This window comes from Pseudomonas solani (assembly GCF_026072635.1).
Lineage (GTDB): Bacteria > Pseudomonadota > Gammaproteobacteria > Pseudomonadales > Pseudomonadaceae > Metapseudomonas > Metapseudomonas solani.
In genome coordinates this window covers 485446-597344 of record NZ_AP023081.1, presented here as the reverse complement: position 1 = coordinate 597344, position 111899 = coordinate 485446, and the positions used below count along the sequence as shown (strand labels likewise).

At 66.9% G+C, this 111899-nt stretch carries 105 protein-coding genes and 4 pseudogenes (2 of these 109 only partly in view); 67 read left to right on the top strand and 42 right to left on the bottom strand.

Annotated features, from left to right (window positions below; genetic code table 11):
- Positions 1 to 625, bottom strand: partial view of an MlaA family lipoprotein gene (locus tag PSm6_RS02745; RefSeq protein ID WP_021221283.1) — the 5' portion only. It extends 143 nt beyond the left edge of the window; 625 of the gene's 768 nt are visible here — the first part of the coding sequence; its start codon is at positions 623 to 625; the stop codon falls past the left edge of the window.
- Positions 618 to 1913 (bottom strand): lipid asymmetry maintenance lipase MlaY, encoded by a 1296-nt coding sequence (gene mlaY, locus PSm6_RS02740; RefSeq protein WP_021221282.1) that lies wholly within the window; start codon positions 1911 to 1913, stop codon positions 618 to 620. The genes PSm6_RS02745 and mlaY overlap by 8 nt, the downstream gene beginning before the upstream one ends.
- A 236-nt stretch (positions 1914 to 2149) precedes the next feature.
- Here mlaY and PSm6_RS02735 point away from each other — a divergent pair, with 236 nt between their 5' ends.
- Positions 2150 to 2530, top strand: a complete 381-nt coding sequence (locus tag PSm6_RS02735; RefSeq protein WP_265169477.1) for a hypothetical protein — start codon at positions 2150 to 2152, stop codon at positions 2528 to 2530.
- An 889-nt stretch (positions 2531 to 3419) separates the two neighbouring features.
- Here PSm6_RS02735 and PSm6_RS02730 read toward each other — a convergent pair.
- Complete coding sequence (locus PSm6_RS02730) at positions 3420 to 4970, bottom strand: glycoside hydrolase family 17 protein (protein WP_265169476.1); 1551 nt, start codon at positions 4968 to 4970, stop codon at positions 3420 to 3422.
- A gap of 121 nt (positions 4971 to 5091) precedes the next feature.
- A complete protein-coding gene (locus PSm6_RS02725) occupies positions 5092 to 5316 on the bottom strand; it encodes a DUF2061 domain-containing protein (RefSeq protein WP_021221279.1) in 225 nt (74 codons plus the stop codon).
- 227 nt (positions 5317 to 5543) lie between these two features.
- Between PSm6_RS02725 and PSm6_RS02720 the strand changes: the two genes are divergently transcribed.
- Together PSm6_RS02720 and PSm6_RS02715 are read left to right on the top strand one after the other, a co-directional pair.
- On the top strand, positions 5544 to 5855 hold the full coding sequence (locus tag PSm6_RS02720; RefSeq protein ID WP_021221278.1) for a DUF485 domain-containing protein: 312 nt from the start codon (positions 5544 to 5546) through the stop codon (positions 5853 to 5855).
- Complete coding sequence (locus PSm6_RS02715) at positions 5852 to 7519, top strand: cation acetate symporter (protein ID WP_021221277.1); 1668 nt, start codon at positions 5852 to 5854, stop codon at positions 7517 to 7519. The genes PSm6_RS02720 and PSm6_RS02715 overlap by 4 nt, the downstream gene beginning before the upstream one ends.
- A gap of 321 nt (positions 7520 to 7840) precedes the next feature.
- Here the strand turns inward: PSm6_RS02715 and PSm6_RS02710 are convergent, their stop codons facing one another.
- Entirely contained in the window at positions 7841 to 7999 is a 159-nt protein-coding gene (locus PSm6_RS02710) for a DUF3309 family protein (RefSeq protein ID WP_021221276.1), read from the bottom strand.
- Positions 8000 to 8224: 225 nt separating this feature from the next.
- On the opposite strand from PSm6_RS02710, the gene PSm6_RS02705 reads away from it, so the two are divergent.
- The 8 genes and pseudogenes from PSm6_RS02705 to PSm6_RS02670 all read left to right on the top strand — a co-directional run bounded on the left by PSm6_RS02705 (position 8225) and on the right by PSm6_RS02670 (position 14704).
- Positions 8225 to 8596: a DUF2784 domain-containing protein gene (locus PSm6_RS02705; protein ID WP_031288404.1), complete on the top strand. Its 372-nt coding sequence runs from the start codon at positions 8225 to 8227 to the stop codon at positions 8594 to 8596.
- A gap of 137 nt (positions 8597 to 8733) precedes the next feature.
- Entirely contained in the window at positions 8734 to 9546 is an 813-nt protein-coding gene (locus PSm6_RS02700; protein ID WP_021221274.1) for an SDR family oxidoreductase, read from the top strand.
- A gap of 198 nt (positions 9547 to 9744) precedes the next feature.
- Positions 9745 to 10874 (top strand): annotated as a pseudogene (locus PSm6_RS02695) (MFS transporter).
- A gap of 90 nt (positions 10875 to 10964) precedes the next feature.
- Positions 10965 to 11393 carry a hypothetical protein gene (locus PSm6_RS02690; RefSeq protein ID WP_021221272.1) on the top strand — a complete coding sequence of 143 codons (429 nt, stop codon included), beginning with the start codon at positions 10965 to 10967 and terminating at the stop codon, positions 11391 to 11393.
- Positions 11394 to 11482: 89 nt separating this feature from the next.
- Entirely contained in the window at positions 11483 to 11815 is a 333-nt protein-coding gene (locus tag PSm6_RS02685) for a YnfA family protein (protein WP_021221271.1), read from the top strand.
- A gap of 137 nt (positions 11816 to 11952) precedes the next feature.
- Positions 11953 to 12261 carry a hypothetical protein gene (locus PSm6_RS02680; RefSeq protein ID WP_021221270.1) on the top strand — a complete coding sequence of 103 codons (309 nt, stop codon included), beginning with the start codon at positions 11953 to 11955 and terminating at the stop codon, positions 12259 to 12261.
- A gap of 278 nt (positions 12262 to 12539) precedes the next feature.
- A complete protein-coding gene (locus PSm6_RS02675) occupies positions 12540 to 14054 on the top strand; it encodes a sensor domain-containing diguanylate cyclase (RefSeq protein WP_265169474.1) in 1515 nt (504 codons plus the stop codon).
- A 224-nt stretch (positions 14055 to 14278) separates the two neighbouring features.
- Entirely contained in the window at positions 14279 to 14704 is a 426-nt protein-coding gene (locus tag PSm6_RS02670; protein WP_021221268.1) for an organic hydroperoxide resistance protein, read from the top strand.
- A gap of 81 nt (positions 14705 to 14785) precedes the next feature.
- Here the strand turns inward: PSm6_RS02670 and mmsB are convergent, their stop codons facing one another.
- From mmsB to PSm6_RS02640, 6 genes are all read right to left on the bottom strand, one after another.
- Positions 14786 to 15679 carry a 3-hydroxyisobutyrate dehydrogenase gene (gene mmsB / locus PSm6_RS02665; protein ID WP_021221267.1) on the bottom strand — a complete coding sequence of 298 codons (894 nt, stop codon included), beginning with the start codon at positions 15677 to 15679 and terminating at the stop codon, positions 14786 to 14788.
- 29 nt (positions 15680 to 15708) lie between these two features.
- Positions 15709 to 16812, bottom strand: a complete 1104-nt coding sequence (dspII, locus tag PSm6_RS02660) for an enoyl-CoA hydratase/isomerase DspII (protein ID WP_021221266.1) — start codon at positions 16810 to 16812, stop codon at positions 15709 to 15711.
- Between the two features lie 34 nt (positions 16813 to 16846).
- Positions 16847 to 17665 (bottom strand): enoyl-CoA hydratase, encoded by an 819-nt coding sequence (locus PSm6_RS02655; RefSeq protein WP_184487789.1) that lies wholly within the window; start codon positions 17663 to 17665, stop codon positions 16847 to 16849.
- 10 nt (positions 17666 to 17675) lie between these two features.
- Positions 17676 to 18839, bottom strand: a complete 1164-nt coding sequence (locus PSm6_RS02650; RefSeq protein ID WP_043245214.1) for an isobutyryl-CoA dehydrogenase — start codon at positions 18837 to 18839, stop codon at positions 17676 to 17678.
- A gap of 6 nt (positions 18840 to 18845) precedes the next feature.
- The gene (locus PSm6_RS02645) at positions 18846 to 20093 is read right to left on the bottom strand and encodes an ABC transporter substrate-binding protein (RefSeq protein ID WP_265169472.1); all 1248 of its coding nucleotides are present in this window, start codon (positions 20091 to 20093) and stop codon (positions 18846 to 18848) included.
- 95 nt (positions 20094 to 20188) lie between these two features.
- The gene (locus PSm6_RS02640; protein WP_265169471.1) at positions 20189 to 21682 is read right to left on the bottom strand and encodes a CoA-acylating methylmalonate-semialdehyde dehydrogenase; all 1494 of its coding nucleotides are present in this window, start codon (positions 21680 to 21682) and stop codon (positions 20189 to 20191) included.
- A 131-nt stretch (positions 21683 to 21813) separates the two neighbouring features.
- On the opposite strand from PSm6_RS02640, the gene PSm6_RS02635 reads away from it, so the two are divergent.
- Positions 21814 to 22695 (top strand): AraC family transcriptional regulator, encoded by an 882-nt coding sequence (locus tag PSm6_RS02635; RefSeq protein WP_021221261.1) that lies wholly within the window; start codon positions 21814 to 21816, stop codon positions 22693 to 22695.
- Positions 22696 to 22701: 6 nt separating this feature from the next.
- Here the strand turns inward: PSm6_RS02635 and PSm6_RS02630 are convergent, their stop codons facing one another.
- Positions 22702 to 23553 carry an HDOD domain-containing protein gene (locus PSm6_RS02630; RefSeq protein WP_265169469.1) on the bottom strand — a complete coding sequence of 284 codons (852 nt, stop codon included), beginning with the start codon at positions 23551 to 23553 and terminating at the stop codon, positions 22702 to 22704.
- Between the two features lie 124 nt (positions 23554 to 23677).
- On the opposite strand from PSm6_RS02630, the gene ung reads away from it, so the two are divergent.
- Together ung and PSm6_RS02620 are read left to right on the top strand one after the other, a co-directional pair.
- Positions 23678 to 24373, top strand: a complete 696-nt coding sequence (gene ung / locus PSm6_RS02625) for a uracil-DNA glycosylase (protein ID WP_265169468.1) — start codon at positions 23678 to 23680, stop codon at positions 24371 to 24373.
- A 108-nt stretch (positions 24374 to 24481) separates the two neighbouring features.
- Positions 24482 to 25021, top strand: a complete 540-nt coding sequence (locus PSm6_RS02620) for a hypothetical protein (protein ID WP_265169467.1) — start codon at positions 24482 to 24484, stop codon at positions 25019 to 25021.
- A 7-nt stretch (positions 25022 to 25028) separates the two neighbouring features.
- Here the strand turns inward: PSm6_RS02620 and PSm6_RS02615 are convergent, their stop codons facing one another.
- From PSm6_RS02615 to PSm6_RS02590, 6 genes are all read right to left on the bottom strand, one after another.
- Complete coding sequence (locus PSm6_RS02615) at positions 25029 to 25895, bottom strand: DUF6279 family lipoprotein (protein ID WP_265169466.1); 867 nt, start codon at positions 25893 to 25895, stop codon at positions 25029 to 25031.
- Between the two features lie 148 nt (positions 25896 to 26043).
- Positions 26044 to 27075 (bottom strand): AbrB family transcriptional regulator, encoded by a 1032-nt coding sequence (locus PSm6_RS02610; RefSeq protein WP_031288396.1) that lies wholly within the window; start codon positions 27073 to 27075, stop codon positions 26044 to 26046.
- Complete coding sequence (locus PSm6_RS02605) at positions 27068 to 28582, bottom strand: tripartite tricarboxylate transporter permease (RefSeq protein WP_021221255.1); 1515 nt, start codon at positions 28580 to 28582, stop codon at positions 27068 to 27070. Before PSm6_RS02605 ends, PSm6_RS02610 begins: the two co-directional genes overlap by 8 nt.
- Before the next feature lie 4 nt (positions 28583 to 28586).
- Positions 28587 to 29042, bottom strand: a complete 456-nt coding sequence (locus tag PSm6_RS02600; RefSeq protein WP_021221254.1) for a tripartite tricarboxylate transporter TctB family protein — start codon at positions 29040 to 29042, stop codon at positions 28587 to 28589.
- Positions 29043 to 29114: 72 nt separating this feature from the next.
- Positions 29115 to 30092: a Bug family tripartite tricarboxylate transporter substrate binding protein gene (locus PSm6_RS02595; protein ID WP_184487796.1), complete on the bottom strand. Its 978-nt coding sequence runs from the start codon at positions 30090 to 30092 to the stop codon at positions 29115 to 29117.
- Between the two features lie 31 nt (positions 30093 to 30123).
- On the bottom strand, positions 30124 to 31389 hold the full coding sequence (locus PSm6_RS02590; RefSeq protein WP_043245203.1) for an OprD family porin: 1266 nt from the start codon (positions 31387 to 31389) through the stop codon (positions 30124 to 30126).
- Between the two features lie 202 nt (positions 31390 to 31591).
- On the opposite strand from PSm6_RS02590, the gene tctD reads away from it, so the two are divergent.
- Positions 31592 to 32263, top strand: coding sequence for a two-component system response regulator TctD (tctD, locus tag PSm6_RS02585; RefSeq protein WP_021221251.1), 672 nt, complete (start codon positions 31592 to 31594; stop codon positions 32261 to 32263).
- On the top strand, positions 32256 to 33641 hold the full coding sequence (gene tctE, locus PSm6_RS02580; protein WP_265169465.1) for a two-component system sensor histidine kinase TctE: 1386 nt from the start codon (positions 32256 to 32258) through the stop codon (positions 33639 to 33641). Before tctD ends, tctE begins: the two co-directional genes overlap by 8 nt.
- Here the strand turns inward: tctE and PSm6_RS02575 are convergent.
- From PSm6_RS02575 to ygfZ, 3 genes are all read right to left on the bottom strand, one after another.
- Positions 33638 to 34393: a substrate-binding periplasmic protein gene (locus PSm6_RS02575; protein WP_265169464.1), complete on the bottom strand. Its 756-nt coding sequence runs from the start codon at positions 34391 to 34393 to the stop codon at positions 33638 to 33640. The genes tctE and PSm6_RS02575 overlap by 4 nt on opposite strands.
- Positions 34394 to 34463: 70 nt before the next feature.
- Positions 34464 to 35300, bottom strand: coding sequence for an HDOD domain-containing protein (locus tag PSm6_RS02570; protein WP_021221248.1), 837 nt, complete (start codon positions 35298 to 35300; stop codon positions 34464 to 34466).
- Positions 35301 to 35338: 38 nt separating this feature from the next.
- Entirely contained in the window at positions 35339 to 36280 is a 942-nt protein-coding gene (gene ygfZ / locus PSm6_RS02565) for a CAF17-like 4Fe-4S cluster assembly/insertion protein YgfZ (protein ID WP_265169463.1), read from the bottom strand.
- Positions 36281 to 36400: 120 nt separating this feature from the next.
- Between ygfZ and PSm6_RS02560 the strand changes: the two genes are divergently transcribed.
- Positions 36401 to 36655, top strand: coding sequence for an FAD assembly factor SdhE (locus PSm6_RS02560; RefSeq protein ID WP_021221246.1), 255 nt, complete (start codon positions 36401 to 36403; stop codon positions 36653 to 36655).
- Positions 36639 to 37091 carry a protein YgfX gene (locus PSm6_RS02555; protein ID WP_043245196.1) on the top strand — a complete coding sequence of 151 codons (453 nt, stop codon included), beginning with the start codon at positions 36639 to 36641 and terminating at the stop codon, positions 37089 to 37091. Before PSm6_RS02560 ends, PSm6_RS02555 begins: the two co-directional genes overlap by 17 nt.
- On the opposite strand, the gene nadB is transcribed toward PSm6_RS02555, so the two are convergent.
- Entirely contained in the window at positions 37060 to 38676 is a 1617-nt protein-coding gene (gene nadB, locus PSm6_RS02550) for an L-aspartate oxidase (RefSeq protein WP_043245194.1), read from the bottom strand. The genes PSm6_RS02555 and nadB overlap by 32 nt on opposite strands.
- Before the next feature lie 372 nt (positions 38677 to 39048).
- Between nadB and rpoE the strand changes: the two genes are divergently transcribed.
- The 11 genes from rpoE (at position 39049) to pdxJ (ending at position 49188) form a co-directional block, all read left to right on the top strand.
- Positions 39049 to 39630 (top strand): RNA polymerase sigma factor RpoE/AlgU, encoded by a 582-nt coding sequence (gene rpoE / locus PSm6_RS02545; RefSeq protein WP_021221243.1) that lies wholly within the window; start codon positions 39049 to 39051, stop codon positions 39628 to 39630.
- A 31-nt stretch (positions 39631 to 39661) separates the two neighbouring features.
- Positions 39662 to 40252, top strand: a complete 591-nt coding sequence (locus PSm6_RS02540) for a sigma-E factor negative regulatory protein (protein WP_021221242.1) — start codon at positions 39662 to 39664, stop codon at positions 40250 to 40252.
- 8 nt (positions 40253 to 40260) lie between these two features.
- Positions 40261 to 41223 carry a MucB/RseB C-terminal domain-containing protein gene (locus PSm6_RS02535; RefSeq protein ID WP_265169462.1) on the top strand — a complete coding sequence of 321 codons (963 nt, stop codon included), beginning with the start codon at positions 40261 to 40263 and terminating at the stop codon, positions 41221 to 41223.
- Between the two features lie 213 nt (positions 41224 to 41436).
- Positions 41437 to 42864, top strand: a complete 1428-nt coding sequence (locus PSm6_RS02530; protein ID WP_037022080.1) for a DegQ family serine endoprotease — start codon at positions 41437 to 41439, stop codon at positions 42862 to 42864.
- A 151-nt stretch (positions 42865 to 43015) separates the two neighbouring features.
- Entirely contained in the window at positions 43016 to 44815 is a 1800-nt protein-coding gene (gene lepA / locus PSm6_RS02525) for a translation elongation factor 4 (protein WP_021221239.1), read from the top strand.
- 5 nt (positions 44816 to 44820) lie between these two features.
- Positions 44821 to 45675, top strand: a complete 855-nt coding sequence (gene lepB / locus PSm6_RS02520) for a signal peptidase I (protein WP_021221238.1) — start codon at positions 44821 to 44823, stop codon at positions 45673 to 45675.
- A 110-nt stretch (positions 45676 to 45785) separates the two neighbouring features.
- Positions 45786 to 46163, top strand: coding sequence for a DUF4845 domain-containing protein (locus PSm6_RS02515; RefSeq protein WP_031288392.1), 378 nt, complete (start codon positions 45786 to 45788; stop codon positions 46161 to 46163).
- Positions 46160 to 46849, top strand: a complete 690-nt coding sequence (rnc, locus tag PSm6_RS02510) for a ribonuclease III (protein WP_031288390.1) — start codon at positions 46160 to 46162, stop codon at positions 46847 to 46849. Before PSm6_RS02515 ends, rnc begins: the two co-directional genes overlap by 4 nt.
- On the top strand, positions 46842 to 47744 hold the full coding sequence (gene era, locus PSm6_RS02505) for a GTPase Era (protein ID WP_021221235.1): 903 nt from the start codon (positions 46842 to 46844) through the stop codon (positions 47742 to 47744). Before rnc ends, era begins: the two co-directional genes overlap by 8 nt.
- Positions 47745 to 47747: 3 nt before the next feature.
- Positions 47748 to 48446: a DNA repair protein RecO gene (gene recO / locus PSm6_RS02500; protein ID WP_021221234.1), complete on the top strand. Its 699-nt coding sequence runs from the start codon at positions 47748 to 47750 to the stop codon at positions 48444 to 48446.
- Entirely contained in the window at positions 48439 to 49188 is a 750-nt protein-coding gene (gene pdxJ, locus PSm6_RS02495; protein ID WP_265169461.1) for a pyridoxine 5'-phosphate synthase, read from the top strand. The genes recO and pdxJ overlap by 8 nt, the downstream gene beginning before the upstream one ends.
- A 320-nt stretch (positions 49189 to 49508) precedes the next feature.
- On the opposite strand, the gene cmoB is transcribed toward pdxJ, so the two are convergent.
- The 3 genes from cmoB to PSm6_RS02480 all read right to left on the bottom strand — a co-directional run bounded on the left by cmoB (position 49509) and on the right by PSm6_RS02480 (position 51943).
- A complete protein-coding gene (gene cmoB / locus PSm6_RS02490) occupies positions 49509 to 50477 on the bottom strand; it encodes a tRNA 5-methoxyuridine(34)/uridine 5-oxyacetic acid(34) synthase CmoB (RefSeq protein WP_021219590.1) in 969 nt (322 codons plus the stop codon).
- Positions 50474 to 51217 (bottom strand): carboxy-S-adenosyl-L-methionine synthase CmoA, encoded by a 744-nt coding sequence (gene cmoA, locus PSm6_RS02485; RefSeq protein ID WP_265169460.1) that lies wholly within the window; start codon positions 51215 to 51217, stop codon positions 50474 to 50476. Before cmoA ends, cmoB begins: the two co-directional genes overlap by 4 nt.
- Positions 51218 to 51301: 84 nt before the next feature.
- Positions 51302 to 51943: a lysoplasmalogenase gene (locus PSm6_RS02480; RefSeq protein WP_021217553.1), complete on the bottom strand. Its 642-nt coding sequence runs from the start codon at positions 51941 to 51943 to the stop codon at positions 51302 to 51304.
- Between the two features lie 174 nt (positions 51944 to 52117).
- On the opposite strand from PSm6_RS02480, the gene PSm6_RS02475 reads away from it, so the two are divergent.
- On the top strand, positions 52118 to 53824 hold the full coding sequence (locus tag PSm6_RS02475) for a diguanylate cyclase (protein WP_265169459.1): 1707 nt from the start codon (positions 52118 to 52120) through the stop codon (positions 53822 to 53824).
- Between the two features lie 92 nt (positions 53825 to 53916).
- Here the strand turns inward: PSm6_RS02475 and PSm6_RS02470 are convergent, their stop codons facing one another.
- Entirely contained in the window at positions 53917 to 54315 is a 399-nt protein-coding gene (locus PSm6_RS02470) for a protease inhibitor I42 family protein (RefSeq protein WP_021222108.1), read from the bottom strand.
- Between the two features lie 71 nt (positions 54316 to 54386).
- A complete protein-coding gene (lon, locus tag PSm6_RS02465) occupies positions 54387 to 56786 on the bottom strand; it encodes an endopeptidase La (RefSeq protein WP_265169458.1) in 2400 nt (799 codons plus the stop codon).
- Between the two features lie 167 nt (positions 56787 to 56953).
- Here lon and PSm6_RS02460 point away from each other — a divergent pair, with 167 nt between their 5' ends.
- The 6 genes from PSm6_RS02460 (at position 56954) to putP (ending at position 64038) form a co-directional block, all read left to right on the top strand.
- A complete protein-coding gene (locus PSm6_RS02460; protein ID WP_021222106.1) occupies positions 56954 to 57706 on the top strand; it encodes an AraC family transcriptional regulator in 753 nt (250 codons plus the stop codon).
- A 173-nt stretch (positions 57707 to 57879) separates the two neighbouring features.
- Entirely contained in the window at positions 57880 to 58536 is a 657-nt protein-coding gene (locus tag PSm6_RS02455) for a methylamine utilization protein (protein ID WP_265169457.1), read from the top strand.
- Positions 58523 to 60859: a putative bifunctional diguanylate cyclase/phosphodiesterase gene (locus PSm6_RS02450; protein ID WP_265169455.1), complete on the top strand. Its 2337-nt coding sequence runs from the start codon at positions 58523 to 58525 to the stop codon at positions 60857 to 60859. The genes PSm6_RS02455 and PSm6_RS02450 overlap by 14 nt, the downstream gene beginning before the upstream one ends.
- A 2-nt stretch (positions 60860 to 60861) precedes the next feature.
- The gene (locus PSm6_RS02445) at positions 60862 to 61716 is read left to right on the top strand and encodes a DUF3034 family protein (RefSeq protein WP_021222103.1); all 855 of its coding nucleotides are present in this window, start codon (positions 60862 to 60864) and stop codon (positions 61714 to 61716) included.
- A 1-nt stretch (position 61717) separates the two neighbouring features.
- Positions 61718 to 62137 carry a group I truncated hemoglobin gene (locus tag PSm6_RS02440; protein ID WP_021222102.1) on the top strand — a complete coding sequence of 140 codons (420 nt, stop codon included), beginning with the start codon at positions 61718 to 61720 and terminating at the stop codon, positions 62135 to 62137.
- A 407-nt stretch (positions 62138 to 62544) separates the two neighbouring features.
- Positions 62545 to 64038: a sodium/proline symporter PutP gene (putP, locus tag PSm6_RS02435; RefSeq protein WP_031288794.1), complete on the top strand. Its 1494-nt coding sequence runs from the start codon at positions 62545 to 62547 to the stop codon at positions 64036 to 64038.
- Between the two features lie 193 nt (positions 64039 to 64231).
- Here the strand turns inward: putP and PSm6_RS02430 are convergent, their stop codons facing one another.
- Positions 64232 to 65125 carry a LysR substrate-binding domain-containing protein gene (locus PSm6_RS02430; protein ID WP_265169452.1) on the bottom strand — a complete coding sequence of 298 codons (894 nt, stop codon included), beginning with the start codon at positions 65123 to 65125 and terminating at the stop codon, positions 64232 to 64234.
- Positions 65126 to 65263: 138 nt separating this feature from the next.
- Between PSm6_RS02430 and PSm6_RS02425 the strand changes: the two genes are divergently transcribed.
- The 3 genes from PSm6_RS02425 (at position 65264) to PSm6_RS02415 (ending at position 66778) form a co-directional block, all read left to right on the top strand.
- On the top strand, positions 65264 to 65902 hold the full coding sequence (locus PSm6_RS02425) for an FMN-dependent NADH-azoreductase (protein WP_265169450.1): 639 nt from the start codon (positions 65264 to 65266) through the stop codon (positions 65900 to 65902).
- A gap of 10 nt (positions 65903 to 65912) precedes the next feature.
- A complete protein-coding gene (locus PSm6_RS02420; protein ID WP_043246801.1) occupies positions 65913 to 66218 on the top strand; it encodes a DMT family transporter in 306 nt (101 codons plus the stop codon).
- Positions 66219 to 66559: 341 nt separating this feature from the next.
- Positions 66560 to 66778: a VF530 family protein gene (locus PSm6_RS02415; RefSeq protein WP_021222097.1), complete on the top strand. Its 219-nt coding sequence runs from the start codon at positions 66560 to 66562 to the stop codon at positions 66776 to 66778.
- A 4-nt stretch (positions 66779 to 66782) separates the two neighbouring features.
- Here PSm6_RS02415 and PSm6_RS02410 read toward each other — a convergent pair whose 3' ends face one another.
- On the bottom strand, positions 66783 to 69890 hold the full coding sequence (locus PSm6_RS02410) for a transglycosylase domain-containing protein (protein WP_371877013.1): 3108 nt from the start codon (positions 69888 to 69890) through the stop codon (positions 66783 to 66785).
- A gap of 98 nt (positions 69891 to 69988) precedes the next feature.
- Between PSm6_RS02410 and PSm6_RS02405 the strand changes: the two are divergent.
- Positions 69989 to 70662 (top strand): annotated as a pseudogene (locus PSm6_RS02405) (class I SAM-dependent methyltransferase).
- Between the two features lie 19 nt (positions 70663 to 70681).
- Here PSm6_RS02405 and PSm6_RS02400 read toward each other — a convergent pair.
- A complete protein-coding gene (locus tag PSm6_RS02400; RefSeq protein WP_265169448.1) occupies positions 70682 to 71836 on the bottom strand; it encodes an OpgC family protein in 1155 nt (384 codons plus the stop codon).
- A 189-nt stretch (positions 71837 to 72025) separates the two neighbouring features.
- Here PSm6_RS02400 and PSm6_RS02395 point away from each other — a divergent pair, with 189 nt between their 5' ends.
- The 16 genes and pseudogenes from PSm6_RS02395 (at position 72026) to PSm6_RS02330 (ending at position 91193) form a co-directional block, all read left to right on the top strand.
- A complete protein-coding gene (locus tag PSm6_RS02395) occupies positions 72026 to 72562 on the top strand; it encodes a cysteine hydrolase family protein (protein WP_021222093.1) in 537 nt (178 codons plus the stop codon).
- 11 nt (positions 72563 to 72573) lie between these two features.
- The gene (locus tag PSm6_RS02390) at positions 72574 to 73395 is read left to right on the top strand and encodes an aldo/keto reductase (protein WP_265169446.1); all 822 of its coding nucleotides are present in this window, start codon (positions 72574 to 72576) and stop codon (positions 73393 to 73395) included.
- A 291-nt stretch (positions 73396 to 73686) separates the two neighbouring features.
- On the top strand, positions 73687 to 74469 hold the full coding sequence (locus tag PSm6_RS02385) for an efflux RND transporter periplasmic adaptor subunit (protein ID WP_021222091.1): 783 nt from the start codon (positions 73687 to 73689) through the stop codon (positions 74467 to 74469).
- Positions 74466 to 75785 carry an efflux RND transporter periplasmic adaptor subunit gene (locus tag PSm6_RS02380; protein WP_265169444.1) on the top strand — a complete coding sequence of 440 codons (1320 nt, stop codon included), beginning with the start codon at positions 74466 to 74468 and terminating at the stop codon, positions 75783 to 75785. The genes PSm6_RS02385 and PSm6_RS02380 overlap by 4 nt, the downstream gene beginning before the upstream one ends.
- Positions 75782 to 77878, top strand: coding sequence for a site-2 protease family protein (locus tag PSm6_RS02375; protein ID WP_265170491.1), 2097 nt, complete (start codon positions 75782 to 75784; stop codon positions 77876 to 77878). Before PSm6_RS02380 ends, PSm6_RS02375 begins: the two co-directional genes overlap by 4 nt.
- A 22-nt stretch (positions 77879 to 77900) precedes the next feature.
- Positions 77901 to 78296, top strand: a pseudogene (locus PSm6_RS30325) (aspartyl/asparaginyl beta-hydroxylase domain-containing protein); the annotation flags it as partial.
- A gap of 41 nt (positions 78297 to 78337) precedes the next feature.
- Positions 78338 to 78700, top strand: coding sequence for a Nif11-like leader peptide family natural product precursor (locus PSm6_RS30320; RefSeq protein ID WP_307735149.1), 363 nt, complete (start codon positions 78338 to 78340; stop codon positions 78698 to 78700).
- Entirely contained in the window at positions 78697 to 79728 is a 1032-nt protein-coding gene (locus PSm6_RS02365; protein ID WP_265169442.1) for a sulfotransferase family protein, read from the top strand. The genes PSm6_RS30320 and PSm6_RS02365 overlap by 4 nt, the downstream gene beginning before the upstream one ends.
- 81 nt (positions 79729 to 79809) lie before the next feature.
- A complete protein-coding gene (locus PSm6_RS02360) occupies positions 79810 to 80334 on the top strand; it encodes a GNAT family N-acetyltransferase (protein WP_021222086.1) in 525 nt (174 codons plus the stop codon).
- A gap of 10 nt (positions 80335 to 80344) precedes the next feature.
- The gene (locus PSm6_RS02355; protein ID WP_052351442.1) at positions 80345 to 80653 is read left to right on the top strand and encodes a DUF6916 family protein; all 309 of its coding nucleotides are present in this window, start codon (positions 80345 to 80347) and stop codon (positions 80651 to 80653) included.
- A 100-nt stretch (positions 80654 to 80753) separates the two neighbouring features.
- Positions 80754 to 81302 (top strand): phage tail protein, encoded by a 549-nt coding sequence (locus PSm6_RS02350; protein ID WP_031288786.1) that lies wholly within the window; start codon positions 80754 to 80756, stop codon positions 81300 to 81302.
- An 85-nt stretch (positions 81303 to 81387) separates the two neighbouring features.
- The gene (locus PSm6_RS02345) at positions 81388 to 82251 is read left to right on the top strand and encodes a sulfotransferase (protein ID WP_021222083.1); all 864 of its coding nucleotides are present in this window, start codon (positions 81388 to 81390) and stop codon (positions 82249 to 82251) included.
- 41 nt (positions 82252 to 82292) lie between these two features.
- On the top strand, positions 82293 to 83879 hold the full coding sequence (locus PSm6_RS02340) for a DUF4347 domain-containing protein (protein ID WP_265169440.1): 1587 nt from the start codon (positions 82293 to 82295) through the stop codon (positions 83877 to 83879).
- Positions 83880 to 84957: 1078 nt separating this feature from the next.
- A pseudogene (locus PSm6_RS30315) lies at positions 84958 to 85038 on the top strand (hypothetical protein); the annotation flags it as partial.
- Between the two features lie 75 nt (positions 85039 to 85113).
- On the top strand, positions 85114 to 89646 hold the full coding sequence (locus tag PSm6_RS02335) for a beta strand repeat-containing protein (RefSeq protein ID WP_265169439.1): 4533 nt from the start codon (positions 85114 to 85116) through the stop codon (positions 89644 to 89646).
- A 50-nt stretch (positions 89647 to 89696) separates the two neighbouring features.
- A complete protein-coding gene (locus PSm6_RS02330) occupies positions 89697 to 91193 on the top strand; it encodes a TolC family protein (RefSeq protein WP_031288781.1) in 1497 nt (498 codons plus the stop codon).
- A 214-nt stretch (positions 91194 to 91407) separates the two neighbouring features.
- Here the strand turns inward: PSm6_RS02330 and PSm6_RS02325 are convergent, their stop codons facing one another.
- The 5 genes from PSm6_RS02325 to PSm6_RS02305 all read right to left on the bottom strand — a co-directional run bounded on the left by PSm6_RS02325 (position 91408) and on the right by PSm6_RS02305 (position 94452).
- The gene (locus tag PSm6_RS02325; protein WP_265169437.1) at positions 91408 to 91632 is read right to left on the bottom strand and encodes a hypothetical protein; all 225 of its coding nucleotides are present in this window, start codon (positions 91630 to 91632) and stop codon (positions 91408 to 91410) included.
- A 4-nt stretch (positions 91633 to 91636) separates the two neighbouring features.
- Entirely contained in the window at positions 91637 to 92338 is a 702-nt protein-coding gene (locus PSm6_RS02320) for a YebC/PmpR family DNA-binding transcriptional regulator (protein ID WP_021222080.1), read from the bottom strand.
- A 153-nt stretch (positions 92339 to 92491) separates the two neighbouring features.
- Entirely contained in the window at positions 92492 to 93280 is a 789-nt protein-coding gene (locus PSm6_RS02315) for an SDR family NAD(P)-dependent oxidoreductase (protein ID WP_265169436.1), read from the bottom strand.
- Between the two features lie 115 nt (positions 93281 to 93395).
- Positions 93396 to 93977: an NAD(P)H-dependent oxidoreductase gene (locus PSm6_RS02310; RefSeq protein WP_021222078.1), complete on the bottom strand. Its 582-nt coding sequence runs from the start codon at positions 93975 to 93977 to the stop codon at positions 93396 to 93398.
- Between the two features lie 58 nt (positions 93978 to 94035).
- Positions 94036 to 94452 (bottom strand): MerR family transcriptional regulator, encoded by a 417-nt coding sequence (locus tag PSm6_RS02305; RefSeq protein ID WP_021222077.1) that lies wholly within the window; start codon positions 94450 to 94452, stop codon positions 94036 to 94038.
- A 222-nt stretch (positions 94453 to 94674) separates the two neighbouring features.
- Here PSm6_RS02305 and PSm6_RS02300 point away from each other — a divergent pair, with 222 nt between their 5' ends.
- On the top strand, positions 94675 to 95091 hold the full coding sequence (locus PSm6_RS02300; RefSeq protein ID WP_021222076.1) for a group II truncated hemoglobin: 417 nt from the start codon (positions 94675 to 94677) through the stop codon (positions 95089 to 95091).
- 70 nt (positions 95092 to 95161) lie between these two features.
- Positions 95162 to 95506, top strand: a complete 345-nt coding sequence (locus PSm6_RS02295) for a hypothetical protein (RefSeq protein WP_021222075.1) — start codon at positions 95162 to 95164, stop codon at positions 95504 to 95506.
- 3 nt (positions 95507 to 95509) lie between these two features.
- Here the strand turns inward: PSm6_RS02295 and PSm6_RS02290 are convergent, their stop codons facing one another.
- On the bottom strand, positions 95510 to 95911 hold the full coding sequence (locus PSm6_RS02290; RefSeq protein WP_021222074.1) for a hypothetical protein: 402 nt from the start codon (positions 95909 to 95911) through the stop codon (positions 95510 to 95512).
- A 240-nt stretch (positions 95912 to 96151) separates the two neighbouring features.
- Here PSm6_RS02290 and PSm6_RS02285 point away from each other — a divergent pair, with 240 nt between their 5' ends.
- Both PSm6_RS02285 and PSm6_RS02280 read left to right on the top strand, forming a co-directional pair.
- Positions 96152 to 96994 (top strand): CAP domain-containing protein, encoded by an 843-nt coding sequence (locus tag PSm6_RS02285; protein ID WP_169708491.1) that lies wholly within the window; start codon positions 96152 to 96154, stop codon positions 96992 to 96994.
- Between the two features lie 333 nt (positions 96995 to 97327).
- Positions 97328 to 100213, top strand: a complete 2886-nt coding sequence (locus PSm6_RS02280) for an autotransporter outer membrane beta-barrel domain-containing protein (RefSeq protein ID WP_021222072.1) — start codon at positions 97328 to 97330, stop codon at positions 100211 to 100213.
- A 197-nt stretch (positions 100214 to 100410) separates the two neighbouring features.
- Here the strand turns inward: PSm6_RS02280 and PSm6_RS02275 are convergent, their stop codons facing one another.
- Both PSm6_RS02275 and PSm6_RS02270 read right to left on the bottom strand, forming a co-directional pair.
- Positions 100411 to 102333: an alkaline phosphatase D family protein gene (locus PSm6_RS02275; protein ID WP_265169432.1), complete on the bottom strand. Its 1923-nt coding sequence runs from the start codon at positions 102331 to 102333 to the stop codon at positions 100411 to 100413.
- 266 nt (positions 102334 to 102599) lie between these two features.
- Positions 102600 to 103493, bottom strand: a complete 894-nt coding sequence (locus PSm6_RS02270) for a LysR family transcriptional regulator (RefSeq protein ID WP_265169430.1) — start codon at positions 103491 to 103493, stop codon at positions 102600 to 102602.
- A gap of 84 nt (positions 103494 to 103577) precedes the next feature.
- Here PSm6_RS02270 and PSm6_RS02265 point away from each other — a divergent pair, with 84 nt between their 5' ends.
- Complete coding sequence (locus tag PSm6_RS02265; protein WP_265169428.1) at positions 103578 to 104357, top strand: NAD(P)H-dependent oxidoreductase; 780 nt, start codon at positions 103578 to 103580, stop codon at positions 104355 to 104357.
- A 157-nt stretch (positions 104358 to 104514) separates the two neighbouring features.
- On the opposite strand, the gene PSm6_RS02260 is transcribed toward PSm6_RS02265, so the two are convergent.
- Both PSm6_RS02260 and PSm6_RS02255 read right to left on the bottom strand, forming a co-directional pair.
- Positions 104515 to 105351 carry a bifunctional allantoicase/(S)-ureidoglycine aminohydrolase gene (locus tag PSm6_RS02260; protein WP_021222068.1) on the bottom strand — a complete coding sequence of 279 codons (837 nt, stop codon included), beginning with the start codon at positions 105349 to 105351 and terminating at the stop codon, positions 104515 to 104517.
- Positions 105352 to 105537: 186 nt separating this feature from the next.
- On the bottom strand, positions 105538 to 106422 hold the full coding sequence (locus tag PSm6_RS02255; RefSeq protein WP_043245140.1) for a LysR substrate-binding domain-containing protein: 885 nt from the start codon (positions 106420 to 106422) through the stop codon (positions 105538 to 105540).
- A gap of 134 nt (positions 106423 to 106556) precedes the next feature.
- Here PSm6_RS02255 and PSm6_RS02250 point away from each other — a divergent pair, with 134 nt between their 5' ends.
- Positions 106557 to 107300, top strand: coding sequence for a hypothetical protein (locus PSm6_RS02250; protein WP_265169426.1), 744 nt, complete (start codon positions 106557 to 106559; stop codon positions 107298 to 107300).
- Between the two features lie 54 nt (positions 107301 to 107354).
- Here the strand turns inward: PSm6_RS02250 and PSm6_RS02245 are convergent, their stop codons facing one another.
- Positions 107355 to 107795, bottom strand: coding sequence for a DUF2846 domain-containing protein (locus PSm6_RS02245; protein ID WP_043245145.1), 441 nt, complete (start codon positions 107793 to 107795; stop codon positions 107355 to 107357).
- A gap of 277 nt (positions 107796 to 108072) precedes the next feature.
- On the opposite strand from PSm6_RS02245, the gene PSm6_RS02240 reads away from it, so the two are divergent.
- The 3 genes from PSm6_RS02240 to PSm6_RS02230 are packed head-to-tail and all read left to right on the top strand — an operon-like array spanning position 108073 to position 109444.
- Entirely contained in the window at positions 108073 to 108426 is a 354-nt protein-coding gene (locus tag PSm6_RS02240; RefSeq protein ID WP_236207675.1) for a hypothetical protein, read from the top strand.
- 43 nt (positions 108427 to 108469) lie between these two features.
- Positions 108470 to 109063, top strand: coding sequence for an RDD family protein (locus PSm6_RS02235; protein WP_265169424.1), 594 nt, complete (start codon positions 108470 to 108472; stop codon positions 109061 to 109063).
- 3 nt (positions 109064 to 109066) lie between these two features.
- Positions 109067 to 109444: a VOC family protein gene (locus PSm6_RS02230; RefSeq protein ID WP_021222064.1), complete on the top strand. Its 378-nt coding sequence runs from the start codon at positions 109067 to 109069 to the stop codon at positions 109442 to 109444.
- A gap of 14 nt (positions 109445 to 109458) precedes the next feature.
- Here PSm6_RS02230 and PSm6_RS02225 read toward each other — a convergent pair whose 3' ends face one another.
- Entirely contained in the window at positions 109459 to 110091 is a 633-nt protein-coding gene (locus PSm6_RS02225) for a hypothetical protein (protein WP_021222063.1), read from the bottom strand.
- Between the two features lie 363 nt (positions 110092 to 110454).
- Here PSm6_RS02225 and PSm6_RS02220 point away from each other — a divergent pair, with 363 nt between their 5' ends.
- On the top strand, positions 110455 to 111513 hold the full coding sequence (locus PSm6_RS02220; RefSeq protein ID WP_169708489.1) for a radical SAM protein: 1059 nt from the start codon (positions 110455 to 110457) through the stop codon (positions 111511 to 111513).
- Positions 111503 to 111899, top strand: the 5' end (the start) of a protein-coding gene (locus PSm6_RS02215) for a hypothetical protein (RefSeq protein WP_169708488.1). 638 nt of this gene lie beyond the right edge of the window; only the first 397 of its 1035 coding nucleotides appear in the window; its start codon is at positions 111503 to 111505; its stop codon lies off the right edge, out of view. Before PSm6_RS02220 ends, PSm6_RS02215 begins: the two co-directional genes overlap by 11 nt.

The window sequence follows — 111899 nt, the reverse complement described above, 5'->3', positions numbered from 1 at the left end:
CGCGGCTGACCTCGGGCACGTTGAGGAAGTTGATCTGGTTGTCTGCCACGAAGTCCACCACCAGGCCGCCGGTGTCGCGCAGGTTGGAGGGGCCGAGGATCGGCAGCATCAGGTAGGGCCCGGCACCGAGGCCGTAGAAGCCCAGGGTCTGGCCGAAGTCCTCGCTCTGCTTGGGCAGGCCCATCATCGTGGCCGGGTCCCAGAGCCCGGCCACGCCTAGGGTGGTGTTGAGCAACAGGCGCCCGGTGACTTCCATCGAGCGCTGGCCCTTGAACTGCAGCAGGCTGTTGAGCAGGTTGGGCACATCACCCAGGTTGCTGAAGAAGTTGCTCACGCCACTGCGCACGAAGCGCGGGGTGACGTAGGTGTAGCCGCGCACCACGGGCAGGAACACCCATTGGTCGAAGCGGTAGTTGAAGTGGTACACGCGTCGGTTCCAGGACTCCAGCGGGTCGTAGACCTCCAGGGCGTCGAAGGTGGAGCGCTCGAATTCGCGCTGGTCGAGCCCGGGGTTGAACTGCAAGCGCTGGAGCGGCTCGGTGAAGCCATCCGGCTCCTGGCGCTCGTCGGCGAGAAGGGGGGCGCTGGCCAGCAGCAGGGCGAGGAGGAGAACGTGCTTAGCCACGGAAGAACTCCAGCATGGCGTCGCTGTTGACGCGGTAGTTGAGGTTGCCGCAGTGGCCGCCATGGGGGTAGACGGTCAGGCGGTCGCCGAAGGTGCGGCGCAGGAAGCCCAGGTCGCCCGGGCCGAGGATGACGTCGTCGGCATTGTGCATCACGGCGATCTTCCCGCTCTGTTTCAGGTAATCCTCCAGGCCGTAGAGGCTTACCTGGTTGATTAGCTGGGTGAGGCTGCCGCCGTCGAAGCGGGCGCGCCAGAAGGGAATCAGTTGCTCGGTGATGTAGCAGTCGAAGTCGCACTGCAGCGCGCGCTTGAAGAAGGGCGTGAGGCTGGTGCCCTCGGTGATCGGCAGCTTCACCGGGGTGATCAGGCCGCGGCGGTTGATCAGGTCCGAGGTGAAGGCGATGTCCGAGGAGGAGAAGCGGAAGGAGGTGCCGATGAGCATCGCCATCTGCTCGTCCGAGAGCTTCTGCTTGGATTGCTGGAAATCGTAGAGCAGGGCGTCGTTGAGGTCGACGTAGCCGCGCTGCTGGAAGTAGCGGGTCAGCTTGCCCAGCACCACCTGGTAGAAGGTGGTGTTGTTGTCGATGCCCTTGACCCGGGTCTGTACCAGGCGGTCGAGGTTGCTGATGGAGGTGTACAGGTTCACTGGCGGGTTGAGCAGCAGCACGCGCTTGAAGTTGAAGCTGCGGCGCGTCTCGTCGAGCTTGCTGACGAAGGCCGCCTCGAGGGCGCCGAGGCTGTAGCCGGTGAGGTGGTACTCGGTGACCGGCAGTTTCGGGTGCTGGGCTCGCACGGCCTGCATCACCCGGTAGAGGTCGTCGGCGTCTTCGTTGGAAAGCCCCGGCGTGGCGAAGCGCGAGGCGGCGGCCATGAAGTCGTAGCTGGTGGGCGAGGACAGCTGCACCACGTGGAAGCCGGCGCCGTAGAACAGCCGCTTCAGGTACTCGGCCTGGCTGCTGGAATAGTGGGCCCCGGTGCCGGCGATGATGAAGATCAGCGGCGCGGCGTGGTCCTGCTGGGCCAGGCGGTAACGCAGGGTCTTCACCGGCCAGAAGTTGTCCGGCAGCTTGAACTCGCGTTCGGGGCGCAGCTTGAGGTCGTAGTCGGCCTGGTCGATGTCCTCGTCCGCCGGCAGGTCGGGGCGCAGCTCCGGTGGCGTGGTGGCGATGGTCGCCTCGAACGGGTTGGTCAGCGGGAAGCCATAGCCGGCAGCATCTATATCGGCCGCCCACAGCGGGGCACTCAGAAGCAGGCTGCCGAGCAGGGCAGCGAGGCGGAGACGGAGCATGAGGTTCAAGTCCCTTTGCAGGAAGTCGGGCTGAGGGGATACCGATGCTATGACAAGTGCGGGCTCGCCAAAGTGCCGTGAGGGAAGGCGAAATGCCTTCACGGGGCGCCGGACAGCATGCACCCGGCGCAACGGCGGGTCCAGGCCTCCTTGTTAGCGCTGTTTACAGACTTTGTCTTGCATACGGCGAGCGTGCGTTTATCCTTGGCGCCGCTTTCAATTCTTCGGAGAGAACCATGTCACGCCGTCTGCCCCTGATCATCCTGCTGGTGGTCCTGTCGCTCTGGCTGGCGGCCAGCTATGGCCTGCGCTACGGCCTGATGGAGGACGGCCAGTGGGTCGGCCTGTGCGTCGATGATGCCCAGCGCTGGGAATGCCAGGTGCGCGCCAACCTCGGCCTGCTCATCCACTTCCGCGTCATCGCCTGGAGCGCCCTGGTGCTGTCCCTGGTCGCCTTCTTCGTACCCGGCCGCGCCGGCTGGGGCCTGGGCGTGGCGGCCATGCTCTTCGCCCTGCCGGCCCTGGTGCTCTACAGCGCCAGCCTCGGTGTGTTCGCCATCGTCATCGCCGCCCTGCGCCTGGTGCGCGCGCCCCGTGGCGGGCTGAGCATCGCCTGAAGACGCGGCGCGGAATGAAAAAGGACGCTTCGGCGTCCTTTTTTTCGCCTGCGGGTTGGGGCGGCATGGCCGGGTTCGGCTTCGTTGCGTCGGGCTGTGTAGGGTGGATGGCGCTCTTCTCATCCACCAGGCGGTGCTGCCGGGGAACACCCTGCAGTGGCAGCCCTGCGGCCTGCTTGGCGACTGAAGTCGCCCCTAGATGGCGTGGGTGAGCCTGTAGGTCGGGTGCAACCCGTTGTTTGTGTGCGGGATGCCCTGGGGCGTTGTCGTGGGCGAATTCATTGGCTCTGTCTGCGTTAGCTGTTGTGGTTTTAATGCAGGCGCTCAAGCACGACCATTTCCGGGCGTCCAAGAGTTCGTACCACCTCCACCGCATGGGTTTCGCTTCGCTCTACACCATCCTACGAAAGCCTGTGCGCACCTGTGGTGATGCGCTGGACGAAGAAAGTTGGAGCAGCCGCCAACGCCCCTCCAGGAGGCCGAACGCAGTCGTTGCGCCGGGGGACGAGCGGCATGGATGCCGCGAGAGGCCCGCCAGGCCATGGATGGCCCATCGCGCCGGCCCCCAGAGCAACGATGGAGTGAGGGAACCCCGGCGAAGCCGGGGCCGGATGATGGGGCAAGCCCTTTTGGTTTCTTTTGGGTGGTTCGGCACCCCGACGACTGCCAAAAGAGACTCGCCCGGGTGGGCGAAACCAAAAGCACCAGCAGAACTCGGCAATCAGCTGGGCTCAAATCCTCTAGCAACACTTAACGCCGACATAGCCAATTCATTCGCGAAAGGCCCTGCCCGCTGCATCGCGGTTGAAACCGTTCCCACGCCAGCAGGCCGGTTATCGCGGGCCATAAAAAAGGGATGCCGAGGCATCCCTTTTTCGTTGCATCTGGTTCAGCGGCCGAGGCGCAGGCTGCGTACCAGGGCGAGGGTCAGCAGCAGGGCGGTGGCGGCCCAGCCGATCGCCTGGATATTGCCCAGGGTCTCCTCATAGAGCTGCGGGATGATGCCCAGGCCGATGAACAGAGCCAGCAGGGCGATCTCGCGGCGCGGTGCTTTCACCGGGCGGCACAGGTAGACCACCGCCGGCAGCAGCAGTGCGGCGCTGGGGAAGCTGCGGTAGCGGGCGTCGAAGACCAGGGCCAGCATCAGCACGGCACCGGCGAAGCCAGAGGCGGACAGCCACCAACTGGCACGGGTGTCGAGCCAGGCGAACAGGCGGCCACGGGCGCCTTCGCGGGTCGACAGCGCCAAGGCGCCGTGCATCAGCACCACCAGGTTGAGGCCGACGATGAAGGCCGCCCAGGCCCATTCACCGGCGAAGCGAGCGGTGATGCGCGCCAGTTCGGCCCACATGCCGATGCAACCGGCACCCAGTGCGGCCAGCAGGGGCAGCAGCAGGGCGGCGCGGCTGGAGGCGGGGCGCCCGGCGACGATCAGGGTGAGGGCGAAGATCAGCCCGCTGACGGAAAGCCACAGCGGCCAGTTCGGCAGGTTGGAAACCGGGCCGGCGAGCACGCCCTTCTCGGTACGGTCAGCACTGAACAGGCCCCAGTAGCCGCCGACAGCGCCTTCGCTTTCGCGCTTCCAGGGCTGGTCGAAGGCTTCGATCAGGTTGTAGCGCCAGCCGTTCTCTTCGGCCATGTGCACGAAGCCACGGATGAACAGGGCTTCGTTGACGCGGCTGGGCAGGGCGGTTTCGCGCTGGCGGCCTTCGCTGGGCCAGCCGGTTTCGCCGATCACGATGTCCTTGGGTGCGAAGCGCGTACCGAACTCCTCGCGGATGTCCTTCACGTGGGCCAGGGCCTCGTGGATGCCGGCGGGGTCGTCTTCCCAGTAGGGCAGCAGGTGAATGGTGAGGAAGTCCACCGCCGGGGCGACTTCAGGGTGCTTGAGCCAGAACTCCCACACATCCGCATAGGTGACCGGCTGCTTGACCTGGGCTTTCACCTGGCCGATCAGCTTGGCCAGCTGGGTGCCGGTGACTTCCTTGCGCAGCAGTGTCTCGTTACCGACGATCACCGCCTCGACCACGTCCGGGTTGGCGTTGGCGGCCTTGATCAGCGCGTCGATCTCCTTGCCGGTGTCCACCGGGTTGCCGTTGACCCAGGCGCCGAGCATCAGCTTCAGGCCGTGCTTGCGGGCCAGCTCCGGGATGGCTTCGAGGCCGGTCATGGAGTAGGTGCGCACGCAATGGAAGCGGGTGGCGAGCAGTTCGAGGTCGGCGTCCATGCGTTCGGGGCGCAGCACGAAGGGCTGGTCGAACGGCGACTGGTCCTTGTCGAACGGGCTGTAGGAGGCGCATTGCAGCTTGTGCGTCGGGGTGGCCGCATCGGGCAGGATCACCGGCTTGCCCTGGCCGTACCAGAGGGCGGCGAGCAGCAGCAGGGCGGCGATCGAGGCGAGCAGGTAGGGCAGAACGGGGAAGTGACGGGTCTGGCTCATGGGCTAAGGGCGCGTGGTGGCGGCAAAGCCGCGCATCTTAGCGGATTCAGCTGTTCGGTAGGAATGCGCTGGCCACCTGCTAACTGGTTTCAGCGCATTACCGAGGTGTTTTCCGGCCCGTTCAGGCGTGCTGGTGCAACCAGTTGCCCCGAGGCGCCGCCGGGCCTTCGGCCTTGGCCTTCTCGAAGCGCTTCCAGACCTTCTCGTGGACGTAGAAGCCCACGGAGTTGACCAGCGGCTCGACGATCGCCACCAGGCCACCGATGGCGACGCTACCGGTGAGCAGGTAGGCGACGGTGAAGGCGATGCCGAAGTGCATGACGGTGAAGGTGACGGTCTTGAGCATGATGGGTCTCCCTTAGATGGGAATGATTCCGAGTTACGTGCAGAGTAGAGGCCCTGTTCCATGTAAGGAAATATGCATGGGAAATGGTGCTGATAGAGCGCCTATATGAATGGCCTACGACCTTGGTCGAGAAAGCCCCCACGCTACGACTAAGGTCGTCTGTTGCCTGTGTACGAGCGTTCTAGAGTTGTTTTCACCACTAACGTGCTGTGTAGAGGACAACAACAATGAACGACAGCATCTACCAGCGGATTCACGAGAATCCGCGATTCCAGGAGTTGGTCGCCAAGCGCGAACGCTTCGCCTGGATTCTCTCCGCCATCATGCTCGGCCTGTACCTGGCCTTCATCCTGCTCATCGCCTTCGAGCCCCAGGTGCTCGGCACCAAGCTCAGCCCGGGCTCGTCCATCACCTGGGGCATCCCGATCGGCGTCGGCCTGATCGTCTCCGCCTTCGTGCTCACCGGCATCTACGTGCGCCGCGCCAATGGCGAGTTCGACCGTCTGAACCGCGAAGTCCTCAAGGAGGCGCAGCAATGATCGCGCGCATTCTCTCCATCTGCGGCATTGTCGGCCTGATGGCCGTGGCCCCGGCCCTGTGGGCCGCCGGCGCCCTCGAAGGCGACGTGCAGCGCCAGCCGCTGAACGTCTCCGCCATCGTGATGTTCGTGGTCTTTGTCGGCTTCACCCTCTACATCACCTACTGGGCGTCCAAGCGCAGCAAGTCGACCGCCGACTTCTATACCGCCGGCGGCAGCATCACCGGTTTCCAGAACGGCCTGGCGATCGCCGGTGACTACATGTCCGCGGCGTCCTTCCTGGGTATTTCCGCCCTGGTCTACACCTCCGGCTACGACGGCCTGATCTATTCGATCGGCTTCCTCGTCGGCTGGCCGGTGATCCTCTTCCTGATCGCCGAGCGCCTGCGCAACCTGGGCAAGTACACCTTCGCCGACGTCGCCTCCTACCGCCTCAAGCAGAAGGAAATCCGCACCCTGTCCGCCTGCGGTTCTCTGGTGGTGGTGGCCTTCTACCTGATCGCGCAGATGGTCGGTGCCGGCAAGCTGATCGAACTGCTGTTCGGCCTGAACTACCACGTGGCCGTGGTCCTGGTGGGCGTGTTGATGGTGCTCTACGTGCTGTTCGGCGGCATGCTGGCCACCACCTGGGTGCAGATCATCAAGGCGGTGATGTTGCTGTCCGGCGCCTCCTTCATGGCGATCATGGTGCTCAAGCACGTCAACTTCGACATCGGCATGCTGTTCAGCGAGGCCATCAAGGTCCACCCGAAAGGCGAGGCCATCATGAGCCCCGGCGGCCTGGTGAAGGATCCGATCTCGGCGATCTCCCTCGGCCTGGCGCTGATGTTCGGCACCGCCGGCCTGCCGCACATCCTGATGCGCTTCTTCACCGTCAGCGATGCCAAGGAAGCCCGTAAATCGGTGTTCTTCGCCACCGGCTTCATCGGCTACTTCTACATCCTCACCTTCATCATCGGTTTCGGCGCCATCCTCCTGGTCAGCACCAACCCGATGTTCAAGGACGCCACCGGCGCGCTGCTGGGCGGCAACAACATGGCGGCGGTGCACCTGGCCAACGCCGTGGGCGGCAGCCTGTTCCTCGGCTTCATCTCGGCCGTGGCCTTCGCCACCATCCTGGCGGTGGTCGCCGGCCTGACCCTGGCCGGTGCCTCGGCGGTGTCCCACGACCTGTACGCCTCGGTCATCAAGAAGGGCAAGGCCAACGAGAAGGATGAGCTGCGCGTATCGAAGATCACCACCGTCGCACTCGGCGTCCTGGCCATCGGCCTGGGCATCCTGTTCGAGAAGCAGAACATCGCCTTCATGGTGGGCCTGGCCTTCTCCATCGCGGCCAGCTGCAACTTCCCGGTGCTGATCCTTTCCATGTACTGGAAGAAGCTGACCACCCGTGGCGCCATGATCGGCGGCTGGCTGGGCCTGATCACCGCGGTCGGCCTGATGATCCTCGGCCCAACCATCTGGGTGCAGATCCTCGGTCATGCCGAAGCCATCTACCCCTACGAGTACCCGGCGCTGTTCTCGATCCTGGTGGCCTTCGTGGGTATCTGGTTCTTCTCCATCACCGACAAGTCCGCCGCTGCAGACGAGGAACGCGCACGCTTCTTCCCGCAGTTCGTCCGCTCGCAGACCGGCCTGGGCGCCAGCGGCGCCGTCGCCCACTGATCCACGCACCACTCCGTGACATTGGGCAGCCTTCGGGCTGCCCTTTTTGTTTGGGGTGGGGTTGGGCGGGGGGAGAAAGAAAGGAGCAGCAAGGGTGGGTTGCGAGGTTGGGGTCGGCTTCGGAGAGGCGGTGGGCTGAAGCCCACCCTACAGCCCACCCTACGCCCACCCTATGCGCATGCTACGTCCACCCTGTGCCCTGCCTGTGTGGCTTATGGGGCTGCTGCAGGTGGGAGGGGATGAGAGGGGGAGGAGGAAAGACAGGAAGGGGTGCTCGCCTCGCGAACCACATCCGCCAATGTGGCCCGAGAGGGAGCGTGGTCAGATACGGCCCAATATCATCAGAACCAGCAGGATGATCAGCAGGGTGCCGATGATGCCAGAGGGACCGTAACCCCAGCCACGGGAGTGGGGGAATACAGGCAGGCCGCCAATGAGCAGCAGGATCAGGATGACGAGCAGAATGGTACTGATACCCATGGTGGAACTCCTTCTATGAACCTTGTTCTTGGACTTCCCGGAGCCGCCGCACACTTCATGCATCGCTGCATGCAAGGTGAGTGACCGCTCCTGTAAATTCCGACTTCGCCTGTTTTGCAAAGGTTCATGAAAGATTCTTGCGCGGGCGTTTTTGCCGAGTGAAAACAAGGGCTTGCCGACTATCAGAAGTTGGGGCGGGCCGCGGAAACGAACGGGGACAGCAGGATGCTTTATCGGATTGCAGCGGACGCGGTGGTGCTTTTCCACCTGGGTTTCATCCTCTTCGTGCTGCTGGGTGGCCTGCTGGTGCTGCGCTGGCCGAAGCTGGCGCTGTTGCACCTGCCCGCCGCCTGCTGGGGCGTGACCGTCGAATGGCTGCACCTGATCTGCCCGCTCACACCGCTGGAAAACAGCCTGCGCCGCGCGGCCGGCGAGCAGGGCTACGAAGGTGGTTTCATCGAGCATCACGTGCTGCCGGTGATCTACCCGGCGGGCCTCACGCCGGGCATCCAGCTCTGGCTCGGCGGCATCGTCGTCGGCCTCAACCTGCTGGTCTACGGTGTTCTCCTGGTGCGCCTGCTGCGTCGCGCCCGCTAGCGCCTGTCGAGGGTGCGCGCAAGGCGCCGATGCGTTGATTTGCCCCCGTCATTCAGCGCCCTGATTTCGCGCTTTGGCGGGTGGCGCCTCGCTAAACTGCGGGGCACCAACGCACATACCAAGAAGGCAACCTCACCATGCAGAACCGCATCATGATCACCGGCGCTGGCTCCGGTCTGGGCCGTGAGATCGCCCTGCGCTGGGCCCGTGAAGGCAGCAAGCTGGCCCTTTCCGATGTCAACGAGCCCGGGCTGGCGGAAACCCTCGCACTGGTCCGCGAAGCGGGTGGCGACGGCTTCACCCAACGCTGCGACGTTCGCGACTACAGCCAGCTCACCGCCTTCGCCCAGGCCTGCGAGCAGAAGCTCGGCGGCATCGACATCATCGTCAACAACGCGGGCGTGGCCTCCGGCGGCTTCTTCGAGGAGCTGTCCCTGGAAGACTGGGACTGGCAGATCGCGATCAACCTGATGGGCGTGGTCAAGGGCTGCAAGGCCTTCCTGCCGCTGCTGCAGCGCAGCAAGGGCCGCATCGTCAACATTGCGTCCATGGCGGCGCTGATGCAGGGCCCGGCGATGAGCAACTACAACGTGGCCAAGGCCGGCGTGGTGGCGCTCTCGGAAAGCCTGCTGATCGAACTCAAGCAGGAAGGTGTCGGCGTGCACGTGGTCTGCCCGTCGTTCTTCCAGACCAACCTGCTGGACTCCTTCCGTGGCCCGACCCCGGCCATGAAGCAGCAGGTGGGCAAGCTGCTGGAAAGCTCGCCGATCAGCGCCGCCGATATCGCCGACTACATCTTCAATGAAGTGGCCGCCGGCACCTTCATGATCCTGCCCCACGAGCAGGGCCGCATGGCCTGGGCGGTGAAGCAGAAGAACCCGCAGATGCTCTACGACGAGATGGCCAACATGTCGGACAAGATGCGCGCCAAGGGCCGCCAGCAGGCGTGAGCCCTTCCGGCCCGGCTCCACGCAGGTGGGGCCAGGCCTGCCAGCGGCGTTTAGTGGCTGGTTTTTCTGTCCGGTCGGTCAGTTTATCCATGCCGGTGGCTTGCCCGGCTGCGCTTTCGCGGAGTAGGGTTGCACCCCCGGCGTGCATGCCGACGACCTTCTGGACTCCCTGTGAAACCTGCTTCCCGAGCCCTGTTCATGCTGGCTCTGGTGCTGGCGGCGATCAACCTGCGCCCTGGCATCACTTCCCTTGCCCCCTGATCGAACGCATCGCCAGCGAGCTCGACCTGAGCCGTGGGCTGATCAGCCTCACCACCGCGTTGCCGGTGCTGTGCATGGGCCTGCTGGCGCCCCTGGCACCGCGCCTGGCCATGCGCTTCGGCCTGGAACGGGTGATCGCCCTGTGCCTGCTGCTCATCGTCATCGCCTGCGGCGTGCGCGTGGCCGGGCACGCCAGTGCGGTGCTGATCGGCAGCGCGGTGCTGTTGGGCGCCGGCATCGCCATCGCCGGACCGCTGGTGTCCGGGTTCATCAAGCGCCATTTCCATGACCAGGTTGGCCGCGTGGTCGCCTGGTATTCCCTGAGCATGACGATCGGTGGCGCCTCCGGCGCGGTGCTCACCGAGCCGGTGACCCAGGCGCTGGCCAACGAATGGTCGATGGGCCTGGCGTTCTGGGCGTTGCCGGCACTGGCCGCGATGATCCTCTGGCTGTTCCTGCCCAACCGCGCGGAGACGAGCAGCGAGGCCGGGGGCTCCGGCGGGCTGCCCTGGCGTGAGCCGCGTGCCTGGCTGATCACCGCCTTCTTCGCCATCCAGGCCGGGCTGTTCTATGCCCTCACCACCTGGCTGGTGGCGCGTTACCACGAGGCCGGCTTCAGCGTGCTGCGCAGCAACAGCCTGTTCAGCCTGTTCATGCTGGTGGGGCTGCCCAGCGCCTTCATCCTGCCCTGGCTGGCCCAGCGCTACGACAACCGCTACCAGCTGCTGCTCGGGTGCGGCATCACCAGTTCGCTGTGCCTGGGGATGATCACCTTCGCCCCCGGCCTCTACCCCGAGGTCTGGGCGGTGCTGCTGGGGCTGGGGCTTTCCGGTTCCTTCGCGCTGTCCATGGTGCTGCCGCTGTACGAGGTGAACACCTCCCTGGCGGTGAGCCGCTGGACGGCGATGATGCTCTTCGCCGGCTACAGCCTGGGCAGCCTGACGCCGGTGCTCGCCGGCCTCGGTCGCGACCTGGGCGGCAACTACCAGTTGCCCTTCATGGTCTTCACCGGCCTGGCGGTGACCATGTGCGTGCTGGCCTGGATGTTGGGCCGGCGCCGGGCCTGATGGGGCCTGGTCGAGGAAATCAGCGGCAATTCCTTTCCTGCCTGGCAGCCCTGTGATAGAAGGCTGCCACTGTTTTTCTGGAGTGCTCGCGTGGACTCTGAATCCATCGTCTATGGCTGCATCCGCGACTGGCCGTCGGACGACGGCGAGGTGCGGCAACTGCGCCGCGCGACCAACCGCCGCGTGATCGAAAGCCTGCCTGCCGGTGACATCTGGCCCTTCCTCGGGCGCGAGATGTTTTCCTTCAGCGCCCATCCCGGCCAGGGGCTCTACCAGACCCAGGTGATCCACTTCGGTGCCAGCTATGCGGCGGTGGAGTACGAGTGGAACCTGTGGGTGCAACAGTTCGAGGCCCTGCTCAAGCAGCTCTACTGGGGCAGCGCCGTGGTGCACCTGGAGACCGAGCTCAACGGCACCCACACCTTCCGCTGGGAAAGCGAACAGGGCTTCCACAGCCCCCAGGAAGCCAACCTGCGCGTACGCTGCGCCTGGGAACGCGAAGGCGCGTTGCGCGGCTGAACGCCGGGCGCGCTCCTTGCATTCAGCTCCCTGCAATGAGCTGCAGTGTGAGCCGCGCCCAGATCGGTTCCAGACGAGGACATCCCCCCATGCTCAACTACCTCTGGTTCTTCCTCGCCGCACTCTTCGAGATCGCCGGTTGCTATGCCTTCTTCATGTGGCTGCGCCTGGATCGCAGCGCCTGGTGGATCGCCCCCGGGCTGCTCAGCCTGCTGTGCTTCGCCCTGCTGCTGACCCGCGTCGAAGCGGCCTACGCCGGTCGCGCCTATGCGGCCTACGGTGGCATTTACATCATCACCTCGCTGCTCTGGCTGGGCCTGGTGGAGCGCACCCGCCCGCTGGCCAGCGATTGGCTGGGCGCGGCGCTCTGCGTCGCGGGTGCGCTGGTCATCCTGCTGGGCCCGCGCTTCTCCCAGAGCTGAAGGGCAACCCGTGCTTTCGTCGAATCCTGATACAGATGGGGGTGGCAAGGCGCTCCCGGGCTGCTAGATTTTCGTCCTCGGTCTCGATCATCCTTTCGCCAGGCCCGGTTACCCAACAAGAACAGGACGGACCCGCCATGGATACTTGTCAGAGCATTTCCGCTGCCGAATTGAAGAACCTGGTCCATCAGCAACTGCACGACTGTTCCCCTGCCCAGCAGGTGGTGTTCGCCGCCTGTCGCGTTCCCTTCTATGCCCACACCCGGCTGCGCCTCGGCGAGCTGGAGCCGGTGCTGGTCGTCGCCGAATTGCCCAGCGGTCTCCTCTACTTCGAGGAGGCGGACGAGGGCTTCGGCCTTGGCGTGGCGGACGAGCACGGCGTGCTCCACTGCCATGGCCACGACCCGCTGGCACTGGCCCAGGCCCTGTCCCGCGCCGGCTTCTGAGGCGCTCCGGGCTGCCGGTTATCCAGGCGGCCATTCTGCCGATGCACTGTTCCCACAGCGTCACGCCTGTCGCCCGCTCGACAGCGAAGGTGCGCGCAAGGGGCTCAATCGCGTAGCATTTCTATGCGTGATGGCACTTTGCAATCTTCCGCCTGCCGCCGTCATTTCAGGCCCGTTCCGGGCACCGCTGGCTAAGCTTCTTGTCTGAAGCGAAGAGCTGGCTTCAACCACCATCAACATCAGCCGCTGCATGCAGCCGGCCCACAGGGGAGCGACGGATGGAGAAAGTAGAGGCCAAACGCCTGGCGCTGTTCCTGCGCACGCGCCTGGCTCTATGGCTGGCCTACTTCCTGATCCTGTTCGGTGGTGTGGTGGCCATCGGCGTCAACCTCTATCAGGTGTTCGACTCCCGCACGCACTACCTCAGCGAGGCGGACAAATCCAACGCCAATCTGGCCTACTCGGTTTCCCAGCACGCGGAGGAGACCATCAAGGAAGCCGACCTGATCCTCAGCGGCCTGGTCTACCTGCTGGAAAGCGCCGACCTGCATGACCAGCAGCGCATCAAGGGCCTGATCACCGCCTACAAGCTTCGCGCGCAGCAGCTGTCCGGCATCTACGTGTTCGACAGCAGCGGGCGTTGGCTCCACTACACCAGCGCGCCGCCGTCGCCCACCACCAGCAGTGCCGACCAGGAATACTTCCAGCACCACCTCAACTCGGTGAGCCGCGACATCGAGGTCAGCTCGCCCATGCAGAGCCGTTCCACCGGCGAGTGGGTGCTGCCCATCTCGCGCCGCCTCAATGGCCCCCATGGCGAGTTCGCCGGGGTGGTGTTGGCGACCATCCGCATCAGCTACTTCAACGCCTTCTACAAGGACTTCGACATCGGCCGCAACGGCGCCATCCTCCTGGCCGAGAACGACGGCACCCTGGTGGTGCGGCGCCCGGTCATGGAGCCCGGTACCGGCAACCTGAAGGACAGCCCGTTGTTCATGGACGACCTGAAGAACTCGCCGGTGGGCACCGGCGCCGGCCTTTCCAGCCTGGACGGCCGCGAGCGCGTCTACGCCTACCGGGTGCTGGACGGCTACCCGCTGCTGGTGGTGGCCGCGATGCAGAAGAGCGAAGTGCTCATCGAATGGCGGCAGAAGGCCGTGGTGCTGGTGACCTTGGTCACCGGTCTGGTGTTGGCGCTGATGAGCATCGGCGTGGTGCTGGTGCGGCGTACCCGCCAGCGCCTGCTGGCGGCCCGCAGCATCCAGCTGGAGAACGAGGAGCTGTCGCAGCTGGCGGCGATAGACGGCCTGACCGGCATCGCCAACCGCCGGCAGTTCGACAAGACCCTCAACGAGGAATTCCAGCGCGCGGCGATCATCCGCCAGCCCATCTCGCTGCTGATGATCGATGTGGATAACTTCAAGCTGTTCAACGACACCTACGGCCACCGTGCCGGCGACCTGTGCCTCAAGGCGGTGAGCGAGGCGCTCAAGGTGATCAAGATCCGCTCCACCGACCTCATTGCCCGCTACGGCGGCGAAGAGTTCGCCATCATCCTGCCGCACACCGCGCCGGCCGGCGCCCAGGTGATCGCCGAGAGCGTGCGCGCCGCCGTCGAGACGAAGCACATAGAGCACCTGGGGGCCCAGGCCGGCGTGGTGACCGTGAGCATCGGCATCCACAGCATGATCCCCCGCCCCGGCGACCTGCCCGAGATGCTCATCCAGAGTGCGGACACGGCCCTCTACGCCGCCAAGCACTCCGGGCGCAACAAGGTGCGCAGCTTCGGCTGAGTGCAGCCCGACCCTCCAATAACCCTGAATCCGGTCGCTTTGCAGGGCTGCGGGCCGCAGCTTGCCTGCTTATGCCATCCAAGCGAACACTTATTGCCAATTCTTCTTGAAATTAATATTGCGCGCAAAATAAATGCACACTAATCTTCGCTCCATGGAATCGCTTAGCGCACAAATCTACAGCGAACCAAATAACCCCCAATCGCTATCCAGAGGAATACATCATGAGCATCGAAAACGTCCTGTATCGCGCCTATGCAGAAGCCACCGGTGGCCGTGAAGGCCGCGCCATCTCCTCCGACGGCGTCCTCGACGTCTCCCTGACCACCCCGCGTGAACTGGGTGGCGCGGGCGGCGAGGGCACCAACCCCGAGCAACTGTTCGCCGCCGGTTATTCGGCCTGCTTCCTGGGGGCGATCAAGTTCGTCGGTGCCCGTGACAAGTACGCCGTTCCGGCGGACGCCTCCATCGAAGGCATCGTCGGCATCGGCGCCATCCCCACCGGCTTCGGCATCGAGGTGGAACTGCAGATCAGCCTGCCGGGCATGGACAAGGACAAGGCGCGTGAGCTGGTGGAAAAAGCCCACATCGTCTGCCCCTACTCCAACGCCACCCGCGGCAACATCGACGTCACCCTCACCCTGGTCTGAGGCGACGGTGGAATGAAAAAGGGCCCTTCGGGGCCCTTTTTGCGTTTGGGAGAAACAGCGTTCGCAGGATGGGGCGAGCGGTCAGGCCTCGGGCTCGATGAACAGCTGCTGCACCACGGAGAAGTCCTGGCGGCCCTTGCCCTGCTTGAGCAGCATCTTGTAGAGCTGCAGCGCCAGGGCGCCCATGGGGGTGCTGTTCTGGGTGAGCTGCGCGGCCTCCTGGGCCAGGCCCAGGTCCTTGGCCATCAGCTCGGCCATGAAGCCGCCCTGGTAGCCGTTACTCGCCGGTGCCGCAGCCATCACGCCGGGCCAGGGGTTGTAGCGCTCCAGCACCCAGTTGCCGCCGGAGCTCTGGCGCATGATCTCCGCCAGGGCGCTGGGGTCGAGGCCGTTGGCCACGCCCAGGGCCATGGCTTCGGCGGTGGCGATCATCTGCACCGCCAGCACCTGGTTGTTGCACACCTTGGCCACCTGGCCGGCGCCTTCGGGGCCGGCGTGGAAGATGTTCTTGCCCATGGCCGCCAGCACCGGGCGGGCCTTTTCCAGGGTGTTGCCGTCGCCGCCGACCATGAAGGTCAGGGTGCCGCCAGCGGCCCCGGCGGTGCCACCGGAAACCGGTGCGTCCAGCAGGTCGATGCCCAGCGCCTTGGCCTGGGCGTGCACCTTGCGCGCCGAGTCGGGGGCGATGGTCGAGCACTCCAGCACCAGGGTGCCGGCGCGGATGAAGGCGAGCAGGCCGTCATCGCCCAGGTACAGGCCCTCCACATGGCGGCTGGCGGGCAGCATGCTGACCACGATCTCGACGCCGGAAACGGCGTCGTGGGCATCGTTGGCGGCCTTGGCACCTTCGGCCACCAGTTCGTCCACCGCGCTTTGCACCAGGTCGAAGACTTTGAGCTCATGGCCGGCCTTGAGCAGGTTGCGGGCCATTGGCAGGCCCATGTTGCCGAGGCCGATGAAGGCGATCTTTTTCATTGTTGTTCTCCTTGGCCGTTGTGGATGGGCTAGAGCGCTGCCAGCGGATGGGGGCCATCCCACACCGGCTCGAAGTGCGCCTCGATCACCGCGCGGGGGATGGCGGCGGCATCGGGCCAGTGCCAGCGCGGCGTGTTGTCCTTGTCGATCAGGCGCGCCCGCACGCCTTCGGAGAAATCCGGGTGGCGGCAGCAGTTCAGGCTCATGGCGTATTCCATGCGGAACACCTCACCCAGGGACAGGTAGCGGGCACGGCGGATCTGCTCCCAGACCAGGTGCGCGGTGAGCGGGCAGCCGCCCGCCAGGGTCTTGGCGGCGCGGGCGAGGAGGGCGTCATCGTCGTGCAGCAGCGCGGTGATGGCCTTCCAGGCGGTCGGCAGGTCGGCCACGTCCAGCAGGGCGTCGATGCGCGCCCGGCGTGGCAGCCACTGGGCCGCTGGCAACTGGCCGCGGGCCTGGTGTTCCAGGGACTGCAGCAGGCTGGTGAGCTGCGCGCCGGCCTGCTCGCGCCAGTTCAGCTGCACCAGGCCGTCGAGCAGCTCGGCTTGCTGGTCTTCCAGCAGGAAGCGGTCGGCGAGACCCAGGTCCAGGGCGTCGTGGGCGTTGATGGTGCTGGCGGTGAGGCCGAGGAACAGCCCCAGGCGGCCGGGCAGGCGGGCGAGGAACCAGCTGCCGCCGACGTCCGGGTACAGGCCGATGTTGATCTCCGGCATGCCCAGGCGGCTGGAGGGGGTGACGATGCGGATGGCCGCGCCCTGCATCAGGCCCATGCCGCCGCCCAGCACATGGCCGTGGGCCCAGCAGATCAGCGGCTTGGAGTAGGTGTGGATGCGGTGGTCGAGGCGGTATTCGTCGGCGAAGAAGCGCGCCGCCAGCGGGGGCACCTCGCCGGGGTGTTCGCGACAGGCCTCCACCAGCTTGCGCACATCGCCGCCGGCGCAGAAGGCGCGCGGGCCGTTGCCGCGCAGCAGCACGCAGACGACCTCCGGGTTGCTTTCCCATTCCTGCAGCCTCGCGTCGAGGGCCTCGATCATTGGCAGGCTCAGGGCGTTGAGGCTGGCTTCGGCATCGAGGCTGGCGATGCCGATGCGGGCGCCGTGCAGGCCGACGCGTTCTTCGAACTGGATATTCATCACTTCTCCCAACGGGTGTCTTCGGGCTGGCGGCTCAGCGGTTGCGCCATTGCGGGTCGCGCTTCTCGAGGAAGGCGTTGACCCCTTCACGGGTGTCCTCGGCGTCGAACAGGTCGACGAAGCGCTCGCGCTCCTCCGGCAACCAGGTGTTCGGCCCGCGCTGGCGCGCGCCTTCGATCAGCGGCTTGATGGTGCGCACCGCCACCGGGCTCTGCCGCGCCACCTTGGCGGCCAGCAGCAGGGCGGCGCCGCGCGCCTCGCCGGTGTCCACCACCTGCTCCACCAGGCCGATGCGCAGGGCGGTTTCCGCGTCCACGCGCTCGCCGCAGAGGATCATGCGCTTGGCCCAGCCTTCGCCCACCAGCCAGGACAGCGCCTGGGTGCCGCCAGCGCAAGGCAGCAGGCCCACGGCGGCTTCGGGCAGGGCCATCAGCGATTGCCGTTCGGCAATGCGCAGGTCGCAGGCCAGGGCGCATTCCAGGCCGCCGCCCATGGCGTAGCCGTTGATCGCGGCGATGGACACGCCACGGAAGTCGCGCAGGGTTTCGAAGGCTTCACCGAAGCGCCGGGCCATCTCGCGGGCGCGGGCCTTGTCGCCGTCGGCGAAGAGGTTGAGGTCGGCGCCGGCGCTGAAGAACTTCGGTCCCTGGCCGGTCACCACCAGGGCGTAGACGTCGTCGTCGCGGTTGAGGTGCTCGACCACCTGCTTGAGGCCGATCAGCGAGTCGCGGTCCCAGGTGTTGGCCGGCGGGTGGTTGATGGTGATCAGCGCGGTGTGCCCGTGCTTTTCCACGGTGAGCTTGTGGGTCAGGTCGAAAACGCCGGCTTGGTACGGCTCTACGGCAGTGCTCATGGAGTGCTCCTTACAACAGGCGGTCGATGCTGCCGCCCTGTTCCAGTAAACGGCGCGCCACGATGACGCGCATGATCTCGTTGGTGCCTTCGAGTATCTGGTGCACACGGGTGTCGCGCACCCAGCGCTCCAGAGGGTAGTCATTCAGATAGCCATAGCCACCATGGAGTTGCAGTGCATCGTTGCAGATGTCGAAGCACTGGTCGGTGGCGAAGCGCTTGGCCATGGCGCAGTAGAGGCTGGCCTCGGCGTGGCGGTGGTCCAGGCGGTGGGCCGCCAGGCGCACCATCTGCCGGCTGGCGGTGAGCGCGGTGAGCATGTCGGCGAGCTTGAACTGCAGGGCCTGGAACTCAGCCAGGGGCTTGCCGAACTGCTTGCGCTCCTCGACGTAGCGCAGGCTCTGCTCCAGCGCCGCCTGGCCCGCGCCCAGGGAGCAGCTGGCGATGTTCAGGCGGCCGCCGTCCAGTCCCTTCATGGCGTAGACGAAGCCCTGGCCTTCCGGGCCGATGCGATTGCCGGCGGGGATACGCACGCCCTCGAAGGTGATGGTGCGGGTGGGCTGGGCGCGCCAGCCCATCTTGTCTTCGTTACGCCCGTAGCGGATGCCCTCGGCGTCGGCCGGCACCAGGAAGCAGGAGATGCCCTTGGCGCCGTCTTCGCCGGTGCGTGCCATGACGATCAGCACCTGGGTGCTGCCGGCCCCGGAGATGAAGCACTTGCTGCCGTCCAGCACGTAGTGCTCGCCGTCGCGGCGTGCACGGGTGCGCAGGTGGGCGGCGTCGGAGCCGGCATCCGGCTCGGTGAGGCAATAGGACGCCAGGTGCTCGCCGCTGATCAGCCCCGGCAGCCAGCGCGCCTTGAGGTCGGTGTCGCCGAAGGAGGCGAGCATCCAGGCGGCCATGTTGTGGATGGTCAGGTAGGCGGTGGTGGCGACGCAGCCGGCGGCGAGCTGTTCGAAGATCAGTGAGGCGGACAGGCGCGAGAGGCCCAGCCCGCCGTCGTCCTCGGCGATGTACAGGCCCAGGTAGCCCTGCTCGGCGGCGCGGCGGATCACCTCCACCGGGAAGTGGTGGTCACGGTCCCAGTCCGCTGCGTTCGGCGCCAGCTCGTGGCGGGTGAAGGCGGCGGCGCTGTGTACCAGCAGGCGCTGTTCATCACTGAGTTCGAAGTCCATGGCATCTCATTGCAAGGTCGGGGGTTGGTTGCCGGCACGCCGTTCGGCCTGCCAGTCGGGGAGGCTGGGCAGGGCGCTGCTGGCGTCGAGGCGGTCGACGATTTCGAAGTAGTCCTGCTTGAGCGGGTCCTTGAGCACCTCGTCACGGGTCTTCACCCGCACGGCATAGACCGTCTGCAGGTTCTGGTGATCGAAGGGACGCCACTGCTGCTCGTCCTTCAGCAGGCTGTATGTATGGCCTTCCAGCGCCTTGATCAGTGCCTCGCTGTTGAGGCTGCCGCTGCGTTTGGCGGCATCGGCCCATTGCTGGACGATGCTGTAGGCGGAGGCGGCGGAGCTGGAGGGGTACATCTGGTAGCGGGCCTTGAAGGCTTCGACGAAGGCCATGCCGCGCTGGGATTTCTCCAGGGCCGGCACGCGCCAGGTCCAGGGTTCGGTACCGAGCACGCCTTGCATCAGGTCAGGGCCGGCCTGCTCGATGATGCCCTGGGTGAGGTTCGGCGCGACGATCTGCATGCGTTCGGTCAGGCCCATGTCCTTGGCGATGCGCATGGCGCGCACCAGGTCCTCGCCGAACAGCACCAGGGCCAGCACCTGGGCGTCGCTGGCGGCGGCCTGGGTCAGGGCGTCCTGGTAGTCGGTGAGACGTGCGCCGGGGAAGGGCACGTGCACGCCGGCGTGACGGGCGGGGTCCTGGCTGGCGGTGGCCTGGCGTAGCGAGGCTTCGGTGGTGTGGCCCCAGGTGTAGTCGGCGGTGACATAGAAATAGCGTTTGTCGGGCAGGGTCTTGTTCAGGTACTGGCCGAGCACCTTGGCGCTCATCCAGGCGTTGTTGCACTCGCGGAACATGTAGCGGTGGCCGTTCTTGCCGGTGGTGTCGTTGGAGTAGGTGAGGGTGCCGAAGTACAGCAGGCCATGGTCACGGGCACGTTCGCCGGCGGCGATGGCCACCGCGCTGGAGGCCCCGCCGAAGAGCATCACCGCGCCTTCGGCGGCCAGCTTGTCGACGTTCTTTACCGCTTTCTCCGGGCGTGAGGCGGAATCCTTGCCGGACAGGCGCAAGGGGCGGCCGAGCACCCCGCCGGTGGCGTTGAGCTCGTCGATGGCCAGCAGGGCTCCACGCATCTGCGCCAATCCCTCTTCCTTGTATGAGCCGGTGCGCGGGTAGTTGAGCCCCAGGGTGATGGGCTCAGCGGCCTGCGCACAGGCGGTGATTCCGGCCCAGAGGGCCAGGGTGGCAGTCAATCGGCGCATTGAAGTTCTCCTTGTTGTTGTTCTGCAGGGAACCTTTTACGCCGCTCGTTTTTAAGGTGAGATCATCTTTTGGTCTAACAGGGCCGACGCACTTCTCACTTCAACTGAATGGTCATGTTCGGCCCGCTCACGGGGCTGTCGTCGAACCAGCGGCTGGTGACCGTCTTGGTCTCGGTGTAGAAGCGCACCGCCTGCTTGCCGTAGGCATGCAGGTCGCCATAGAAGGAGCCCTTCCAGCCGGTGAAGGAGAAGAATGGCAGCGGCACCGGGATCGGCACGTTGATGCCCACCTGGCCCACCTCCACCGTATGCTGGAAGTGCCGCGCGGCGCCGCCCGAGCGGGTGAAGATGCTGGTGCCGTTGCCGTAGGGGCTGGCGTTGACCAGCTCGATGGCGGCGTTGAGGTCGTCCACCTCCATGCAGGCCAGCACCGGGCCGAAGATCTCTTCGCGGTACAGGCCCATCTTGGTGGTCACGCCGCGGAACAGGGTCGGGCCCAGCCAGTTGCCGTCGGGGTAGCCCGCCACTTCGCAGTGGGAGCCATCCAGCAGGCAGTCGGCGCCCTCGGCCTTGCCCTCGGCGATCAGCCGTTGCACGCGCTGCTTGGCCTGCTGGCTGATCAGCGGGCCGTAGGCGGCGTGGGCGTCCTGCCAGTGGCCGGGCTTGAGCTCGGCCATCTGCGCGGCCAGCTCGGGGATCCACTCCCGCGCCGCGCCGACGAACACCGCCACGCTGATGGCCATGCAGCGCTGGCCGGCGGCGCCGCAGCTGGCGCCCAGCAGGTTGCTGAGGACCTGGTCCTTGTTGGCGTCGGGCATGATCACCATGTGGTTCTTGGCGCCGGCGAAGGCCTGCACGCGCTTCAGGTGCGCGGTGCCGGTGCGGTAGATGTGCTGGCCCACCGGCACCGAGCCGACGAAGGAGATGGCGCGGATGTCCGGGTGAGTGAGCAGGGCGTCCACCTGCTCGCGGCCACCATGCAGCACCTGCAGCACGCCCTTGGGGGCACCGGCTTCGAGGAACAGCTCGGCGAGGCGGTTGGGGGTCAGCGGGTCCTGCTCGGACGGCTTGAGGATGAAGGTGTTGCCGCAGGCGATGGCCAGGGGAAACATCCACAGCGGGATCATCGCCGGGAAGTTGAAGGGGGTGATGCCGACGCACACGCCCAGGGGCTGGACCCAGCTGGCGGTGTCGATCTCGCGGGCCACGTTCTCCACCGTCTCGCCCATCATCAGGCTGGCAATGTTGGCGGCGTGCTCGGCCACCTCGATGCCGCGCCAGACGTCGCCCTTGGCATCGGCGAAGGTCTTGCCGGTCTCGCTGGCGAGGATTTCGGCCAGCTCGTCGTGGTGCTCCTTGAGCAGGTGCTGGTAGCGCAGCATCAGCCGCGCCCGTTCCGACACCGGCACCTCGCGCCAACTGGTGAAGGCCTGCTTGGCGCTGGCGATGGCGGCCTCGATTTCCTCGGGCGTTGCCTTGGGCGCCAGGGCCAGCACGGCCTGGGTCGCGGGATCGGTGACTTCGATCAGCTCGCGGGAGCGGCTGTCGCGCCATTCGCCGTCGATGAGTTGCGGAATCGTCCTGGTCATCTGGTCCTCCACCCGTGCCGGGCGTCTTGTTGTTTTCTTGTCGTTATAGCGGCGCGCACGGCAGATGTGGATTGACGATCTTGTCGCCTGGATGGACGATCTTGTGATTGCAGGCCCAGACAAGAACAACCATGAGCCGCTCCGTGGAAACCTCCAACTGGCCCTTGCCGGCCAATGGCGTGCGCTTCACCACGCCACCGCGCCTGCGCCGCCTGCTGGCGCGTAATCCGCTGACGGCGGGCTGTTACCCCCTGGCCCTGGGCTTCTACCCGGAGGCTGGTGGGCACCGCATGCTGCGCCTGGCGCCGGACGATCACCTGCTCATCTACTGCCGTGCCGGCCAGGGCTGGCTGGAGACCGGGGATGGACGATTGGACGTGGTCGGCGGCGACCTGCTGCTGCTGCCCAAGGGGCGCATGCACGCCTACGGCGCCGACCCGCAGCGGCCCTGGAGCATCTATTGGGTGCACTTCGAAGGGGAGTTGGTGGAGGACTTCCTGCGTCCCCTGGGGCCGGCCGGGCTGCGCCGCATCGGTGCCCAGCCGCGCCTGCTGGCGGATTTCGACGCCTTGCTGGGGCTTCGCCGCCATGGGCTCAACCCGCTGCATTTCGTCCACGCCGCCCATCAACTGCAGACGCTGCTGACCTCGCTCGCCGTGCTGCCGGCGCGCGGGGTGCTGAAGTCCGGGCGTGTGTTGGACATCGATGCGGTGCAGGCGGTGATGCGCGCGCACCTGCACGACAGCCTCAACCTCGACCAGCTGGCCGCGCAGTTCAAGCTGTCGCGCTTCCACTTCGCCAAGACCTACCGCGCGCTGACCGGGCACGCGCCGATCCAGGATTTCATCCAGTTGAAGATGGCCCACGCTTGTCGCCTGCTCGACGAAGGCGAGCAGGGCATCCGCCAGATCGCCGAGCAACTGGGCTACGAGGACGTCTATTACTTCTCGCGGCTGTTCCGCAAGGTGGTGGGCATGGCGCCCAGCCACTACCGGGCGCTGCACCAGGGCTGATGCGATTCAGGCGTGGCCCTTGCCGCCGAGCAGCTTGAACCAGAAGCCCACCTCGCTGGCGAGCTCCGCGCGTACCGCCTCCGGCGGCAGGCTGTCGAGGCGCTCCCCCAGCAGGCGCTGCCAGGCGGGTAGCTGCACCAGTTGCTCATCGTCGAGTTCCCGCGCGGCCAACTGGCGGGCCACCTGCACCACGTCCACCAGGTCCGCCGAGCCCTTGTGCGCGCGGCACCAGTCGCTGCGGTTGCGCGCGCAGTCGATGAGCAGCGGCGGCAGCTTCCAGCTGGTGAGCACGATCACCCCGATGTCGGCAGAGAGCTGGTCGCAGAGACGCTGCAGCTCGCTCTCCTCGCGGGGGACCTCCGGCCAGCGCTCCAACTCGTCGAGCAACGGCAGGCTGCCGATGTCCTGCACCAGGCCGGCGAGCAGGGCATCTTCCAGGGGCAGGCGCGTGAGCAACTGGGCCAGGCAGGCGCTGTGGGCGGCGCAGAGCAGGGCGGCATTCCAGCGGGTGCGGAAGATCTTCTGCAGGGCCGGGTCCTGGCTGGTGAACAGGTGCTGGATGGCGAAGCTGAGCACCAGGTTGTTGAGGCGCTGCATGCCCAGGCGCGCGATCACCTCCTGCAGGTTCACGCCCTGGCGCAGGTTGCGCAGCATCGGGGTCTCGGCGAATTGCAGCAGGTAGGCGGCGAGCGGCGGGTTGCTGTGCAGCAGGCGGGTGACCTGTTCCAGCGAGGCGTGCTCGGATGCCAGCAGCTTGCGCAGGCGCAGCGAGGTTTCCGGCATCTGCGGCACCTTGGCGTTGCCCTTGAGGAAGCTGCTGTAGAGCGAGAACTTCAGGCCATCGTGGCGGTTGTCCATCGGATGCGATCTCCTTGTCCTCCTTGATTGACAAGAGTAGAGGGCATTTTTTAGGGTGCCCGACCATTGAGCGGCCTTCGCCCGCCTCATCCGCGCTGGAAGGCGCTAGAGAACTGGAAGAGAGATGACCGAGACCGTTGATCGGATAAAGCTCGAAGCGGGTTGGAAAGAGGCCCTGCGTGACGAGTTCGACAAGCCCTACATGAAGGCGCTGCGCGAGTTCCTGCGCGCCGAGAAGGCCGACGGCAAGGTGGTGTTCCCGCCCGGCCCGATGATTTTCAACGCGCTGAACTCCACGCCGCTGGACGAGGTGAAGGTGGTGATCATCGGCCAGGACCCTTATCACGGCCCCGGCCAGGCCCATGGCCTGTGCTTCTCGGTGCAGCCGGGCGTGCCCATTCCGCCGTCGCTGCTGAACATCTACAAGGAGCTCAAGCGCGACCTGAACATCGACATGCCCGACCACGGCCACTTGCAGAGCTGGGCCGAGCAGGGCGTGCTGCTGCTCAACACCTCCCTGACCGTGGAGCAGGCCCGGGCCGGTTCCCACGCCAACCAGGGCTGGCAGCCCTTCACCGACCGGGTGATAGAGGTCGTCAGCGCGCACCAGCCGAACCTGGTGTTCCTGCTCTGGGGCGCCCACGCGCAGAGCAAGCAGCGCCTGATCGACTCCACCAAGCACCTGGTGCTGCGTTCCGCCCACCCCTCGCCGCTGTCGGCCTACCGCGGCTTCCTCGGCAACGGCCACTTCAGCCGCTGCAACAAGTTCCTCGAGCAGCACGGCCTGGCGCCCATCGATTGGAGCGTGCCGCCGCTCTGACGCCGCTGGCGCATGGCGTCATGCGCTTTGGCGCGAGCCGCCATGCGCCGGGTCATCCCCGCGCTGTAGCCTGCCGTGCATCCCCATTGGCTCACGACAGGACGCCCCATGCTCGTTTCCACCCCGATGCTGATCCTCCATGTCGGCGGCGAGCTGCTGCTGGCCAGCGCCTGCCTCCTGGCTGCCTGGCTCCATGGCCGTGAGCGCGAGGGCTGGCGGGCGGCGGGCTTCGTCTCCATGGCCCTGGCGGCGTTGGCAGGGGCGGTGCTCTATGCAGGCTTCAGCGCCGTCGACGACCTGCACCGCCAGTTGGCCTTCGTCTCCTCGCGCATTGGCTTGCCGCTGATAGCGTTCGTCTGGCTGCAGGGGGCGCCGCGTCACCTGGCGCTGCTGGCCCTGGCGGCGGCGATGCTGCTGGTGCCGCCCCCTGTGGCGCTGGTGGGCAACGCGCTGGCTCTGGTGGCGCTGGCCTGGCCGGGGCGTTCCCGGCGCTGGGCGCTGGCGGTGGCCGGCTCCCTGGCGTTCCTGCTGGCGGGGCTGGTGATCGGCACCCAGGGCGACTGGCTCGGGATTCCCCGGGTCGACCTGTTCCACCTGTGCCTGGCCACGGCAGTGCTGGCCTGGATCGGAGCGCGCCTGCGCGGCTGAGGCGGGTTCAGGCCGTCGGGCACTGCAACTGGCGGATGTCCTGCTGCAGGTCGTGCAGGCGGCTGCGCAGGCGCTCGCGCTGGCTGGCGCTGGATGCATTGAACAGATCGGCGAGCAACTGCGACAGGGCCACCTGCCCGCGCTCGAAGTGCGCCCGGTAGGCGTCGCTCCAGAAGGCTTCGCGGTCCTGCAGCAGCGCCGCGACGCGCGGCGCGAAATCCTGGCTGTCGCGCTCGGCGAGGGCGCTGCGCAGGGCTGATTGCCAGAGCCTGCGGTTATCCACCCACAACAGGTTGCTGTCGCCGAGGCTTTCGGCCCAGGCATCCACTTTCGCCTGCTGCTGGGCGGAGAGCGTGCCGAACCAGGGCTTGAGGCGTTTCTCCATGCGTTCGCGGCGCTGTTCGACCTGCTCGTCACGCGGGATCAGGTGCTCCTTGCGCAGCTTGCGTTCCTTCTCGTCCAGCGAGGTGTTCAGTTCCTCCACCTGCTCGGGGTCGAGCCCCTGCAGCAGCGAAACGCTGGTGGGGGTGATCTCCACGGCGACGGCGTCGATGGCTTCCTTGAACCCCTGCATGTGCTCGAGCAGTTGCCCGGCATCCAGTCGCTCGGCCTGGCCCAGGGTTGCCACCTCCTGCAGCCAGGCGGCGTAGCGTGGCAACTGGGTGCTGCAGTGCCAGCGCAGGTGTGCCTGAATGCGCGGTTCCAGCCAGGCGCGCTGGGCCTTGTGCAGGCTGACGTAGTCGGCGATGGACCAGGGGATCAGCCAATCGAGGTTGCGGTAGGCGAGGTCCAGGCGGCTGCAGGCGCCGAGAAGCAGCAGCGCCGCGAAGAGCGGCAGCCAGCGGAGGGGCGCGAGGGCGCGCGGACGCGGCATGGGATCACCGTGGGCGGCAGGGCATGGCCAAGAGGATAGGACAGGGCCCCCGCCAAGCGGAGCGTGGGGACATATCCGTTAATCAAATGGCCGCTCCTCGTGGGAGCCAATCCATTCGCGATACGGCCTCGCTGTACTGGGTGCCAACCTACGGGCGGGCGCGCTGGCGCCAGCGGCGGTAGATGGGTTCGGCGAGGAACAGCACCAGCAGCAGGCGCAGCACCTGCAAGGCGGTGACCAGGGGGACGGAGAGCTGCAGGGTCTCGGCGGTGAGGCTCATCTCGGCGATGCCGCCGGGCATCATGCCCAGGGTCAGCGAGCGTATGTCCAGGGCGGTGAGCCAGCCCAGGCCGAGGGCGCAGAGGGTGGCGGCGCCGATCATCAGTGCGGTGCCCAGCAAAGTGCGGGCGAGGAAGCTGGGGGCGCGGCGGAAGAAGGCGCGATCGAAGTGGCAGCCCAGGCCGCTGCCGATCAGCAACTGGCCGACCTGGCTGGCGCCGGGGGGCAGGCCCAGGTGCAGGTCGTAGAGGATGCTGGCGGTGGCGCTGACCAGCAGCGGTCCGAACAGCCAGGGGTTGGGCTGGCGCAGGCGTTGCCAGAGCAGCGCCAGCAGGCCGCCGGCGGGCACCAGTAGGGCCAGCCAGGCCCAGTCCACCGGCGCGACCGGGTGCAGCGCCGGGCCGTCGCCCAGCAGCAGCTTGAACACCGCCGGCACGCAGAGCACCACGGCCACCACGCGCAGGCTCTGCCCGGCCGCCACGCGGCTGGGGGAGGCGCCGTTGCGCAGGCCGAGGTTGACCATCTCCCCCGAGCCGCCGGGCATGCTGGAGAAGAAGGCGGTGGCCGGGTCTTCCCCGGTGCGCCGCAGCAGCCACACGGCGGCGGCGCTGGAGAGGGTGGTGAACAGGGCGCCGAAGAGGATCAGCCAGAAGTGCGCCAGCACCTGCTCCACCACGGCGGGGGAGAAGTGCAGGCCGATGCCGATGCCGATGATCCATTGCCCGGTCTTGCGGCCCCCTGGCAGATCACGGATCTGCCAGGGGGTGGTGCAGCGGAACAGGATGACCGCCACCAGGGCGCCGATCATCCAGGGCAGCGGCCAGTGGGCGAGGCTGGCCAGCAGCCCGCCCACCGCGCCCACTAGCGGGGTGGCCCACCAGGCGCGCCATCCCTCAGGCACCGGCCAGGGCCTTGCGCTGGGCGCTGCGGCGGCGCCAGATGCGCACCAGCGGCAGGGCCAGCATCACCAGCACCAGGGCCCAGGTGCCGAGGGTGATGGGGCTGGACCAGAGGATGCCCAGCTCACCGTTGGAGATGGACAGCGCACGGCGCAGGTTCTGCTCCATCAGCCCGCCGAGGATGAAGCCCAGCAGCAGCGGCGACAGGGGGAAGTCCAGCTTGCGCAGGATGTAGCCGAAGATGCCGATGGCGACCATCAGGAACAGGTCGAAGGTGGTGGCGTGCACGGCGTAGACGCCGATGGAGGTGATGATGGCGATCACCGGCACCAGCACCCAGTTGGGCACGTTGAGGATGCGGGTGAACAACCGGATCATCGGGATGTTGAGGATCACCAGCATGAGGTTGGCGATGAACAGCGAGGCGATCAGGCCCCAGACGATGTCCGGTTGCTGCTGGAACAGCATCGGGCCGGGGGTGATGTTGTAGAGCGTCAGCGCGCCGATCATCACCGCGGTGGTGCCGGAGCCGGGAACGCCGAGGGTCAGCATCGGCACCATGGCGCCGCAGGCGGAGGCGCCGATGGCGGTTTCCGGTGCCGCCAGGCCGCGCATGTCGCCCTTGCCGAACGTGCCGCTGTCGCCGGCCAGCTTCTTCTCGGTCATGTAGGCCACGGCGCTGGCCAGGGTGGCGCCAGCACCGGGCAGCACGCCGAGGATGAAGCCCATGACCCCGCAGCGCAGGTTGACCACGGCCACCGAAGCGGCCTCCTTGACGTTGAACAGCATGCGCCCGGTGGCCTTCACCGCAACGTGGCCGTGGTGAGTCTTCTCCAGCAACAGGAGGATCTCGCTCACCGAGAACAGGCCCAGTACCAGCACCACGAACTGGATGCCGTCGGCGACGTGGATGCTGTCGAAGGTGAAGCGGTACACGCCGCTGTTGGCGTCGATACCGATGGTGGAGAGGAACAGGCCGAGCAGGGCGGCGATGAAGGTTTTCATCGGCCGGTCGCCGGCCATGCCGCCCAGGGCGACGATGGCGAAGACCATGAGCACGAAGTACTCCGCCGGGCCGAAGGCGATGGCCCACTTGGCCAGCAGCGGGGCGAACAGCACCATGCCGCAGGTGGCGATGAAGGCGCCGATGAAGGAACTCCAGGCCGACAGCGACAGGGCCACGCCGGCCAGGCCCTGGCGGGCCATGGGGTAGCCGTCGAGGGTGGTCATCACGGTGGAGGCTTCACCGGGGATGTTGAGCAGGATGGAGCTGATGCGCCCACCGTATTCGCAGCCCAGGTAGACGGCGGCGAGGAGGATCAGCGCCGACTCCGGTGGCAGGCCGAGGGCGAAGGCCACCGGAATCAGCAGGGCCACGCCGTTGATCGGGCCGAGGCCCGGCAGCAGGCCGACGATGGTACCGATCAGGGTGCCCACCAGCGCAGTGACCAGGTTGTAGGGGGAAAGGGCAACGCCGAAGCCCTGGCCCAGGTAGCTCAAGGTTTCCATGTCATCACTCCAGGAAGTCGAGGACGCCCAGCGGCAGCGGCACGTCGAGGGTCTTGTCGAACAGCAGGTAGAGGCCGACGCTGATCAGCAGCGCGGCGATGGCACTGGGCAGCCAGCGGCCGCCGTAGAGGCGCGCCATGAAGACGCCGACGAGGCTGCTGGAGAGGATGAAGCCCAGCGGCTCGAAGAGCCCGGCGTAGACCAGCAGCAGGGCGATGCAGGCGGCCACCTTGCGCAGGCTGGCGGCGTCCAGCGGCTGCTCGTCGTGCGTGTGCGCCACCGGGGTGGGGCGCAGCGTCAGCCAGACCAGCGCGGCGGCCATCAGCCCCAGCATCAGCAGGGGGAAGGCGCGCGGGCCGACCGGCTCGTAGGAGAAGGCGGCGTGGTAGTCCCAGGCCAGCACGGCAAAAACCAGGCATGCAGCGAGCCAGCCCAGACTGAACAGGCGTTGAAAAAGCATGGTGAATTCCTCGCGGATCGAAGGCGCGGAGGGCCGGCTGGCGGGGCGCTCAGCCGGCTGCGGCGGTGAGCCTTATTGGGTCAGGCCGAATTCCTGGGCCATCTGCTTGTACTGGGCGACGCGCGTTTTCACGTAGGCGTCCAGTTCCGGGCCGGTCATGGCGAAGGGGAACAGCTCGCGCTGGTCGCGCAGCTTGGCGAAGTCCTCGGAGGCCAGCAGCTGGTCGAAGGCGGCCTTCCACCAGGCGTAGTCCTCGTCGCTGACCTTGGGCCCGAGGTAGAAGCCACGCACCACCGGCCAGCTGATGTCGTAGCCCTGTTCCTTGGCGGTGGGGATGTTGGCCTTGTCCTCACCCGGCAGGCGTTCGTCGGAGAGCACGGCGAGGATGCGCATGTTGCCGGCGAGGATGTGCGGCATGGAGTCGGAGATGTCGGTGCTACCCACCTGGATGTGCCCGCCGAGCAGCGCGGTGGCGATCTCGCCGCCGCCTTCCAGGGCCACGTAGCGCAGGTTGCGCGGGTCGATACCGGCGGCCTTGGCCAGTAGCGCGGTCTGCATCCAGTCCTGGCTGCCGACGGTGCCGGAGGATCCGATCACCACCTTGCCCGGGTCGGCCTTGAGGGCTTTGACCAGGTCGTCGAGGTTCTTGTAGGGCGAATCGTTACGCACGGCGATGGCGCCGTAGCTGGTGCCGATGCCGGCCAGCCAGCGCACGGCGTTCTCGTCGAAGCGGCCGAACTTGCCCTGGGCGAGGTTGAGCAGCGAGCCGCTGGACCAGGCGGTGAGGGTGCCGGCGTCACCGGGGCGCTGGGCGACCACGGCGTTGTAGGCCACCGCGCCGACGCCGCCGGGCATGTAGGTGACGCGCATCGGCTTGCTCAGCAGCTTGGCGTCCATCAGGGCGCTTTGCGCCAGCTTGCAGGTGAGGTCGAAGCCGCCGCCGGGCGCGGCCGGGGCGATGCACTCGGGGCGCTTGGGCTCAGCCAGCAACTGGCTGGAGAGCAGCAGGCAGGATGCGGCGAGGGCGAGGCGGGTGAGAGCGATCTTCATCGGGGGTTCTCCTGTGGAGTCTTATTGTGGATCACCAGATCGGCAGGGCGTAGCTGACGATCAGGCGCAGCTCGTCCGCGTCACGGGCGAAGTTGGAACGGAAGCCGGCGTGGCGGGCGCGGAAGGTGAGGTCCTTGAGCGTGCCACTCTGCACCACGTACTTGAATTCGACGTCGCGCTCCCATTCGCGGCCTTCCTCGGCGCTGTTGGTGACCTCGGCGTTGTCGCTGGTGATGTAGCGGGTCATGAAGCTCAGGCCAGGCACGCCCATGGCGGTGAAGTCCAGGTCGTAGCGGGCCTGCCAGGAACGCTGGTCGGCGTTGGCGAAGTCGTTGATCTGCACGAAGTTGACCAGGAAGGGGTCGGTGCCATCGATGTAGGCGAAGCCGGTGTCGCCGCTCATGCGCTGGTAGCCGAGGCCGACCTTGTGGCTGCCCTGGCCGTAGCTGAGCATGCCGTTGAGGGCGCGGTTGTCCACCTTGCCGGCGTCGGCGCGGCCGCTGTCGTCGCTGATGGCGTAGCGCAGGTCGGCGCTGAGGGTGCCGCTGCCCAGGGGCTGGCTGGCCAGCAGGCCGAAGAAGTGCTGGCGGTAGACGTCGTCCAGCTCGGCGAAGTAGTAGCGCCCGGTGAGCTGCTTGCTGAAGGCGTAGTCGGCGCCGGCCAGGTCGAAGTGCGAGCCGCTGGCACCGCTGGCGAAGCGGCGGTTCTTGTTGTTCAGGGCGAGGTCTTCGGAGTTGGTCGAGGCGCGGTCCTTGACCTCGCGCAGGCGGCCACCGTTGAAGGTCAGGCCGTCGAGTTCCTTGGAAGTCAGCAGGCCGCCCTCGAACACCTGGGGCAGGATGCGGCTGTCGCTGGCCTTGACCACCGGCAGCTCGGGGATGTGGCTGCCCAGGCGCAGCTCGCTCTTGGAGAAACGCACCTTGGCGGTGAGGCCGAGCTTGCCGTATTCGTCCGGGGTGCCGCCGTCGTCCTGCACCGGCAGCAGGTCGGTGCCGCTCTGGCCGCGACCGGAGTCGAGCTTGATACCGAGCATGCCGAGGGCGTCCAGGCCGAAGCCGACGGTGCCTTCGGTGTAGCCGGATTCGATGTTGAGGATGAAGCCCTGGGCCCATTCGTCGCGGCGGGACTGGCCGTCGCCATCGCGGAAGTCGCGGTTCAGGTAGATGTTGCGGGCTTCGAGGGTCGCCGTGCTGTCCTTGATGAAGTCAGCCTGGGCGAAGGGGGCCAGGGTGCAGCCGGCGATGGCTAGGGTGAGGGTGCGAACAGGCGGCAGCGCCTGCCGGGAGGCAGTGAGCATCGTTGGTCTCCAATTCTTGTTTTTGTTAGCGCGGGCCCGACCATGAGCCTGCGTCTGTGGGTGGTTCTTGCCACCCTGGCCGGATGCTAGGGGGTGAAACTTTCGCCAGCCTTTCAGCGTGAAAGAAATCCTGCGTGCCATTCACAGCGGCTTTCGGGCCGTTACACTTCAGCCCGATCGCCGTTCTCCGGAGTACCCCGCCTTGCGAATCCTGCTGGTCGAAGACCACCCCCAACTGGCCGAGAGCATCGCCCAGGCCTTCAAGGCCGTGGGCTGGACGGTGGACGTGCTGCACGACGGCGTGGCGGCCGACCTGGCCCTGGCCAGCGAGGATTACGCCCTGGCGGTGCTCGACGTGGGGCTGCCGCGGCTGGACGGTTTCGAGGTGCTGGCGCGCCTGCGCGGGCGCGGCAAGACCCTGCCGGTGCTGATGCTGACGGCGCGCGGCGAGGTGAAGGACCGGGTGCACGGCCTCAACCTCGGCGCGGACGACTATCTGGCCAAGCCCTTCGAACTCACCGAACTGGAGGCGCGGGTCAAGGCGCTGTTGCGGCGCAGCGTGCTCGGCGGCGAACAGCAGCAGCGCTGCGGGCCCCTGCTCTATGACCTGGGGACGCGGCGCTTCAGCCTGGACGACGAGGTGCTGACCCTGACCTCCCGCGAGCAGGCGGTGCTGGAGGTGCTGATCGCCCGGCCCGGTCGGGTGATGAGCAAGGAGCAGCTGGCGTCCCAGGTGTTCGGCCTGGACCAGGACGCCAGCCCCGACGCCATCGAGATCTACATCCACCGCCTGCGCAAGAAGCTCGAAGGCAGCGCGGTGCGCATCGTCACCTTCCGTGGCCTGGGCTACCTGCTGGAACACCAGGATGCGTGAAGCCGGCAGCTTGCGGGGGCGGCTGCTGCGGCGCCTGGCGGCGCTGCTGGCGGTGCTGCTGGTGATCGTCAGCATGAGCGCCTACTGGAGCGCCCGCGATGCCGCCGACACCGCCTATGACCGCACGTTGCTGGCCTCGGCGCGGGCCATCTCCGCCGGGCTCTACGAGGCGGATGGCCGGCTCAAGGCCGATGTGCCCTATGTGGCGCTGGACACCTTCGCCTACGACAGCGCGGGGCGCATCTTCTACCAGGTGACCGATATCGAGGGAAAACTGGTTTCCGGCTACGAGAACCTGCCCGGCCCACCGAAGGGCACGACACGTACCGATGATTACCCGGCCCTGGCGCGTTTCTACGATGCCCGTTACGACGGCGTGGACGTGCGCGTGGTGAGCCTGCTGCGGCCGGTGAGCGAGGAGAGCATCAACGGCATGGCGGAGATCCGCGTGGCCGAGACCGAGGAGGCCCGCGAGCGCCTGGCCCGCGGCCTGCTGGTGGACAGCCTGTGGCGCCTGGCAGTGATGTCGCTGGCGGCCCTGGCCCTGGTGTGGCTGGTGGTGAGCGCCGCCCTGCGCCCGCTGAACCAGCTGCGCAATGCCGTGGAAGAGCGCCAGGCCGACGACCTGCGGCCGTTGCCGGTGGTGGCGGTGCAGACCGAGCTGAAGCCACTGGTGGATGCACTGAACCAGTTCACCGAGCGTCTGCGCGGCTTGTTCCAGCGCCAGGCCGACTTTATCGCCGATGCCTCCCACGAATTGCGCACGCCGCTGGCGGCGCTAAAGGCTCGGGTGGAGCTGGGGTTGCGCGAGCGGGAGCCCGCGCAGTGGTATCGCACCCTGGAGGACACCGCCGCCAACACCGACCGGCTGACCCATCTGGCCAACCAACTGTTGTCCCTGGCGCGCATCGAGAGCGGCGCGCGCGCCATCGCCGAGGGAGGGGCCGAGCGCATCGAGCTGGGCGCCCTGGCCCGCGAGCTGGGCATGGCCCTGGCGCCGCTGGCCCATGCGCGGGGCATCGCCCTGGCCCTGGAGGCGGAGGACATGGCCTGGGTGATGGGCGAGCCGACGCTGCTCAACGAGCTGCTGAGCAACCTCGTGGACAACGCCCTGGCGCACACGCCGAAGGGCGGCAATGTGACCCTGCGGGTGCTCGCGCCGGCGGTGCTGGAGGTGGAGGACGATGGCAGCGGCATCCCCGCCGAGGACCGCGACAAGGTGTTCGAGCGCTTCTACCGGCGATCGCCGCAGGTCAGTGGCGCGGGGCTGGGCCTGGCGATAGTCGGGGAAATCTGCCGGGCGCACCTGGCGGACATCAGCCTGCATGACGGCGCCTCGGGTGGCTTGCGGGTGCGAGTCAGCTTTCCGCCGGCCTAGGGCAGCATGCTCAGCGGTTGTTGGGCTTCGAGCAGGTAGCGGGCGACCTTGCCGCTCTCGCGCAGGCGTGCCAGGCCCCGGTTGAAGCGCGTGATGCGTTCGGCATTGGCCGGGTCGGTGCGCGACAGCAGCAGGTGCAGGGAGTCGCTGCGCAGCGGGCGGGCATGGAAGCTGACACGAGCGCGCTCGGCGCTGGTGAAGTTGTCCTGGAGCATGGCGATGGCGACGATCTTGTCCACCGGGAATACGTCGATGCGCCCGGCCAGCAGCATGCGCAGGCCCTGTTCCTCGCTGGGCAGGCGCTGCACCTTGAGGCGGCCCTCGCGTTCGGCACGCTGGAAGGCTTCGCCGTAGTCATAGCCGAGGGTGGCGCCGAAGCGCAGCTGGGCGAGGTCGTCGATCTGTTGCCAGTCGAGCGCCAGGTCGTTGCGGTGGAACAGGTAGTAGCCGCTTTCGATCACCGGTTCGCTGACGAAGAAGTGCTGGTCGCGCTCGGGGTTGCGCAGCCAGACCGCGCTGCCGTCGCGTTCGCCGCGTTCGGCCAGGCGCAGGGCGCGGGCCCAGGGGTAGAACTCCCAGCGCACGTCGATCCCTTCCAGGGCGAAGGCTTCGGCGACGATGCGCGAGGCGACGCCCTGGTAGGGCAGCTTCTCGCCGAGATAGGGCGCCCATTCACCGTTGGTGAGGCGCAGCTCCTGGGCGGTGCAGAAGCCGCCCAGGCAGAGGGAGAGGAACAGGAGGAGGGTGCGCATCCGTTACATCCTTGAACTCCGGAATGCCCGGAGTCTAGTGAGGTTTTCGCGGATGCGCGTTACCGCTGTATTACTGCAGCATACCCATGGCCGCTTCCATGGCGGCGGAGAGGTCTTCGTCGGCCTGCATGTCCACCTGCGGGTCGAGGCCCAGCTTGGCGAACGCCGGGATCTGGCTCCAGTCCAGCTGGGTGTAGGGGTGCTCGCTGCCCAGGTAGCTCTGCAGGGTGGCGACCTGGACGATGTCGACGTAGTCGACCTTGGGCGAGTTGCGGGTGAAGTCGAGGAACTGGCTCGGCACCTGGGCGATCGGCTCGGGGAATTCCCAGGCGCGCAGGATGCGGTCGCCGATGACCGGGTGGATGCGCTCGATCACGTGGTTGAGGCTGATGGAGTCGGCCAGCAGCTCGTAGTGCTCCTCGGCGTAGGTGAGGATCGGCAGCACGCCGATCTGGTGCACCAGGCCGGCCAGGGTCGCCTGGTCCGGGGCGAGGCGGGTGTAGTGGCGGCAGAGCACGTGGCAGATGCCGGCGATCTCGGTGCTCTTGTTCCACACTTCGCGCATCTTGCGGTCGACCACGTCGGAGGTGGCCTGGAACATCTGCTCCATGGCCAGGCCGGTGGCCAGGTTGCAGGTGTAGTTGATCCCCAGGCGGCTGATGGCCATCTGCAGGTCGGTGATTTCCTTGTTGGTGCGCAGCAGCGGGCTGTTGACCACCTTGATGATGCGCGCAGTGAGGGCGGCATCGTTGCCGATCACCTTCGACAGGGCGGGGATGCTGACGTCCGGGTCCTCGGCGGCTTCGCGCACCTTGAGGGCGACCTCGGGGAGGGTCGGCAAGACCAGCTCGTCGTTGTCGATGGCGTTGATCAGTTCTTGCTGGACGCGTTCTGCGAGTTTGCTCATGGATGCTCTCTTGGAAAAAGGGGACGGGTCGGTGCTGTCTACCGCTGAATCTCGCGGTCGGCATCCAGTACGTAAGGCAGGTTCAGCAGAGTCAGGGCGGGGCCATCGGCCGCGCCCAGGTGGATCCGTCCGTCATTCACCGCATCTTCCTGGAGCACGGCGAGCAATTCGAATCCGTTTTCTGCCGGGGCCGCCAGCACCACTTCGCCCACGCTGCTCTGGTGCACCGGGGAGAAGAGTTCGGCGCCCGGCTGCGGGCGTTCCCCGGCGGGCAGGGCAAGGCGCTGCAGGCGGCGCTTGAGTTTGCCCAGGTACTGCATGCGGGCGACGATTTCCTGCCCGGTGTAGCAGCCCTTCTTGAAGCTGACGCCACCGACCGCCTGGAGGTTGATCATCTGCGGGATGAACAGCTCGCGGGTGGCGGCGAAGACCTGGCCGATGCCGGCGCGGACCTGGCCGAGCAGCCAGGCGTCCAGCGGCGCCTCGGGCAGGTCGGCGGCGAGGCGTGTGTGCAGGGTGTCGGCCTGGCCACGCGGTGCCCAGAGTTCGCTGCGGCCATTGGACAGGCGCAGGGCGATGAGGCCATTGGCACGGGCCAGGCTGTCGGCTTCCGGCGGCAGTTCGAGGCCCAGGCCTTGCAGCACGGCGTCACCACCGGCGACGCCGAAGCGCACCCAGTCGCTGCTTTCATCACCGAGGGTGGACTTGGAGAACACGGCGTACTTTTTCAGGTCGGCCAGTTGTGCATCCAGCAGGGCAGCGTCGAGCGCCAGCAGGTAGCCGTCGCCTTCGGAAAGAATGCGGAAGCTGGAGACCATGCGGCCCTTGGGGGTGCAGCGGGCGCCGAGGCTGGCGGTCTTGTCGTCGAGGTAGGCGAGGTTGCAGGTGACCTGGCCCTGGAGGAACTTGGCGGCGTCCACGCCACGGACGGCGAGCAGGCCTTCGTGGGTGAGCGGGCAGAAGAATGCTGAGTCGGCCATTGGATATCGCAGGAATTGAGGTCCGGAGCGTCATGATAGAGCCCGGCATCCCCGTTGTCAGCGGGTGCCGCATGCCGCTCGGGCCGTTATACTGCCGCCCTCATTCCTGGAGGCGCTCTGATGGCCGACGCAACTGAACTGAACCGACTCTTCTGGCACAGCCGCCGTGGCATGCTGGAGCTCGATGTGCTGCTGGTACCTTTCGTCCGGGAGGTCTACCCGAGCCTTGGCGAGGAGGATCAGGCGCGCTTCCGCAAGCTGCTCGAATGCGAAGACCAGGACATGTTCGGCTGGTTCATGCAGCGCGGCGAGCCGGAAGACGCCGACCTGCGCTACATCGTGAAAATGATCCTGGACCGTGTCCAGCCGAAGTAGCACCTTCGAATGCCACTGGCGCCCGTCGCGGCGCCTGCTGGTGCTCTACCTGTCCCTGTTTTCCCTGGCCCTGATGGCCGTGGCCTGCGCTGACCTGCCTTTGTGGGCGCGGTTGCTGGGGGTTCTCGCCTGCCTGGCCCATGCCGCCTGGGTGCTGCCGCGCCAGGTGCTGCTGGCCCGTTCCTCTTCCGTGCGTGGCCTGCGCCTGGACGCCGATGGCTTGCGGCTGCGGCGCCACGATGGCGAATGGTTTCCCGTGCACCTGAGCCCCGACAGCCTGGCGCTGCCGATGGCGGTGCTGCTGGTCTATCGCTGCGAAGGGGCGTTGATCGGGCGGGGATTGTGCATCCCCGCCGATTCACTGGATGGCGAGAGCCACAGGCGCTTGCGCATGCACCTGCGTTTCAATCGCCATAGATGGACGGCGCCAGGATAGTGTCGCGGGCCTCGGCCAACTGCTCGGGGTAGTCGAGCGTGTAGTGCAGGCCACGGCTCTCGCGGCGCTGCATGGCCGATTCGATCATCAACTCGGCGACCTGGGCCAGGTTGCGCAGCTCGATCAGGTCGCGGCTGACCTTGTAGTTGCTGTAGAACTCGTCGATCTCGCTGAGCAGCAGGCGCACCCGGTGCTGGGCGCGCTGCAGGCGCTTGTTGGTGCGCACGATGCCGACGTAGTCCCACATGAATCGCCGCAGTTCGTCCCAGTTGTGCGCAATGATCACGTCTTCGTCCGAGTCGGTGACCTGGCTGGCGTCCCAGGCCGGCAGGCTGGCGGGCAGGGGAATGGCGTCGAGCTGGGCGAGCATGTCCTGGGCGGCGGCGCGGGCGTAGACGAAGCATTCCAGCAGCGAGTTGCTGGCCATGCGGTTGGCGCCGTGCAGGCCGGTGAAGCTGGTTTCGCCGATGGCGTAGAGGCCGGGGATGTCGGTGTGGCCGTCCTTGTCCACCACCACGCCACCGCAGGTGTAGTGCGCCGCCGGCACCACCGGGATGGGCTGGCGGGTGATGTCGATGCCGAAGTCCAGGCAGCGCTCATAAACGGTGGGGAAGTGGTTTTTGACGAACTCGGCGGGCTTGTGGCTGATGTCCAGGTAGACGCAGTCGATGCCCAGGCGCTTCATCTCGTGGTCGATGGCGCGGGCGACGATGTCGCGCGGGGCCAGTTCGGCGCGCGGGTCGAAGCGCTGCATGAAACGTTCGCCGTTGGGCAGCTTGAGCAGGCCGCCTTCGCCGCGCACGGCTTCGGTGATGAGGAAGCTCTTGGCCTGTGGGTGGTAGAGGCAGGTGGGGTGGAACTGGTTGAACTCCAGGTTGCCCACCCGGCAGCCGGCGCGCCAGGCCATGGCGATGCCGTCGCCACAGGCGCCGTCGGGGTTGCTGGTATAGAGGTAGACCTTGGCCGCGCCGCCGGAGGCGAGGGCGGTGAAGCGCGCACCGTAGGTGTCGACTTCGCCGCTGGCGCGGTTGAGCACGTAGGCGCCGAGGCAGCGGTGGCCATCCAGGCCGAGCTTGCGCTCGGTGATCAGGTCGACGGCGACGCGCTGTTCCAGCAGCTCGATGTTCGGGCGTTGGCGGGCCTGGGCCAGCAGGGTATTGAAGATGGCGGCGCCGGTGGCGTCGGCGGCATGGATGATGCGCCGGTGGCTGTGGCCGCCTTCGCGGGTGAGGTGGAATTCGAAGCCACCGTCCTCGCGGTCATGTTCGTCATCGCGGGTGAAGGGCACGCCCTGGTCGATCAGCCACTGGATGGCCTGGCGGCTGTTTTCCACGGTGAAGCGCACGGCGTCTTCGCGGCAGAGTCCGGCGCCGGCGACGAGAGTGTCCTCGACATGGGAGTCCACCGTATCGGTGTCATCCAGAACCGCCGCGACACCGCCCTGGGCCCAGTAGGTTGACCCGTTGGAAAGGTCACCTTTACTCAGGACGGCGATGCGCAGGTGCGCGGGTAACGTCAGCGCCAAAGTGAGGCCGGCCGCACCGCTGCCGATCACCAGGACGTCGTGCTGAAAGTGTTGGCTCATGTCGGGTTCCCGCGAAAATGCGGCCACTAGTATATAGAGGGGGTGGGCGGCACAATAGCGGGCTTATGTCCGGTAGAGAATCCTGGGAACTTTCTTAGTCCTCATGGTTTCTTACTTCCGTCGCACATGAGATGACATGCTTGCTGAGTTGTGCCGCGGTGCGCTTCTTGCGCTCCAGGCAGCGGCAAATCAGGCGAAAAATTATCCGCGCAGCAGTGGCCAGTGCCTTGCTGCGCGATTCCGTGCAAGACGGAAACAGTCTTGTAGGAAGCTTGCTTGGAGGGGAGAACTTTTGCGCAACGCCCGAGTCTATTTTGGCAAGCCGATCCACTGGCTGGCGCAACGCCCCTCGAGCTCCAACGAGGAGTGTCCATGCTAACCCAGGAACAGGATCAGCAACTGGTCGAACGGGTGCAGCGAGGCGACAAACGAGCTTTCGATCTTCTGGTGCTGAAGTATCAGCACAAGATACTGGGGCTGATCGTGCGATTCGTCCACGACGCCCAGGAAGCTCAGGATGTTGCTCAGGAGGCCTTCATCAAGGCCTATCGCGCACTTGGTAATTTTCGCGGTGACAGCGCTTTCTATACATGGCTGTACCGCATCGCCATCAACACGGCGAAGAACCATCTGGTGGCGCGCGGTCGGCGCCCACCGGATAGCGATGTAAGTGCCGAGGATGCGGAGTTCTACGACGGCGATCATGCCCTCAAGGACAACGAATCACCGGAACGAGCATTGCTGCGGGATGAGATCGAAGGCACCGTCCATCGGACCATTCAGCAATTGCCGGAAGATTTGCGTACTGCGCTGACTTTACGTGAATTCGATGGTCTGAGTTACGAGGACATCGCCAGCGTCATGCAATGTCCGGTTGGTACGGTTCGCTCGCGTATTTTCAGGGCGCGAGAAGCTATCGATAAAGCCCTGCAACCTTTGTTGCAGGAATCCTGAGACAGCGGCGACAGCTAAGAGAGGAATCGCCATGAGTCGTGAAGCCCTGCAGGAATCGCTGTCCGCGGTGATGGATAACGAAGCGGATGAACTGGAGTTGCGGCGTGTGCTCGCTTCCAGCGGCGATGAGGAGCTGCGTTCCACCTGGTCCCGTTACCAGATCGCCCGTGCCGTGATGCACAAGGAACTGATCGAGCCGCGCCTCGACATCGCCGCCGCGGTTTCCGCCGCGCTGGCCGATGAAGCGTTGCCCGCTCAGCCCGTTCGCGGGCCCTGGCGCAACCTTGGCCGTCTGGCCGTCGCCGCTTCGGTGACCCTGGCCGTGCTGGCAGGTGTGCGCATGTACAACCAGGACGAAGTGGGCACCCAGCAACTGGCTCAGCAAGGCGCATCGCAGCCGGTGATCAGTGCACCGCAGGCGAGCCAGGGCACCGTCCTGGCCGGCTACAGCACCGATTCGCAAGGCGTGCGTCCGCCGCTGTCCGGTGCCGCGCAAGCGACGTCCGGCTGGCATGATCAGCGTCTGCCGGCGTACCTGCGTCAGCATGCGCAGCAGGCTGCCATGAGTGGGACCGACAGTGCGCTGCCGTACGCACGTGCTGCCAGTCTGGAAAGCCGCTAAGGAGAAACATGCGCGCATTTCCAATCTTCGTACTGCTCGGTGGCGGATGGCTGGCTCAGGCCGCCCACGCCGCCGATGCGCAGGATTGGCTGAAGCGACTCGCTGATGCCGAACAGCGGCAGAATTTCCAGGGCACTTTCGTCTACGAGCGAAGTGGCAGCTTTTCCACCCATCAGGTCTGGCATCGCGTCGATGCCGCCGGCAAGGTGCGTGAACGGCTGCAGCAGCTCGATGGCCCCGCCCAGGAAATCCTCCGCGTGGATGGACGCACAGAATGCGTGAGTGGCGCGCTTTCCGACCAGATGGGCGATGGCCAGGTCTGGCCGGCCCGCGACCTCGATGCCGCCCAGATCGCCAAGTCCTATGACATGAGCGTGGTGGGCGAATCGCGGGTTGCGGGGCGACAGGCGATCGTCCTGTCGCTCAATCCTCGTGATCAGCACCGTTACGGCTTCGAGTTGCATCTGGACCGGGAAACCGGCCTGCCGCTCAAGTCGCTGCTGCTCAATGAGAAGGGCATGTTGCTGGAACGCTTCCAGTTCACCCAGATCGATACATCCCAGGTTCCGGGTGATGCCATGCTTCAGGCTGGGCAGGATTGCAAGCCTGTGCGCTTCGCCGAGGCGCCGAAGACCCTGGCCAACAACTGGCGTTCCGACTGGCTGCCCGAGGGCTTCACCCTCACCAGTGCCATCCAACGGCAGAGTCCCGTATCGTCCGATCCGGTGGCCTGTCTGCTCTATGGAGACGGCCTGGCGCGCTTCTCGGTCTTCCTCGAGCCCCTGCACGGTGCGCCGGTGGAGGACGTTCGCGTCGAGCTCGGTCCGACAGTGGCTGTGTCCCGTAGGCTCGGCACCAGCGACGGTGACGTAATGGTCACGGTAGTCGGTGAGATCCCCGTGGGAACTGCCGAGCGTATCGCGTTGTCTATGCGTACGGCTGGAACCGCAGCCCCCCAGGCAGCTCAGTGAGTTGAGCGACGCCGTGGGCGGAGCGGCCACGACCACGGCGACCCGCTGGGCGTCGTGGACTGATCGTTCCTCGGCGACGGTTCCTGCAAAAGAATTCCCAATTGTGTTATCTCGGGCTGGGGGCGACCCCCGGCCCGAATTGCGTTTGCCCGCCAGGCCGGTCGGCCCGCGCCGGGTTCACATTCCTCGTTTCATGACGGGAGCTGTATGTCGATGCTAAGCATGAAATCCTGCCTGTCCGCGTTCGCGGCGGTGCTGCTGCTCGGTCAAACCTTTGTCGCGCATGCCGAATTGCCCGACTTCACGCCGCTGGTGGAGGAGGCCTCCCCGGCGGTCGTCAACATCAGTACCCGGCAGAAGCTGCCCTCGCGTGCGGTCGCTGGTAACCAGGCGATGCCCGATCTGGAAGGCCTGCCGCCCATGCTCCGCGAGTTCTTCGAGCGCAGCATGCCTCAGGTTCCGCGCAGTCCGGGGGGCGGTCGCCAGCGCGAGGCGCAGTCCCTGGGTTCGGGCTTCATCATCTCCAAGGATGGCTACGTCCTGACCAACAACCATGTGGTAGCGGATGCCGATGAAATCATCGTGCGCCTGTCCGACCGCAGCGAGCTGGAAGCCAAGCTGATCGGTGCCGATGCGCGCACCGACGTGGCTCTGCTCAAGGTCGAAGGCAAGGACCTGCCCATCGTCAAGCTCGGCAAGTCCGATGCGCTGAAAGTCGGCAGTTGGGTGTTGGCCATCGGCTCGCCCTTCGGCTTCGACCATTCGGTGACCGCCGGCATCGTCAGCGCCAAGGGGCGCAGCCTGCCGAACGAGAACTATGTGCCCTTCATCCAGACCGACGTGGCCATCAACCCGGGTAACTCCGGCGGCCCGCTGTTCAACCTGGATGGCGAGGTAGTGGGCATCAACTCGCAGATCTTCACCCGTTCCGGCGGCTTCATGGGCCTGTCCTTCGCCATCCCGATCGACGTCGCCATGAGTGTGGCCGACCAGCTCAAGGCCGAAGGCAAGGTCAGCCGCGGCTGGCTCGGCGTGGTAATCCAGGAAGTGAACAAGGATCTGGCCGAATCCTTCGGTCTCGACAAGCCGGCCGGTGCCCTCGTGGCCCAGGTGCTGGACGATGGCCCCGCCGCCAAGGGTGGCCTGCAGGTCGGTGACGTGATCCTCAGCATGAACGGCCAGCCGATCGTCATGTCCGCTGACCTGCCGCATCTGGTCGGGGCCCTCAAGCCTGGCAGCAAGATCGACCTTGATGTCGTTCGCGAAGGCTCGCGCAAGAACCTGTCGCTGACCATCGGCTCGCTGCCGGAAGACGGTGAGGAAGTCACCTCCACCGGTGCTCCGCAGGGTGCCGAGCGCAGCAGCAATCGTCTGGGCGTGCTGGTCGCCGAGCTGTCCAACGAGCAGAAGAAGAGCCTCGACATCAAGGGCGGTGTGGTGATCAAGGAAGTTCAGGATGGCCCGGCAGCCCTCATGGGCCTGCGCCCGGGTGATGTGATCAGCCACCTGAACAACCAGTCCATCGATTCGGTGCAGACCTTCGCCAAGGTGGCCAAGGAACTGCCGAAGAATCGTTCCGTGTCCATGCGCGTGCTGCGCCAGGGACGCGCCAGCTTCATCACCTTCAAGCTTTCGGAATAATCCGATGCACTGAAAAAGGGCGACCAGGGTCGCCCTTTTTCATGTCTGCGCTCCGCCATGCGGGCGTGACGCCTGAGTTGCCTATCAGGTAAACTCCCCGGCTATTTTTCGGCAAGCAACCGGCTTGCGGCTTTTTTCGAGTGTCGACCCTGTGAGTGACCTGAGTCATATCCGCAATTTTTCGATCATCGCCCACATCGACCATGGCAAGTCGACCCTGGCCGACCGCTTCATCCAGATGTGTGGCGGCCTGTCCGACCGCGAGATGGAGGCCCAGGTCCTGGACTCCATGGACCTGGAGCGTGAACGCGGCATCACCATCAAGGCCCATAGCGTCACCCTGCACTACAAGTCGCAGGACGGTAAGACCTACCAGTTGAACTTCATCGATACCCCCGGCCACGTCGACTTCACCTATGAAGTCAGCCGCTCGCTGGCCGCCTGCGAAGGTGCGCTGCTGGTGGTGGATGCCGGCCAGGGCGTCGAGGCGCAGTCGGTCGCCAACTGTTACACCGCCATCGAGCAGGGGCTTGAAGTCATGCCCGTGCTGAACAAGATGGACCTGCCCCAGGCCGAGCCGGAGCGGGTCAAGGAAGAGATCGAGCACATCATCGGCATCGACGCCACCGACGCCGTGCCCTGCAGCGCCAAGAGCGGCATGGGCGTGATCGACGTGCTCGAGCAGCTGGTCAAGGTCATCCCTGCGCCCGAAGGCGAGATCGAGGCGCCGCTGCAGGCCCTGATCATCGACTCCTGGTTCGACAACTACCTGGGTGTGGTCTCCCTGGTACGGGTCAAGCACGGCCGGGTGAAGAAGGGCGACAAGATCCTGGTCAAGTCCACCGGCAAGCTCCACCAGGTGGACAGCGTCGGTGTATTCACCCCCAAGCACACCGAAATGGCCGACCTCAAGGCCGGTGAAGTGGGCTTCATCATCGCCGGTATCAAGGACATCCTCGGTGCCCCGGTGGGTGACACCCTGACCCTCTCCAATACTCCTGACGTCGACGTGCTGCCGGGCTTCCAGCGCATCAAGCCGCAGGTCTACGCCGGCCTGTTCCCGGTCAGTTCCGACGACTTCGAGGACTTCCGCGAAGCGCTGCAGAAACTGACCCTGAACGATGCCGCGCTGCAATACGAGCCGGAAAGCTCCGAAGCCCTGGGCTTCGGCTTCCGCATCGGCTTCCTCGGCATGCTGCACATGGAGATCATCCAGGAGCGCCTGGAGCGCGAATACGACCTGGACCTGATCACCACCGCGCCGACGGTAATCTTCGAGGTGGTGCTGAAGACCGGCGAGACGATCTACGTCGACAACCCGTCCAAGCTGCCCGACCTCTCGCTCGTCGAGGAAATGCGCGAACCCATCGTGCGCGCCAATATCCTCGTGCCCCAGGAGCACCTGGGCAACGTCATCACCCTGTGCATCGAGAAACGTGGCGTACAGCGCGACATGCAATTCCTCAGCAGCCAGGTTCAGGTTTGCTACGACCTGCCGATGAACGAAGTGGTGCTCGACTTCTTCGACCGCTTGAAGTCGGTGAGCCGCGGCTACGCGTCGCTGGACTACAGCTTCGACCGCTTCCAGTCGGCCAACCTGGTCAAGCTGGACGTGTTGATCAACGGTGAGAAGGTCGACGCGCTGGCGCTGATCGTTCACCGTGACCAGGCCCACTACAAAGGCCGCGCGCTGACCGAGAAAATGAAAGAACTGATCCCACGGCAGATGTTCGACGTGGCGATCCAGGCGGCGATCGGTGGTCAGATCGTTGCACGTACTACCGTAAAGGCGCTCAGGAAGAACGTTCTGGCCAAATGCTACGGCGGTGACGTCAGCCGTAAGAAGAAACTGCTGGAGAAGCAGAAGGCCGGTAAGAAAAGGATGAAGCAGGTCGGCAGTGTGGAAATTCCACAGGAAGCCTTCCTCGCAGTGCTCAAAGTGGATAGCTAGGGTCTATGTCGATCAATTTCCCGCTCTTGTTGGTTATCGCCGTGGCTGTCTGCGGCGTACTCGCGCTCATCGATCTGGTTCTGCTGGCTCCGCGCCGGCGCTCTGCGATTGCCGCCTACGAGGGGCAAGTCGGCGAGCCCGACCCCGAGGTGGTGGAAAAGCTCGACAAGGAACCCTTGCTGGTGGAATACGGCAAGTCCTTCTTCCCGGTGCTGGCCATCGTGCTGGTGCTGCGGTCGTTCCTGGTCGAGCCCTTCCAGATTCCCTCCGGCTCGATGAAACCGACCCTGGAAGTGGGCGATTTCATCCTGGTCAACAAGTTCGCCTATGGCATTCGCCTGCCGGTGGTGGACAGCAAGGTGATCGAGGTCGGTGACCCGCAGCGCGGTGATGTCATGGTGTTCCGCTACCCCAGCGACCCGAACATCAACTACATCAAGCGCGTGATCGGCCTGCCGGGTGATCGTATCGCCTACAGCAGCGACAAGCGCCTCACCGTCAACGGCGAGCAGGTAGCGGAGAAGCTGATCGGCGACGAGCCGGGCACCCTGGGCAGCTCCCGCCTGTACGAGGAGAAGCTGGGCGCCGCCGAGCACCTCATCCGCAAGGAGATGAAGCGCTACCGCATGGAACCGGGCAAGGAGTGGGTGGTGCCGCAAGGGCATTACTTCATGATGGGCGACAACCGCGACAACTCGAATGACAGTCGCTACTGGAACGACCCGAACATTCCCAAGGACCTGCTCGGCATGGTTCCGGATCGCAACATCGTCGGCAAGGCGTTCGCCGTATGGATGAGCTGGCCGGACCCGAAGATGAACAACCTGCCGAATTTCTCCCGCGTGGGCCTCATTCACTGACGGCCCCCGACTTTCGCTTTTGCGGCGCTGTTCAATGCAGCGCCGCCCGCTATATATAGTCTTGCAGGGGGCCATCCGGCTCACACAACACCACTGACATTGAGGTCATCATGACGTTTGCGCACTCGCAGAGGGGCTTGTCGATACTGGGCTGGCTGGTTGTCCTGGCCGTCGTCGCCTTCCTCGCCAGCACGGCCTTCAAGATCGTTCCGCACTACATGGATTACTACGCGATCGAGAAAATGATCAAGGCGGTCGAGAACGAGAAGGGCCAGAACATCTCCACTCCACGAGATTTCCAGGATTACGTGCGTAAAGGCATGATGGTCAACGGTATCCGTGATATCGACCTGGAGAAGGCCCTGCAGGTGAAGGTCGAGAACAACGACTTCTATGCCACGCTGAAATACGAAAAACGCGAGCCGCTGATCGAGAACCTCGATCTGGTGGTGCACTTCGACAAAGAATTCCGTGTGCGGGTCCCGTGAGCGTATCCCTTAGCCGTCTCGAGCGTCAGCTCGGCCACACCTTCCAGGACCAGGGTCTGATGACCCTGGCCCTGACCCACCGCAGTTTCGCCGGGCGCAACAACGAACGCCTGGAGTTCCTCGGTGATGCCATTCTCAACTTCGTTGCCGGCGAGGCGCTCTACGAGCGTTTTCCCCAGGCCCGCGAAGGTCAGCTGTCACGCCTGCGTGCTCGCCTGGTCAAGGGTGAGACCCTGGCCCTGCTGGCCCGTGGTTTCGAGCTGGGCGAGTACCTGCGCCTGGGCTCCGGTGAGCTGAAAAGCGGCGGTTTCCGCCGCGAGTCGATCCTGGCCGATGCGCTGGAAGCGCTGATCGGTGCCATCTATCTCGATGCCGGCATGGAGCGCGCCCGTGAACGCGTCCTCGCCTGGCTGCACAACGAGCTGGAAGGCCTGACCCTGGTCGATACCAACAAGGACCCGAAAACCCGCCTGCAGGAATTCCTCCAGTCGCGGGCCTGCGAACTGCCCCGCTATGAAGTGGTGGATATCCAGGGCGAACCCCATTGCCGCACCTTCTTCGTCGAGTGCGAGATCGCCCTGCTGAATGACAAGACCCGTGGCCAGGGTGCCAGCCGACGCATTGCCGAACAGGTAGCGGCGGCAGCAGCACTGGTGGCCTTGGGCGTGGAGAACGGCCATGACTGATACCAATACCCAGCGCTGTGGCTATGTCGCCATCGTCGGTCGCCCCAACGTGGGCAAGTCGACGCTGCTCAACCACATCCTCGGGCAGAAGCTGGCGATCACCTCGCGCAAGCCGCAGACCACCCGCCACAACATGCTCGGCATCAAGACCGAGGGTGATGTCCAGGCCGTCTATGTCGATACCCCCGGCCTGCACAAGAACAACGAGAAAGCGCTCAACCGCTACATGAACAAGACCGCCTCGGCCGCCCTCAAGGATGTCGACGTGGTGATCTTCGTGGTCGACCGCAACCGCTGGACCGACGAGGACCAACTGGTGCTCGAGCGCGTCCAGTACGTCCAGGGCCCGGTGATCCTGGCCATCAACAAGACCGACCGCCTGGACGACAAGGCCGACCTGATGCCGCACCTGGCCTGGCTCCAGGAGCAGCTGCCCAAGGCCGAAGTGGTGCCGATCTCCGCCCAGCAGGGGCACAACCTCGACACCCTGGAGCGCCTGGTCGCCGAACGCCTGCCCGAGGGCGAGCACTTCTTCCCGGAAGACCAGATCACCGACCGCAGCAGCCGTTTCCTCGCTGCCGAGCTGGTGCGCGAGAAGATCATGCGCCAGCTCGGTGCCGAACTGCCCTACCAGATCACCGTCGAGATCGAGGAGTTCAAGCAGGAAGGCCGCATCCTCCATATCCATGCGCTGATCCTGGTGGAGCGCGACGGGCAGAAGAAAATCATCATTGGCGACGGTGGCGAGCGCATCAAGCGCATCGGCCAGGAAGCCCGCAAGGACATGGAGGTGCTGTTCGACTCCAAGGTCATGCTCAACCTCTGGGTCAAGGTGAAGGGTGGCTGGTCCGACGACGAGCGCGCCCTGCGCTCCCTGGGCTACAACGACCAGTAACCGATGCAGACCAGTGCGCAACCGGCCTTCGTACTGCACAGCAGGGCCTACCGCGAAAGCAGCGCGCTGGTGGATTTCCTCACCCCGGAAGGGCGGCTTCGCGCCGTCATGCGGGGTGCGCGGGGCAAGGCCGGTACTTTGGTCCGGCCCTTCGTGCCGCTGGAGGCCGAATTCCGCGGCCGTGGTGAGCTGAAGAACGTGGGGCGCCTGGAAAGCGCCGGCATCCCCCACTTCCTCACCGGTGAGGCGCTGTTCAGCGGCCTCTACCTCAATGAACTGACCATCCGCCTGCTGCCGGCCGAAGCGCCGCACCCCGCGCTGTTCGAGCATTACGCCGCCACCCTCCAGGCCCTGGCCGGCGGCCGTCCGCTGGAGCCGCTGCTACGCGCTTTCGAATGGCGCCTGCTGGACGAGCTGGGCTATGGTTTTGCCCTGGACATCGACCTCCACGGCACGCCCATCGCCGCCAGCGGCATCTACCGCCTGTTGCCCGATGCCGGCCTCGAGCCCGTTGGCCAACTGCAGCCGGGCCTGTTCCAGGGCGCCGAACTGCTGGCCCTGGCCGATGCCGACTGGAGCGCGCCCGGTGCCCTTGCTGCGGCCAAGCGCCTGATGCGCCAGGCCCTGGCGCCCCATCTCGGCGGCAGGCCCCTGGCCAGCCGCGAACTCTTCATGACACTCAAGGAACCCTCCCGTGACTGAAGCCAACCGTGTTCTGCTCGGCGTCAACATCGACCACGTCGCCACCCTGCGCCAGGCCCGTGGCACCCGCTACCCGGACCCGGTCAAGGCCGCGCTGGACGCCGAGGAAGCCGGCGCCGACGGCATCACCGTGCACCTGCGCGAGGACCGCCGGCACATCCAGGAGCGTGACGTGCGCGTGCTCAAGGAGGTCATGCAGACGCGCATGAACTTCGAGATGGGTGTCACCGAGGAGATGCTCGCCTTCGCCGAGGAGATCCGCCCCGAGCATGTCTGCCTGGTACCGGAAACCCGCCAGGAACTGACCACCGAAGGCGGCCTCGACGTCGCCGGCCAGGAAGCCCGCATCAAAGCTGCGGTCGAGCGCCTGGCGCGTCTGGGCAGTGAAGTCTCCCTGTTCATCGATGCCGACCCGGCGCAGATCGAAGCCTCCCACCGCGTCGGCGCCCCCGCCATCGAACTGCACACCGGCCGCTACGCCGACGCCCACACCCCGGAAGAAGCCGCCCACGAGCTGCAGCGCATCCGCGAAGGCGTCGCCCTGGGCTTGAAGCTCGGCCTGGTGGTCAACGCCGGCCACGGCCTGCACTACCACAACGTCGAACCGGTAGCCGCCATCCCCGGCATCAATGAGCTGAATATCGGTCACGCCCTGGTGGCCCATGCGCTGTTTGTTGGTTTCAAGCAGGCGGTGATCGAGATGAAACAGCTGATCCAGGGGGCGCAAGCGTCACGAGCTTGAAGCTTGAAGTGTCGTGTGTGGGGGCACGGGGCCGGGGTTCGACATGACTCCGAATGGTGGACCGGTGAAGCGTGGTCCACCATTCGCTCGAGCCGGTGCCGGGCTTTCCCGGTCTGAAGCCCGGGCTACGTTCGGAGTGCGAAAAAATAAGCCCGGGGGTTGACAGCTTCCGCCGATCCCCCAGGCTCTTCCAGCTTCCAGCTTCCAGCTTCCAGCTTCCAGCTTCCAGCTTCCAGCTTCCAGCTTCCAGCTTCCAGCTTCCAGCTTCCAGCTTCCAGCTTCCAGCTTCCAGCTTCCAGCTTCCAGCTTCCAGCTTCCAGCTACGGCTTGCGCGCCACCATCACCGCTCGAGCCGGGGCGGGGAGGCCTTCGATGGTGCGGCTGTGGTCGGCCGGGTCGAGGAATTCGGGCAGGGACTGGTAGCGCATCCACTCGGTACTGCGCTGCTCCTCGATGCTGGTGACGCTGACGTCCACACAGCGCACGTCGACGAAACCGGCGCGGCGCAGCCACAACTCCAGCGCCGGAACCGACGGCAGGAACCACACGTTGCGCATCTGCGCGTAGCGGTCTTCGGGCACCAGCACCTGCTGGGCGTCGCCTTCCACTACCAGGGTTTCCAGCACCAGCTCACCGCCGCGCAGCAGGCAGTCCTTGAGGTCGAACAGGTGGTCGATGGGCGAGCGGCGGTGGTAGAGCACGCCCATGGAAAACACCGTGTCGAAGCCTTCCAGCTTCGCCGGCAGCTCTTCCAGGGCCAGGGGCAGGTGCCAGGCGGGGAGCTCTGGCAGGTAGCGCTTCATGGCCAGGAATTGGCAGAAGAACAGCCAGTTCGGGTCGATGCCCACCACGCTGCCGGCACCGGCGCCGAGCATGCGCCACTGGTAGTAGCCGTTGCCGCAGCCGACATCCAGCACGCGCTTGCCGCGCAGGTCGAGGTGCGGCGAGACCCGGGACCATTTCCAATCGGAGCGCCACTCGGTGTCGACATGCACGCCGAACAGCTCGAAGGGCCCCTTGCGCCAGGGGATCAGCCCCATCAGCGCATCCTTGAGCAGGGCGCGGGTGGCTTCGTCGCAATCGCCGTCGAGGGCGAAGCGTTGTGCCAGTTCCACGCGGGTTGGCGTGATCGGCGGCAGGGCGTCCACCGACGCGCCCCAGCGCTGAAGGTCGCCGTGACCGATGGCCAGCTTGGCGTCGAGTTGGCCGGGCAGGTCGGCGGCCCAATCCTGCAGCGGGGTGCCCATGAGCGTTTGCTGCAGGGCGTCGAGATCGAGGGTACGGATCATGGCAGGGCGATCAGCGAGGCGAAGTTGAGGCACTGGAACCAGGGCACCACGCGGGAGAAGCCGGCCGCCAGCAGGCGCTCGCGGTGTTCCTCCAGGCTGTCGGGGCGCATCACGTTTTCCAGGGCGCTGCGTTTCTGGGCAATCTCCAGTTCGCTGTAGCCGTTGGCGCGCTTGAAGTCGATGTGCAGGTCGGTGAGCAGCTCATGCTCCGCGGCATCGGTGAAGCGCAGCTTCTCCGAAAGAATCAATGCACCACCCGGCAGCAACGCCTGATGGATGCGCGCCAGCAGGGGCTGGCGTTCCTCGCGGGCGACGAACTGCAGGGTGAAGTTCATCGCCACCAGCGAGGTCGGCTGGAATTCCAGGGCGAGGATATCCGCCTCCAGCACCTCCACCGGCAGCAGTTCCTGGTACATGGAATCCTGGGCGTGCAGGTACTCGCGGCAGCGTTCTACCATCGCGGCGGAGTTATCCACAGCCAGCACCCGGCAGCCATCGGTGCGCACATGGCGGCGCAGGGCCTGGGTCACCGCGCCGAGGGAGGCACCCAGGTCATACAGGCGGGTATTGGGCTGGGCGAAGCGGGCGGCCAGTACGCCGATGTTCTCGACGATGGTCGGGTAGCCCGGCACCGAGCGCTTGATCATGTCCGGGAACACCTTGACCACGTCCTCGTTGAACGCGAAGTCGGAGACTTGAGCCTGGGGCGTGGCATAGATGCGGTCGGGGTTGTGCTTCACGGGCCGGTACCAGCTGTTGGAAAGGCCGGCATTCTAGCCAAGACCGCGCCCGGCCAGAATCCCGGCGTGCCGATCGGTCGAAAATCAGCGTCGCCCGTGCAGCACCGCCGATGCGACTATGCCCAGCTGCCCAAGCCAGTAGGTGAGCATGATGGCCAACCCCGCCATCTCGAAGGGCGCGACGAAGCGGTTGACCCCCAGCAGGCTGTCGGACACCACGAAGCACAGCGCTCCGGCGGCCGCGACCTGCACCGAGCGCCGGCCCGGTTCGCTTGCACCGAGGCGGGCGAGGGCGCGCCAGAGCATGGTGCTGATGGTCAGCGCATAGAGCGCCACCGGCACCAGCAGGTCACCGAGGCCGCCGCTGGCCAGCACCGCGAACATGCCGATGCCGAACAGCGCCGCCGCCAGCAGAGCCAGGGGTGCCAGGCGCCGGGTATCCGCCAGGTAGGCACCGATATAGGCCAGGTGGCCGAGGAGGAAGGCGCCCAGGCCGAAGACGAAGAAGTCCGGCGACCACTGCAACAATACGTCGCCGGCCAGGCACAGCAGCAGCCCCAGCGTAACCCAGCGTCGATAAAGACCGTGCGGGGCGCTTTGCAGCAGCCAGGCGAGCAGGGCGAGGATGGGCACCGGCTTGGTCCAGAAACACAGCGTATCCAGGTCGGCGGCGTCGCCGTACAGGTAGGCGACAGCACCGATCAGCCCGATCAACAGCCACTGCATGCAAGGTTCTCCATCGTTGTCCATCCGGGCCGCGCGGCGGCCTGCCAGCGGGCCTCCCGGCCCTGGGCTACTCTGCGCATCGTCGCGATCGGGTTCCAGGCGCAAAACGCCAGGTGCAGTCGCCGATTGCGCCGCTAGACTGAAAACGCACCCCGCCACGAGGACAACGATGTGATGAAGACGGCGACTCGTCTGCAGGCCGGATTCCTGCTGGCGATCGGCATGCTGGTACTCAATATCGTGCTGCCCCTGGCCACCACCCGCTGGGTCGGCAACGCCGAGCGTCAGCTGGAGCTGCACGAGCACACCGGGCGCGAGCTGAGCAACCTCCTATCCTCCCTCAAGGATGGCGAAACCGGCCAGCGAGGATTCGCCTTGACCGGCCGCGACGACTACCTGACCCCGCTCTACCAGGGCTATGGCGATGTCGACAAGGACATGGCGCGCTTCAAGGTGACGCTGGCGAACGATGAGCTGTTAGATGACCTGCAACGGCTGGTCGGGCTGCTCGCCGAGCAGCGCGCCTTCTTTGGCCGGGTCATCGAGCTGCGCCGCAGCGAAGGTCTGGCCGCCGCCGGCGACCTGGTCAGCACCGGCAAGGGCAAGCAACTCATGGACGCCATCCGCCTGCGCCTCGGCGAGATGCAGGGCGTGGTCGAGCAGCGCGTGCTGCTGGCCAAGCAGGAGATCGAGTGGCGCGGCTGGGTCGGGATGGCGATGCTGGGGCTGGTCACCCTGCTGGACCTGCTGGTGATCGCGCTGCTCTTCCACTTCACCTTCCGCATGCTGCGCGCGGGCCGCGAAGCCCGTCTCGCCCAGGACCTGCTCAGCGAGCAACTGAGCCTGGGCATGCAGCGCGTGGAACTGCGCAACCACCAGATCTCACTGTTGAGCCGTATGGCGGGTGCCCTGCACTCGGTGAACGAGTTCGACGAGTGCTTCGGCATCATCACCCGCTTCGCTGCCCAGTTGTTCCCCCAGAGCGATGGCTGCCTCTCTCTCTATCACCCCTCGCGGGACGTGCTCGAGGAGGCCGGGCACTGGGGTGGCTGGCAGGTGGGCAGCGTCGAGTTGTTCGAGCCCGACGACTGCTGGGCGATCCGCCGTGGCCAGAGCCATCTGGTGCTGGACGTGAACAAGGACCTGGTCTGCCCGCACCTGCACGAAAGCCCGTTGGCAGCCAATGGCTCGCTTTGCGTGCCGCTCATGGCCCAGGGGGAGCCGCTGGGGGTGATGACCCTGTGCGGCGGCAGTGCCGACCTGGAGTTGGCGGAAGCCTTCGCCGAGCAGGTATCCCTGGGGGTGGCCAACCTCAGCCTGCGCGAGAGCCTGCGCCAGCAATCGGTGGTGGACGCCCTGACCGGCCTGCACAACCGCCGCTTCCTCGACGAAACCCTGCGCCGCGAACTGCTGCGCGCCAGCCGCAAGCAGTCACCGGTGATCGTCGTGCTGCTGGATGTGGACCACTTCAAGCGCTTCAACGACACCTTCGGCCACGAGGCGGGGGACCTGGTGCTGCGTCACCTGGCCCTGGAAATGAAGCGGCATGTGCGCTCCAGCGACCTAGCCTGCCGCTACGGGGGCGAAGAGTTCGCCCTGGTGATGCCGGAAATCAGCCTGGAGGATGCCATGGAGCGCTGCGAGGCCCTACGCCTCGGGGTCACCCGGCTGCAGATCCGCTACGGCGGCCAGCCCCTGGGCCCGATCGCCATCTCCCTGGGCCTGGCCTGTTTCCCCGCCGATGGCGAGAGCGCCGATGTGTTGCTGCATGCCGCCGACAGCGCGCTGTACCAGGCCAAGCGCGCCGGCCGCAACCAGCTGTGCCTGTACCAGGGCATACGCGGCCAGCAGAGCATCGCCGCCGAGTCCCAGGCCCCGTAGGTTGGCGCCGAGCGTAGCGAGGCCCAACGATGGGCCTCATGAGGGAGGTAAAACGTTTCGCCAGCAGGGTCCGCCAGGGGCAGGCCCCCGTATCAGTCCACGCTGACCTTGCAATCGAAGGTCTGCTCCGGCGCCACGTCGGCTTCCCAGGGGCGCTGGTAGACCAGCAACAGGCGGCCTTCGCCGCTCTGCGCGGCATTGAAGCGCCAGGTGGACTCACCGGCGCCGCCCACCAGGCCGGCTTCCTCGGGGGTGTCGTAGACCTCCGGGCCGAGGCTGCGCAGCACGCCCGGCGCGGCGTCCTTCACCACCCAGCGGAACCCCGTGGTGGGATTGCTCGGCAGGGTCAGGACCAGCAACTGGCCCTTGTCCAGCTCGATCGGGCAACTGCTCTGTTTCTGCACCACCAGGCTGGTGGATTCATGGGCGCAGGCGGCCAACAGCATCAGGGCGGCGGGCAGCAGCAGGCGGGGAAGGCGGGCAGGACTCATGGACGGCTCCATCGTTCAGGGGCCGGTGCAGCATATCCGCTGCATCGGCCCCTGGGTAGGCGCCGCAGGCGTCAGGCGAACAGCACCTTGGCGACATCGGAGAAGCGCCGGGCGAAATGCACCGTCATGCCGTCGCGCAGGTAATCCGGCAGTTCCTCGTAGGAGCCACGGTTGGCCTCCGGGAGGATCAGCTCGAAGATCTTCTGCCGGCGCGCGGCGATCACCTTCTCGCGCACCCCGCCAATGGGCAGTACCTGGCCGGTGAGGGTCAGCTCGCCGGTCATGGCCACACCCTTCTTCGGTGCCTGGTCGCGGGCCAGGGAGAGCAGGGCGCTGGCCATGGTGATGCCGGCGCTGGGGCCATCCTTGGGGGTGGCGCCCTCCGGCACGTGGAGGTGGACGAAGGCCTGGTCGAAGAACCCGGCATCGCCGCCGTACTTCTTCAGATTCGAGCTGATGTAGCTGTAGGCGATCTCGGCCGACTCCTTCATGACGTCACCCAACTGGCCGGTGAGCTTGAAGCCGCGGTTCAGCGTATGGATGCGCGTCGCCTCGATCGGCAGGGTGGCGCCGCCCATGCTGGTCCAGGCCAGGCCGGTGATCACGCCGGTGCCGGAGAGGAGCTGCTCCTTGCGGAACGGCGGGGTGCCGAGGAAGGGCTCCAGGTCCTTCTGCGCGACCTTGATCTTCGCGGTGGGGTCTTCGAGCATCTTCACCACCGACTTGCGGATGATCTTGCCCAGCTGCTTCTCCAGCTGGCGCACCCCGGCTTCGCGGGCGTACCCCTCGATCACCGAGGTCAGCGCGCCGTCGGTGATCGACAGGCGCTCCTTGGGCACACCGGTGCGCTCCAGCAGGCGCGGCCACAGGTGGCGCTTGGCGATGGCGTGCTTCTCCTCGGTGATGTAGCCGGAGAGGCGGATCACCTCCATGCGGTCCAGCAGCGGGCCGGGGATGGAATCCAGGGTGTTGGCCGTGCACACGAACAGCACCTTGGACAGGTCCATGCGCAGGTCCAGGTAGTGGTCGAGGAATTCGACGTTCTGCTCCGGGTCCAGCGTCTCCAGCAGTGCCGAGGCCGGGTCGCCCTGGTAGCTGGCGCCGAGCTTGTCGATCTCGTCGAGCATGATCACCGGGTTCATCACCTCCACGTCCTTCAGCGCCTGCACCAGCTTGCCGGGCAGGGCGCCGATGTAGGTGCGGCGGTGGCCCTTGATCTCGGCCTCGTCACGCATGCCGCCGACGCTGAAGCGGTAGAAGGGGCGGCCCAGGGATTCGGCGATGGACTTGCCGATGCTGGTCTTGCCCACGCCGGGCGGCCCCACCAGCAGCACGATGGAGCCGGCGATCTCGCCCTTGAAGGCGCCTACCGCGAGGAACTCGAGGATGCGGTTCTTGATGTCGTCCAGCCCCGCGTGGTGCTTGTCGAGCACCTTGCGCGCATGGGCGAGGTCGAGCTTGTCCTTGCCGTACACGCCCCAGGGCACGCTGGTGGCCCAGTCCAGGTAGTTGCGGGTCACCGCGTATTCCGGCGAGCCGGTCTCCAGGATCGACAGCTTGTTCAGCTCTTCGTCGATGCGCTTCTTCGCCTGCTCCGGCAGTACCTTGCTCTGCAGGCGCTGGGTGAACTGCTCGGCGTCGGCGCTGCGGTCATCCTTGGTGATGCCCAGCTCCTGCTGGATGATCTTCAGCTGCTCCTTGAGGAAGAACTCGCGCTGGTGCTGGCCGATCTTGCGGTTCACCTCGGCGGAGAGCTCGCTCTGCAGGCGTGCCACCTCCACTTCCTTGCGCAGCAGCGGCAGCACCTTCTCCATGCGCTTGAGCACCGGCACCGTGTCCAGCACCTCCTGCAGCTCCTTGGCCGGTGCACTGGTCAGGGCGGCGGCGAAGTCGGTGAGCGGCGACGGGTCATTGGGGCTGAAGCGGTTGAGGTAGTTCTTCAGCTCCTCGCTGTACAGCGGGTTGAGCGGCAGCAGCTCCTTGATCGCGTTGATCAGCGCCATGCCGTAGGCCTTCACCTCATCGCGCTGGTCGCTGGGGTTCTGCGGGTAGTCCACCTCCACCAGGTAGGGCGGGCGATGGCGCTTGAGCCAGCCACGGATGCGCACCCGCGACAGGCCCTGGGCAACGAACTGCAGCTTGCCGCCTTCACGGCTGGCATGGTGCACGCGCACCAGGGTGCCGTGCTCGGGCAGGGTGGACGGGTCGAAATGGCGCGGGTCTTCCGGCGGGTTCTCCATGAAGAACAGCGCCAGGCAGTGGTGTTCGGTCTTGGACACCAGCTCCAGGGTCTCGGCCCAGGGCTCCTCGTTGACGATCACCGGCAGCACCTGGGCCGGGAAGAAGGGGCGGTTGTGGATCGGGATGATGTACACCTTGTCCGGCAGGGTCTGGCCGGGCAGGACGAGGCCTGTGCTGTGGGGGCCGGTCGCTTCTTCGACGAGATCGGCGTGGATGTCCTGATCGCTCATTGGGCACCTGGTAGCTGGGTTCGTAGGGGCTGAAGGTTGGGCATGTGAGGCAGATGGGGCTGTGCCGCGGGCTTTTCAAGCGTGGCTGCCAGGGCTGCGCTGCCGGGCGGTGCTGGGCAACAGCTGGCCATTTGCCTAAAATGTGCAAATTCTGACCACGACCCGCCATGCTAGTTGCCCGCCTTCTGCGCCTCGATGAACAGGCCCACGCCCATGCCCACGATCATCACCAACTGGTGATGTCGCTGTCCGGCCGCGCGGAATTCGAAGTGGGCGGCCGGGGCGGCGAGGTCTGCCGCATGCGCGCCTGCCTGGTGCCGGGGGATGCCGAGCATCAGTTCGCCGGCATGGGCGAGAACCGCATGCTGATCCTCGACCTCGACGAGCAGGGCACCAGCAGCGAAGACCGCGAGCTCCTCGCGCGCCTGTTCGAAACCCCGCGCTACCCCGAGCTGGATGCCGATTTCCAGAACCTCCTGAGCTACGCCGGCGCCGAACTGGCGCGCTACGGCAGCGACCAGATCCTCGCCCGCTCCCTGGGCGGCGTACTGCTGCGGGCCCTGCACCTGCGCCTGTTCGGCGACCAGCCCCGGCGCTCGGCCGGTGGCCTGGACATGGAGCCCCTCGACGCGCACATCCTGCAGAACCTGTCGCGGCGCATCAGCGTCGCCGAGCTGGCTCAGATCGCCTGCCTCAGCCCCAGCCACTTCCACGCCCTGTTCAAGGACAGCGTCGGCCTCAGCCCCCACCAATACCTGCTCAAGACCCGCCTCGACCGCGCCGCCCGCCTGCTGCGCGAGAGCGACCTGGCCCTGGTGCGCATCGCCGAGGAATGCGGCTTCTCCAGCCAGAGCGCGCTGACCAACGCCATGCGCCGCTACCTCGGCCTCACCCCACGGCGCCTGCGCAGCGGCCACTGAGGCGAGGGTGATGGCCAGTTGCTTCCGCCGGCCGCGTGAAGTTCCGCCGATCGACAGCTAATCTGCAATTCAACTGGTTCGCACAGGCCAGGGGCATGGCGCACGAGCCGCCCCCGTCGGCCGTTCAAAGGGTGGAAGACGACATGCTGTGCTTCACTCCATGGCCCCCCGTAATGGGCCTGATCGGTCTTTTGTGGTGCCTGTGCGGCACGCTCTCGGCGGCGCCCCTGCAGGGCGAGGTGGTCGACGGCCATGGGCAGCCGCTGGGAGATGCGGTGCTCAGCCTGAACGGCCCTTCGGGCAGCGCCGCCATTCCCGACACGGGTGTAATGGACCAGCGCGACAAGCAATTCGCCCCCTACGTGCTGGCGGTGCATACCGGCACCGCCGTGAGCTTCCCCAACAGCGACAACATCCGCCATCACGTCTACTCCTTCTCGCCGGCCAAGCGCTTCGAACTGCGCCTCTACCAGGGCACACCCGCCGAACCCGTGGTGTTCGACAAGCCCGGCGTGGTGGTGCTCGGCTGCAACATCCACGACTGGATGCTGGGGTACGTCTATATCACCGACGACCCCTTCTTCGCCGTCAGTGACGACGCCGGCCACTTCAGCCTCGACCTGCCTCCCGGGCGCTACACCGCCAGCCTCTGGCACCCCCAGGTGCCCAACATGCTGCCCGTCGCTGCGGGCGAGGTGGAGGTCCCGGCCGCCGGCCTCGTCCAGCGCTTCCCGCTGACGCTGCAGGGCGCTCCGGCCGCACAACCGTCCGCGCCGGTGGAAAAAGGCTTCGGTGACGCATTCAAGAGGGCGGCGGGTGAGGCTCAGTAACAGCTTCCAGGCGCGCATCGCCTGCGTCCTCATTCTCCTGCTGCTGGTTGTGGTCAGTGCGCTGTACTTCGCCGTCAAGGCCGCCACAGGCGCCGCCGTGCAGGCCCAGGCGCGCGAGGAGCTGGATATCGGCGGGCGTGTCTTCGAGCGCCTGCTGGAGTCGCGCAGCCGCCAGTTGCATGACGCCGTGCAGGTTCTGGCGGCCGACTTCGGCTTCAAGGAGGCGGTGGCCAGCGGCGACGAGGAAACCATTCGCTCCGCCCTTGGCAACTCCGGTGCACGCATCAACGCCGGTGCGGTGATGCTCCTGGGCATGGACGGCAAGCTGCAGGTCTCCACCGCTGTGCGGGTCGGCAGCGATTCCTCGGCGCGCCTCGCCGAACTGATGCAGGAGCACCAGCGCAATGGCGGACAGGGCCTGCTGCAACCCATCGACGACGACATCTACCTGCTGGTCGAGGCCAACGTCACCGCGCCCATCCCCATCGCCCGCGTGGTCATGGGCTTCCGCCTGGATGCCGACTTCGCCAGCGAGATGCGTGAGCTCACCCACCTCGACATGAGCCTGGTGGCAACCCAGGCGGGTAAGCCGGACATCTGGCTCAGCACCCTGCCTGGCGACCTCGAGGAGGCGCTCAGGAGCGAGATCAAGACCCACGATGGCGACATCCTGCGCATCGGCGAGCGGCGCTACATGGATCGCCGCCTGGTGCTGTCCAGCGGGGCGGACTACCAGGTGCTGCTGCTCCTGCACAAATCCCTGGAGCAGGCCCAGGAGGCCTTCGCACCGCTGGACCGGGACATCCTGCTGATCGCCCTCTGCGCGCTGCTCGGCTCTCTGGCCGGCGCGCTGTTGCTGGCCCGCAGCGTGTCGCAGCCGGTGCGAGCCCTGGCCGCAGCCGCCCGGCGCATCGGTGAAGGCGACTACCTGAGCACCCTCGAGCTGGACCGCTCCGACGAACTGGGGCAACTGGCCGGCGCCATCAATCGCATGCGCGACGACATCGCCGAGCGTGAGCGGCAGCTCGCCCATAACGCCCTGCACGACACACTCACCGGCCTGCCCAACCGCACACTGGCGCTGGAGCGCCTGGGCAGCGCCATCACCGCCGAACGGCCCACCGCGCTGCTGTACCTGGGCATCGGCAACTTCCGTTCGGTCAATGAAGCCTGTGGCCCTGGTGGCGGCGACCTCGTCCTGCAGCAGATCGGCCGGCGCCTGCACGCCACCCTGCGCCCCGGCGACAGCCTGGCGCGGCTGATCGCCGACGAATTCCTTCTGCTGCTGGAGGGCACCGACAGCGACAGTGCGGTGGCCGCGGCGGACAAGCTCCAGCAATTGCTGCTCAAGCCGCAGCGCATCGGCAGCCTCGACGTCGCCATCGATTCGCGCATCGGCATCGCCTGCTACCCCGCCGATGGCAGCACGCCGGAGGAGCTGCTGCGCCGCGCCGGCATCGCCATGCAGGATGCCGCCCAGGCGCCTGGCCACCTGCAGCTCTACCAGCAGGGCCGCGACGCCGCCCAGCAGCGCCAGGTGCTGCTGATTCGCGACCTGCGCCATGCCGCCGCGCGGGGCGAACTGCTGCTGCACTACCAGCCCAAGCTGGACATCGCCGAGGGCCGGGTGCTGCAGGCCGAGGCACTGCTGCGCTGGCAGCACCCGCAGTTCGGCCTGGTCTCGCCCGGGGAGTTCATTCCCCTGGCCGAGCGCACCGGCAGCATCCAGTCGCTCACCGCCTGGGTCATCGAAGAGGTGCTGCGCCAGCTCCAGGAATGGGCCGGGCGTGGATTGCGCCTGCAGGTCTCGCTCAACATCTCCACCGACGACCTGATGGGCCGCGAGCTGGTGGAGCGCATGCGCGGCCTGTTGCGACGCTTCCGTGTGCACCCCGACCAACTGAGTTTCGAAATCACCGAAAGCGCGGTGATGCAGGACCCGGTCCAGGCGCTGAAGGTGCTCAACGGCCTGCGCGACCTGGGCATCAGCCTCTCGGTGGACGATTTCGGCACCGGCTACTCCTCCCTCGCCCAGTTGAAAAGCATGCCGGTGCAGGAGTTGAAGATCGACCAGTCCTTCATCCGCGAGCTGGACGAGACCAGCGAAGACGCGGTGATCGTCCGCTCCACCATCGACATGAGCCACAGCCTCGGGCTCAAGGTGGTCGCCGAGGGCGTCGAGCACGCCCACAGCCTGCGCCTGCTCGAACGCTGGCGCTGCGACACCGCCCAGGGCTACCTGATCAGCCGGCCGCTATCGGCCAGCGCCTTCGAGGCCTGGATCGCCCAGCCACTCCACTCACCCATCGCCGCGGTGCACTGACCATGAACCGATGCCTTGCCCTGCTCATCGCCCTGTCCCTGCCCGCCGCTGCGTTCGCCGATGAGGGCCGCCTGCTGGCCACCGGCGGCGCCACCAGCGTCGAAGGCGCCGCCGGCGGTGGGATTACACCCTGGGCGGTGCTGGCCGGCTACGGCGAGAAGGGCGAGTGGGGCGCCACCGCGTTCGCCACCCGGGTCGAGACCGGCGACTACCGCCTCGACGCCGCCGGGGTGGCCGCCTCCTGGGACAACCGCCTGGAGCTGTCCTACGCCCGCCAGCGCTTTGATCTCGGCACCCTCGCCCGCGACCTGTCGCTGCCGGAAAACACCCTCAGCCAGGATGTGGTGGGGCTCAAGGTGCGGCTGCTCGGCGACCTCATCTACGATCAGCTGCCGCAGGTGTCCCTGGGGCTCCAGTACAAGCGGCAGAAGGACTTTCTCATCCCCTCCCTGGTGGGCGCCCAGCGTGACGAGGACACCGAAGGCTACATCGCCGTCAGCCGGCTGATCCTCGGCGGCGCCTTCGGCTACAACCTGCTGCTCAACGGCGGGCTGCGCTACAGCCGGGCCAACGAGCTGGGCCTGCTGGGCTTCGGCGGCGACCGCCGCGACGAACGCTCGGTGCTCAAGGAAGGCTCCATCGCCGTGCTGCCCGACCGCCACTGGGCCATAGGGGTCGAATACCGGGAGAAGCCCGACAACCTCAACTTCGCCGGCGAAAGCGACTGGGCGGACCTGTTCGTCGGCTACTTCCCCAACAAGCACCTGTCGGTGGTGTTGGCCTATGCCCGCCTCGGCGAGATCGCCACCCTCGACAACCAGGACGGCGTCTACCTGTCCGTGCAGGGGAGCTTCTGACATGCGCCGCCTGATCCTCGTCGCCACCCTGGTCCTGGCCGCCTGCGCCCAGCAGCCACCGAGGGACGACAGCCTCTACCAGGACCTGGGCGGCACGCCCGGCATCACCCGCATCGTCGAAGGCATGCTGCTGAACATCGCCAAGGACGAGCGCATCGTCGAACACTTCCGCAAGATCGACATCGAACGCCTGCGCGACAAGCTGGTGGAGCAGTTCTGCGTCGAGGCGGGTGGCCCCTGCGAATACACCGGCGACAGCATGGAGGAGAGCCACAAGGGCCAGCGCCTCACCGAAAGCGATTTCAACGCCCTGGTGGAAGACCTGCAGGACGCCATGGACGCCGAAGGCATCTCCAGCCGCACCCAGAATCGCCTGCTCGCACGCCTCGCGCCGATGCGCGGTCAGGTCATCCACAAGTAGCATTGCAGAGCGGCGGTTGCACCTTGTGGTGCAACCAGGTTGCACGTCTTGTTGGACAGTCGGAGGATTTCGCAATAACTCCGGAGCTTTTCGAAAGAAAAGGGCGCCACCGCTCTCTACATTCCGCTGTCCCTTTCGCGCGGCCGGGTCGACACTTGACCCAGCGGCGAATCGATATGGCCAGACCGGACCAGGAAGACCAGGTGCAGTCCGGATGGCTTGGCGTCTCGTCCTGAGGCGAGGCATGACGCCTGAGCACCGATGACGGGCAGAGGTTGCACCCCCACGGGTTGCGCCGGGCCCGCAAACCAATCGGTAATTGCCCCGAGCAACTGCCAAATGCCAACCAGAGAGATGCGAAATACCCGTCGCACCTCCATAACAACAAACGACAGGGGAGACCCCCAATGAGTATGAGCAACCCGATGCTGATCACCTTCGTGATCTATATCGCTGCCATGGTGCTGATCGGCTTCGCGGCCTACCGCGCCACCAACAACCTTTCCGACTACATCCTCGGTGGCCGCAGCCTCGGCAGCTTCGTCACCGCACTGTCCGCTGGCGCCTCCGACATGAGCGGCTGGCTGCTGATGGGCCTTCCGGGTGCCGTCTACCTCTCCGGCTTGTCGGAAAGCTGGATCGCCATCGGCCTGATCGTCGGTGCTTATCTCAACTGGCTGTGGGTTGCCGGCCGTCTGCGCGTGCAGACCGAGCACAACGGCAACGCCCTGACCCTGCCCGACTACTTCACCAACCGCTTCGAAGACCACAGCCGCATCCTGCGCATCTTCTCGGCCCTGGTGATCCTGGTGTTCTTCACCATCTACTGCGCATCCGGCATCGTCGCCGGTGCCCGTCTGTTCGAGAGCACCTTCGGCCTCTCCTACGAGACCGCCCTCTGGGCCGGCGCCGCCGCCACCATCGCCTACACCTTCGTCGGTGGCTTCCTGGCGGTGAGCTGGACCGACACCGTGCAAGCCTCGCTGATGATCTTCGCCCTGATCCTCACCCCCATCGTGGTGATGCTGGCCACCGGTGGCATCGACCCCACCTTCGCCGCCATCGAGCTGAAGGACGCCACCAGCTTCGACATGCTCAAGGGCGCGTCCTTCGTCGGCGTGATCTCGCTGCTGGCCTGGGGCCTGGGCTACTTCGGCCAACCGCACATCCTGGCGCGCTTCATGGCCGCTGATTCGGTCAAGTCGATCCCGGCCGCCCGCCGCATCTCCATGACCTGGATGGTGCTCTGCCTCGGCGGCGCCGTGGCCGTGGGCTTCTTCGGCATCGCCTACTTCTCGGCCCACCCGGAAGTCGCCGGCGCCGTCACCGAGAACCCCGAGCGCGTGTTCATCGAACTGGCCAAGCTGCTGTTCAACCCCTGGGTCGCCGGCGTGCTGCTGTCCGCCATCCTCGCCGCGGTGATGTCCACCCTCAGCTGCCAGCTGCTGGTGTGCTCCAGCGCCCTGACCGAAGACTTCTACAAGGCCTTCTTCCGCAAGAACGCCAGCCAGGTCGAACTGGTCTGGGTCGGCCGCGCCATGGTGCTGCTGGTAGCTGTGATCGCCATCCTCATCGCCGCCAACCCCGAGAGCAAGGTCCTGGGCCTGGTGTCCTACGCCTGGGCCGGCTTCGGTGCCGCCTTCGGCCCCGTGGTCATCCTCTCCCTGCTGTGGAAGGGCATGACCCGTAACGGCGCCCTGGCCGGCATGATCTTCGGTGCCGTCACCGTGGTGCTGTGGAAGCAGTTCTTCGGCTGGACCGGCCTGTATGAAATCGTCCCCGGCTTCATCCTCGCCACCCTCGGCATCCTGATCTTCAGCCACATCGGCAGCGGCCCGTCCGCGGCCATGGTCAAGCGCTTCGACGAAGCCGAGAAGGAATACCAGGACGCCAGCGCCTGATGATCTAGCCGCCCGGGCCGCAGAGCCCGCGCGGTAAACAATTTGATAGTGCTTCAACGGCCCTCGTCCTCGGACCCGGGCCGTTTTTTTATGCCCGGGAAAACGCCTGCCGCACGGTGACGACCCTTGCTTTTCGTGGGAGCGAATTCATTCGCGATGCGTGTGTGGGGCGGACCGTCGGGTTGCACTCGACCTACGAGGGGGTGCCTACCACCTCCCGGCTCAACCAATCGAAGAACGCCTTCACCGGCGGGTGCCGCTCGCGGCCCGGCACGCAGAGGGTGGAATAGCCCGCGCCCTCCACGCTGATCTCCGGCCGGTAGGGCACCAGCAGGCCGCTGGCGACGCTTTCGGACACCAGGATCGAGCTCGCCAGCACCAGCCCCTGGCCGGCGATGGCCGCTTGCAGGGCGTAGTGCTCCTCGTCGTACTCGCGCTGCGGCGCGGTCTCCAGCAGGCGCTGCTCGCCGGCGGCCTGGCACCAGGCCTTCCAGCCCAGTTCGTAGAGCTGCGCGTTGCGCCAGCGGATGGTGATCAGCGTCGGCTGGCGGTTGCCCAGCTCGGCCACCAGCGCCGGCGAGCCGTAGACGCCGAAGCACTCGTCCAGCAGGCACTGGCTGTGCAGGCTGGGGTAGCTGCCGATGCCGTAGCGGATCACCAGGTCGATGCTGGCGTCCTGGTGCAGGTCCACCAGGGTGTTGCGGGTGTCCAGGCGCAGGCTGATGGCCGGGTGCGCGGCATAGAAGCGCCCCAGGCGGGGGATCAGCCACAGCGCGGCGAAGGCCGGGGTGGTGGACAGGGTCAACTGGCCGCCGCTGCGCTGCGGGCGCAACTGGTCGAGGGTCTGGGTCACCTCCAGCAGCGCCCCGTGCAGGCTGCCGAACAGTTGCTGGCCGCAGGCCGTGAGGCGCACGCTGCGGGGCAGGCGCTCGAACAGCGGTGCCCCGAGCCAGCCTTCCAGGCTGCGGATCTGGTGGGACACCGCCGTGGGCGTCACCGCCAGTTCCTCGGCGGCGGCCTTGAAGCTCAGCAGGCGAGCGGCGGACTCGAAGGTGCGCAGGGCGGTCAGGGGCAGGTTGGCGAACATCTGGGCTCCACGGATGAAATGGATTCATCCCGATGAACTATCGGTCATTTGTCCGGAAATACGGCTGGACCTAGCTTAGTGCCTGTGTTCAGGCCCGTCACCGGCCTCCAAGAAACGACCTTGACCCAGGAGCAACAGATGAACCGCATTCTCTCGATCCAAGGCAGCCCCCGTGGCGAACGTTCCCACTCTCGCCGCCTGCAGGACGCCTTCCTCGCCGCCTGGCAGGGCCAGGACGCCGCCCGCCAGGTGACCCACCGCGAAGTCGGTCGCTCGCCCATCGCCCCGGTCACCGAAGGCTGGATCGCCGCTGCCTTCCACCCCGAGCCGGAGAAGCGCAGCGAGGTGATGAAGGCCGACCTGGCCCTCAGCGACCTGCTGGTGGACGAGCTGTTCGCCGCCGACCGCCTGGTGATTTCCGCGCCCATGTACAACTTCGGCGTGCCCAGCGGGGTCAAGGCCTGGGTCGACCAGATCGTGCGCATCCGCCGCACCTTCGACTTCCACCCCGACCGTCCCGGCAACCCCTACACACCGCTGGTGCTGGGGCGCAAGGCGCTGATCATCACCACCCGTGGCGACCACGGCTACGGCCCCGGCGGCGTCAACGCCCACATGAACCACGCTGACGCCTACCTGCGCACCGTGCTGGGCTACATCGGCATCACCGACGTGACGGTGGTGGCGGTGGAGAACGACGAGTTCGGCGGCGACGCCTTCCAGCAGTCCTACCAGCGCGCGGAGCGCGCCCTGGTGGAGCTGGCCGAGGTCTTCTGAGGAGGTCGCCATGGCCTGGTTGTTCCTGCTGATCGCGGCGTTCTTCGAGGTGCTCTTCGCCATGAGCATGAAGTACGCCAACGGCTTCACCCAACCGCTGCCCAGCGCCCTGGTGGTGCTGGCGGCCACCGCCGGCATCTACTTCCTCACCCTGGCCATGCGCGTGCTGCCGGTGAGCGTCGCCTACCCGATCTGGACCGCCATCGGCACCCTCGGCACCGTCATCCTCGGCGTGGCGCTACTGGGCGAATCCATCACCCCGGTGAAGCTGCTGTCGGTGGCGCTGATCATCGCCGGGGTGGCGGGGTTGAAGTGATCAGGGCCGCCACTGGGCATGATCGATGCGTGGTGGAGCCGCTTTTTACCTCCACCAAAGGTTGCCGGGCTTGGCACGTTCTTGTGTCTGATGCGCCCCATCGATGGGTTTCGTACCTCTACCCATCCTACGAAGGCCGCCGTCACGCGCGTGCCGAGCCCGTAGGATGGGTAGAGCGAAGCGAAACCCATGCTGACGCACGCTTCGCGAATGGATTCGCTCCCGCGATGGCGGCACTGCGCGCCGCTGGGCGACTGAAGTCGCCCCTACGGGAGGTTCCTCTTCGCAAGGCACGGCCATTGCCCTAAGCTGCCACGCTTTCCCCCCATCGAGGCGTTTACGTGAGCTCCCAAGACCCCCTGCACGGCATGACCCTGGCAAAGATCCTCGAAGAGCTGGTCGCCAAGTACGGTTGGGACGGGCTGGCCAAGCGCATCGATATCCGCTGCTTCAAGAGCGACCCGAGCATCAAGTCGAGCCTGACCTTCCTGCGCAAGACGCCCTGGGCGCGGGAGAAGGTCGAGTCGCTGTTCATCGACGTGCGCCGCCGCCAGGAGTGAGCCCTCAGAGCCGGCTGGCCCGCACCGAGGCTTCCGGCATCTGGCACAGGGTGGCGCGGCCCGGCTCCAGGTAGGGCTGGAGGATCGGCGCCATGCCCTTCATCACCTGCACCGGCAGCGCCGAGGTGAAGCGGAAGTTCGACGCCTGGCTGCCTGCCACGTAGGCGGTGAGGGTGCCGAAGTGCCGCGGCCCCAGGTAGAAGACGAAGGTGGCGGTGCGGTTCAGTGCCTTGGAGCTGATCACCTGGCCGCTGCGCCCCACCGTCTGCAGGCGGTTATCCCCTGTACCGGTCTTGCCGCCCATCACCAGCGGCTTGCCGTCGGGCTGGGTGAAGGTGCCTTGCAGGCGCCGCGCGGTACCGGCATCCACCACTTGCGAGAGCGCCTCGCGCAACGCCGTCGCCACTTCCGAGGCCATCACCCGCTTGCCCGGCGCCGCCGCGTGGCTGAGCAGGGTTTCGTAGGGGGTGTCGGCGGCGAAATGCAGGCGGTCGATGCGCACTGTGGGCAGGCGCACGCCGTCGTTGACGATGATCCCCATCAGCTCCGCCAGCGCCGCCGGGCGATCGCCCGAGCTGCCCAGCGCGGTGGCCAGGGAGGGCACCAGGTGGTCGAAGGGATAGCCCAGCTGGCGCCACTGCTGGTGGATATCGAGGAAGGCTTCCACCTCCAGCATGATGCGGATGCGCTTGTCCCGGGCGTTCTTGCGCTGTGACTTGAACAGCCAGCCGTACACCTCGCTGCGCGGCCCGCCGCTGGCTTCCACCGCCTCGCGGTAGGTGGCCTGCGGGTGGCCCTGCAGGTAGGCCAGCAGCCACAGCTCCAGCGGGTGCACCCGCGCCACGTAACCCTGGTCGTTGAGGTTGAAGGCGCCGGGGCCGTAGCGGTCGTACAGCTGGTTGATGCGCTTCTCGCCCAGGGCCTCGTTGGGCAGGCGCTCGCGCATGAAGGCGGCGAAGGTCGCGCGGTCGGCCTGGGGCTGCAGGTAGCGGTGGATGGCCGCGAGGCGCGAGGCCCAGGGGCGCAGGCCATCGAGGAAGGTGGCCATGCGCTCGTCGGCGTCCTTGCCCTTGTACTTGTTCCAGAAACGCAGCAGGTAGGTCTGGCTCTCGCGGGAGACGAACAGGTCCAGGTAGCCCTGGCGGCGCGGGTCCTTGTCGTCGGAGAGCAGCGCCACCTTGCCGCCGTCGGGGCGGTAGATGTCGTGGCGCACGATGTCGCGCAGCAGGCGCACGAAGGGCAGGTTGATCGACTCGCGGAGGGCGTCGCGCAGGCTCGGGTTGCGGCCGTTGTCCTCCTTGCGGAAGTTGCTGAAGGTGTGCAGCCCGCCGCCGGTGAAGAAGCTCTCGCTGGGGCTGGCCGAGTAGGTGCGGTCCAGCGCCGCCGCCAGCATCGGCGCCAGGCTGCGGTCGTGGGTGGTGGCCAGGTAGTCGAGGGCCCAGCGGCTCAGGGCGTCCAGCGGGTCGACCTGCACCTTGCGCAGCTCCGCCGCCGGCATCTCGCCGTAGTGGGTGTGCAGTGCGGTGATGGAGTCGAGGTAGGTGGCCAGCACCCGCAGCTTGGCGGTGGAACCCAGCTCGAGCTTGCTGCCCTCGTTGATGTCGAAGGGCTGGTCGGTGTTGTCGGTCTGCACCCGCACCTGGTTGCCCGAGGGCGTGCGCTCGAACAGGGTGAAGCTGTAGCGCACCTCGCGGGTCTTCTCCGGCGACAGCAGGCGCTCGCCGAACAACCCGGCCTGCTCGGCGTAGGCCGGCTCGGCGAGGTCGTGCAGGTAGGTGGTGACGGCCTGCTGCAACTCGCCCTGCAGGCTGCTGCTGGCGGCCAGGTCGAGGCGGTCGAGGTCGTAGAGCGGCATCTGCAGCATGCTCGACAGGCGCGCCCGCGCCAGGCTGATGCCCTTGTTGCCTTCGATGCGCGACAGCGCCGGCTCCTGCTGCAGGTCGCGGAAGACCAGGCGCGCCTCCAGCGCCGCCCGGCCCAGGGCCGGGTGGAGCACGCCGGCGTTGCCCAGCAGGCGCAGGTGGCTGTCGGTCAGCGCCTCCAGCTCCTCGCGCCCGCGTGACAGGTAATAGGAGGGGCGGCGCTGGGCGATCATCAGCGACACCACCTGGCGCAGCGCCAGGCCCCGTGCCTGCAGGTGTTCGGGCTCGTCCTGGTGCTCGGCCAGCAGGCGGTTCACCTGCTCGAAGTCGGCGCCGTACCAGACCCGCAAGCCATCGGCCAGGCCGTGCACCTCGCCATGGCCCGGCACGGCGGAGAGCGGCACGCTGTTGAGGTAATCGAGCACCACGCGCTGGCGGGCGGCCAGGGTTTCCGGGCCACCCCGGTAGGCGCGCACGCTGGCCGAAGCCATCTGGCGGATCTTTTCGCCGGCCGACAGGGTGAGGCCGGAGGGCGAGTGGCGGTACTTCTCCAGCTGGGTCGCCAGGGTGCTGCCGCCGGCGCTCTGCCCGGGCATGTCGAGCACCTTGCCGGCCTGGCTCAGCGCCGCCTTGACGAAGCGCGGCCAGTCCACCGCCGGGTTGGCCAGGGGCTCGTCGGCCAGCAGGGAGCGGTTCTCGATGAACAGCAGGCTGCTGGTGAGCAGCGGCGGGATGGCGGAGAAGCCCGGGTAGAGCTGCTGTGGGTAGCTGAAGCGGTACAGCGGCTCGCCCCGGCAATCGCTGATGTCGATGCCCGCCTGGACCTTCTCCCGGTATGGCGGAAACAGCCCGTGGCGGCTGTACTCCATCAGCTCCGGGGAGAAGCGCACCTGCTGGCGGATGGCATAGCCGCGCTGGTCCAGGCGCTGCAACATCGGCGGCAGGTAGACGTAGCCCAGGCGCTTGTCGAAGGGGCCGTCGTGGGGGTAGAGGATGGCGTCGCTGGGGCCTTCTTCGAGGCTGTAGTTCAGGGTTGCGGCATAGCGGGTGATTTCGCGGGATTGCAGCCAGGAACTGCGCATCTCCTCGCGGGCGGCGAGGGCAATGGCGACACCGGCCAGCAGCATCAGGGTCCAGAACGCCAGGCGGTGTTTCTTGCGGCGGGAGCGGCCGGGCCGCAAGGTGACCTCGTTGAGGCTACCTTTCGGTATCTCGGTGGACGATGCGTCGGTTTGCCATAAAACGCCCATGGTCGATGGCCTGGCTGGCGCGTTACCGCTCTTGTACAAAGCGTAGTTGCTGAGAACCGCAGCGCGCCCCGAAACGACATAAAACAAGGCGATAGGCCATGTCAGACGATAATCGGCAGCAAATAGACCGCAGTTGGCGCGCCAATGCCGGCGCCTGGACCGACGCCGTGCGCGGGCGACGCATCGAAAGCCGTCGCCTGGCCACCGACGGCGCCATGCTCGATGCGCTGGTGGCGCGGGCACCGCAGCGTGTGCTGGACCTGGGGTGTGGCGAGGGCTGGCTGTGCCGTGCCCTGGCCGAGCGGGGCATTGCCACCCTGGGCGTGGATGCGTCCCCGGGGCTGGTTGAGCTGGCGCGGGCCGCAGGGGGAGCGTTCGAGTGCTGCGACTACCAGGGCTTTATCGAGCAGCCCCTGCGCTTCGGCCGCTTCGATGCCGTGGCCTGCAACTTCGCCTTGCTGGAAGAGGACCTGCAGCCCCTGCTCGCCGCGATCGCCAGCGCCCTGGCGGCGGGCGGCGCACTGCTGCTGCAGACCGTCCACCCTGGACGGCGGCGGGCGAGGAGGGCTACCGCGATGGCTGGCGCCTGGAGACCTTCGCCGCCTTCGACGGGGCCTTCGCCGAGCCCATGCCCTGGTACTTCCGCACCCTGGAATCCTGGCTGGCCCTGCTGGGGCGCAGCGGCCTCGTGCTGGAGGCGCTGCACGAACCCCGTCATCCCGACAGCGGGGTACCGCTGTCGTTGCTGCTCATCACCCGCCCTCAGGGCTGAATGCGGTAGAGGGTGCGGGTCACCCGTAGCCGGGGTTGGCCAGGCGCACGGGCGTGGGCGTGGCCTGCGGCGGCTTGCGCTGGTTGAGGCGGTTGCTCAGGTCCAGCCAGGCCGCCAGGGCCGACATCAGCAGCACCCCGGCGCAGGCCAGCGCCACCTGGCCCACGGCGTTGAGCCCGTAGAGGGTGGCGACGGCGTCCGCCAGGGGTGCCAGCAGCACGCTGAGGCAGAACACTTCCAGCGAGTGCATGCCCATGCGGCACACTTCGCGGGCCGGCCAGCGGGTCAGCCAGTCGCTGCGCGGCAGCAGCACGGCCACGCAATAGGCGAGGGCGAGGAAGTGCAGCAGGCGCATGGGCGAGAGGTCGGTCTTGTCCAGCGGGTAGAGCACATCGCGCACCACCATGGGCATCCAGGCGTCGTGCAGGCCGGGCACCTTCCAGCTCAGGGCGACCACCGCGCTGAACACCAGGTAGCCGGCAGCGGCGAAGAACAATGGCGACTTCCAGGTGGCCGGCGGCGCATCGGCCGGCCGCGTCTGCGCATGGCGCGCGGCCACGCCGCCGAGGACGAAGAGGAACTGCCAGGCCAGCGGATTGAAGAACCACTCGCCGCCGGGGTGCGAGCTGAGGTTCCACCCGGGCGCGCACAGGTACAGCGCGCCGGACAGCGCCAGGGCGGCGAAGCTCCAGCGCATCAGCAGCGGCAGGATCAGCGGCAGCCCGGCCAGCAGCACCACGTACAGCGGCAGCGGGTCCATCAGGTTGGGCTTGAAGCGCAGCAGCAGCTCGTCGATCAGCGCCTGCTGCGGGTTGGCCAGGAAGTAGTCGAGGCCCATCTCGTTGATGAAGTTGCGGCTGTCCACATGGTTGTTGGTGTAGAACACCACCCCCATCAGCACCGCCAGCAGGAAGATGTGGGCCACGTACAGCACCCAGACCCGGCGCAGTACCCGCAGGCAGGCCACCGCGTAGCCGTCGCGCAGCAGCAGCTTGCCGTAGGCGAGCACGGCGGCGTAGCCGGCGAGGAAGACGAAGATCTCCGCCGCGTCGCTGAAGCCGAAGTTGCGCGGCGTCACCTGGCCCAGCGGGTTGTGCGGAATGTGGTCCCAGAAGATGAACACCAGGGCCAGCCCTCGGAAGAAATCGATACGGAGGTCGCGTCCTGTCTGCATGGCGGCGTACTCGCGGCAAGTCCCGCCCGGGCTGGGCGAGCGGTGGGTCCTGATGGTTCTGACTGTGCACCCGTGGCGAGTTTCCCCATGCAAGACCAACGGTCGTGCACGGCCCGACGCACGGCTTTACCGACGCGGCGGGAAGCCGCACTATCCGCGCGTTTCGATGCGTGCATTCAAGGAGTGGAAATGAGCAAGGCATTGCTGGTCGTGGACATGCAGGCGGGGCTGTTCCTCACCCCCCCGGAGCCCTGGCGCGCCGGGCAGGTACTGGAGCGGATCAACCGCCTGGCCGACCGTGCACGCAGCGCCGGCGTGCCGGTGATCTACGTGCAGCACGACGGCGAGCCGGGCAGCGAGCTGGAGCCCGGCTGCATCGGCTGGCAGCTGCACCCGGGCCTGGAACGCACCGGGAACGACTGGGTGGTGCGCAAGACCGCCTGTGACGCCTTCTTCGAGACCGAGCTCAAGGCCACCCTGGAGAAGCTCTACGTCACCGACCTGGTGGTGACCGGCTACGCCACCGAATTCTGCGTCGACACCTCCATCCGCCGCGCTGCCAGCGAAGGCTTCAACGTCATCCTGGCCAGCGACGCGCACACCACCCGTGACCGGCCGCACCAGCGCGCCGAGGCGATAGTCGCCCACCACAACTGGGTCTGGAGCGAATTCATCCAGCCACGGAACCCCATGCGCCTGCAGCAGGCCGAAGAGATTCACTTCTGAGGAGAGACACCATGGGCCGCATCACCTTTCCCGACGGCACCGCCGTGCCCGCCATCGGCCAGGGCACCTGGCACATGGGCGAACGCCCCGACCAGCGCGCCCGCGAGGTCGCCGCCTTGCGCCTGGGCCTGGAGCTGGGCATGAACCTGATCGACACCGCCGAGATGTACGCCGAGGGCGGCGCCGAGCAGGTGGTGGGCGAGGCCATCGCCGGGCATCGCGACGCGGTGTTCCTGGTCAGCAAGGTGTACCCGTGGAATGCCAGCCGCCAGGGCGTCGAGCAGGCCTGCGAACGCAGCCTCAAGCGCCTGGGCACCGATCGCCTCGACCTCTACCTGCTGCACTGGCCGGGCGAGCACCCGCTGGGGGAAACGGTGGAAGGCTTCGAGCGCCTGCGCGAGCAGGGCAAGATCCTGCGCTGGGGCGTCTCCAACTTCGACCAGGCCGACCTGCAGGGCCTGCCCGCTGGCTGCGCCGCCAACCAGGTGCTGTACAACCCCGAGTCGCGCGGCATCGAGTTCGACCTGCTGCCCTGGCAGCAGCGCCAGCGCCTGCCGCTCATGGCCTACTGCCCGGTGGGGCAGGGTGGCAGCCTGCTGCGTGACGCGGCACTCGTCGAAGTCGCCCGCCGGCACGACGCCACCCCGGCGCAGGTGGCCCTGGCCTGGGCCCTGCGCCAGGACGGCGTGATCGTCATCCCCAAGGCCGTCGACCCCGTGCACATCAAGCAGAACGCCGGCGCCGGCGATCTCGGCCTAAGCGCCGACGACCTGGCGCTGATCGACCGCGCCTACCCGGCGCCGACCCGCAAGCAGCGACTGGACATGGTCTGACCCGCTTCGCACCCTGGGTGGGCGCCGAGCGCAGCTGTGTGGGTGCGCGGGTGGGCGGGTGGGCGTAGGGTGGGCTTCAGCCCACCGTTTTTTCGGCGGGCACGAGGCTTGGCTGATCACGGAGCCCGGAGGGTGGGTCGGGCGGCGCTCCGCGAGCGGAGCGAAACCATCACCCCGGAGCGATCTCCCGGTCCTATCCGGCCAATATCCTAAGAAGCGCCCGTCACCTAGATTCCTATTGTCCTACGGCTCCCATAGACTCGCGGCTCAGATACCCAAGGAAGGATTTCCATGAAACGCATGCTGTGGACGCTGTTGGGCCTGTCGGGGCTGACCATGGGTGCCTGGGCGCAGGACACCGCGACGCCGGACCCGCTGCTCGACGCCCCCGCCGCGTCGGCCGCGACCGCCGGCAGCGGTGCCCGTGGCGTGCTGCGGGCGCAGGACCAGGCCGTGCTCGCCAGCGAGCTGGCCGGGCGCATCACCGAGATGCCCTATGCCGAAGGCCAGGCGTTCAAGAAGGGCGAGGTGCTGGTGCGCTTCGACTGCAGCGCCTACCAGGCCCAGCTCAACGCCGCCAATGCCGCCACCCGCGCCGCCCGTGAAGAGCTGAAGAACAAGCAACAACTGGCCGCGCTCAACTCCGTCGGCCGCTTCGAAGTGGCCCTGGCCGAGGCGCGCCAGGCGCAATCCCAGGCGGAAGCCCAGGTCTACCAGGTGCAGGTGCAGCGCTGCCAGGTCAAGGCGCCCTTCGATGGCCAGGTGGTCAGCCGCCGCGTGCAGCCCCATGAAAGCGTGCCCAGCGGCGCGCCGCTGCTGGAGGTGGTGGACAACCGTACCCTGGAAATCCACCTGCTGGTGCCATCGCGCTGGCTCGGCGGACTCAAGCCCGGTGAACCCTTCGAATTCGTGCCCGACGAGACCGGCAAGCCGCTCAAGGCCACGGTCAAGCGCCTCGGTGCGCGCATTGACGAAGGCAGCCAGACCCTGCTGCTGATCGGCGCCCTGCCCGAGGACGCGCCCGGCCTGCTGGCCGGCATGAGCGGCAGCGCACGCTTCCCGGAGAGCCGATGAACGCGCCGCTGCCCGGTTTCGCCGAGCGGGTCTTCGCGGTCTTCCTCGGTCTGCAGGCCCAGGCCCGCAAGGCCGGGACGTCTTCGCAACTGGCCTTCGCCATGGTCAACGACGGCCAGGGCGTATTCGGCTATCGCCATGCCGCGCTGCTGATCACCGGCAAGGTCCGCGCGCTCACTGGCATCAGCGTGGTGGAGCCCAACGCTCCCTTCGTCGCCTTCGTCGAGCGTGCGGCGGCCCAGCGCCTGGCTGCGGGCCAGCTGGGCGAGCCTGGCGTCGTCGAGCCGAGCAGCCTGGACGAGGGCAGCCGTGAGGACTGGCAGGCGCTGTCCGCCGCCCAGGCCTTCTGGCTGCCGCTGAAGGATCGCCAGGGTGAGGTCTTCGGCGGCCTGTGGATCGCCCGCGACACCCCCTGGAGCGAGGCCGAGCAGGCCTTGCTGGTGCAGCTCGGCGACACCTACGGGCACGCCTGGCTGGCCCTGCAGCCGCGCAAGCCCTGGCGCCTGCGCTGGCCGAAGAAGAAGCTCCTGGCCCTGGCCGGCGCGCTGGCCCTGGTGCTGCTGGTGCCGGTGCGCCAGTCGGTGCTGGCGCCGGCCGAAGTGGTGCCCCAGGGCGGTCGCGTGGTGGCTGCGCCGCTGGATGGGGTGATCGCCGAATTCCTCGTCAAGCCCAACCAGAGCGTTGCCGCCGGCGACCTGCTGGTGCGCTTCGACGCCACCACCCTCAAGGCCCAGGCCGATGTCGCCGAACGCGCCCTGGGGGTGGCCGAGGCGGAGCTGAAGGCCAGCAGCCAGCGCGCCTTCGCCGACGCCGAATCCAGCGCCCGCATCGACCTGCTGGCCGCCCGCGTCGAGCAGAAGCGCGCCGAGCGCGACTACGCCCGGCAATTGCTGGCGCGCAGTGAAGTCCGCGCCGAGCGCGCCGGCATCGCCGTGTTCGCCGATGCCGAGCGTCTCACCGGCAAGCCGGTGCAGACCGGCGAGCGGCTGATGCAGATCGCCGACCCGGCCCAGGCCGAGCTGCGCATCGAGCTGCCCGTGGGCGACGCCATCGCCCTGCAACCCGGCGCCGAGGTGGCGCTGTTCCTCGACAGCGACCCGCTCAACCGCCACGACGCACGCCTGGAACGCGCCGCCTACGAGGCCCAGGCCACCGCCGCCGGGCAACTGGCCTATCGCCTCGACGCCGCCTTCGCCGATGCCCCGCCACGCATCGGCCTGCGCGGTACCGCCAAGCTGTTTGGTGACCGCGCGCCGCTGGCCTACTACCTGTTGCGCCGCCCTCTGGCCGCGCTGCGCCAGGGCCTGGGGTTCTGATGCTGCCCGCCCTGCGCCCCGACCTGCAGCTCTCGCCCGCCGCGCCGGACCGCGACGGTGCGCCGCAATGGACCCTGGCCGACCCGCTGCGTGGCCGCTATTTCAAGCTCGGTGCCGCCGCCGTTCGCCTGCTGCGCCACTGGTCGCGGGGTGAGCCCCAGCAGGTGCTGGAGGCCGCCAACGCCGAGCCGGGCGCGCCCCTGGGCGCCGGCGAGCTGGAGCAGATGCTGCGCTTTTTGCGCGGGCACGACCTGATCGCCGCCCTCGACCCGGAACAGCGTGCCAGCTATGCCCTCAAGGTCGCCAGCACGCGCCATAGCCTGTGGCAGCAGGTGCTGCACCAGTACCTGTTCTTCCGCATCCCGCTGTGGCGACCGGACCGTTTCCTCAACCGTGCCTGGCCGGTGCTGGAACGCAATGGCCCCTGGCTGCTGCGACGCGGCCTGCCGGTAATTCTGCTGCTCGGGCTGTTCCTGGTGGCCCGGGACTGGGAGCGCTTCCTCGCCACCTTCCCGCACCTGTTCAGCTTCGGTGGTGCGCTGGCCTTCGGCATCGCGCTGACCTTCGCCAAGCTCTGCCACGAGTTCGGCCATGCCTTCATGGCCAAGCGCGCGGGGTGCCGGGTGCAGAGCATGGGCCTGGCCTTCATGGTGATGCTGCCGATGTTCTACACCGACGTCAGTGATGCCTGGCGGGTGCAGGACCGGCGCTCGCGATTACTTATCGGCGCCGGCGGCGTGCTCGCTGAGCTGGTGCTGGCGGTGCTGGCGCTGCTGGCCTGGTCGCTGCTGCCGGACGGCCCGGCACGTACCGCCGCCTTCATGCTGGCCAGCGCCACCTGGATCACCACCCTGGCGATCAACCTCAACCCCTTCATGCGCTTCGACGGCTACTTCCTGCTGAGCGACCTGTGGGGCGTCGACAACCTGCAGAACCGCGCCTTCGCCCTGGGCCGCTGGCGCCTGCGCGAGGCGCTGTTCGGCTACGGCGAACCGGCCCCGGAGCCCTGGTCGCCAGCCATGCAGCGCCGCCTGCTGCTGTGGAGCTACGGCTCGTGGATCTGGCGCGCGGCGCTGTTCTTCGGCATCGCGCTGACGGTCTACCACCTGTTCTTCAAGGTGCTGGGCATCTTCCTCATGCTGGTGGAACTGGTGTGGTTCATCGGCCTGCCGATCTGGAAGGAATTCGGCGAGTGGTGGCAGCGCCGCGACCAGGCCGACCCGCGCAAGGTGCTGCTCACAGGCTCGGCCCTGGGGCTGGTGCTGCTGGTGCTGCTGGTGCCCTGGCGCAACGCCGTGGACGTGCCGGCCATGCTGGAGGCCGCGCGCACCGGCACCCTGCACGCGCCCATCGGCGCGCGGGTCAAGGCGGTACGGGTGAAGGACGGCGACACGGTGGAGCAGGGCGCCCTGCTGGTGGAGCTGGAATCCCCGGACCTGGACGCGCGCCAGGGCATCGTCCGGCGCGAGATCGACATCCTCCAGTTGCAGCTGCGGCGCCAGGCCGGGCGCAGCGAGACCGCCGCCGAGACCGGGGTGATCGAGCAGCAACTGGCCGAGGCCGTGGCCGAGTACCGCGGCCTGGCCGCCCAGCGCGAGCGCCTGCAACTGCGCGCGCCCCTGGCCGGCGTGGTGCGCGACCTGCCACCGGACCTGGTGGTGGGCCGCTGGCTGCACAGCGGCGAGACCCTGGCGCGGGTGATCGCCCCCGGGCTGCGCCTGCGCGGCTACCTGGCCGAGGAAAACCTCTGGCGCGTGGCGCCGGGGGCCGAGGGCCGCTTCATCGCCGACGACCCGGCGCGGCCTGCCTTCGCGGTGCGCCTGGACGAAGTGGACACCACCGGCGTCGCCTACCTCGAACTGGAGGCGCTGACCTCCGACCACCACGGCCAGGTGGCCGTGCGACGCAACGCTCAGCAACGCGCCGAGCCGGTGCAGGCCCAGTACGGCGTGCGCCTCAGCCTGCTGCAGGACCTGCCGCCCCCCGCCCAGCCACTGCGTGGCGTGGTGGTGCTGGAGGGCAGCCGGCAGTCGCTGCTCGGCTTCGCCTGGCGCCGCATGGCGGCGTTGGGTGTCAGGGAAAGCGGTTTCTAGCCCATCTGCCAAGGAAGGTTCCATGGACGTAACCCTGCCGATCTGTTCCCGCCTGCCCTGGCGCTTCGACCTGGAGCCGCTGCTGGCGGCCCTGGAGCGGATCGACCCGACGGCCTGGGTGGCGCATTTCAACACCGCCTACTACCAGGGCGACTGGAGCGGGATCGACCTGGTGGCGGCGGTGGACGCGCCGATTCCCCTGGCACCGGGCTTCGGCCCGGTGGCCCGCAGCGCCCTGTGCGCGGCCGATCCGGCCTGGCAGGCGGCCATCGAGTGGTTCGGCGAGGGCCTGCGCAGTGCCCGCCTGCTGCGCCTGGGCGCTGGCGCCAGCATCCGCGAGCATTGCGACCCCGACCTGGGCAGCCCGGAAGGGCCGCTGCGCCTGCACATGCCGCTGCTCAGCCCGCCCGGTGTGGAGTTCCTCGTGGATGGGCGGCAGGTGCCGATGGCGCCGGGGGAATGCTGGTTCATCGACCTGTCCCGCCCCATCGGGTGGACAACCCGGGGCCGGGACCACGCATCCACCTGGTGCTGGACTGCCTGGCCCACCCGCGCCTGCGCCAGGCGATCGCCGAGGGCCTGGCGACGACGCCTGCGCTGCAACCGAGCCGGGGCGTACGGGCCTTCGCCGCGTTCAACGAGCAGGTGCAGCAGCGCCCGGAACTGGCCCGTGCGCTGCAACGGATCACCGACCCCACCGACTTCTGCCGTGAGGCGGTAGCCGCCGGCCAGGCCCTCGGGCTGGTGTTCGGCGAGGCGGATGTGCGCATGGCCATGCGCCAGGGACGCCAGGCCTGGAGCCGGCAATGGAGCGTGCGATGACCCCGTTGGATTTCACCGAGTGGCTGCCGATCCGTGCCTTCGAGCAGGCCGGCAGCTGGCAGCTGGACTGGGCCTGGTTCGGCACCGCGCCCCTGGCCCGTCCCTTCTTCAGCGACGATGTGGACGATGCGCTGCGCCTGCCGTTCAACCTGGCCCTGCGCCGCCAGACCGGCCTGGATGCGCTGTTCGACTGGCAGGCCCGCAGCCCCGGCCTGGAACCTTCGCTGCTGGTGTTCCACACCTCCCGCTGCGGCTCCACCCTGCTGGCGCAGTTGCTGCGAGCCCTGCCCGGGCACGTGGTGCTGTCCGAGCCGCCGCCGCTGGATGCCCTGCTGCGCGCGCACTACCGCGACCCCACGGCCTCCGCCTGGCAGGCGGATGCGGTGCGCGCATTGTGCTCGGCCTATGGCCAGCGGCGCTGCGGCGACGAAACCCGGCTGGTGGTCAAGCTGGACGCCTGGAATCTCTTCGAGGCGCAGTTGTTGCGCCGGCTCTACCCCGAGGTGCCGTGCCTGTTCCTTTACCGCGACCCGCTGGAGGTGGTGGTGTCCCAGCGGCGCCAGCCCGGCCTGCATGCGGTCCCTGGGCTGCTGGGCCCGTCCGGGCTGGATGGCCTGCCGGGGCGGGAGGCAGTGGCGCCCGGCGATTACCTCGCCTGGATGGTCGGCCACCTGCTGCAGGCCGGGTTCGGCCTGTGCGCGGCCGGCGAAGCGGTCGCCCTGAACTACCGTGAACTGCCCGACGCCCTCTGGGGCCACCTGGGGCCGCTCCTGGGCATCGACCCGGCCGCCGTGCCGCACCTGCAGGCCGTGGCCGGACGGGATGCCAAGCGCCCCGGACAAGCCTTCAGTGCCGATGGCGAGGCCAAGCGCAACGAGGCGGACGAGGCCACACGGGCGGCTGTGGAGCGCTGGGCGAGGGCGCCCTATCAGGCGCTGGAGGCCCTTCCACCCCCGCCACTTGTGAATGACGCTTCACATTCATTGCCCAAACCGCCGAACGGCGATTTTTCGATGGTGGCCAACTGAAATCTTCGTCTATGCTGCAAGCAGGGAAACTGTAACCACAGTTGTAGGCTCTTTCCCCGGGCCAGCAAGGATGCACGTCGTATGTCTTTCCAGACCTTGAACCTCCGCTTGGCAACGTCCGCCGATCGCGCTTTCCTGCGGGCGCTGTACGGCACCACCCGTGCCCACGAGATGCAGCACACCCCCTGGGACCAGGCGGGCTGCGAGCGTTTCCTCGACCAGCAGTTCGAATCCCAGTGCGGCTACTACCTGGCGCATTACGCCGACGCCGATCAATACGTCATCGAAGAGGCCGGCCAGCCCCTAGGCCGGGCCTACCTGCTGTGGACCGACACCCACCTGCAAATCATCGACCTGGCCCTGTTGCCCGAGGCCTGTGGCCGTGGCATCGGCGGCGAGCTGCTGGGCCGCTTTCTCGAACGGGCCGACCGTGAGGGCCTCAGCGCGGGGCTGCACGTGGAGTCCTACAACCCGGCCCAGCACCTCTACAGCCGCCACGGCTTCGAGGTGGTGGGGGAGAACGGCGTGTATCTGAAGTTGCGCCGCGCCCCTCGCAGCCCGCAGGCCATGGCCGTGCCTGCGCAACGTCCGGCCGGTCTGTCCTGAGGAATTGCCTATGCACCCGATGCCTTCCTTCGCACTGCTTACCGAGATCGTCGGCCAGCCTTTCCACCTCTGGCTGTCGCCGGAGCAGGTGCTGCCCATCGAACTGCTCGCCGTCGAGGAGGGCACCGCCATGACCCCCCGGCACCAGTGCTACCTCGCCCACTTCGGCCTGCCTTCCCAATGCAGCCTGCCCCAGGACGTCTACCGCCTGGGCTTGCCGGGGGAGCCGGGCTGGGAGCTTCTGCTGACCCCCGCAATGCCCACCCCGGACGGGCGCCCTGTACTCCAGGCCGTGTTCCACACCGACCGGCCGGCATAGACCACAACAATAAACATGCACACGCGCCGAGCCTTAAGGGCGCGCAAAACCAGAGCCAGAGGAGAGTCAACACGTGGAACCTTTCATCGGTGAGATCAAGATGTTCGGCGGCAACTTTGCACCCCGGGGCTACGCATTCTGCATGGGGCAGATCGTGGGGATTGCGCAGAACACCGCGCTGTTTTCCCTGTTGGGCACCGTCTACGGCGGTAACGGCCAGACCACCTTCGGGCTGCCGGACCTGCGCGGCCGCTCGCCGGTCGGCCAGTTCCAGGGGCCGGGCCTCTCGATGATCGACCTCGGCGAGGTCGGCGGCACCGAGAGCGTCACCCTGCTCCAGACCCAGATGCCGATGCACACCCACGTCGCCACCGGCACCAGCACGATTTCCGCTGCCGGCACGCCGACCAGCCCGGCACTGGTTCCGAGCGCCACCAACTCCGTACTGGGTGGGTCCGTCGGCGGGTCGGCCTCTGCGGCGGCCATCTGGTCGACCGCGATGGCGAATCCGGTTCCGCTGACCAACCCCAGCACCGTCAACGTGACGGTGCAGGTCGCCGGCGGCAGCCAGCCGGTGAGCCTGCGCAATCCCTTCCTCGGGGTGAACTTCATCATCGCGATGGAAGGGGTCTTCCCCTCCCGCAACTGATGAACCTGCGCCGCCGGTGCCTCGCGGCACCGGCGGCTCCGTGATCGGACAGAGACTCATCGACAGGCAGACGTACACGCAGACCATGGCCAATTCATCACCCGCCTTCCATTTCATCTCGGGGCTGCCACGCTCGGGGTCCACGCTGCTGGCGGCGCTGCTGCGGCAGAACCCGCGCTTCCACGCCGGCATGACCAGCCCGGTGGGCAGCTTCTTCTCGGCCCTGCTCAAGCAGTTCGGCGCCGAGAGCGAGTTCGGCCCGGTGGTGACCCAGGAGCAGCGCAAGCGCCTGCTCGCCGGGCTGTTCAGCAACTACTACGCGGACCAGGCCGAGCGGGACGTGATCTTCGACACCAACCGCCAGTGGTGCGCGCGGTTGCCTGCCCTGCTGGACCTGTTCCCCCAGGCCAGGGTGATCGCCTGCGTGCGCAATGTCGCCTGGGTGATGGACAGCATCGAGCGGCTCTACCGCGCCAACCCGTACGAGATCACCAAGCTGTTCAACGACGACAACGAGCGCAACACCGTCTACAGCCGGGTCGAGACCCTGGCCCAGCGCAACCGCCTGGTGGGCCTGCCCTGGTCGGCGCTCAAGGATGCCTATTACGGCGAGCACGCCCGCTCCCTGCTGCTTGTGGACTACGACCTGCTGGTGACCACGCCCGAGCGGGTGCTGCGGCTGGTCTACGAGTTCCTTGGCGAGCCCTGGTTCGAGCACGACTTCGAGCATGTCGAGTACGACGCCCCGGAGTTCGACCAGGCCCTGGGCCTGCGCGGCCTGCACAAGGTGCGGCCCAAGGTCGAAGTGGCGGCGCGGCGCACCTTGCTGCCGCCGGATCTGTTCGAGCAGTACGCGCAACTGGATTTCTGGAAGGACTCGCGTAACAGCGAGGCCCATGTGATCAGGACCGCCCGGGATGCCCGGGCCCTGGAAGAAGAACGCAACTGAGCACCCGCCGAGGCGGGCGCCGGAACGAGGAGGTAGAGGTCATGGGCTGGGGTCATTCGAGGAAGGCAGGTCGCAACGGCAAGGCCAAAGGTGCGGAGGCTGCGCCCCTGGCGTGCCCGCTGCCGCTGATCAGTGCGCTGGAGCCGCGCATGATGTTCGACGGCGCGGTGGCCGCGACGGTTGCCGATACCGCCGCCTCGGCGGCCACCTCCGCTCCCACAGCGGCCGACGCGGCCCATGACACCGGCGCCAGCGACAGCAGCCATGCCGGCACCGCCGACAACAGCCACGGCACCCAGGACCTGCAGGCCAGCCCGGTGACCGACGGGCAGAACGGCGTGCGCAAGGAAATCGTCTTCGTCGACACGCGTGCGCCGAACTACCAGGAGCTGCTCAAGGCCGTCTCGCCCAATGCCGAGGTGGTGCTGCTGTCCACCAACAAGGACGGCGTGCAGCAGATCGCCGACGCCCTGGCCGGGCGCACCGGCATCGACGCCATCCACATCATTTCCCACGGCGATTCCGGGGTGCTGCTGCTGGGCAACGGGCCGCTGTTCGAAGGCAACCTCGGGCAATACGCCTCCCAGCTTTCCAGCATCGGCAAGGCGCTGACCACCGATGGCGACATCCTCCTCTACGGCTGCGAAGTGGGGGCCGGCAGCGAAGGCCAGGCCTTTGTCACCAAGCTGGCCGGCATGACCGGGGCGGACATCGCCGCTTCCGACGACAACACCGGCGGCAACGCCAAGGGCGGTGACTGGGACCTGGAGATCGCCACCGGCCAGATCGCGGCCAGCAGCGCCCTGAGCCTGTCGCGCCTGGGCGGTTATGACCACCTGCTGGTGACCACGGCGGTGAACAACATCGCCGACCTGAAGAGCGCCATTGCCACGGGCAATACCGACGGCGTCGACGATGTCATCACCCTGACGGGCAACATCACTTTCGCCAGCTTCAACGATGCCATCACCATCAACGTCACCGACGGCCATACCTTGCAGATCGTCGGCGGCGGTTTCGCGCTGGACGGCGCCAACAAGACCCGGGTGCTGGACGTGACCACCAGCGGCGCCAACTCCAAGGTCGCGCTGGACAACATCACCATCCGCAACGGCCTGCTCGTCGGCAACGGGGCCAATGAAGGTGCCCCCGCTATGGACAGCCTGGGCGCGGCTATCCGCAACGCGGGCGTATTGACCATCACCAACAGCACCATCACCGCCAACAAGGCATCCGGCGGCGGCGGTGGCGGTGGCGACTTCGGTGGCAACTACGCCGGGGGCGGCGGCGGCGGCGGTGGTTTTGGTACCACCCTCGGCGGCACCGGGGGAACCAGCGCCGGTGCCGCCATAACGCCCACCTCACCTTCCACTGTCACCGGAGGTAATGGCGGCGGTCCCAACCCCGACTTCGGGGGCGTGGCGGCAGCGCTGCGGCAGGTTCGGGTGGCAGTTACTTCGGTAACGGTTCGAACACTGCCGGCTACACCGCCGGGGGATCGGGCGGGGTGGCCAACAACGGCAGCATCAGCATCGGCGGCGGCGGCGGTGGTGGTGGCTCATCGGCGGCCGGCGGCAGGGGGGCTGCTGCCGCAGGCGGCATCTACAACTCCAGCAGCGGCATCCTGACTATCGTCAACAGCAGCGTGACCAACAACCTCGGTGCCGGTGGCGGCGGTGGCGGCGGGGTTGCCAGCGACCAGGCCGCAAACTACGGCCGGACGGGCAGTGGCGGTGATGGCGGTGCCGGGGTCGGCGCCATCTGGAACGCCGGCGGTACGGTGCGGATGGACGCCACCAGCGCCGGTACCCTCGCCACCGGCAACGTGGGCGGTGGCGGCCTGGGCGGCAAGGCGGCCGGAGCCGGCAACGTCGATGGCGCCAACGGTGCGTCCACCTCGTCCATCTACACCACCAACGGGGGCACCACCGATACCAATTACAACCCCAACGCGGCACCGACCCTCGGCAACCTCAACAACGACAGCGTCGCCTGGGCCGGTGCGGGCAACACCGTGCGGCTCGATCTGGGCAGCAACGCCAGCCTGGCCGATGCCGAGCTGGGCGCGCTGAACAGCGGCAACGGCAACTGGTCCGGTGCCAGCCTGGTGATCCAGCGCAATGGCACGGCGGTGAGCAGCGACCTGCTGGGCTTCGACACCACCGGCGGGCTGTTCACCGTCAGTGGCAGCAACCTGCAATCGGGCGGGCAGACCTTCGCCACCTTCACCAATACCGGCGGCGTGCTGACCATCAGCTTCACCAGCAGCGGCACCACGGCGACCACCGCCCTGGTGAATGATGTGGCGCAGCGCATCACCTACCGCAACGACACGCCGGCCGGCGATGCCAACGTCAAGGTCACCCTCAACGATGGTGCCGGCGCCAGCGCCACCGCCAACGTCACGGTGACCACGGACTTCATCTACGTCACCAATACCAGCGACACCGCCACCATCGATGCCAGCAACGGCACGAGCTTCAGCGAGGCCGTCGCCATCGCCGCGGCCGACAGCACCGGCAGCCAGACCATCGTCTTCGCCAGCAACCTGGCTGGCCAGACGCTCAACCTCAATGCCGGGTCGATCAACGAGAGCCTGACCTTCGACATGGACCAGGCCAGCGGCCTGATCCTCACCGGCGGCACCCTCACCCTGGGGGCGGCACCACCCAGACCTTCACCCATGGCGCCGGCGACACCGCCACCATCAGCAGCGTCATCGCCGGCAGCGGCGCCCTGACCAAGGCCGGGGCGGGCAACCTGACCCTCTCCGGCTCCGGCAACACCTTCAGCGGCGCCACCACCATCAGCGCGGGCACCCTGACGGTCAGTGGCGGCGATGCGCTCGCCTCCAACACCAGCGTGTCGGTCGCAGCCGGTGCCACCCTGGCCCTGGCCGGCAACGAGGCGCTGGGCAACCTCTCCGGTGCCGGCTCGGTGACGCTCGGCAGCTTCAACCTCACCAGCAACCAGACGGCGGACACCACCTTCTCCGGCGGCATCAGCGGCACCGGTGGGGTGACCTTCAACCAGACCGGGGCCGCCACCTACTCGACCACGCTTTCCGGCACCAACACCTACACCGGCAACACCGTGCTCGCCAACTACGGCTGGCTGAAGCTCAACGGCGACGCCTCCATGGCTGACACCAACGCCGTGCGGGTCAATGGCAACAGTGTCCTGACGCTGCTCTCGGACCAGACCGTCGGCAGCCTGGCGAGCAACAACGCCAACGCCAGCATCCAACTGGGCAGCTACACCCTGACCGCCGGGGGTGACAACACCTCCACCTCGGTTTCGGGTGCAGTGTCCGGCACCGGCTCGCTGGTCAAGCAGGGCAGCGGCACCCTGACCCTGTCCGGCAGCAATACCTACGGTGGCACCACCACCGTCTCCGCCGGCACCCTGTCGATCGCCGGCGACGGCAACCTGGGCAGCGGGGCCGTCATCCTGGCGGGAGGCACCCTGCTCGACGTCACGGGCGCTACCACCATCGACAACGCCATCGTCCTGGCCGGCAACAGCAGCATCGGCAACAGCAACGCCGTCACCCTCAGTGGTGCCATCAGCGGTGCCTACGACCTGACGAAAACCGGCAGCGGCACCCTGACCCTGTCCGGCAGCAACAGCTACGGCGCCACCTATGTGAGTGCCGGCACCCTGTCGATCACAAACGATGGCAACCTGGGATCGGGCGCGGTGAACCTGGCCGCCGGCACCACCCTGGCGCTCACCGGCGCCAATACCATCGACAACGCCATCGTGCTCGGCGGCGATGCCTCGGTGAGCGCCTCGGCCGCCGCGACCCTGTCGGGTGTGATCAGCGGCGCCTTCACCCTGACCAAGGCCGGCGCCAGCACCCTGACCCTGTCCGGCAGCAACACCTACGGTGCGACGACCGTCAGTGCCGGCACCCTCAGCGTCGCCAGCGACAGCAACCTCGGCAGCGGTACGCTGACCCTGGGCGCCGGCACGACCCTGGCGGTGACCAGCGCCGCCACCCTCGACAACGCCATCGCCCTGAGCGGCAGCGCCACGGTCAACACCAGTGCCGATACCACCCTGTCCGGGGTGATCAGTGGCAGCAACAACCTGACCAAGACCGGTGCCAGCACCCTGACCCTGACCGGCAACAACACCTACAGCGGCAGCACCAGCGTCAACAGCGGGACCCTGAGCATCGCCAGCGACGCCAACCTCGGCGCCGGGGCGCTCAACCTGGCCAACGGCACCACCCTGCAGATCACCGGCAACACCACCCTCGACAACGCCCTGGCGCTGACCGGCCTGGTGACCGTCAATGCCGGCGCTGCGGCCACCCTGTCCGGCACCATCAGCGGTACCGGCAGCCTGATCAAGGCCGGCGCCAGCAACCTGACCCTGTCCGGCAGCAACACCAACAGCGGCACCACCACCGTCTCCGCCGGCACCCTGGTGGTCGACGGCAGCACCGCCAGCGCCACCACCGTGGCCAACGGGGCGACCCTGGCCGGCAGCGGCACCCTGGGCGGCGACGTCGTCGTGCAGAGCGGCGGCACCCTGTCCCCGGGCGGCGCGGGCGTCGCCATCCTGACCGTCAACGGCAACCTGACGCTGGCCTCGGGCAGCACCCTGGCCCTGGACATCAACGGCACCACCGCCGGCACCGGCTACGACCGGGTGGTGGTCAACGGCACCGTCGACGTCTCCGGCGCCGCCCTGGCGGTCACCCATGGCTACGCGGCCGGCAGTGGCGACAGCTACACGGTGATCGTCAACGACGCCGCCGATGCCGTGGCCGGCACCTTCAGCGGCGTCAGCGAGGGCGGCACGTTCAACGCCGCCGGCAACGGCACCCAGCTGACCACCAGCTACATCGGCGGCAGCGGCAACGACCTGTCCCTGACCGCGCCCATCGCCCCGACCGTCACCAGCGTCTCGTCCAGCACCGCCAACGGCACCTACAAGATCGGCGATGTCATCACCGTCACCGTGCGCTTCGATTCGGCGGTCAACGTCACCGGCACCCCGACCCTGACCCTGGAGACCGGTGCCACCGACCGGGTGCTCAACTACGTGTCCGGCTCGGGCTCCGACACCCTGAGCTTCACCTACACCGTGCAGGCCGGCGACAGCTCCGCCGACCTCGACTACGCCTCCACCTCGGCCCTGAGCCTCAATGGCGGCACCATCAAGGACGGTGCCAACCAGAACGCCATCCTCACCCTGGCCACCCCCGGTGCGGCAGGCTCCCTGGGCGCCAACAAGGCCCTGGTGGTGGACGGTGTGCGCCCGGCGGCCACCAGCATCACCCTCAGCGACACCAACCTGCGCATCGGCGAGACCGCCACCGTCACCATCACCTTCGCCGAGCAGGTGGTCGGGCTGGACACGGCGGACTTCGCGGTGTCCGGCGGCTCGCTCTCGGGCCTGGGCACCAGCGATGGCGGTCTCACCTGGACCGCCACCTTCACTCCGAGCGCCAACGTCAGCGGCGCCACCAACATCATCACCCTGAACAATTCCGGGGTGATGGACCTGGCGGGCAACATCGGCAGCGGCACCACCGACTCGGGCAACTACGCCATCGACACCCAGCGCCCGACGGCCACCATCGTGGTCACCGACACGACGCTGAAGGCCGGGCAGACCACCACCGTCACCATCACCTTCAACGAGGCGGTGACCGGGCTGACCACGGCGGACTTCAGCGTGGAAAACGGCACCCTGAGCGGCCTCAGCTCCGGCGACGGCGGCATCACCTGGACGGCGACCCTGACGCCCAGCGCCACCATCACCGACACCAGCAACCTGATCACCCTGGACAACACCGGGGTGCAGGACCTGGCGGGCAACGCCGGCAGCGGCAGCACCGATTCCAACAACTACGCCATCGACACCGAGCGGCCGACGGCCACCATCGTGGTCGCCGACACCGCGCTGAAGGCCGGGCAGACCACCACCGTCACCATCACCTTCAGCGAGGCGGTGAGCGGGCTGACCACGGCGGACTTCAGCGTGGCCAACGGCAGCCTGAGCGGGCTCAGCAGCAGTGACGGCGGCATCACCTGGACGGCGACCCTGACGCCGAGCGCCAATGTCACCGACACCAGCAACCTGATCACCCTGGACAACACCGGCTACACCGACCTGGCAGGCAACGCCGGCCTCGGCAGCACCGACTCCAACAACTACGCCATCGACAGCCTGGCGCCGGCGGTGACCTCGGTCACGGTCCCGGCCAACGGCACCTACGGTTCTGGCCAGAACCTCGACTTCACCGTCAACTTCGGCGAGGCCGTCACCGTCGATACCCTCGGTGGCATGCCGCGTCTGGTCATCACCCTGGACACCGGCGGCACCGCCTACGCCGAGTACCTGAGCGGCAGCGGCACCACCGCACTGGTGTTCCGCCTGGTGGTCACCAGTGGCCAGGCCGATGCCAACGGCATCAGCGTCGGCGGCGCCCTCCAGGCCAACGGCGGCACCCTGCGCGACGCCGCCGGCAACGACGTGGTGACCACGCTCAACAGCGTCGGTGATACCAGCGCCGTGCTGGTGGATGCAGTGGCTCCCCGGGTCACCGATATCGCCCTGGACGGCACCTCGCCCACCACCAACAGCTCGGTGAGCTTCACCGTCACCTTCAGCGAAGACGTCACCGGGCTCGACCTGGCCGACTTCAACCTGCTTACCGGTGGCAGCGTCAGCGGCACCCTGCAGTCCCTCGTGCAACTGACCGGCAACACCTGGCGTGTCACGGTCAGCGGCATCACCGGCCAGGGCAGCCTGGGCCTGTCGCTGCCGGCCATCGCCAGCGGTGTCGCCGACGGTCAGGGCAACGCCATGGTGGATTCCTACTCCACCATCGGCTACCAGATCGGCTCCCTGGACAACGGCGACCCGGAATTCCGTGCCAACCCGCCGGTGACCACACCGATCGAGACCCCTGCGCCGCTGCAGCCCACCGTGCCCAGCGCGCCGCCGCCCTCGACCACCACCTCGCCGCTGATCCCGCCGCCGCTGTTCGAACAGCCGACCCTGGGCAGCGGTATTCCTACCGTGGGCAACATCTTCATCAACAACGGTGCCCTGGCACCCAGCTTCATCGCCCAGGTGTTCGCCAGCAGCGACAGCAGTAGCGACGGTGGCGGAGCAGGCTTCCTCGGTTTCGGTGGCGGGGATGGTGGCGTGTTCGGCGCCAGCACCTTCTCCGGCCTGTTCAGCAAGGACAAGCCCCAGGAGAGCAACGAGAAGATCTTCGACAAGCAACGTGGCAATGGGCAGGGCGGGCGCAGCTTCGGCGCGCCGACCCTGGGCCAGCAGCTGCATGAGATGAAGGAAGCCGAGCAGCGCCAGGTGCGTCAGCTGGCACAGGCCCTGGGGCAGGTCGCGGGGACGGCCGCCCAGGGTTGAAACGATTTGGGCATATCCAAACACCAGCCGTACCAGGGGGCGGCACAAGGATGACCAACAATTACAAAGCGTTTGCGGCCAGTTTGCTGGCCTTGGCAATCAGTGGCTGCGCCGTTACCAGCCAACCCATCGACAAGAGCGTGAGCGAGGAACGTGCGCGCACCGACCTGCAGACCATGTTCCAGGGCCAGGAGCCGCTGTCCGGCCCGCTGACCCTGCACCAGGCCATGGCCCGTGCGGTGAAGTACAACCTCGAGGCGCGCCTGAAGGTGATGGAGCAGGCCATGGCCGAGCGTCAGCTCGACCTCGCCAGCTTCGACATGCTGCCGCGCATGGCACTGTCCGCCGGCTACGCCGGGCGCAACAACGTCAGCGCTTCCAGCAGCCAGAGCATCGAGACCGGCACCCAGTCCCTGGAACCGTCCACCTCGCAAGACCGCGATCGCGGCGTGGCGGACCTGACCATGGTGTGGAACGTGCTCGACTTCGGCGTCGCCTACGTCAGCGCCAAGCAGCAGGCCGACCAGCGCCTGATCGTCGAAGAACGCCGCCGCAAGGTCATCCACACCATCACCCAGGACGTGCGCTCCGCCTACTGGCGCGCCGTGGCGGCCGAGCGCCTGCTCAAGCAGATCGACAGCCTCATGGGCCGCGTGGAGCAGGCCCGCGAGAACAGCCGCCACATGAGTAACCAGCGCATCGGCGATGCCGTGCAGGTGCTGGCTTATCAGCGGGCGCTGATCGAAGCCACGCGCCAGTTGGAAGACCAGCGCCGCGCCCTGACCCTGGCCAAGACCGAACTGGCCGCGCTGATCAACCTGCCGCTGAGCACCAGCTACCAGCTGGCCTCCACCGAGGGCTACAGCGTGCCCGAGCTGAAGGTCGACTTCACCCGCCTGGAGCAGCAGGCCCTGGCCAGCCGCCCCGAGCTGCGCGAGCAGGACTACCAGGCGCGCATCAGTGCCGCCGAAACCCGCAAGGCCATGCTGCGCCTGCTGCCCGGCCTGGAGTTCTCCGCCGGCGGCCACTACGACAGCAACAGCTTCCTGGTGAACCAGAGCTGGGCCGACTACGGCGTGAAGGTCACCTGGAACCTGTTCAACGTGCTCTCGGCACCGGCGGCCATCGATGTCGCCAAGGCCGGGCAGAAAGTCGCCGACGCGCGTCGTCAGGCGATGTCCATGGCGGTGCTGGCCCAGCTGTACGTGGCCAACGCCAACTTCCACGAGGCCCAGCGCCAGTTCCAGACCAGCCAGCAACTGGCCGACCTGGACGGGCAGATCGCCGAGCAACTGCGCAACCGCTACAGCACCCAGAGCATCGGCGAGCTGGAACTGATCCAGGGCGAGCTGAACACCCTGCAGGCGCAGCTCAAGCGTGACCTGTCCTATGCCGACCTGCGCAACGCCTACAGCCAGCTGTTCATCAGCGCCGGTGTCGACCCGCTGCCGGACGCACTGCCGGACGCCAACCTCTCCACCATCGCCGGGGCCTTGGCCAACAGCGAATCGCGTTGGGAAAACGGGGATATCGGCACCGCGAAGTAAGCCTCGCGGTTCGATGGGAAAAAGGGGCTTCGGCCCCTTTTTTCATGGGCAAACAACCGGATCGGTTGCGCGTAGGGCGGGTGAAACCCGACGGGTTCGGCAGCGTGCCCTCGCGGGTTGCACCCGCCCTGCGGGGCGGTGTGCATGCTGGCGACCCTTGGCACATGAGGGGAGGGGCGACGCTGGGCTTGTGCCCAGGCGCCAACCCGAGGGCTCAGTGAACGCTCTGCGCCTGCTCTTCGAACAGCCGCTGGGCGGTGCTCAGGCGTTCCAGCTCGCGGCGGACCATGGCGGCGTATTCCGGCGGCTTGAGCTGGTACAGCTCGGTGGCGACCCAGGCCAGCCAGCGCGGGCCAAGGGCCGCGCGCTGCTCCAGCAGGCGCAGCGCGTCGGCGAGGGCGCGCTCGGCGTTGTCCTGGTGGAAGCGTTCGCGGCCCACGGGCTCAGTTGGCCTGCAGGCCGACGTAGATGTTCTGCACGTCGTCGTGGTTGTCGAGGGCGTCGAGGAAGGCTTCGACTTCTTCCAGCTCGGCACCGGACAGCGCGACCGGGTTCTTCGCCTTGTAGCCCAGGTTGGCCGACGCCACGGTGAAGCCGAACTCCGGCAGTGCCTTGCACACGGCGTCCAGGTCGGTGGGGTCGGTGTAGAAGGTGGCGCCTTCGTCACCGGTTTCGAAGTCCTGGGCGCCGGCTTCGATGGCAGCCAGTTCCGGGTCCGCATCGGCGCTGGCCGGTTCGGCCTCGATCATGCCCAGGTGGTCGAAGTCCCAGGACACCGAGCCGGAGGTGCCCAGCTGGCCCTTGCGGAACAGCACGCGGATCTCGGCGACGGTACGGTTGAGGTTGTCGGTCAGGCACTCGACGATCACCGGCACGCGGTGCGGGGCGAAACCTTCGTAGAGGGTGCGCTCGTAGTTGACCACTTCACCGGTGAGGCCGGCGCCTTTCTTGATGGCGCGCTCCAGGGTGTCCTTGGGCATCGAGGCCTTCTTGGCCTGGTGCACGGCAAGGCGCAGCTTGGGGTTCATGTCCGGGTCGGCGCCGTTACGGGCGGCGATCATGATTTCCTTCACCAGCTTGCCGAAGATCTTCCCTCGGGCGTTGGCGGCGGCTTCTTTAGGTTTGGCTTTCCACTGGGCGCCCATGGCGTTTCTCTCGCAGGTTGCACGGGGAGCGGGGCGCTGCCCGCTCATGACAGGTGGGCGATTCTACCGGGCAGGTGGGGGCGCCTGCCAGTTGCGGCGCCGGTTGGTGGGGTCGCACCCCCGGTGCCGCAACCGCTGAGCCCAGACCTGGGCTTAGAAGGCCGAGCGCACTACGCCGCCGTCTACGCGAAGAGCGGCACCATTGGTGGCGGAGGAAGCCTCGGAGCAGACATAGACCACCAGGTTGGCCACTTCCTCCGGGCGGGCGAAGCGCTTGAGCAGCGAGGTGGGGCGGGCGCTGGTGAAGAACTCCTTCTCGAAGGATTCGAAGCTCTGGCCTCCGGAGAGCTTGTCGACGAACTCGCCCACGCCTTCGGAGTGGGTCGGGCCGGGCAGCACGGCGTTGACCGTGACCCCGGTGCCGGCGCAGGTCTCGGCCAGCCCGCGGGAGAGGCCCAGTTGCGCGGTCTTGGTGACGCCGTAGTGGATCATCTCCGTCGGGATCTGCACGCCGCTCTCGCTGCTGATGAACACCACGCGGCCCCAGTTGCGCGCCTTCATGCCGGCCAGGTAGGCGCGGGTCAGGCGTACGCCGGACATGACGTTGGTGTCGAAGAAGCGCTGCCAGTCCTCGTCGGGAATGTCGTCGAAGGGCTTGGGATCGAAGATGCCCAGGTTGTTCACCAGCACGTCCACTTCCGGGTGGTGCTGCACCAGCCGGGCGATCTCCTCGGGCCGGGTCAGGTCACCGGCGAAGCCTTCGACCCTGGCATCGGGCTGCTGGGCGCGCAGGCGGGCGAGGGCCTCGTCCACCGAACCCTGGCTGCGGCCGTTGAGGATCACCCGTGCACCCTCGCGGGCCAGGCCGGCGGCGATGGCGAAGCCGATGCCCTTGGTGGAGCCCGAGACCAGGGCGCGTTTGTGGGTCAGGTTGAAGTCCATGTTGCCTCCGTGGGTTGAGGGAGCGGTACTTGGGTATAGACGCTTTCCTCGCTCCGCGCCGTAGCCCGGGCTTCAGCCCGGGAAAACCAGGATTTGCGCCGGGCACGGCTGCCGGTCAGATCCGCCCCGCCAGCTTGCGCGCATCCTCCAGCCAGCCGGCCAGGCGTGCCTCGCTGGCGCCGCGTATCGGCCCCAGCGGCAGCGTGCGCACCGGGTTGATGCCGCAGAATTTCAGGGTGGTGCGCTCCATCTGGTTCAGCCCGGGAGCGCGGTAGACCCAGCGGAAGTACCAGGGCGGCGTATCGAGGGGCACCAACTGGTGCGCCGAGCGGCCCTTGAGCAGCCGCGCCGGGAAGGGGTTGCCCTTGCGGTAGGCGAAGGCGAAGCCCGGCAGCAGGATGCGGTCGAGAAAGCCCTTGAACAGCGCTGGCACGCCGCCCCACCAGATGGGGTAGACGAAGCACAGGTGCTCGGCCCAGGTGATCAGCTCCTGGGCGCGGAGCAGGTCCGGCTCCAGTGGCTGGATGCGCCGGTAGCCCGCGTGGAGGATGGGGTCGAAGTCCAGCTGGTGCAGGTACAGCGTGCGCACCTCGTGGCCCGCCGCCTGAGCCGCCTGTGCATAAGCCTGCGCCAGTGCCGCGCAGTAGCTCTCGCCGGAGGGATGCCCGAGTACCACCAGGACGCGTTTCGTTGCCATGTGCCACCTGCCCATTGAAGGAAAGGCGGCAGTCTGGCGTCTGCCCCTAGGGGCAGAGTCAAGCCTCCTGCAGCAGGGCGCCGCGCTGGGCGGGTTCGGTGGCGCAAAGGGCCTGGTCGGCCTGGGGCTGGCCGCCGATGCAGGCATGGATTTCTGCGCCGATACGCCCCAACTGCGCATCCAGGCGTTGCAGCCGGCGGATTTCCGCACGCAGGGCGGCGCGTTTGTCCTGCAGGCGCTGGTACAGCTCGGGCCAGTCGGGTTCTTCGCCACCGGCCAGCAGGGGATGCAGTTCGGCCAGGCGGAAGCCCACCGATTGCGCCTGGCGGATCAGCAGCACCTGCTGCAGGTGGCGCTCGCCATAAACGCGATAGACGCCCTGGCGCGGCACCGGGCCGAGCAGGCCCTGCTCTTCATACAGGCGGATGGCCTTGGCGCTGGCGCCGGTGCGGCTGGCGAGTTCGCCGATGTGCATGGTGGGCGTCCCTGGGGCTGAGAGAGGGGATGACGGTAATGGCTGGCCGCGAGTCGAGCAATTGATTTGGGGTGAGGAGAGAAGCGGTGGGCTGAAGCCCACCCTACGCGCACCCCAACCCACCCGCCCAGCCTTTGCCTGCGACCTTGCGGCGCGTGGGGCGGGGCTCGGCAGTGGCGGGGGCGGTCGCTACAATGCCGCCTTTTTCGAGGAGTTCGAGCCTTGAGCACCCCATCCTTTGGCGTCGGCGATGCCTCCTACCAGGCCGCTGGCGGGATCGACGGCCTGCGCCGCCTGGTTGACGACTTCTATCGTCTGATGGACGAGCTGCCGGAGGCCCGCGACCTGCGCGGCATGCACCCGGAGAGCCTGGAGCTGTCGCGGGACAAGCTCGCCAGCTTCCTCAGCGGTTGGCTCGGCGGCCCGCGTCTGTTCAGCGAGAAATACGGCTCCATCGCCATTCCCGCCTTCCACGCCCAATGGCCGATCGACGAAGCCCGCAGCGCCGCCTGGCTGCTGTGCATGGAGCGGGCGATCGCGCTGCAGGGCTACTCCAGCGAATTCGCCGACTACCTCCTGGCCCAGTTGCGCATCCCCGCCGAGCGGGTGGTGCAGGCCAGCCGCAACCGCCACGGCTGACGCTTGCCCGTCATCCTCCGCCATCCATACTTGCCGGGCCGGCCCCGGCCAAGTCCCTATCGAGGTCCCCATGAAACCCGTACGCATCGTCGCCCAATGGGCTGAAGACGAAAGACAGACCCTGGTGATCGTCGCCCTGCAGGCCGACGACATGAGCATCGAGAAAACCGTGGAAGCCTTCGGCTACGTGAAGGACTACGACGACGAAGACCGCATGTACGTGCGCTACCCCTTCGTGCTGGAGGAATACTCCGACACCGAGGCGCTGATGGACTGGGGCGCCCTGGACGACACCCGCACCCTGATCGACCTCTACGGCCGCCGCATCGTCCCCGGCGAAGCGCTGATCCGCAACGAACGCGGCGAGCGCTACGACTACCAGGTGGTTTCGGTGGAGCCGTTCGTGCCGGCGTGAGCCTCACGCATCCCGCAACAGGTCGTGGGCGTTGAGCAGGGCGTAGAGGATTTCCGGGTGTTTCTCCAGGCCACGGCGGATGGCGCTGGGGATGGACTGGCGGGTCTTGCGGCAGAGGCCGGCCTGCTCGGCGATGTCGATTTCGATGCCGCGCCCGCTGCGCACCTCGTTGAAGCCGGGGGCGATGGCCAGGCGGATGCCGAGCTGCTCGAACATCTTCTGCTGCATGCGCCCGAGGTCGTCGAGGCTGCTGATGTTCTCCAGCCGCTCGAGCAGGCGCAGCTCTTCCTGGCGCGTCAGGCGCAGGATGCGCAGGTCGGCGCCGGGCGCGTCCAGCAATTGGTCGCGCTCGCAGATGCAGGTGCCGGGCGGGCAGGGGTTGCGCAGGGGGAGGGTGGCCGTCATGCATCGATCATAGCGGCAGCCCGGCGCGCTTGCGTAGGGCCGGCCAGCGCCTGATGGCCCCGTGCTGCACATTTTCCCGCTTCGGCTGTCCAAATCCCATGATCGGGCCCGCCGGGCCTTGCGCCCGTGCCTGTGGATCAAGCAGGCTGGGCCGCGCCAGGGGTGATATCGCATTGCGCTGGACGGATTGGAATCGCGCATCATGAGCGCTATCAGCTAAGGGAGGTTTCCATGGGGGGCATGCATCGCGTGTCGCGGCTTGCGGCGTTGACGCTGGGAATGGCACTGGCGGCTGGCGCCATGGCCAGCGAGGAGTCGCAGCTGGTCGAATCGATCAACCTGTACCGCAGCTCGGTGCAGAGCTGCGCCGGCGAGGCATCCCTGGAGCTGCCGCCGCTGGCCGCGGACCCGCGCCTGGTGCTCTCGGCCAGCAGCATCGGTGACCTGCAGCAGGCGCTGGCGCAGTCGTCCTACCCCATGGTCAACGTGCAGGCCATCAGCCTGTCCGGCCCCCGTGATGCCAAGTCCGCCATGGGCGCGCTGCAGGAAAGCTTCTGCCATGTGCTGCTGGACCCGCAGTTCGTCGACGTCGGCGTGAGCCGCGAGGACCGCGACTGGCGCATCGTTCTCGCCCGGCCGCTGCTGGCCGCCGCCCTGGGCAAATGGGAGAAGGAAGGGCAGACGCTGCTGGAGCAGATCAACGCCGTGCGCGCCCAGCCCCGCCAATGCGGCGGCCAGGCCTTCGCCGCCACCACGCCGCTGGCCTGGAACGCCACCCTGGGCACCGCTGCCGAAGGCCATGCGCGCTCCATGGCCAACCAGAACTACTTCGACCACAAGGGCCGCGACGGCCGCACCCCGGGCGACCGCGCCGAGCTGGCGGGCTATGTCGGCCAGCAGATCGGCGAGAACATCGCCGCCGGCCAGGACAGCGCGCGCAAGGTGCTCGACGGCTGGCTCGCCAGCCCAGGCCATTGCGCCAACCTGATGAACCCGCACTACCGCGAGCTGGGCGCCGGCTACGCGGTGGACCCCAAGAGCGATGCGGGCATCTATTGGACGGCGATGTTCGGGACGCAGTGACGAGGTTGGTTTGGGGCTCCGCTTGATGGGATTCGCTGCGCTCTTCCCATCCTACGAGGGGCCTGTCCGTAGGATGGGTAGAGCCTGGCGAAACCCATCGATGGTTGCCGCCCATGAGTGACTCCAATGAGGCATCGATATACCCGGGCTGAAGCCCGGGCTACCTGTGATGTTTCACCCCGCGACAGCAGTAAATTCCATTAAGTTCCATGAAAAAAAGCGAAGCGGCGGGTATCTCCGCCCTTCGTCGGTTTCCGTGTCGATTCTTTGACAGGCCATGCCTCGCTTCCTATACCCAGAACCTTCCCATGGAATCCTGGTAAGGACGCACCGATGACCCCTTTCCCGAAACCGGTCTGCTTCAAGGCAGGCGCCTTTCCCCGTGCGCGGCTGGCTTGCGCGGTCACCCTGGCCCTTGGCGGGCTGGTGGCCCCCGAGGCCTTCGCCGACGACTGCCCGATGCGGCTCAGCGGGCGCCTGGAAAGCACCTGCACGGTGGCGGCCGGCAGCGACCTGCAGGTCACCTCCAGCGGGGCCATCGAGGTGACGGAGGGCCCGGCGGTGCTCATCGACCACGCCGGTGACGGCGCCAGCACCCTGCGCAACAACGGCACGCTCTCGGCCGTCGGCGGCCTGGATGGCGACGGCGCGACCGTGCGCCTGCAAGGCACCGAGGTGACCGGCAGCCTGCTCAACAACGCCAGCGGGGTGATCCGCTTCGAAGGGCTCACGGTGAACGGTGGCGACGCCGCCCTGCGCCTCGACGACAGCACCCTGCATGGCGCCATCGTCAATTCCGGGCTGATCGACGGGCAGGACCCTGCCGACGGCCTCTACCTCAGCGGCAGCCGGGTCGACGGCGCGCTGCGCAACAGCGGGACCATTCTCGGTTCCACCGGGGTGAGCCTGGTCGACAGCAGCATCGGTGGCGATATCCGCAACAGCGGCACCATCACCGGCCAGGCCAACGGCATGGACATCGCCGGCAGCGACATCCTCGGCAGCATCCGCAACTACGGCACCCTGGAAGGCACAGACGGCTGGGGCCTGTACGTCACCGACACGCGCATCGGCCTCGATGTGGTGAACACCGGCAGCATCGGCGCGGGGTCCTTCCCCTTCGGAGGGGTGCGCCTGGCCGACACCGATATCGCCGGCTACCTGATCAACGCCGGCGATATTGACACCGGCTCCCTCGGCACCGGCCTGGTGATGCTGCGCGGCAGCATCGGCCATGACCTGAACAACCGCGAGCGCATCGCCGGCAACAACGGCATGAGCGTCAACTTCGTCACCCTCGGCGGCGACATCCGCAACAGCGGCACCATCGAGGGCCGCTTCAACCCGGATGGCGGCGGCTTCGGCTGGAACTCCACCGGCACCACCGTCCACGGCAAGGTGGTCAACAGCGGTACGGTCAAGGCGGCGACCACGGCGGTGAACTTCGACGACGTGCAACTGGACGGCGGTTTCTACAACAGCGGGCGCATCGAAGGTGCCACTGGCCTGGTGCTCGATGGCAGCACCGTGGTCGGCGGCGGGCTGACCAACAGCGGCGTGCTCCAGGGCGACGACTATGCGTTGCGGGTGGGCGACGACGCGACCCTCGACGACCTCTACATCGCCGGGCAGAACAGCGCCCGGTTCATCGGCGAGGTATTCGCGCCACGCACCCGGGTGACGCTGTTCAGCGACGCCGGCTACACCCTGCAGGACGGCAACCTGTTCACGGTCGATGAGTTCGTCAACCGCGGCGTGCTCTCGGTGGCCGCCGTCAACGCCGCCGGCGCCTCGGCCAAGGCCACCATCGATGGCGACTACCGCCAGGCGGCGGGCGCCGTGCTACGCACCCAGGTGCAGGACGCCACCCACTACGGGCAACTGGTGGTCACCGGCACCGCCACGCTGCCGAGCCAGGCGCGCTTCGACGTGGACGTGGCCAACCCCGGCCAGGCCTTCGGTGTCGACCGTCTGCAGGACGTGCTCAGCGCTGGCACCCTGCAGTCCGACGGCACCTTCAACGTCACCAGCAACTCGGCGCTGTTCGACTTCGGCGCGGTGAAGGATGGCAACACGGTCGACCTGACCCTCGCCGCCAAGTCCGCCGATGGCGTCGCCACGGCCGCTCGCAGCGCCGGACTGGATGCCGGCGGCGCGGCCCAGGTGATCGACCAGCAACTCGCCCAGGGCAGCGCCAGCGCCTTCACCCCCTACTTCGTCAGCGCCACCAGCACGGCCGAGGTGGCCAGCAGCCTGGCGCAGACCCTGCCGATGAACAGCGACGCTCTGCGCAGCAGTCAGTTCGCCCTGGCCGCCATCGGTGACGCGGTGCAGGGGCGCCTGCAGTCCGCCACCGGGCAGTTGGCGGTGGACGGGCTGGCCGCACCCGGCGATTCGGTCTGGAGCCAACCCTTCAGCTACCGCACCGGCCGCGCCGACGGCAGCGCCCTCGATGCCGCCAGCGGCACGGTATTCGGTTTCGACACCCGCACCTCGGCCAGCTCGCGGGCGGGCGTGGCCTTCGCCTATGCCGATGGCGGTACCGGCCGCAGCGAGCAGGGCGGCCAGCAGAGCAACCGCCTGGGCATGTGGCAGTTCCTCGGCTACAGCAGCCACACCCTGGCCCCGGACACCGAGCTGATGCTCTACGCCGGCGCCGGGCAGAACCGCGTGGAGGGTGAGCGCGGCATGGCCATCTCCGGGCTGCGCGGCACCGCCAAGGCCGACTACGACAGCCTGGTGACCACGGTCGGCACCAGCCTCGGCAAGGCCCTCCAGCTCGGCGAGGATTCGCGGCTGCTGCCCTCGCTACGCCTGGACTACAACCACATCCACGAGGACGCCTACCGCGAGCGCGGCCCCGGCAGCCTGGCGCCGTTGTTGCTGGAGGTGGACGCGCGGGACACCGATCAACTGATCGCCGGCTTCGACGGCAAGCTGGAACACGCCATCGCCCCCAACCTGCGGCTCAAGGCCAGCCTGGGCGTGGGCTACGACCTGATCAACGAGGACGGCGCCCTCACCGCGGCCTTCGCCGGCGCGCCGGGCCAGCGCTTCACCACAACGGGCGAGGCGCCCAGCCCCTGGCTGCTGCGCAGTGGCCTCGGCATCGCCCGGCAGTTCGACAACGGCGCCGAGCTGTCCCTGGACTACAGCGCCCAGGCGCGCGGTGACTATGACGACCAGGTGGCTTCGCTGCGGGTGAACATGCCGTTCTGAAAAGTGCCTGCGCTCGGTGATGCTTCGTTAAAAACGGGTTCGGAATGCTCATTTACAGCTCGTAAACTCCGCTTCCTCACCCGTTTTTACGCACTGGCGCGCGCCCTTCGGGCCAGCCTCCGGCTGTTACTCCCGTTGGTCGTTGCGCCTTGCCTGACCGTCGCGCGACGACTTTTCGTATAGAGCCTAGAGCGCGGTCAGGATCGGTCCGGCTCGTCGAGGAACTCGGTGGCGTCGCTGCCGTCGGCGTTGAGCTGGAAGATGCGCGCCGGGCGGCCCTGCGCATCGAAGAACACCTGGCCGAGGCCGGCGGAATTCCACAGGCGCTCGCCCGCCTTGCTGTGGGCCGGGGTGCGCGGCACCACCTGCATGCGCCGGCGCTTGGTGAACCAGTTGAGGGGCGAATGGGGCGAATAGAGCCAGCGGTTGAGGCGGTCGAAGACATCCAGCAGGCGCCGGGGGAATTCGTTCTTCACGCCGCTGCTGGTGATCTGCCAGATGCGCGGGCCCTGCTTGCGATGGCGGATCAGCACCTCGTAGACGAAGGAGTAGTGCACGTCCCCGGAGAGGATCACGTAGCTGCCCGGCGTGCGCGAGTGGCGGAAGATGTTGAGGATCACCTGGGCCGCGCCGCGATGGGCCATCCAGTTCTCCGCGTCCACCAGCAAGGGGTGGCCGAACCAACTGAAGACCTTCTGCACCGCCTCGATCAGCTTCACGCCGAACACCGGCGCGGGCGAGACGATGATGGCCGAAGGGTGGTCGAGCAGCTCGTGCTGCAGCTCGCTCAGGGCTTCCCAGTCCAGCAGGCCGGAGGGGCGCTTGAGGTTCACCTCGCTGCGCCAGCGGCGGGTGCGGGTGTCCAGCACCAGCAGGGCGGGCGTGGTGGGCAGGCTGTACTGCCAGTGGTTGAAGGCCAGCAACTCGTCGATCAGGCCATCCAGCGCCGGGCTGTCGAAGTGGCTGTCCGCCTGCGCGCTGGCGGTGAGCGCCTGGATCTTCTCCAGCAGCGCGGTGAAGGCGTCCGGGTCGTTGCCCCAGCCCTGGCAGAGCAGGTAGGCGAGCAGAGCGTTGCCGATGATGCGCTTGGAGAAGGGGTGGCCGTAGGCGGTCTGTTCCCACTGGGCGGAGAGGTTCCAGTCGTCGGTGATGTCGTGGTCGTCGAAGATCATCAGCGTCGGCAGGTGGGCGAACACCCGCGCCGCGCCCGGCAGGCTCTTGCGGAAGGCCTCCAGGCGCTGGCGTTCCAGCTGGTAGCGCTCGACCCTGTCCACCGGCAGCGACGGCATCTCGGTTTCCAGCAGCGTCCAGGGCAGCGGCGACCACACCAGCAGGTACATGGCCAGCACCTCGGCCAGGGTCACCAGGTGGTTGTCGGCGTTGCTGCTGGTGAAGATGGGTTTCTTCGCGCCACCGAAGAAGCGCTCGCGCAGCGTTTCGTTGCTCTCCAGCGCCGGCAGCAGGTCGGCGCGCCGGTAGTAGCTGGCCGGGTGCTGGTACAGGGCCTGGCTGTCGTCGACCACGGCACCGTCCAGGCGCTCGTCGAACAGCCCGAGGCAGGCGATCAGCTGGTGGATCGCGCGCAGCATCGGCCCGGCCACATCGTCGGCGTAGACCTGGTCGCCACTGAGCATCAGCAGCGCCGGGCGCTGTTCCGGCGCGGGTTGCGCGGCCAGCAGGCGGTCCGCGCAGAGCAGGCCCTCCGCCGCCGGGTGATGGGGCTTGCGGCAGGAGCCATGGAGCAACTGGTCGATGCGCGAGCGCAGCACGAAGCCCGGCTGCTGCGCCTCGCCATAGAGCAGGTGCGGCGCCCACTGGGCGATGCCCTGGTCGTCGAAGCGCAGGTCGTAGTCGATCTGTCGGTCGCAGGGCAGGGGTGCATCCAGGTGCAGGTCGATCAGGTGCAGGAAGGCATGCCGCCCCAGCTGCACCACCTGGCAGGCCTCGCCATCGAGGCGGTGATCGCGGGTTTCACCCTTGATGCTCAGCCGCAGACTCAGCGCCAGCTCGCGGCTGGCCACCAGCCACAGCACCACGCGCTGCGCCTCCAGCCGCCGCAGCATCGGGCCGGCGAGAACGGGCGGAAGGTGATCGGGCGTGGCGAGCTGGGGTGCGAGCATCGGGGCGAAGGGTAGCGGACGGACAAGCGCGGAAGAATAACGCGACTGGCCAGGGCGGCTGAACAGCAAGGGCGACTGTTCTGTTAGCGGGCGTGACAGGGTTCGGTTCTGCCGGTTATGCCCATCGCGAATGAATTCGCTCCCACGGGGGAGGGGCGCGCTTCGCCCAAGGCCGCAGTCCGTAGGGCGGGTGAAACCCGCGAAACCATGCACCGCAGATGTCGGGTTGCACCCGACCTACATGCCCCACGGGAGCTGCCCCTTGTTCAAACCGCCTTGACGATCTGCTCCCGCAGCCACTGGTGCGCGGGGTCGCGGTGGGAGCGTTCGTGCCAGAGCATGGCCATCTCGTAGCCGGGGACTTCCAGCGGGGCGTCGACCACCTGCAGGGTGCCGCTGTTGCCCACCAGGCGTTCGGGGAGCATGGCCACTAGGTCGGTGCTTTCCAATACCGAGCGCAGGAACAGGAAGTGCGGCACCGAGAGCACCACGCGGCGTTCCAGGCCGTGCTCGGCGAGCGCTGCGTCGGTGACGCCGGAGAAGCCGCCGCCATCGGGGGAGACGATCACCTGGTCGAGGGTGCAGAACTGCTTCAGCGTCGGGCGTCGCTTCAGGCGCGGGTGGCCGGCGCGGCCGGCAAGCACGTAGCGCTCGGCGAACAGGGTGCGGCGGCGCAGGTTGAGGGGCGAGCCTTCGACGGTGTGGAAGGCGAGGTCGATATCGCCCAGCTCCGCCTGCTTGGCGATGCGCGAGGGCACCATCTCGACCACGGCGATGCGGGTGGCCGGCGCGGCCGTGCGCAGGCCGGCGAGGGCGGGCAGGAGGATGGCCGATTCGCCGTAGTCGGTGGCGGCGACGCGCCAGGTGTCCCGGGCCTGGGCCGGGTCGAAGGGGCTGGCCGGGGCCACGGCGCGCTCCAGGGATTCCAGAGCCTGGCGCAGGGGCTCGCGCAGCTCCTCGGCGCGGGCGGTGGGGCGCATGCCGCGTGGGCCGGGCAGCAGCAGCGGGTCGTCGAAGATCTCCCGCAGCTTGGCCAGGTGCACGCTCACCGAGGGCTGGGAAAAGTTCAGGCGCTCGGCGGCGCGGGTGACGTTGTGCTCGGCGAGCAGCACGTCGAGGGTCACCAGCAGGTTGAGGTCCAGTCGCCTGAGATTATTCATTCAAATACCTGGGATATGGGTTATTCATTTCCAATATACCTGGCGGAACACCATCCTGCGCTCATCCCGTTATGGAGGTTTGCCATGAATGTTCTGATCGTCTTCGCCCACCCCGAATCCCGCTCGCTGAACGGCGCGCTGAAGGATTTCACCGTGCAGCGCCTTGAGGCCGCCGGCCATGCCGTGCAGGTGTCCGACCTGTATGCGATGGGCTGGAAGTCGCCCATCGATGCCGGCGACAGCCTGGACCGCGACCCCGAGGCGCGCTTCGATGCCTCGCAGGATTCCAGGCGTGCCTTCGCCAGCGGCCGGCAGAGCGCGGACATAGCCGCCGAGCAGGACAAGCTGCGCTGGGCGGATGCGCTGATCCTGCAGTTCCCGCTCTGGTGGTTCTCGATGCCGGCGATCCTCAAGGGCTGGGTCGACCGCGTGTATGCCTACGGCTTCGCCTATGGCGTGGGCGAGCATTCGGATGTGCGCTGGGGCAACCGCTACGGCGAGGGTTCGATGGCAGGCAAGCGGGCGATGTTGCTGGTGACCACCGGCGGCTGGGATTCCCACTACAGCGAGCGCGGCATCAACGGCCCGATGGACGACCTGCTGTTCCCCATCCAGCACGGCATCCTGCATTACCCCGGCTTCGACGTGCTGCCGCCCTTCGTGGTGCACCGCACCAGCCGGGTCGACGTAGCCCGCTTCGCCAGCATCCAGCAGGAACTGGGGCAGCGTCTGGACAGGCTGTGGAGCACCGAGCCCATCGCCTATCGCAAGCAGAATGCAGGGGATTACGAGATTCCCGCGTTGACCCTCAAGCCCGAGGTGGCGCCGGGGGAGGTCGGGTTCGCGGCGCATGTGAAGCGGTAGGGCAGATGGGGCGAGGGCGGGGTCGGCAGCAACGGTAGCCTGGGCTTCAGCCCGGGGCCGGGATCGACCCAGCATCCCTGGGCTGAAGCCCAGGCTACGGAGCCCTTTGCGACACCGCAGAAACGACGACGGGAGCGCTGGGCTCCCGTCGTTTGGATCAATGGGCCTGGTTCAGAGTCAGGCGCATGTGGCGGTTCACATCCTTGTACAGCAGGTAGCGGAAGCGACCCGGGCCACCGGAGTAGCAGGCCTGCGGGCAGAAGGCGCGCAGCCACATGAAGTCACCGGCTTCCACCTCGACCCAGTCCTGGTTCAGGCGGTAAACGGCCTTGCCTTCCAGCACGTACAGGCCGTGCTCCATCACGTGGGTTTCGGCGAAGGGGATCACGCCGCCCGGCTCGAAGTTGACGATGTTCACGTGCATGTCATGGCGCATGTCGGCCATGTCGACGAAGCGGGTGGTGCTCCAACGGCCTTCGGTGTCCGGCATCACGCGCGGCTCGATGTCCTGCTCGTTGGTGACGAAGGCGTCCGGCAGCGGTACGCCGTCGACCTTCTGGTAGTGCTTGCGGATCCAGTGGAAGCGGGTGTGCTGGCCGCTGGTGTTGCGCACCTTGTAGTCGGCGCCCGGCGGAATGAAGGCATAGCCGCCCGGTTGCATGCTGTGCACCTGGCCTTGCAGGGTCAGGGTCAGCTCGCCTTCGACGATGAACAGCACCGCTTCGGCGTTGGGGTCCTGCTCGGGCTTGTCGCTGCCGCCCTGGGGGGCCAGCTCGACGATGTACTGGGAGAAGGTCTCGGCGAAGCCGGACAGCGGGCGGGCGATGACCCACATGCGCATGTTGTCCCAGAAGGGCAGGTGGCTGGTGACGATGTCACGCATCACGCCCTTGGGGATCACGGCATAGGCTTCGGTGAACATGGCGCGGTCGGTGAGCAGCTCGGTCTGTGCCGGGTGCCCGCCGTGCGGCGCGTAATAGGTGGATTTGGCCATGGGGTATTTCCTCATTGTTGTCTTGCTGCCCGGCGCGTGCGGCGCCGTGGTGAGCAATGGTGCGGAGCGGCGCGCCCGTTGGAGCGCTGGCCGTCGCTGGAGAGCACGATATCCAGCGGTATGACCATGCACAAATTAAATGTTGGAATCCGCTGTATTCGGTTTTCGAATGTGGGCGGATGTCCGTCAGCCTTTCGTATCCTGCGCCAGAACCCGTGAAAGTACTTGGGCCAGTTCCTTCACCATCGGGTCCGCCGCCGGGCGGTGCAGCAGCGCCACTTCGAAGGCATCCACCGAGGGTAGCCCAGCTTTCTTCGCCAGCACGGCGTGGTCCGCCGTCACCGCCCGCTGCGGCAGCAGGCCAATGCCCATGCCATCGGCGATGGCCGACTGGATGCCCGATAGACTCGAACTGGTGAAGCTGATGTGCCAGCGCCGGCCCACCGCCTCCAGTGCCGCGATCATCTCGTCGCGGTACACCCCGCGCGGCGGGAAGGTGACGATGGGCAGCGGGTCGAGGTCGATGCAGGGGTTCTTCGCGCTGTCTACCCAGCGCGTCTTCTCCGGCCAGCAGGCCAGCGCCTCGCGGGCGTTCTGTCGCTGCTTGAGCAGCACCAGGTCCAGCTCGCCGCGGTCGTAGCTGGCGGAGAGGTCGCGGCTCAGCCCGCTGGTGACCTCCAGCTTCACCTGGGGGTAATGGCGGTTGAACGCCGCCAGCTGCTCGGTGGTGCGCCCGGTGGCGAAGTCGTCCGGCACACCGATGCGCACCGTCAGCGCCACCGTCGCCCCGGATAGCGCCTCCTGCAGCTCGTCGTTCAGCGCCAGCATGCGCCGCGCATAGCCGAGCAGCGTCTCGCCGGCGTCGGTGGGCAGCACGTCGCGGTTGCCACGTTCCAGCAGGCGGTGCCCGGCCATCTCTTCCAGGCGGCGGATCTTCTGGCTGACGGTGGACTGGGTGGAGTTCAGCCGGCTGGCCGCCGTGGTGAAGCTGCCGCAATCGGCCACCGCAACCATGGCGCGGAGCAGGTCGAGCTCGAACACGCGGCTATTCGATCGGTCACTGTGGTCCATGGGGGTATTCATCTTTCAAATGGGGATAAGGGCTTGTAGCAGCTTGCGGATGGTGCAGCAACGGGCGCCTCGTTGACGCCGCCCAGCGCTGCCCCTACGCTCGCGCACCCCCTCCGGACCAAGGACGCTCCCCCGTGAAGAAATCCCTGCTGTCGTGCGCTGTGCTGACGCTGCTTGCCGCCTGCCAGAGCAGCCCGCCGCCGGCTTCCGCCAGCCAGGAAACGGAGGAGCAGCGCTTCGTCCGCCTCGCCCAGGCCAGCCTGCGCAATGCTGCGTTGGTGGCCAACAACGAAATGCTGGTGGGCAGCGTCGGGGTTACCGTCGACCTCGATTCGCGCGGCTGGATCACCGGCTGCGAAACCGGCCCCGTGGTGGGGCGCGGCGCTGACATCGCCCCCTTCAACCAGCGCCTGGCCACGCGCTTGGCCGACCTGTGCTGGAACGTGGTGCTGCCGCCGGTGCCCGCATCCATGAGCAAGGGTGATGAGGCGCCTTCTATAAGGGCGCCATTGGTCTTCCCCGCGCTGTCCCTGGAACAGTTGCAGGAACAGATGCGCCGCTCGGCACTCTTCGCCCGGGACAACTACCTGTGGCACACCCTGTTCGCCAATGAGCCCATCGACGCCATCGGCCGCGCCACCTTCCGCATCGCCCCGGACCCGAAGGGCCAGGTCCAGACCTGCAAGGTCACCCTCAAGCCCCACCCCGCCCGCGTCCGCGAGTTCCAGGCCAACGAGGCACTGCGCGCCCGCCTGGAGCAGGGCTGCAACCGCCTCAACCCGCGCGAGATGCCGTTCTATACGCAGCCGCCGACCGGCAAGAGTTACAGCGTGGATGTGCAGTACATGCCGTGGAAGAAGAAGTTGAAGGTGTATTGAGGCGGAGCGGGAAGGAGGGGGGATGGAGCCCATTGCGGGCTCCATCGAGGGGCATCAACGCGCGAGCTTGGTCTCGGCGACGGCCTTCTGGCCTTCGGCTTCGGAGACTTCGCTCAGGGTGGCGCCACCCGCGAACACGCCGATCCGGATGGATTGGCGCACGTAGTGGTTCTTGCCGGCTTGGGCGTTCAGATTGAGGGTGTTGTCGCCGAATTCCGACTCGGTCGCCAGCACGTGCTGGCCCGGGGTGATCAGGCGATAGAAGTAGGTGTTGGGCGCAGTTTCGCCGATCACCTTGTCATCGATCTTCACGGTCTTCTTCAGCGCGCCGCCGAGAGAGGTGTCACGGAAGATATAGACCGCTGCCTGATCTTGCTGCGGCGCTGGGAAGGCCTTGAGGGCGGCGTCTTTCTCGGGGGATTCCATCGGTACCGACGCACAGCCGGAAAGCAGCGCAACGGCCAGCGCTGCGGTACACATCATGATTCTGGTCATGGATTACTCGTTCCTGAGTGGAGGTTTCGTGCGGTGATATCAATTCGCCGCCGCGCTACTTTATCGAGGCGCAGGAAGAGTGCAAGGGTGAGTGGTAATCGGTCTCATATGAAGTTGCAGGGTGCAGCGAAATGCGATCGTAGTGGGCGTGAACGCAGAGGTGTTGGGCCTCGCTGCGCTCGGCGCCAACCTACGGTGCAGCGCTGATTGACGGCCCAAGTTCCCACGCCGCAGAATCCGCCACCACCCCATCAGTCACAAGGAAGAGACGTTGCCCATGCGCACCCCCTCCAAACTCATTCTCGGCCTCGCTTTCTCGCTCTTCTGTCTCTCCGCCCACGCGGCCTGCGACCTGGACCTGAACGGCAAGTGGAAGGTCGTCCAGACCAGCATCGGCGCCGACGGCCCGCGCAAGGTCGAAGACATGCCCCACGAATACGGCTTCAAGGACGGCAATATCCATGTCCTGATGGGCTTTATCGATGTGACCAAGACCTATTCCTGCAACGGCAAGTCCTTCACCATCAACAAGCTCGAGCCCGCCACCATGGACGTCGTCTCCAGCGCACCCGGCAAGATGACCTGGGTGGAGCAGGGCGGGAAGCTGTACCTCTATCTCGAACGCATCTGACGCGGGCCCAATGGATTGAACAGCTGATTTCAAGGAGGAAGTCATGGAAGCAACCGAAGCGCGGCTTCGCGAAACCTACAGCGGACGGCGGACCGAGATCCTGATCGACCTGCTGGCCGAGGGCGGCCTGACCGAGGTGGCCGAGCGGGTCGTTCGCGAGGTGCTTATCGAGCGCGAATCGAGCCTGGGCGAACGCGTGGTGCCGCAACAGGCCCAGGTATCCCCTGCGGTTCGGCGCGAGCAGCTCGACCAGCAACTTGCCCCGCTCTGGGCACGCTTCGTGGCCTCGCAGATCGACTTCTGGGGCGCGCTGCTGGTGCTGGGCCTGATCAGCTTTGCCATCGATTTCGTGTTCTTCCGGCCGGCCACCAGCCCGGACATTTTCGGCAAGGTCTGCATGCTGCTGCTGTTCGCCTACCTGCTGTTCAAGGACGGGTTCAACGGGCAGGGAGTCGGCAAGCGCCTGCTGAAGATCCGCGTCGTCGACAGCGAGACCGGTGCCCCCTGCGAATTGCACAAATCCTGCCTGCGCGGGCTGGTGGGCCTGCTGGGCATTTTCGACGTGATCTTCATCTTCGGGCAGCGCCGCCAGCGTCTTGGCGACCATGCAGCGAGGACTCTTGTGGTCAGGGCGTGATCCATGCCCGAGCCCCGCATCCTCTCGATCCTCCTGCACGTCGGTGACTGGCGTGCAGCCACCGACTGGTACCAGCGCGCCTTTCCCGAGGCGAAGCGCGTGTCGCCATCGACGGATGACTACGGGCACCTGGAGATGGGCGGCGTGGTGCTGGAGATCGTCAACGCCGACGACAAGGTCGCCAGCGGCGCGGCGGGCACCGTCGTCTACTGGGCGGTGGCTGATCTGGATGCCGAAGTGCTGCGCCTCTTGCAGCTTGGCGCCTCGTTGTATCGAGGGCCGCTGGCGCTGGAAGACGGCGACCGCATCTGCCAGGTGCGCGACCCTTGGGGCAATTGCATCGGGTTGCGGCAGCGGGGCTGTATTCGCGGCTCTCACTAAGCCGCGCCGTTACGTCACGTACGAGGGCCCAGGTCGGTAATCGGCTTGAGGCCGGGAATGTCCCTGTCGTCATCCTCCACCCCCATCGCGAAGCCCCATTGGCCGGCTTGCCGCAACGTCAGCCCGTATGGGGTCGTCTGATTTGCCGAGAAGGCGCCAGGAGGCGTCAGCAGCCTGCTCGCGGAGCGACCTATCCATTTGCCTCGGATTCGTTCATCGGCGAAGCAGATGTCCGGTACGTCCTCACTCTCCTTCAGGTTTCGTTCGAGGTGGCCGTGCGAGCGGTTGATTCTTGGCACAACCCGCAGCATCAGCACGTAGGCGTAACCCAGCTGGCCAGCGAGGTTCCTGCTCAGCGCATGGTCGTAGTCGACCTTCCAGGAGCAGGGGGCGAAAACCAGGCCGGCTGTGCGGCGGTATCCCCTATAGTCCGGCCTCACGTACAGCAGTGACAGCACCCCTTTCTGCACCACGAAGGCATTCTCGGTATGGATACGGCCTATCTGGTAGGCGGTACCACCCAGTTTCTTCGCGATGAGTTCAATGGACTTGCCCGCGATGGGGATGGCCTGGATTTGCAGGCCCTGCACGCGTTGACCCACGTATCGCCAGGTACCTCTTCCGATGATCTTGTCTAGGTTCAGCATTCGTTTGTCACTTTGAATACAGGGGTTGGTTTGGAGAAAATTCGTAGATATGAAGGTGGATAATCCTACGCGTTACTTAGAGTAAGCAATGGGGTTTTCGGCGCTGTCTTGCGATATTTATAGATCAGAAGAAAAAAGTAGTCAGTAAGTCCTCTAAGTGGATGATGAATGATTTCTTATGATTCATGAATGGTTCCTTTTAATATGTAGGCTGTTTCCTTTGTTGCGGATTTTACGTTAGGTAAGCCACATTCCAGACTTATTCTTGTTTTTTCAAGTGCCATTTAACTGCTTTTCCCTTGAATCGACATCGGCTCCAGAGATGACAATGATTGTCATTCATTGTTTGTTTGGAGGCTCGATATGGATCAGCCATGGGTTCCGGAAGGCTACTGGGATGTTGTTCCGCATACGCTGACGGTGATAACGACATACAAGTGCAATGCTCAATGTCGGGATTGCTGTTTCGAGTGCAGTCCGACGCTATCTGCAAAATTATCTTTCGAAGAAATAACCAGTTTCATTGATCAAGCGTGGCAGGTGTTTCCTGGTTTGCGTCTCGTTGTGTTCAGTGGTGGGGAGCCACTTCTGCTGGGAGAGGAATTGTTTGCCTCCGTGGATCACGTTCAGCGATTGGGGCTGCTTAGTCGCTGCGTAACAAATGGGTATTGGGGGAAGACCCACTCTTCGGCAACGAGAGTGGCAAGAAGATTGTCTGCTTCGGGGCTGAATGAGATCAACCTTAGTACTGGTGTCGATCATGCCGAGTGGGTCCCCGTAGCCTCGGTTATCAATGCCGCTAAGGCCGTGGCGGAGAATGGAATATTTTGCGTAATTACCATTGAGCAAGATTCAGACAAGAGCGAAGTGGTTAGCCAAGTAAAAGCTGATGAAGGGTTAAAGCCATTTATTGAGGCAGGGCTTGTGAAGTTGCAGGTAAACAGCTGGATGCCATTTCATGCAGACAGCGCAATGAGAAAAACATTCTCCAATCGAGAGGATATGCTTCTTCAGGGCTGTGATCAGGTTTTAGAGAACTGCGTGATAACTCCTAATAAGGAGATTTCAGGTTGTTGCGGGCTTACGTTTGAGCACATTCCCGAAATGAAGCTAGGACGCTTCAGCAAGCACGCACTTGAGGTGGGGTATTTTTCTCAAGTACAGGATTTCTTGAAAATATGGATAAAGGTTGATGGCCCTTATCGCATATTAAAAACACTCAGCGCGTCGGTAGGTATCAGTTCGTTGGAGCACATCGTTCATCCTTGTCAAGCCTGTGCGCTGCTTCATCAGGATGAGCGTTTGCGTGAGGCCATAAAATCTGAGTATGGAAACCACATGGGGCGCGTGCTTCGTGCTTTTTATTCTCAGAGTTTGATTCAGTGCGACAGCCACAGGGAGGTGACAGCCAATGCGTCGTAGAGATTTCATGAAGGGTGCAGCATTGGGAAGTGTTGCTCTCACCCTTCCAGAAGTTAAAGCCAGTAATCGTTTGTATGGCACTCCAGGCTCGATAATCGCCAGAGATTCGGGCGGCGACAATAGATTGCGATTGCTTATGTCCAGAGGGGAAGTGCCTCTCGGTGTCTGGGAGGATGTAGTGGATTTCACCCGTCTCTGGTCCGCAGTGAGCAAGGATGCAGCGCTGGCCAGCGAGTTCTACTCGAGCCGAAGTGCGCTCCTTGAACGAATGGGCATATCGGAGCAACTGATCGCCCCTCGCTCCGTTGAGGAGCAGTTGCTGCTGGCCAGCCAGGATCCAATTGTTCGCGCAGCCAGTAAGGACGGGGACTATCCCCGCTACCTCG

Coding starts and splice junctions, on each gene's coding strand:
- mlaY (WP_021221282.1), bottom strand. CDS start 1,913: ATGCTCCGTCTCCGCCTCGCTGCCCTGCTCGGCAGCCTGCTTCTGAGT.
- PSm6_RS02735 (WP_265169477.1), top strand. CDS start 2,150: ATGTCACGCCGTCTGCCCCTGATCATCCTGCTGGTGGTCCTGTCGCTC.
- PSm6_RS02730 (WP_265169476.1), bottom strand. CDS start 4,970: ATGAGCCAGACCCGTCACTTCCCCGTTCTGCCCTACCTGCTCGCCTCG.
- PSm6_RS02725 (WP_021221279.1), bottom strand. CDS start 5,316: ATGCTCAAGACCGTCACCTTCACCGTCATGCACTTCGGCATCGCCTTC.
- PSm6_RS02720 (WP_021221278.1), top strand. CDS start 5,544: ATGAACGACAGCATCTACCAGCGGATTCACGAGAATCCGCGATTCCAG.
- PSm6_RS02715 (WP_021221277.1), top strand. CDS start 5,852: ATGATCGCGCGCATTCTCTCCATCTGCGGCATTGTCGGCCTGATGGCC.
- PSm6_RS02710 (WP_021221276.1), bottom strand. CDS start 7,999: ATGGGTATCAGTACCATTCTGCTCGTCATCCTGATCCTGCTGCTCATT.
- PSm6_RS02705 (WP_031288404.1), top strand. CDS start 8,225: ATGCTTTATCGGATTGCAGCGGACGCGGTGGTGCTTTTCCACCTGGGT.
- PSm6_RS02700 (WP_021221274.1), top strand. CDS start 8,734: ATGCAGAACCGCATCATGATCACCGGCGCTGGCTCCGGTCTGGGCCGT.
- PSm6_RS02685 (WP_021221271.1), top strand. CDS start 11,483: ATGCTCAACTACCTCTGGTTCTTCCTCGCCGCACTCTTCGAGATCGCC.
- PSm6_RS02680 (WP_021221270.1), top strand. CDS start 11,953: ATGGATACTTGTCAGAGCATTTCCGCTGCCGAATTGAAGAACCTGGTC.
- PSm6_RS02675 (WP_265169474.1), top strand. CDS start 12,540: ATGGAGAAAGTAGAGGCCAAACGCCTGGCGCTGTTCCTGCGCACGCGC.
- PSm6_RS02670 (WP_021221268.1), top strand. CDS start 14,279: ATGAGCATCGAAAACGTCCTGTATCGCGCCTATGCAGAAGCCACCGGT.
- mmsB (WP_021221267.1), bottom strand. CDS start 15,679: ATGAAAAAGATCGCCTTCATCGGCCTCGGCAACATGGGCCTGCCAATG.
- dspII (WP_021221266.1), bottom strand. CDS start 16,812: ATGAATATCCAGTTCGAAGAACGCGTCGGCCTGCACGGCGCCCGCATC.
- PSm6_RS02655 (WP_184487789.1), bottom strand. CDS start 17,665: ATGAGCACTGCCGTAGAGCCGTACCAAGCCGGCGTTTTCGACCTGACC.
- PSm6_RS02650 (WP_043245214.1), bottom strand. CDS start 18,839: ATGGACTTCGAACTCAGTGATGAACAGCGCCTGCTGGTACACAGCGCC.
- PSm6_RS02645 (WP_265169472.1), bottom strand. CDS start 20,093: ATGCGCCGATTGACTGCCACCCTGGCCCTCTGGGCCGGAATCACCGCC.
- PSm6_RS02640 (WP_265169471.1), bottom strand. CDS start 21,682: ATGACCAGGACGATTCCGCAACTCATCGACGGCGAATGGCGCGACAGC.
- PSm6_RS02635 (WP_021221261.1), top strand. CDS start 21,814: ATGAGCCGCTCCGTGGAAACCTCCAACTGGCCCTTGCCGGCCAATGGC.
- PSm6_RS02630 (WP_265169469.1), bottom strand. CDS start 23,553: ATGGACAACCGCCACGATGGCCTGAAGTTCTCGCTCTACAGCAGCTTC.
- ung (WP_265169468.1), top strand. CDS start 23,678: ATGACCGAGACCGTTGATCGGATAAAGCTCGAAGCGGGTTGGAAAGAG.
- PSm6_RS02620 (WP_265169467.1), top strand. CDS start 24,482: ATGCTCGTTTCCACCCCGATGCTGATCCTCCATGTCGGCGGCGAGCTG.
- PSm6_RS02615 (WP_265169466.1), bottom strand. CDS start 25,895: ATGCCGCGTCCGCGCGCCCTCGCGCCCCTCCGCTGGCTGCCGCTCTTC.
- PSm6_RS02605 (WP_021221255.1), bottom strand. CDS start 28,582: ATGGAAACCTTGAGCTACCTGGGCCAGGGCTTCGGCGTTGCCCTTTCC.
- PSm6_RS02600 (WP_021221254.1), bottom strand. CDS start 29,042: ATGCTTTTTCAACGCCTGTTCAGTCTGGGCTGGCTCGCTGCATGCCTG.
- PSm6_RS02595 (WP_184487796.1), bottom strand. CDS start 30,092: ATGAAGATCGCTCTCACCCGCCTCGCCCTCGCCGCATCCTGCCTGCTG.
- PSm6_RS02590 (WP_043245203.1), bottom strand. CDS start 31,389: ATGCTCACTGCCTCCCGGCAGGCGCTGCCGCCTGTTCGCACCCTCACC.
- tctE (WP_265169465.1), top strand. CDS start 32,256: ATGCGTGAAGCCGGCAGCTTGCGGGGGCGGCTGCTGCGGCGCCTGGCG.
- PSm6_RS02575 (WP_265169464.1), bottom strand. CDS start 34,393: ATGCGCACCCTCCTCCTGTTCCTCTCCCTCTGCCTGGGCGGCTTCTGC.
- PSm6_RS02570 (WP_021221248.1), bottom strand. CDS start 35,300: ATGAGCAAACTCGCAGAACGCGTCCAGCAAGAACTGATCAACGCCATC.
- ygfZ (WP_265169463.1), bottom strand. CDS start 36,280: ATGGCCGACTCAGCATTCTTCTGCCCGCTCACCCACGAAGGCCTGCTC.
- PSm6_RS02560 (WP_021221246.1), top strand. CDS start 36,401: ATGGCCGACGCAACTGAACTGAACCGACTCTTCTGGCACAGCCGCCGT.
- nadB (WP_043245194.1), bottom strand. CDS start 38,676: ATGAGCCAACACTTTCAGCACGACGTCCTGGTGATCGGCAGCGGTGCG.
- rpoE (WP_021221243.1), top strand. CDS start 39,049: ATGCTAACCCAGGAACAGGATCAGCAACTGGTCGAACGGGTGCAGCGA.
- PSm6_RS02540 (WP_021221242.1), top strand. CDS start 39,662: ATGAGTCGTGAAGCCCTGCAGGAATCGCTGTCCGCGGTGATGGATAAC.
- PSm6_RS02535 (WP_265169462.1), top strand. CDS start 40,261: ATGCGCGCATTTCCAATCTTCGTACTGCTCGGTGGCGGATGGCTGGCT.
- PSm6_RS02530 (WP_037022080.1), top strand. CDS start 41,437: ATGCTAAGCATGAAATCCTGCCTGTCCGCGTTCGCGGCGGTGCTGCTG.
- lepB (WP_021221238.1), top strand. CDS start 44,821: ATGTCGATCAATTTCCCGCTCTTGTTGGTTATCGCCGTGGCTGTCTGC.
- PSm6_RS02515 (WP_031288392.1), top strand. CDS start 45,786: ATGACGTTTGCGCACTCGCAGAGGGGCTTGTCGATACTGGGCTGGCTG.
- era (WP_021221235.1), top strand. CDS start 46,842: ATGACTGATACCAATACCCAGCGCTGTGGCTATGTCGCCATCGTCGGT.
- recO (WP_021221234.1), top strand. CDS start 47,748: ATGCAGACCAGTGCGCAACCGGCCTTCGTACTGCACAGCAGGGCCTAC.
- cmoB (WP_021219590.1), bottom strand. CDS start 50,477: ATGATCCGTACCCTCGATCTCGACGCCCTGCAGCAAACGCTCATGGGC.
- PSm6_RS02480 (WP_021217553.1), bottom strand. CDS start 51,943: ATGCAGTGGCTGTTGATCGGGCTGATCGGTGCTGTCGCCTACCTGTAC.
- PSm6_RS02475 (WP_265169459.1), top strand. CDS start 52,118: ATGAAGACGGCGACTCGTCTGCAGGCCGGATTCCTGCTGGCGATCGGC.
- PSm6_RS02470 (WP_021222108.1), bottom strand. CDS start 54,315: ATGAGTCCTGCCCGCCTTCCCCGCCTGCTGCTGCCCGCCGCCCTGATG.
- lon (WP_265169458.1), bottom strand. CDS start 56,786: ATGAGCGATCAGGACATCCACGCCGATCTCGTCGAAGAAGCGACCGGC.
- PSm6_RS02460 (WP_021222106.1), top strand. CDS start 56,954: ATGCTAGTTGCCCGCCTTCTGCGCCTCGATGAACAGGCCCACGCCCAT.
- PSm6_RS02455 (WP_265169457.1), top strand. CDS start 57,880: ATGGGCCTGATCGGTCTTTTGTGGTGCCTGTGCGGCACGCTCTCGGCG.
- PSm6_RS02445 (WP_021222103.1), top strand. CDS start 60,862: ATGAACCGATGCCTTGCCCTGCTCATCGCCCTGTCCCTGCCCGCCGCT.
- PSm6_RS02440 (WP_021222102.1), top strand. CDS start 61,718: ATGCGCCGCCTGATCCTCGTCGCCACCCTGGTCCTGGCCGCCTGCGCC.
- putP (WP_031288794.1), top strand. CDS start 62,545: ATGAGTATGAGCAACCCGATGCTGATCACCTTCGTGATCTATATCGCT.
- PSm6_RS02430 (WP_265169452.1), bottom strand. CDS start 65,125: ATGTTCGCCAACCTGCCCCTGACCGCCCTGCGCACCTTCGAGTCCGCC.
- PSm6_RS02425 (WP_265169450.1), top strand. CDS start 65,264: ATGAACCGCATTCTCTCGATCCAAGGCAGCCCCCGTGGCGAACGTTCC.
- PSm6_RS02420 (WP_043246801.1), top strand. CDS start 65,913: ATGGCCTGGTTGTTCCTGCTGATCGCGGCGTTCTTCGAGGTGCTCTTC.
- PSm6_RS02410 (WP_371877013.1), bottom strand. CDS start 69,890: ATGGGCGTTTTATGGCAAACCGACGCATCGTCCACCGAGATACCGAAA.
- PSm6_RS02400 (WP_265169448.1), bottom strand. CDS start 71,836: ATGCAGACAGGACGCGACCTCCGTATCGATTTCTTCCGAGGGCTGGCC.
- PSm6_RS02395 (WP_021222093.1), top strand. CDS start 72,026: ATGAGCAAGGCATTGCTGGTCGTGGACATGCAGGCGGGGCTGTTCCTC.
- PSm6_RS02390 (WP_265169446.1), top strand. CDS start 72,574: ATGGGCCGCATCACCTTTCCCGACGGCACCGCCGTGCCCGCCATCGGC.
- PSm6_RS02385 (WP_021222091.1), top strand. CDS start 73,687: ATGAAACGCATGCTGTGGACGCTGTTGGGCCTGTCGGGGCTGACCATG.
- PSm6_RS02380 (WP_265169444.1), top strand. CDS start 74,466: ATGAACGCGCCGCTGCCCGGTTTCGCCGAGCGGGTCTTCGCGGTCTTC.
- PSm6_RS30320 (WP_307735149.1), top strand. CDS start 78,338: ATGCTGGTTCATCGACCTGTCCCGCCCCATCGGGTGGACAACCCGGGG.
- PSm6_RS02365 (WP_265169442.1), top strand. CDS start 78,697: ATGACCCCGTTGGATTTCACCGAGTGGCTGCCGATCCGTGCCTTCGAG.
- PSm6_RS02360 (WP_021222086.1), top strand. CDS start 79,810: ATGTCTTTCCAGACCTTGAACCTCCGCTTGGCAACGTCCGCCGATCGC.
- PSm6_RS02355 (WP_052351442.1), top strand. CDS start 80,345: ATGCACCCGATGCCTTCCTTCGCACTGCTTACCGAGATCGTCGGCCAG.
- PSm6_RS02350 (WP_031288786.1), top strand. CDS start 80,754: ATGTTCGGCGGCAACTTTGCACCCCGGGGCTACGCATTCTGCATGGGG.
- PSm6_RS02345 (WP_021222083.1), top strand. CDS start 81,388: ATGGCCAATTCATCACCCGCCTTCCATTTCATCTCGGGGCTGCCACGC.
- PSm6_RS02340 (WP_265169440.1), top strand. CDS start 82,293: ATGGGCTGGGGTCATTCGAGGAAGGCAGGTCGCAACGGCAAGGCCAAA.
- PSm6_RS02330 (WP_031288781.1), top strand. CDS start 89,697: ATGACCAACAATTACAAAGCGTTTGCGGCCAGTTTGCTGGCCTTGGCA.
- PSm6_RS02320 (WP_021222080.1), bottom strand. CDS start 92,338: ATGGGCGCCCAGTGGAAAGCCAAACCTAAAGAAGCCGCCGCCAACGCC.
- PSm6_RS02315 (WP_265169436.1), bottom strand. CDS start 93,280: ATGGACTTCAACCTGACCCACAAACGCGCCCTGGTCTCGGGCTCCACC.
- PSm6_RS02310 (WP_021222078.1), bottom strand. CDS start 93,977: ATGGCAACGAAACGCGTCCTGGTGGTACTCGGGCATCCCTCCGGCGAG.
- PSm6_RS02305 (WP_021222077.1), bottom strand. CDS start 94,452: ATGCACATCGGCGAACTCGCCAGCCGCACCGGCGCCAGCGCCAAGGCC.
- PSm6_RS02295 (WP_021222075.1), top strand. CDS start 95,162: ATGAAACCCGTACGCATCGTCGCCCAATGGGCTGAAGACGAAAGACAG.
- PSm6_RS02290 (WP_021222074.1), bottom strand. CDS start 95,911: ATGACGGCCACCCTCCCCCTGCGCAACCCCTGCCCGCCCGGCACCTGC.
- PSm6_RS02285 (WP_169708491.1), top strand. CDS start 96,152: ATGCATCGCGTGTCGCGGCTTGCGGCGTTGACGCTGGGAATGGCACTG.
- PSm6_RS02280 (WP_021222072.1), top strand. CDS start 97,328: ATGACCCCTTTCCCGAAACCGGTCTGCTTCAAGGCAGGCGCCTTTCCC.
- PSm6_RS02275 (WP_265169432.1), bottom strand. CDS start 102,333: ATGCTCGCACCCCAGCTCGCCACGCCCGATCACCTTCCGCCCGTTCTC.
- PSm6_RS02270 (WP_265169430.1), bottom strand. CDS start 103,493: ATGAATAATCTCAGGCGACTGGACCTCAACCTGCTGGTGACCCTCGAC.
- PSm6_RS02265 (WP_265169428.1), top strand. CDS start 103,578: ATGAATGTTCTGATCGTCTTCGCCCACCCCGAATCCCGCTCGCTGAAC.
- PSm6_RS02260 (WP_021222068.1), bottom strand. CDS start 105,351: ATGGCCAAATCCACCTATTACGCGCCGCACGGCGGGCACCCGGCACAG.
- PSm6_RS02255 (WP_043245140.1), bottom strand. CDS start 106,422: ATGGACCACAGTGACCGATCGAATAGCCGCGTGTTCGAGCTCGACCTG.
- PSm6_RS02245 (WP_043245145.1), bottom strand. CDS start 107,795: ATGACCAGAATCATGATGTGTACCGCAGCGCTGGCCGTTGCGCTGCTT.
- PSm6_RS02240 (WP_236207675.1), top strand. CDS start 108,073: ATGCGCACCCCCTCCAAACTCATTCTCGGCCTCGCTTTCTCGCTCTTC.
- PSm6_RS02235 (WP_265169424.1), top strand. CDS start 108,470: ATGGAAGCAACCGAAGCGCGGCTTCGCGAAACCTACAGCGGACGGCGG.
- PSm6_RS02230 (WP_021222064.1), top strand. CDS start 109,067: ATGCCCGAGCCCCGCATCCTCTCGATCCTCCTGCACGTCGGTGACTGG.
- PSm6_RS02225 (WP_021222063.1), bottom strand. CDS start 110,091: ATGCTGAACCTAGACAAGATCATCGGAAGAGGTACCTGGCGATACGTG.
- PSm6_RS02220 (WP_169708489.1), top strand. CDS start 110,455: ATGGATCAGCCATGGGTTCCGGAAGGCTACTGGGATGTTGTTCCGCAT.